The sequence below is a fragment of the Janibacter limosus genome (assembly GCF_004295485.1).
In the GTDB taxonomy this organism is placed as follows: Bacteria; Actinomycetota; Actinomycetes; order Actinomycetales; family Dermatophilaceae; genus Janibacter; species Janibacter limosus_A.
The window spans coordinates 3169405-3281710 of sequence record NZ_CP036164.1 but is presented as its reverse complement, the minus strand read 5'-3'; the positions used below and the strand labels follow the sequence as shown (position 1 = coordinate 3281710).

The window sequence follows — 112306 nt, the reverse complement described above, 5'->3', positions numbered from 1 at the left end:
TCGTTGCGGGCCAGCACGTAGGGCAGGTGGCCCGGGCCGTCGCCGCGGGCCAGCTCGGCCTGGAGCAGCGCCTGGCCGACACCGGCGACATTGCCGTGGCCGAAGATGCCGAGCACCCCGGCGAAGAGGCGCTGCCGCTCGCCGTCGCGCTCGCTCCACTGGGCCTCCAGGAAGCGCACGAGCGCCTGGGCCACCGTGAGCCGGATGTGCCCTGAGGAGCTCGCTCCGCGAGCGTCTCGAAGGGTCTCGCCCATGTCGTTCACTGTCCTTCCCCGGTCCAGCTCGCCCGGATCTGCCCGTGCGCGGGGTCGTCGCAGATCAGCCAGGCCCGCTCGGGACCGGGCCCGGCCATGACGTTGAGGTAGTACAGGTCGGCGTCGGGGGCGGCCATCGCCGGCCCGTGCCAGCCGTGCGGCACCAGGACGGTGTCGCCGGTGGCGACCTCGACGAGGACGTCGATGTCACGACCCTCGGCGCCATACACCTGCTGGTAGCCGACCGGTTGGCGGCCGTCCTCGCGGTCGGCGCCGCGGGTGAGCGGGGCGCGCCCGGCGCCGGCATCACCGACGGACTGCGTCTCGAAGTAGTAGATCTCCTCGAGCTCGCTCTCCTGCCCCGGCCGGTCGGTGTCGTGCTTGTGCGGTGGGTAGGAGGACCAGCCACCGGCGGGGGTGATCACCTCGCAGGCGAGGATCTGCTCGGCGCCGGGCAGGGTGTCGGGCATGCCGAAGCCGCGCACCTCGCGGCTGCACGAGCCGGCACCTCGCAGCTCGACGGGCACCTGGGCCGCGGGGACGACGACGACCTCGCGGCCACCACCGGTCGGGTCCTCGACCCGGGCACCGCACAGGGCGATGCGGGCAGTCGAGACCCCGCGGTTGGCGATCTCGAGGTCGCTCCCGGCGGGGGCGTAGAGCGTGTCGCTCGGCCCGGCGAAGACGCTGGTCCGGCCGGTGAGCACGTGCTCGCTCCCGTCGACCGTCACCGTCGTGCCGCCCGTGAGCGGCACGACGATGGCCTCCTCCCCGGAGAGTGTGTGCGCCACCCGGGCGCCGGGCTCGAGCACCGCGACGCGCAGGGAGGTGTGCTGCCACCCCTCGACGGCGTCGGTGATCTCGACGGCCCAGGAACCCCCCTTCGGCGCGAAGGGGTGGAACCAGCGCTCGTTGTCCGCTCCGGTACGGGGGGTGTGGTTCATGCGCCACCCCCGTGGACGAGGTCGGCCGCGATGTCCACGGCCCCGGCGACGTCGCCGTCGGGTGGGTAGAGCAGCGCCCGGCCGACGACGAGGCCGCGCACCTGCGGGATCGACAGCGAGCGTCCCCACGACGCGTAGGTGTCGCGCGGGTCGCCCTTGGGGTCACCACCGAGCAGGAGCGAAGGGAGGGTCGTCGCGTCCATCACCCGCTCCAGCTCGTCGACGACGGGCAGCTTGAGCCAGGTGTAGGCGCTCGTGGCGCCCAGTCCGGAGGCGACGGTGATCGAGCGGATCGTCGACTCGGGGTCGAGCAGGTTGACCACCTTGCCGTCGCGCCGGGTGGACCAGAAGGGCTCGACCATCGCCATCGTGCGGTGCGCGGCGAGCTCGGTGACCGCCCGGGCGCTCGCCTCGAGGGTCGCGACGCTCGCCGGGTCCTGCAGGTCGATGCGGGTGAGCATCTTGCCCCCGTCGATCCCCCGGGCGACGATCTCGGCCGGCGTGTGCCCGGTGAAGCGGTCGTCGAGCTCGAAGGAGGCCCCCTGCAGCCCCCCTCGGTTCATCGACCCGATCGCCACCTTGCCCTCGAGCGCACCCATGAGCAGCAGGTCGTCGAGGATGTCGGGGGTCCCGAGCACCCCGTCGACGCCCGGGCGCGACAGCGCAGCCGACAGGCGGCGGAGCAGGTCCGAGCGCGAGGCCATCGCCACCGCGTCACCGCGCACCCCGAGCGCACCGCGGGCCGGGTGGTCGGCCGCGACGAGCAGCATCCGCCCGTCGTCCGCCAGCAGGGGGCGACGCGACCGCGCCGCCCAGCCGCGGGCGATGGCCCCGGGGTCGCTCGCGCGGACCCGGGTCAGACCGGCGATGTCGACGGCGACCCCGTCGGGCGCACCCACCTGGTTGGTCGTGCTCATGCGCTGGCTCCCTTCGCCGTCCACCGGGCCAGGCCGGCATCGACCTCGGCGACCGTCGGCATGGCGGTGCTGCACTCCAGCCGGGAGGCCACGATGGCTCCGGCGACATTGGCGAACTCGAGGATCCGGCGCAGGTCCCAGCCCTCGAGCAGGCCGTGGACGAGCGCGCCACCGAAGGCGTCGCCGGCGCCCAGGCCGTTGACCACCTCGACGAGGAAGGGGGGTACCTCCACCCTCTCCTCGGCGGTGGCGGCGAGCACCCCCTTGGGTCCCTGCTTGACGATCGCGAGCTCCAGCCCACGCTCGAGGAGGGCGTCCGCGGCGCGGTGCGGGTCGGTCTCGCCGACCGCGACCTCGCACTCCTCCTTGTTGCCCACCGCGATGGTGACGTGCTCGAGGGCCCGGCCGACCTGGGCGCTCGCCTCGCTCGGGTCGCTCCAGAACATCGGGCGGTAGTCGAGGTCGAGCACGGTGTGCTCGGCGAGGGCACGCGCGGCGAAGGCGGTGTGGTGGGCCGCGCGCGACGGCTCGGCGCTCAACCCGGTCACCGTGGTCCAGAAGACCCGCGCGGTCCGGATCTCCTCCAGCGGCAGGTCCGCGTCGGTGAGCATCAGGTCGGGGGCGGTCGGCCAGCGGTAGAAGTACAGCGGGAAGTCGTCGGGCGGGTGCACCTCGCAGAAGGTGACCGGCGTCGGGGGCCCGTCGCCCTCGATGGCGGTGATGAACTCGCCTGCTACACCGAGGCGCTCGGCCTCGGCGCGCACGTACCGGCCGAAGGCGTCGGCGCCCGTCTTGGTGATCAGCGCCGTGTCGCGACCGTAGCGGGCCGCGGCGACGGCGACATTGGTGGCCGAGCCGCCGAGGAACTTCTCGAAGGTGCGCACCTCCTCCAGCGGCACCCCGTGGTCGAGGGGGTAGATGTCCACCCCGGTGCGGCCCATCGTGATCAGGTCGTACATCAGGCCAGCCCCTCGGCGATCGCCACGAGGTGCGCCACGGACGCCCGGACGTCGGCGACAGGGTCACCGGCTCCCTTCGCCGTGGTGGGGTCGGCCGGGTCACCGGCGAGGACGGTGTCCTGCTCGAGGACGTACCAGCCCTCGTAGCCCGACCCCTCGAGCGACCGGACGATCGCGGCGACGTCGACGTCACCCCTCCCGAGCGCGACGTACATGCCCGCCGCGACCGCGTCGGTGTAGCTCGCCGAGCCCTCCTGCACCTTGCGCGCCCAGGCCAGGTCCACGTCCTTGAGGTGCATGTGGGCGATCCGCTCCGGGTGCTCCTGCGCGACGCGCACCGGGTCACCGCCGCCGATGAGCAGGTGGCCCGTGTCGAGGCACAGGCCGATGCGCGACCCGGAGAGGACCCGGTCGGTCTCCTCCCCGGACTCCACCATCGTGCCGACGTGCGGGTGCAGGGTGGCCGTGAGGCCTTGTGCCGCAGCGGCGTCCGCGATCCGGTCGAGGTTGCCCAGAAGGGTCGACCAGCCGGTCGCGTCCAGCTCGGGGCGGGCGTCGTAGCCCTGCGCGCCGGTGGCCGCGGCGATGACGACGGTGGTGGCGTGCGCGGCGACGAGCCCGGCCATCGCGGCCTCCACGACGCGAAGGGGGTCGACCTGCGGGTCGTGCAGCACGACGGGGACGAACTGCCCGACGGCGGCCAGACCGTACTCGGCGAGCGTGTCCGCCTTGGCCTGCGGGTCGTCGGGGAGGAACCCGTCCGGACCGAACTCGGTCGCCGCGATCCCCAGCTCACGCATCTGCGTCAGCACCGTGGGGGGCCGGTGCTGCCACCCCCAGCCGGGCACCTCGCAGACCCCCCAGGAGATCGGTGCTGCGGCGATCCGCTCCGCGAGCGGGGTCCGGTCGGTCATGGTCACAGTCCTTCGATCTCGGTCATGGCGACGGGGCGGCCCTCGGCGCGGGAGAGCTCGCACGCGTCCGCGACGCGAAAGGCCTCGAGGGCGTCGGCAATGGTGCAGGGGCTCGGTGCCCGACCGGCGGCCACCTCGAAGAAGGCGGTCAGCTCGGCCTGGTAGGCGGGCAGGAAGCGCTCCATGAAGGACCACTTCTGCGGGCCGCGGGGGAAGTCGACGTCGGGCTCGGCGCTGGTCATCGCGAGGGAGTGGTCGAGCCCGGCGGTGATCGTGCCGCGCTCCCCCATGACCTCCATCCGCACGTCGTGACCGCCGCCGTTGTAGCGGGTCGTCGACATCAGCACGAGGGTGTCGTCGTCGAGGGTGAGCACCGCAGCGCCCGTGTCGACGTCGCCGGCGGCGCTGAAGAAGTCGGCGCCCTTGTTGGCCCCCACGGCGTAGACCGAGGCGATCTCGCGCCCGGTGACGTAGCGGATCGCGTCGAAGTCGTGCACCCCGCAGTCGCGGAATATCCCGCCGGAGGTGGGGATGAACTCGGCCGGTGGCGGGGCCTGGTCGTGGGTGTTGGCGCGGATCGTGTGGACGAAGCCGAGCTCGCCGGACGCCACGGCCTCGCGCGCGCGCCGGAAGCCGGCGTCGAAGCGGCGCTGGTGACCGATGTGCACGGGGACGTCGCTGGCCGCCTCGAGCCGGCCCAGCTCGATCGTCTCGGCCAGGCCGCCGGCGACGGGCTTCTCGCAGAAGGTGGGGACGCCCCCTTCGATCCCGCGGCGGATCCACTCGGCGTGACCGTTGGTGGCGGTCGCGACGACGAGGCCGTCGAGACCCGCGGCGAGCAGCTCCTCGGGAGGCACGACCTCGACCCGGGTGTCGGGGGCGATCTCGCGCAGGCGGACGGCGAGCTCGTCGGCGGCCCCTTCGCGCGCGTCGGTGATGACCAGGGTCTCCACGGCGGGGAGGGCGACGAGGGTCTCGGCGTGGAAGGCACCGATCCGGCCGAGGCCGACGAGTCCGATCCGCATCAGCGGGGTGCTCCTTTGCAGGGGGTGGGCCAACGTGATGCGGGACACTCTTGTCGAGCCCCCAGCCCATGTCAAGAGTTTGTCCTGACATAAGGACGTATGGCTGTCAGCCTGTGGTGCGCGTAGGCTCCCCGGCATGTCAGCGCTGCAGCTCGAGGTGGTCATCGACCGGGCCTCTCCCGTGCCGCTGTACCACCAGCTGGCCGAGCAGCTGACCGCCGCGATCGACGACGGCCGCCTGCAGCCCGGGGACCCCTTCGAGAACGAGCTCGCCCTCGCCGCGCGCCTCACGCTGTCGCGCCCGACCGTGCGCCGCGCCATCCAGGAGATGGTCGACCAGGGCCTGCTCGTGCGCCGCCGCGGTCTCGGCACGACCGTCGCCAACCGCAAGGTGCACCGCAAGGCCCGCCTGACCTCGCTCTTCGACGACCTCCAGGCCGAGGGGCGCGAGCCGCGCACCGAGGTCATCGAGATCGGGATGGGCACCGACGAGCGGGCCGCCGCGGCGCTCGACCTCGAGCCCGGCACCGAGATGCTCACCGTGGTCCGGGTGCGCTCCGCCGGCGACCAGCCGCTGGCGATCATGCACAACTGGCTGCCGCCGGCCCACTCCGAGATCACCCGTGAGGACCTGCAGGAGCAGGGTCTCTACGCCCTGCTGCGCAAGCGCGGGGTCAGGCCCGTCGTCGCCCAGCAGTCGATCGGGGCCCGGATGCCGACCGCCGCCGAGCGCCGCGCGCTCGGGCTGCGCTCCGGGCAGCCGGTGCTCACGATGACCCGGATGGCCTTCGACGCATCGGGGGCGGCCATCGAGTTCGGCGACCACGCCTACCGGGCCCTCGACTACACGATCGACCTCATGCTCGACGAGCGCTGACCCGCCCCAGTCCGCATCTCCCTAAGGTCGTGCGCACCCTCTTGCGCATCTCCCTAAGGTCGTGCGCACCCCCGCGCATTTCCTTAAGGTCGTGCGGGCGAAGGGGGTCACCAGGGCTTGTCGACGCCGTCGCTGCCCTTCTCCTCGCCCTCCTGCTCGCGGCGCTTGCTCTCGGACTCCTTCTGCCCGGTCGTGTTGCGCTCCTCGAGCTCCTTCTGCTTGGGGTCCTTCTTCTCCTCGGTCCCCTCGCCCGGCGACTTCTTCTTGTCCTTCGGGTCCTTGGGGTCCTTGGGCTCCTGGTCCTGGCCCTTGCCGGTCTGCTCCTCGAGCTTGTCCTTCTGCTCCTGCTGCTTGCGACCGGCCTCGCCGCCGTTGCCGTCGTCCTGGCCGTCGAGGCAGCCCTCGGGGCCCTCCTCGATCAGCTTCAGCGCCTCCTCGGCGAGCGACTTCTCGCGCGCCGCGTCGCCGTCCTCCTTGGCCTTGTCCGACTGCTGGGAGATCGTGATGACGAGGTTGGTCCGCACGGTGCAGTCGTCCTGCGGGTTGCTGGTGCGGGCCAGGGCGGTCTCGAGGTCGGCCCGGCCGCCCTCGAGGTCACCGGAGATCGACTTGCCGGTCCCCTCGACGAAGGGAGCGCGCCACCGCTCGACGATGTTGAGGACGTGCAGCTTGTCGGCCGCACTCACCATGCCGGCACCGTCGTCCTTGCCGTGGGCCTGCTGGGCCTGCCCCATGTGGACCGGCAGGGTGACGAACCGCGCGGCCAGCACGAGCAGGATGATCGCGGGCAGGACCGTGGCCCAGATCAGCCGGCGGCGCCGCCGCAGGCGCGGCTCCAGGTGGGAGGTCTGTGGACTCATGGCTCCACCCTTCGCAGTCGGCCGATCTCACGGGTGACGAGGAAGAGGTCGGCGAGGAGCAGCGCGGCCATCACGAGCGCGGCGATCCACACCAGCGAGGTGTAGGTCTCGATCGAGGCCCCCGCACCCGCCACGGTGGTGCCGGGGTCGGCGTCCTCCATCGCCGGCCCGATGTCCCCACCGGTGCGGTGGGTGTAGGGCACGTCGAGCTGCTTGGCGATCTCCTCCAGGCGCTTCTCGTCGATCGTGCTCACGCCTGGCTTGCCGGCGCTGTCGGTGACGTCGTCACCGGTGCTCCCGTCGGCATTGGTCGTGGCCATCTGCCCGCCTTGCGCGCTCCCGTACCCGAGGACCGCGCCGCCGTCGATGAGGTCGGGCAGGTCGAAGGGGGCCGGCTGGTCGGACGAGGTCTGCTCACCGTCCCCGAGGTAGAAGACGATGCGCGAGCGCTCGGGCTGGCGCTCCTTGGTCCCCTCGAGGGTCTTCTTGAGCCGGTCCTGGGCGACCGTCACCGACGACCCTCCCGAGTACTGGCTGTCCTCCGCGCGGAGGTTGTCGGTCGCGGTCTTCAGCGCCTGGGTGTCCGTCGTGAGCGGCATGACCACCCTGGCGGCGAAGTCGAAGGTGATGATCGAGAAGCGGGCCCCGGGCATCTCCTCCTGGATCTTGGCGATGTCCTCGCGGTAGCCGTCCAGCCGGGTGCGGCCCTCGCCGTAGTCGCGGGCCATCGCCGAGGTGGTCGTGTCGACGACGAAGAAGACGTTGACGTCGGAGGCGGCCTGCCGGGCGATCGCTCCGTTGACGGCCGGCCCCAGCAGGGCGACCACCATGGTCAGGCTCGTCGCCAGCCGCAGGCCCCACCGCACCCGGTGGCGGGACTCGACGGCCAGCCGCCAGCCGGTGAAGCCGACGAGCAGCAGCCCGACGACGATGATCAGGGGCCACGGGATGACGGGGTGCCAGCTCATCGGCGCCACCACCACAGGAGCGGGTAGAGCCCCATGAGGCCCAGCAGGCCCAGGCTCAGCCAGATGGTCGGCAGGTCGGTGCGCACGTGCACGGGTGCCACGTCGGGCAGCCGGGCGGCCTCGAGCTCGTCGATGTTGCTGGTCACCTCGTCGGTCGCGCCGGCCTGGTCGAGCCCCCAGGTGCGACCACCGGTCTTCTCGGTGGCTGCGGACAGCTCGGTGTGGTTGGCCCCGTACGGGAGCGGGTTGAGCCCGTAGACCCGGACATTGCGCTCCTTGGCGAGCGTCGCGGCCTCGTCGATGGTGTAGACGCCGCTGCCGTGGACCTCGTTGTCGGTGCCCAGGATGATCGCCCGCGGTCGCTTCTGGTCGATGTGGTCGAAGTTGTAGACGCAGCTGGCGAGCCCGTCCCCGGACAGTGAGCTGGCGAGGATCCGCTCGTTGAAGGTGCCGCTGGTCGGGTCGTACTCCCCGCCGCCGAAGAGCGAGAAGCCGTCGGCGTAGCCGGTCAGCTGCTCCTCGACGAGGTCGTAGTCGTCGGTGAGGGGGAAGGCGGTCACGGCCTGGTTGTTCCAGAGCACCAGCCCGATCCGCTCCCCCCGGAAGTTCTTGACGATCTCGGCGAAGTCCTCGAGCACGGCCTTGTCGGTCCGGTACATCGACCCCGAGACGTCGAGGCAGAGCATGATGTCCCGGTTGTTCTTCTCCGGGTCGATCGTCTCCGTCGTCCCGGGGCGGCCGGCAGCGACGGCGATCGGGAGCACGACGAGCGCGATGAGGGCACCGAGGCCGAGCAGGCGCGCCCGCTGGCGGGCCACCGCGGCGCGGTAGGCGGGCAGCCGGGTGAGCCGCCGCGTGTGGGCGACGAGCACCGCATCGGTCGCCGCCTTCTCACGTCCGGCCAGCCACCACCCGAGCGCCGCCACGACGAGTGTCGCGAGGACGACGAGGAGGGTCAGCCACCACCAGGTCAACCCCATCAGGACCACCCCCCGACGACGTCGCGCGCGGCCGCGGCCGAGCCGGAGAAGCTGCTCGCGTCGGCCTCGGTCGCGCCGAACTGGCGCGGGTAGAACTCCTCGATGAGCGTCGCCAGGTGGGCGGGACCGCGCTCGCGCAGGTCGCTGGCGGTCATCGTCTCGGCCTTGAGCCCGCTGGCCTTGCTGACGAAGCCGCGCACGACCTTGGACAGCTCGTGGTGGCCGCGGCGGGCCGGCATCTTGTCGCCGCGCACGGCCGTGTCGATCTCGTCGATGCGGCGAAGGGCGTCCCGGCGCAGCTTGAGCAGCGCGGCCGGTGGCAGCGAGCCGTGCCCGTCCTCCGGGTCGGGGCGGCGGGTGAGCAGCCAGATCGCGACGGCCCACAGGATGAGCCCGAAGATGATGAAGCCGCCCAGGACCGGCCAGGTGACGGAGTAGTCCGCGGGGGCGAGGTAGATCGGGTCAGCGTCCACGTCGCCTCTTCTCGAGCATGCGCACGATCATCGGCACGACCTCGTCGGTGTGCCCGGCCCGGGCCGAGGAGATGTCGGTGCGTCGCAGCATGGTCTCCACGTCGGCTCGTCGGGTGTTCTCCGAGCGGCCGAACTCCGCGGCAAGCTCCTTGTCGGTGGCCAGCAGGTCGGGCAGCGTGTGGTCGGCCGCGACGTCACGCAGGAGCCGGTCCGGTGCGACCGCGAGCGGGTCGAGGTCGGCGACGTCGACCCACAGCACCTCGTGGCGCAGCCGCAGGGTGCGCAGCACGTCCTCGACCTGGCCCGGCTCCACGCCGTCGTCGGCGATGACGAGCAGGACCTTGCGTCCCTTGACGTTGCGGCTGATGTGCCGCAGCAGTCCCGGCAGGTCCGAAGGGGGCGAGTCGGGTTGGGAGAGGGCCAGCGCCTCCTGCAGCAGCATCTCGAGGTGGCCCTCGGAGCTGCGGGTGCGGGTGGCGTGGATGCGGCCGGGGCCGCCGCTGATCATCGAGACGTCGTCGCCGTGGCGGATCGCCAACCAGCCCAGGACACCGGCGGCCATCACCGCGATGTCCCGCTTGGGCTCACCGCCCGCAGCGGTCGCGGCCATCTCCCGACCGGCGGGCATGACGATGATGAGCGAGAAGTGCCGCTCGGCGACGTAGCGCTTGATGAGCATCGAGCCGTGGCGGGCCGAGGCGCGCCAGTCGATGTCGCGGATGTCGTCACCGACGGCGTACTCGCGCAGGTCGTCGAAGTCCATCGACCGCCCCTTGTGGACAGAGGCGTACCCACCGTCGAGCAGCGCGACCGAGCGACGTCGGACGTGGATCGACAGCTTGCCCTTGACCTGGTGGACGAGGCGGGTCATGGGGCCCTACGGGGTGCGCACGGCGCGCACGACCGCGTCGATGATCGTCTCGACGCGCACGTCGTCGGCGGTGGCCTCGTAGGTGAGCAGCACGCGGTGACGCAGGACTCTGTGGGCCAGGTGGCGCACGTCCTCGGGGATCACGTGGTCGCGGCCCTGGAGCAGGGCGGCGGCCCGCGATGCCTTGGCGAAGGCGATCGAGGCTCGGGGGCTGCCACCGATCTCGACGTAGCGAGCCATCTCGGGAGGCATGACCTTGCCCGGGCTGCGGGTCGCCGCGACGATGAAGGTGATGTAGTCGAGGATCGCCTTGTCCAGGTACACCGAGCCCGCCAGCCGCTGCAGCTCTCGGGCGTCGGCGACGTCGATCATCGCGCGGTCGGGCTGGTCGAAGACACCGGCGTCGATGCGACGCACCACCTCGGCCTCCTCGGCCGGGCTCGGGTAGTCGAGCAGGTCCTTGAGCATGAAGCGGTCGAGCTGCGCCTCGGGCAGCACGTAGGTCCCCTCCTGCTCGATGGGGTTCTGCGTCGCGAGGACGAGGAAGGGCTCGGGAAGCTTGAAGACCTGGCCACCGATGGAGGTCTGTCGCTCCTGCATCGCCTCCAGCATCGCCGACTGCGTCTTCGCCGAGCTGCGGTTGATCTCGTCGAGCAGGACGAAGTTGGCGTGCACCGGACCCAGCTGGGTGACGAACTTGCCCTGGCTCGCGTCGTAGACCTGGGTGCCCACGATGTCGCTGGGCAGCAGGTCGGGCGTGCACTGGATGCGCTTGAAGGCGCCGCCGATCGCGGTCGCGAGCGCGTGCGCGGCCGTGGTCTTGGCCAGGCCGGGCACCGACTCGAGCAGGACGTGCCCGCTCGTCAGCAGGCCGATGAGGAGGGTCTCCCGCAGCCGCCGCTGCCCGACGACCTTGGTCTCGAAGCCCTTGTCGACCGAGGCCACGAGGCTGCGGGCCCGCTCCAGCTGGTCCTTGCTGATCCTGCTCGTGGGCGACACGTCGCTCCCCTTAGCTGCTGTGGTCGATGACGCGGCCACTCTACGTTTTTGACGCAGCGGTGGCACTGGGGAGGACTCCCCACGGCCACTCGCACCACCGGGGCGCTCGCCGGGCCCGTGGACGGCTCGCCCCTCCGTAGGGTTCGGGCATGCCCGCGTCCGTGCCACCCCCCGCCGCGATCCACGCCGGCCCGCGCGAGATCCTCGGTCTGGCCGTGCCCGCCTTCCTCGCGCTGGTCGCGGAGCCCCTCTTCCTGATGGTCGACGCGGCCGTCGTCGGCCGGCTGGGTGTCGTCCCGCTCGCCGGCCTCGGCGCGGCGAGCTCCGTGCTCCTCACCGCCGCCGGGATCTTCGTCTTCCTCGCCTACGGCACGACGAGCGTCGTCGCCCGCCAGTACGGCGCCGGGTCCCGGCGAGGGGCCCTCGAGCTCGGGGTCGGCGGCGTGTGGCTGGCGGGTGGCCTCGGCGTGCTGGCCGGCCTCGCCGTCGGCGTGGGGGCCCGCCCCCTCGCCGAGGGCTTCAGCTCCTCCCCCGCCGCCCTCGACCAGGCGGTCACCTACCTGCGGCTCAGCGCCATCGGCCTTCCGGCGATGCTGCTCGTCCTCGCCGCCACCGGCATCCTGCGCGGGCTGCAGGACACCCGCACCCCGCTCGTCGTGGCCACGGCCGGCTTCGGCGCCAACGCCGTCCTCTCGGTGGTCCTCGTGCTCGGCCTCGACCTGGGCATCGCCGGCGCCGCATGGGGCACGGTCATAGCCCAGTGGGGCATGGCGCTCGCTCTGCTGGTGGTCGTCCTGCGCGGGGGAAGGGCGGTCGGGGCCTCCCTTCGCCCGCACGTCGGTCGGGTCGTCGGGGCCGCGCTCGACGGTCTCCCGCTGCTCGTGCGCACCCTCGCCCTGCGCGCGGTCATCCTGCTCACCGTGGCGGCTGCGGCGTCCTTCGGCGACGTCCCGCTCGCCTCCTACCAGGTGACGACGACGATCTGGTCGCTCCTCGTCTTCGCCCTCGACGCGCTCGCCATCGCCGGTCAGGCACTCACCGGCGCGCAGCTCGGCAGCGGCGACGCGAAGGGAGCGCGGGCCGCCACGACGCTCATGGTGCGGTGGGGGGTATGGGGCGGGGTCGCCCTCGGTGCCGTGGTCCTCGCGCTGCACCGGGTGCTGCCGGCCCTCTTCACCGACGACCCAGCGGTGCGCAGTGCCATCGCGGCCGGGCTGGTCGTCGTGGCCCTCGGCCAGCCGCTCGCGGGGTACGTCTTCGTCATCGACGGGGTGCTCATCGGCGCCGGCGACGGTCGCTGGCTGGCGTGGTCGATGACCCTGGTCCTGGTCGCCTACCTGCCCGTCGTGCTGCTCGCCCGCGCCGTCGGCGGCGACCACGGGCCCGAGGCGGCCGTGGTCACGCTGTGGGTCGCCTTCACCGTCTTCATGGCGGTCCGTGGCCTCTTCATGGCCTGGCGCATCCGTGGCGACGCGTGGGCGGTGACGGGCGCCCAACGCTCCTCCCGCGCGTGAGGCCGCGCGCGGAGCTCGTCACGGCGCTGCCGGTCGGGCGGGGTCAGACGACGGCGGGGCGGGTGCTGTCGGCGTACGAGTACCAGCCCTGGCCTGCCAGGGCGTCCGCCACCCGGCGGCGGCCGGCCGCACCTTCGGTCCGCACGACCTCGAGCTCCTCAGGGCGAAGGGGGGTCAGCGTCAGGACGCGCACCCGGGCACCGTCGACGTCGAAGTCGCCGGGCCGACCGGGCAGCTCCACGCCGACCAGGGCGCCGAGTCGGCCGTCGGCCAGCCAGTCGGCGGGCGCGCCCTGACCGGAGAGCTCGACCGAGAGGATGTCGTGGCTGCGCAGCGCCTCGTCGAGGCTGGCGCCGGCTCCGGCCAGCGCCCCGGCGGCCTCCTCGAGCGCGACGGCGAGCCACCGCCCTTCGCCGGTCGGCCCGGCCATCAGCTCGCGGCCCTCGACGTAGAGCTCGACTGCGGCAGCCGCGCTCGCGGGATCGCCCAGGCCGTCGGTCGCCACGACACCGGTGTGCGGGGTGGTCACGACCGTGTAGGCGGACGACCCGCTCGGCCACAGGGCCGCCTCGTCGGCGTCGCCGAGGGCCGCGAGCTGGCTCCCGACCTGGCCGACGCCGCGCCAGTACTCGGCCCGCCGCTCGCGGGTGCGCTCGATCTGCTCCATGGAAGTCACCCCTGCATCCTGCCTGCTGCCCGCCACGGACGGAAGACCGACCCGGCTGGACCGCACGACGAGAGGGGCCCGCTGTGACCAGCGGACCCCTCCCACGACCGACGCCTAGCGGCAGCAGGTCACTTCGTCGTCAGCCGGAATCGGAAGTCCGCGTGGTCGTCCTCGCCCCAGGTCGAGAACCCGACGGCCGACAGCGGAGCCAGGTTGGCCTTGGTCTCGTCGTCGATATCCGACCCGAAGGTCTCGACGATCTTGCCGATGTCGGCGTAACCCACCACGCCTGCCTTGTCGGCGTCAGGCACTGCGTCCTTGAAGGCCGCGGAGTCGCCCAGGCCGGACCCGTTGGCGATCTCGTCGGCGTAGCCGGGCTGGGTCGTGACGACGGTGCGGTTGTCGCCCGCGTCCTTGACGCTCAGCTGCGGTCCACCCGAGCTGTAGCCCGACGACCCCGTGTCCACCGAGGCGACGAGCTTGTCGATCAGGCCCCGGTCACCGTTGGTGACGAGGGCGACCTTGAGCTCGTTGGCGTCCGGACCCAGCGCGAGGGTCGTGTCGCTGCCCACGGCCTTCGCGACGTCGTCCGGGACGGAGAGCCCGGTCTCGCTGGTGAAGGAGTCGAGGCCGGACTGCCAGTCGTCACCGAGCGTCTGGCGGGCACTCTTGTCGATCTCGGGCCAGGCCTTGCGCAGCGACTCGTCGAGCCCCGCGATCGAGAGTGCGCCCAGCGTGCCCTCGGGGAGGTCGCCGATGGAGGTGCCGTCACCGCCGGGGACGCTGCCGGCCGGCAGGGCGTTGGCTCGTCCGGCCAGCTCGAGCGTCGGGCCGTCGAAGCGCAGCGCGACGGCGTAGCGACCCTGGGCCTGACCGGAGCCCGACTGCCTGATGCCCACCATCGAGTCCAGGGCACCGAGCTGGGTCCCGTCCACCCAGGCGGTGGCGATGCCGTCCTCACCCAGGTCACTCATGTCGCTGGTGAAGTTGGCGTTGTCCTCGAGGGACCCGCTCTTGGTGTCGTTGATGGCCTTGTCGACGATCGCCTGCTCCTCGCCGCAGATCGCGAAGTCGGCCTGGACGGAGCAGTAGCCACCGTCACCGGTCATCGTGGCCAGGCCCTTGGTGGCCGCGTCCTGGTCGGTGCTGGCCAGGGCGATGACCACCCCGGGCTCGCCGCCGTCGGTGCCTGGCAGCACGGCGACGCCGATGCGCTGGCCCAGCCACGGCTCGACGTCCGTGGCGTAGTCGACGCCCTCGAACTCGCCGTCGTCCTGCAACGCGTCGAAGAGCTCCTTGCGCAGGTCACCGTTCTCGTCGACGCCGTTGAGCGAGTCCTTGGCCCCCGGGAACTTGCGCGCGAAGCGGAAGGCGTCGAGCTTCTGGTCGGCCGAGGGATCGAGGTCGACCTTGGCGAAGGCCACGGCCGTGCCGGGAAGGGCGGACTCCGGCTGGGGGCCGCCGCCGTTGACCTTGCTGAAGGCGAAGAGCGCACCACCACCGAGGAGACCGACCGTGAGCAGGCCTGCGGCGCCGAAGGCCCCCCACTTCAACGCCGTGTTGCTCGATCGCGGGGCCTGCGGCGGCGGCTGGTGGCCCCACTGCCCGGGGTGGTGCGGCTGGCCCTGGAAGGGGGCCTGTCCGTAGCCCTGCGGCGGCTGCTGGCCGTAACCCTGCGGGGGCTGGGGCTGGCCGTACCCGGGCGGGGGCGGCTGCTGGCCGTATGGCGGCATGGTCATGATGGTCTCCCCGGTCGATGCTGTCGTGTGGTGTCTTGACCAAAACCTTACGGTCGTTCGTCACCACGCGACATGGGGAGGACTACCCACCGGAGCCGCCCGGTCAGCCCGCGTAGCGGATCTCCACGCGACGGTTCTTCTCCCGGCCGTCAGGGTTGTCCTTGCCTCCGCTGTCGTTCGGTGCGACCGGATCGCTCTCGCCCTTGCCGCTGACGCTGAGCACGAGGTCGTCGCGTTCGTCCGCGAGGACGGCCGCGACGGCCCGGGCCCGTTGCTTCGACAGCTTCTGGTTCGCCGAGGTCGAGCCCACCGAGTCCGTGTGACCCACGACGGAGACCTTCGCCCCCTTCGGGACGTCCTTGGCCGCCTTGGTCACCGCGGCACGCGCCGGGTCACCGAGCTCGGCCTTGCCGAACTCGAAGAGGACGTCGGTGTCGAGGCTGACGACGGTGCTGCCGCCCGAGGTGGTGACGTCGGGCGTGAAGGGCTCGATGTCAGGCACGCTGATCGCCTCGACGTCGGGGACCTCCACGGCCGTCCGGTAGGCGTCGACCTCGGCGTCGGTGAGCGTCGGGAGGGTGTCGATCGTCAGTGGTTCGTCCACTGCACCGGAGGCCGAGGCACCGACGGCCCCGAGGAGGACGAAGGGGGCGACCAGGGCCCCTGCAACGGCGGCGCGGCGACGGGACGAGGTGCTCATTTCGGCATCGGGATGTCTTCGATGGCCGGGGACTCCGAGGTCACCCGCAGGTCCATCTCGGTGACGCCGTCCTTCGGAAGAGGGAAGGCGGTGAACATGTAGACCGGCTGCCCGAGGGGAGCCTCGGCCGTGACGTCGTCGCTCGTGAGGTCCTCGACGTGCTTGTACTTCTCGAGGTTCTTCATGTCGATGAGGACGGGGGCGAAGGAGGTCCACCCCAGCAGCTTGAAGGCCGACTTGTCCTCGGTGCCCCGGCCCGTGCCGGTCAGGCGGAAGGTCGCCAGCATGACGTTGTCGTCCCGGCGCAGCTCGAGCAGCTCGACCTTCGTCTCGTCGACCGAGTCCTGGTCGACCGTGATCGTCTGCTCGGCAATCGCCTTCGGCGGGTTCTTCAGGTCGATGCCTGCCGCCTTGGCCCCGTTGGCATCGTCCCCGGTGACGACTCCCGACGTCTGGGACGACGAGGACGACCCGGCCGAACCGCGGTCGTCACCGCCCCCCAGCATCGAGCAGCCGCTCAACGCCACGGCCGTGGCCGCCCCCAGTGCGATGGCCCGTGTACGGATCGTCATGGTCTCTCCCCTTGCTCGGCGGTTGTCCCGATCCACACTACGAAGCCATCGCGCCGGCGGACATGGGGAGCACTCCCCCGCTGGAGTCCCGCCGCACACGACGAAGGGGGACGACCACCGGTGAGGCGGTCGTCCCCCTTCGCAGGGATCGTGTCGGCTCAGCCGGCGACGACGTCGAGCTTGACCGTGGCCTGGACCTCGGGGTGCAGGCGAACGAGCGCCTCCGCCGGGCCGACGGCCTTGATCGGGGTGGGGATCTCGATCGTGCGACGGTCGATCTCCGGGCCACCGCCGGCCTTGAGGGCCTCGGCGACCTCGCGGCTGGTCACGGCGCCGAAGAGGCGACCCGACTCACCCGCGTGGGCGCTGACGGTGACCGTGCTCGACTCGAGGTTGCCCTTGATCGAGGTGGCCTCCTCCAAGGACTTGCCGGCGCGAGCAGCCCGGCCGGCGGCGAGCGCCTCGACCTGCTTCTGCGCACCCTTGGTCCACTGGTCCGCCAGACCGCGGCGGAAGAGGAAGTTGCGGGCGTAGCCCGCCTTGACGTCGACGATGTCGCCGGCCGTGCCGAGGCCGGTGACCTCGTGGGTGAGGATGACCTTCATGTCTGCTCCTGTTTGTCTTCGCGTCCGCGGATCAGCGGTTGGACGAGGAGTAGGGCAGCAGGGCCATCTCCCGGGCGTTCTTGACGGCGGTCGCGATACGACGCTGCTCCTGGACGGAGACGCCGGTGACGCGACGCGCACGGATCTTCCCGCGGTCGGAGATGAACTTGCGCAGCAGGTTCGCGTCCTTGTAGTCGATGTTCTCGACCTTCGCCGCCTTGAGCGGGTTGGCCTTCTTCTTGGGCTTGCGCACTACGGGCTTGGCCATCGTGGTGCTCTCCTTCGTGTTCACGAGAGCCCGAGGTTGGTCCTCGGGATGGGGGTGTTGTCAGTGCCCGGCCGGAGCCGAGCGAGAGAGATCGATCAGAAGGGAGGCTCGTCGTAGCTGGGAGCGTTGCCCCAGCCACCGCCGCCCTGGCCACCCTGCGGGGCGCCACCCGGAGCAGGAGCCGCCTGGCCGCCGCCGAAGCCGCCACCCTGCGGGGCCGCCTGCGGGGCAGGCTGACCGCCCTTGGCGCCGCCGGTCGCCCACGGGTCGTCCTGCTGGCCGCCGAAGCCGCCACCCGAACCACCCTGCTGGCCGCCGCCCCAGGAACCGCCGCCGCCACCCTGGCCGCCGCCACCTCGCTGGGTCTTGGTCACCTTGGCGGTGGCATAGCGCAGCGACGGGCCGACCTCGTCGACCTGCATCTCCATGACGGAGCGCTTCTGACCGGTCTCCTTGTCCTCCCAGGAACGGGAGATCAGGCGGCCGGTCACGACGACGCGGGTACCACGGGTGAGGGACTCCGCCACATTCTCGGCAGCCTCGCGCCACACGGAGCAGCGCATGAAGAGCGTCTCCGCGTCCTTCCACTCGTTCGTCTGACGATCGAACGTACGAGGGGTCGAGGCAACGGTGAAGTTGGCCACTGCGGCGCCACTCGGGGTGAACCGGAGCTCCGGGTCAGCCGTGAGGTTGCCGATAACGGTGATGGGTGTCTCGCCAGCCATGGGTTTCCTTCTCGATCGGGGATCGTCTCAGGTGAGTCTGCCGGTGGGCACCGACAGACCGGAGTCGAGGGTGAAGTCTCAGGCCTCGCTGCGCATGAGCTTGGTCCGCAGGACCTGCTCGGACAGACCCATCTGCCGGTCGAGCTCTTTGCTCGTGTCCGGCGTGCAGGTCAGGTTGGCGACGGCGTAGAGGCCCTCAGCCTTCTTGTTGATCTCGTACGCGAGACGACGACGACCCCAGTGGTCGATCTTGTCCACGGTGCCACCGTCATTGGTGACGACGGTGAGGAACTTGTCGAGCAGCGGCTGGACGGCCCGCTCGTCGGTCTCGGGGTCGAAGATGACCATGAGTTCGTACTGACGCATGCTGATAACCCGCCTCCTTCGGTCTGAACGGTCACGGTCTCTCCGTGACAGGAGGGTTTGTGCATCTGTCCTCGGGCACGCCGTCGGACGACGACACGCTACCGGGAACGCCCAAGGCTATCGGCTGCACTCCCTTCGCACCAAAGCGTGCACCGAGGGCGCGCCCGACTCAGACCGGGGCCGACTCCTGTGGACGGGCGTCGCGGACCGGGAGGGGCTGTGGACGAGGCGCCGGCTCGACCGGGTTGTCGACCGGCGTGTACCAGACGCTCCACAGCAGGAAGCACCACGCGATGGCCCGGCCGAGGACGACCACCGCGTACCAGGCGGCCGGCAGGCCCTTGTCCGGGTCGGAGGCCGCACCGATGTGCAGCCACAGCGCGCTGGCGTGCACCGCCTCGACGGCCACGAAGCCCAGGTGGGTGCGCCAGGACACTCCTGCGAGGATCGCCAGGGGCAGCACCCACAGCGCGGCCTGCACCGGGACCGAGGCGCCGGTGAGCGCCAGCACGGGGACGCTGAAGGCGGCGACCTGCGCCCAGGTCGCCGGCCGCCAGGCCCGCCGGGCCATGACGACGGCAGCCCAGATCGCCCCGACCCACCCGAGGAGGGCGAAGAGCGGCGCGACCTGCTGGGGAAGGGGGCGGCCCGCCAGCTCCGGGATGAGCAGGACCGAGCCGTAGCCCGGTTTCTGCGACCACCAGATCGTGAGCGGGCCGGTCACGATGCCCGGCGAGGCGAGCACGAGCAGCACGAGCAGGCCCACGGCGAGCACGACGGCGGTCACCACGGTGCGACGCGCCTCCGCTACGCGCTCACGCCGCCTCGCAGCCACGAGGAGGGCGATGGCGACGAGACCCACCCAGGCGTGCCCCAGCAGGGCCAGCCCGAGGAGCACACCGGCCAGGACCGGGCGCCGACGCGCGTCGGCCAGCATCGCCGCCAGCACGAGCGTGACGACGACGAGGTCGGGCGAGATGAGCGCGGCGACGACGTGGATCGGCGACAGCGCCAGCTGGACCGCGAGATCGATCCGCTGAGGACGGATCAGGCCGACGCACCAGACGGCCACCGCGAGGCAGCCGGTGATGAGCACGGTCCAGATGACGACGTACCAGCGGGTGGCGTCGAGCCAGCCCGCGTCCGGGACCACCCCGCCGAGTGCGGCCATCAGGCCCGACAGCAGCGGCATCTGATCGAGGTTGACGTCGCCCGCGAGCCACCCGGGCAGGCCCTGCTCGAGGCCGGCGATCTGATACTGGGCCGGCAGGTCGGAGAAGCACCCCCGCCAGAACTGGTCGTCGCCGTTCCAGCCGTTGGTCATGCAGTGCCCCTGGCGCAGGACCGCCGCCGACATCGGCAGCAGCAGCAACGCCACGACGAAGGGGAGCAGCCGTGAGAGCGAGCGCTGGCGTGGCGCGACGCGACGGCCGAGCGGTCCGCCGACCACCGCGCTGGCGTCGGCAGGCAGCAGGTCACGCACCGACCACTCCCGAGGCACTACTCCCCTTCGCCCACGCCGCCCGTGCCCGCGCCCGGCCTCGCGGGCGGGGTCAGGAGGGGGGCGGTGGTCATCGGCGGTGGCGGTGGCGTCGACGTCGACGACGACGTGCTCGGCGGTGGCGTCGACGCCGGGGGTGGTGGGGTGGTCGACGTGCTGGTCGGGGTCGACGAGGTCTTCGTCGTCGAGCTCGTCGAGCTCGTGGAGCTCGTGGAGCTCGACGTGGAGGACTTCGTCGTCGACGAGGACGAGCTGGAGGAGCTCGAGGTCGAGGACGAGCTCTTCGTGGTGGTCGAGCGGGGCGTCGGGGCCTGCGTCGTGCGCCGGGGCGCGGGGGCCTGCGTCGTCGTGATCGGCGCCGGCGCGTTGCTCGGCCGGTCGGTCTGCGGTCGGTAGGTGACATTGCCGGCCGGCGGGAGGCTCTTGACCGGTTCCCCGTCGAGGGCCCCGATCATGTAGTCCGTCCAGATCCTCGCGGGGATGGTCCCACCGGTGATCTCGGCGAAGCCGCCGAGGTTGACCAGCTGGTTCTTCTCCACCAGGCGGCCGTCACCCTTGTACATGCCGACGGCCGTCGCGAGCTGGCCGGGGGTGAAGCCGTCGAACCAGGCCGCGTAGTTGTTGGAGGTCGTCCCGGTCTTGCCACCGACGGGGCGTCCGAGGTCGGCGACGGTCGGGTAGCCGGTGCCGCCGGGCTTGTCGACCAGGCTCATCGCCTGGATCGCATCGCGTGCGACGTCCTGGGGGAAGGCCCGGCGGACGTCCTTCTTGACCTTGTAGTCGAGCTTGTACTCGCCCGTGCTCTTGACCGAGGCGATGTAGTAGGGGGTGGCGCGCCTCCCTTCGGCAGCGATCGTCGCGTAGGCGTTGGCCATGTCGATGACTCGCACCGCGTCCGTCCCGAAGACATTGGCGGGGGTCTGCGACAGCGGCGCGCGCTTGTCACCATTCCACCCGACGACGCCCGCATCCTCGGCCGACCTCGCGGTCGACTTCGGCGTGACGGCGAGGTTGAGCTGCGCGTAGTAGGTGTTGATCGACTTCTGCGTCGCGGTGCGCATGGTGGCCGGGCCGTAGGAGGCGTTGCCGTAGTTGACGACCCCACCGTTGCGCTGGATCTCGGAGGTCCCCGCGCCGGTCGAGACGAAGGCCTTGTTGTAGTAGGGGCTGGCACCGCTGTACGTGGTCGACAACGGCAGGCCCTTGCGCAGCGCGGCGATCATCGTGAAGGGCTTCATCGTCGACCCGGCCTGCATCTTGCCGTCGACCGCGGAGTTGAAGTAGCCGTACTTGCCCTGGCTGAACTTCGCTCCGCCGTACATGGCCCGGATGGCTCCGTCGTTGGGCTGCACGGAGGCCAGACCGATGTGCAGGTCAGAGGTCCGCTCCCCGGTGGGCCGTTGTTCCTTGACCGCCTTGGCCGCCGCCCGTTGGGCCTTCTTGTCGATCGTCGTGACGATCTTGAAGCCGCCCCGGTCGATGTCGGCGTCGGACAGCCTCAGCCGGTTGCGCAGCTCGGTGCGCACCTCTTCGGTGATGAAGCCGATGTCGTTGGACTTCGCGGTGCTGCGCTTGGGAGCCGTGGTCTTGGGGAAGGTCTGGTCCTGGCGCTCCGCCGCGGTCATCCAGCCCTGCGAGACCATCCCGTCGAGGACGTAGTTCCACCGGCCGGTGGCCAGCGTGGTCTGCTCCTCGCCGAGGGCGGGGTCGTAGAGGGATGGTCCACGGATCACGCTGGCCAGCAGCGCGCCCTCGGACGGCGTGAGGTCCTGGACGTCCTTGTCGAAGTAGGCCTTGGACGCGGTCTGGATGCCATCGGCCCCGCGACCGAAGTAGATCGTGTTGAGGTAGTTCTCCAGGATCTGGTCCTTGCTCAGCTCCCCGTCGATCTTCACCGACAGCAGGATCTCGCGCCCCTTGCGATCGAGGGTCTGGTCCTGGGTGAGGAAGTAGTTCTTCACGTACTGCTGGGTGATCGTCGACCCCCCGCCACGGTTCTGGCCGGCGAGGGCACCGCTGATGGCGCGGAAGATGCCCTTCGGCGAGATGCCCCGGTTGTCGTAGAAGGATCGGTCCTCGGCCGCGAGGAAGGCGTACTGCACCGGCTTGGGGATCTGGTCGAGGGTGACCGACTCGCGGTTGACCGTCGCGATCCGGTCCATCTCGGTCTTGCCGTCCGAGTAGTAGAGGACGGACGCCTGCTGAACGGCCCGGTCGTTGGGCTTGGGGATGTCGATCATCAGGTAGGCCGCCACCACCGCGCCGATCCCGAGGGCCACGAGCAGGGCGAAGCCGATGAGGATCTTGCGCAGGATGCCGCGCTTGCCCTTGCGTCGAGCACTCCGCGAGGACGACGCCCGGCGTCGAGAGCGCGACCCAGCGCTCGAGCGGGGGGAGTGGGACATGCGGCACCTCGTGATACGCGGGAGTCAGAGACCTTCGCAAACAGTATGAGCGCAAAGCGCCACGCCAAAACATTCGTACTCGATGTATCCACCCGATACATCGAGTAGGATCACACGGCACCGAGCACTTCTGACCCCTTGGTGCACACCGACCGGAGCGAAGGGAGTGGACGTGCGCCGTCGCGAGATGCTCGAGTTCGCCGTCCTCGGCCTCCTCCACGAGGACCCCCTGCACGGCTACGAGCTGCGCCGCCGGCTCAACACCCGGCTCGGGGCCTTCCGCGCCCTGTCCTTCGGCACCCTCTACCCGTGCCTGGCCAGCCTGCAGGGGCAGGACCTGGTGAGCGCCGACCGTGACGAGCCGCCCACCGGGAGCAGCCGGCGGCAGCGGATCACCTACACGATCACCGACGCCGGTCGGACCGCCTTCGCCCAGATCGCCGGGCGCACCGACCCGGGCAGCTGGGCCGACGAAGCCTTCGACGTGCGGGTGGCCTTCTTCGCCCGGACCGAGCGCGAGGTGCGCCTGCGCATCCTCGAGGGCCGACGCGCCCGGCTGACCGAGCAGCTCGACGGCATGCGCACCGGTGACGGGTCCGTGCGGCAGGACCGGTGGTCCGCCGCGCTCGCGGCCCACGGCGAGGACGCCACCGAGCGGGCCGTCGCCTGGCTCGACGAGCTCATCGACGCCGAGCGGCGTGGCCCGCAGGCCAGGCCCGGCACGCTCAGCGATCCCTCCCACCCAGCTTTCAACCCGCCCCCCACCAAGGAGAACCCATGAGTTCAATCCGCGTCGCCATCGTCGGCGTCGGCAACTGCGCCAGCTCGCTCGTGCAGGGTGTCGAGTACTACAAGGACGCCGACCCGTCGGGCACCGTCCCGGGTCTGATGCACGTGAAGTTCGGCGAGTACCACGTCAACGACGTCGAGTTCGTCGCTGCCTTCGACGTCGACGACAAGAAGGTCGGCAAGGACCTCTCCGAGGCGATCAACTCCTCGGAGAACAACACGATCAAGATCGCCGACGTCCCCACGACGGGTGTCGAGGTCCAGCGGGGCCACACCCTCGACGGCATCGGCAAGTACTACGCGCTGACCATCGACGAGTCGCCGGCCGAGCCGGTCGACGTCGTCCAGGTGCTCAAGGACGTCCAGGCCGACGTGCTCGTCTCCTACCTCCCTGTGGGGTCGGAGGAGGCCGACAAGTTCTACGCCCAGTGCGCGATCGATGCGGGCGTGGCCTTCGTCAACGCGCTGCCCGTCTTCATCGCCTCCGACCCCGAGTGGGCCAAGAAGTTCGAGGACGCCGGCGTCCCGATCATCGGTGACGACATCAAGAGCCAGGTCGGCGCGACGATCACGCACCGCGTCATGGCCAAGCTCTTCGAGCAGCGCGGCGTGGTCCTCGACCGCACCTACCAGCTCAATGTCGGCGGCAACATGGACTTCAAGAACATGCTCGAGCGCGAGCGCCTGGAGAGCAAGAAGGTCTCCAAGACGCAGGCCGTCACCTCCAACCTCGACGGCCCGCTGTCCGGCGTCGGTGCGGACGACCGCAATGTCCACATCGGCCCGTCGGACTACGTCGCCTGGCTCGACGACCGCAAGTGGGCCTACGTCCGCCTCGAGGGTCGGGCCTTCGGGGACGTCCCGCTGAACCTCGAGTACAAGCTCGAGGTGTGGGACTCCCCCAACAGCGCCGGCATCATCATCGACGCGATCCGCGCGGCCAAGATCGCCAAGGACCGCGGCATCGGCGGCGCCCTGCTCTCCGCGAGCAGCTACCTCATGAAGTCCCCGCCGGAGCAGCGCGAGGACACCGAGGGCCGCGTCAAGCTCGAGGCCTTCATCGCGGGTACCGAGGAGCGCTGAGCTCCCGACGTGCAGCGACAGCGCTCAGTCAGCACAGCATCGCTGAGCGGAGCGACGAAGGGTGGGGCCCGAGTACGAGGGGTCCCACCCTTCGTCAGCCCAGATCGACCTCGAGCGCCTCGAAGCCGCGCAGCACCCAGGTCGGCCGGCGAGGTGGTGTGGCGGCGAGAGTGATGTGCGGGAAGCGCTCGAGCAGCCGCCGCACCGTGATCTCCAGCTCGACCCGCGCCAGCGGTGCGCCCAGGCAGAAGTGTCGGCCGAGCCCGAAGCCGACGTGCGGGTTGGGGTCGCGGGAGACATCGAAGCAGTCGGCACCCGTGCCGGGTCCGTCCCCGAAGACCGAGGTGTCCCGGTTGGCCGAGCCCATGAGGCAGGCGACCTTCTCACCGGCCCGCACCAGCACCCCTTCGACCTCGACGTCCTGGGTGGCGGTCCGCTCGAAGAGCTGCAGGGGCGCGTCGAAGCGGATCAGCTCCTCGAGTGCGGTCGCGACGCCCACCTCGCCAGCGGTGATCCGGGCGAGCTGGTCGGGGTGGGTCAGCAGCGAGCTGAGGCCGTTGCCGAAGACGTTGACCGACGCCTCGTGCCCCGCGTTGAGGAGCAGGATGACGGTGGCGACGAGCTCGTCGTCGCTGAATCCTGCGGCGCCGTCCCGCTCGGCGATGAGGTCGCTGACGAGGTCGTCCCCCGGACGGGCCCGCCGCATCTCGACGACCTCTCGCGTGTAGGCCGCGAAGTCGACGCTGGCGCGCACGGCAGCCTCGCGGGTGGCCTCGTCGACCCCCTGCTCGTACATGTGCACGATCGACTGGGACCAGTCGCGCAGCCGGGCATGGTCCTCACGCGGGACACCGAGGAGGTCGGCGATGACGAAGACCGGCATCGGCTCCGCGTAGGCGGCGAGGATGTCCACCGACCCCGTCGCGCCGAGCTGATCGAGCATGGAGTCGGCGAGCTGCTCGATCCTCGGCCGCATCCGCTCGACGTGCCCCTTGGCGAAGGCCCCGGCGAGCAGGCGGCGCATGCGCGTGTGCTCGGGCGGCTCGTTCTCCATCAGCTGGTGGCGGTGCAGGGTGTTGAAGGGCTCCATCTGCTCCGCCGGCTGCCAGTCGGACCAGATCCGACCCATGGCCCGGTGCCGCAGGGTGGCGCTGACTGCAGCGTGGGTCGTGGCCACCCACCGCCCGTCGAGGGAACGGAGCATCGGCCCGGCCGCACGCCACCGGGCGAGCAGCGGGTAGGGGTCGTCCAGGAGCTCCCGTGCGGACAGGTCGACATCACTCATGACGGCCATCCTCGCCCAGCCGCACATCATCCGGCGGGACCGTGCGGGTGCGCCCGGGTCGACTCCACTAACCTCAGTGGCATGGGTCACAGAGTCGAGTCAGAGCTGGTCGCCAATGTCATCGCAGTGCACGTGGCGGACGACCAGATGGTCGCGGTGGGGGACGAGCTCGTCCTCCTCGAGTCGATGAAGATGGAGATCCCTGTCCTCGCCGAGCGGTCCGGCCGGATCCTCGAGGTCAAGGTCGCCGCTGGTGACGTGGTCCAGGAGGGCGAGGTCCTCGTCGTCATCGACGACTGAGCGGTCGGCACGACGAAGGGGGCAGGTGCGACCGTGTGGTCGCGCCCGCCCCCTTCGGGTGGCGTCGGTGCTGCTCAGTCGCTGGTGGCGCCGGATGCGCCCTTCTGCTCGTCGGCCTGCTGGACCGCGGTCCTGGCGTAGTCGTTCATCAGGTCGCGGGCGGCCTGCAGGGACTTGACCGCGTCCTGCCACGACGAGGCGAACTGCTCGGAGTCGTTGCCGATCCAGTTCTCCGCGAGGGTCCCCGCCTGGGTGGTGCCGTTGGTGACGACCTCCTCGATCTTGCCGGATTCCGTCGTCAGCTGTCGCGCAACCTCTCGGATGCGGACCGGGTCCATTCCGTCAGTCAGTGCCATGTCAATGCTCCTTCAAAGTGTGTGGGCTGGTGAGTGCGTGCGTGGCCGGCTCAGGCGCCGGAGACCCGCGCCTGCTCGGTGATCTCTTGGCCCAGGGTCGTCGTGAGGTTCTCGACCAGGGTCTTGGCCGCCACGAGCTGGGCGCGGTACTGGCCCTGCCACTCGGCGACGAACTTGTCGGAGTCAGGACCGTTCCACGCGTCGTTGGCCTCCTGCACCTGGGTGTCGACGTTGGTGATCACGGTCTGGAGGTCCTCGCCGAGGGTCTGCCACTTGGGCAGCTCGCCCTTGACGGTATCGAGGTTCATTCCGACGAATGCCATGGTCTTCTCTCCTGCTGTCGATGGTTCCTGCTGGTGGATTGTGCCTTCGGGCCTTCTCCCTGCCCGACTGAGGTCAACACTATGGAAGGTGCCTCCCCAGGTACATGGGGAGAACTCCCCCGGACCCGCGCATGATGCGCCGGCCCGTCAAACTCGTTGCCGCGCAACGCTTTTCGCCCCTCATCGTGGAGCTTCTGGGAGGGCCGTCTGGACGATCTGCGCCTTGCCCCGGCGCACGAGCACCCCACGACCCTCCGGCATGACGACGCGCGCCAGGGGCGGGAAGGTGGTCTTGAAGATCATCGACGACTCGGACCCGTCGGGCGCGAGCGCGATCCCCGAGCGGCCGGCCTTGACCAGGCCGGGCAGGCCCATCCCGGTCGTCAGCGCGCTCGGGTCCGCCTCGCCCACGACGAAGTGGTCGTTGTCGATGAGCGGCTTGATCGCGTCCTGCAGGGGCATCTGGTACGGCGGTGCGTTGAGATCGTCCAGCTTCTCGATCACGAGCACCTGCAGCGGGGAGCCCTCCTCGAGAGCCCGCTCCTTCAGCAGCGCGCCCAGCTCCTTGATCTCCTCCTCGCGGGTGGCCGTCGACTCGAGCTGCGGCATCGCGAGCATCGGGGAGTTGCGCCTCAGGGTGACCAGGTGGACCTGCGCCGCCGGGTCCCACCGCTTCACCGCCTGCACGATCTGGACGAGTGTCGTCGTCCGGCCGCTGCCGGGAGGTCCGGTGACGACGAAGCCGCCGTGCGGATCGATGGTGACGGGAGCCAGGTCGTCCGAGCTCATCGCCAGCACCGGGAGGCCGCCGACCTGCACCGGCAGGCTCGACGCGGGCACGACCTCCGGCAGCGAGGCGACGGGTGTCACCGGGCGCGCCCCCGACTTGAGCATCGTCCCGGCGAACCCGAGGACCATGCGCGACTGCTCCGAGGCGTCCGGTGTCCCTCCGAGGACGGCGACCTGCACCTCCCGCTTCTTGAAGAGGCCGCGTCCCGGGGGCGAGTCCGGCGTGAGCACGTCGCCCGGGACGCCGAGGAAGGCGTAGTCGTCCTCGGTGGCCATCCGCAGGACGAAGCGCGACTGGACCGAGGAGCCCATCGACACCGGGAGACCGTTGCGGGCGTCGACCGACAGCACGAAGTGCACCCCGACCGGTCGCCCGTCCGACAGCAGCGAGGTGAAGGCGTCCAGCCACTTCGCGAGCGCACCAGAGGACTCGTAGGCATTGCGGAAGGCACTCAACCCGTCGACGAGCACGAAGATGCGCGGCTCGTCGCCCCGGCCGGTGAGCTTGCGGTACTGGGTGATCGTCGTGGCATTGGCCGTGGAGTACCGGATCGCCCGCTCGTCGATGGTCTCCCTGAGCATGGTGATCAGGCGCTTGACGCGCTCCTCGTCCTGCCCGGAGATGATGCTGCCGACGTGCGGCAGCTCCTCGAGCATGGCCAGACCCCGGTTGCCGAAGTCGAGACCGTAGACGTGACAGGGGCCGCCGCGCACGGTGAAGCCCGCGGCGATCGCGATCGTCCGCAGGAAGGAGCTCTTGCCCGCCCCGGAGGCGCCGAAGACCGCGAGGTTGCCCTCCACGTCGGGGCGGAAGGAGATTGCCGGCTGGCTCTGCCGCTCGGGGTTGTCGGCGATGCCGATGACCAGCTCGTCGTCGCGGCGCTCCGTCGGCAGCGTCGCCAGCTCGTAGACGTCGGCGAGCTCCGACAACCAGGGTTTGCGCGGCAGTGGCAGCTGCGCCTCGACCCGGGCGCGCTCCACCGTGTCGACGACCCGCTGGATGTCGGTGGGACCGAGGTCTGCCTCCTCGTCGCCCTGAGGCTTCGCCGGCAGCTCCCAGGCCACGGGTGCGCCGAAGGCCAGGGTCGAGACCAGCATGTCCGGAGGGGGCGGCGTGTTGCTCGTCCAGCCGCCGGCGTACCCGGTCTGGAAGGGCACGAGCCGGCCCGGGCCCGACTTGGCCAGGGCACGGCCCGGCAGGCCCGGGTCGAAGTAGGCCGCGTCCGGGGTACCGAGGACATCGGTCGAGTCGTCCGTGTCGGCCATCCGCAGGGCCATCCGCAGGTTGGTGTTGGCCCGCAGGTTGTCCTTGATGACACCTGCGGGGCGCTGCGTGGCAAGGATCAGGTGGATCCCGAGCGAGCGGCCACGCTGGGCGATGTTGACGACGCCGTCGACGAAGTCCGGGACCTCCTGGACCAGCGCCGCGAACTCGTCGACGACGATCACCAGGCTGGGCGGGGCCTCGATCTCGCCGCGTCGCTCGAGCTCGACCAGGTCCTTCGCCTTGAAACGGGCCAGCAGGTGCTCGCGGTAGTGCAGCTCGGCCGACAGCGAGGCCAACGCCCTTCGCACCAGGTGGGGCGAGAGGTCGGTGACCATGCCGACGGTGTGCGGCAGCTGGACGCAGTCGCGGAAGGCGGACCCGCCCTTGTAGTCGACGAGGAGGAAGGTCACCCGCTGCGGGCTGTTGGCCGTGGCCATGCCGAGGATCCAGGCCTGGAGCAGCTCCGACTTGCCGGCGCCCGTGGTGCCACCGACGAGGGCGTGCGGTCCGTCGGTGCGCAGGTCCACGCTGTGCGTGCCCATCGCGGACTGCCCGATGACGGCCCGCAGCGAGCCCGGCTTGCGGTTGGGCATGGCCGGCGCGTGCGGCCCGGTGAGGATCGACCGGTTCTCGTTCCACCTCTCGATGACGGCCGTCTCCGAGTGGGCGATCTCCGTGCCGACGAGGGCGAGGTAGGACACCGACCGTGGGATGTCGGAGTCGTCCCGGGCCAGGGCGCTGGAGTCGGTGATCGGCGCGAGCTGGCGGGCGACGGTCACCGCGTCACGAAGGGGGATGAGGTCCGCGTGCACGTCCGCGGCCAGCTGCGCCGGCCCGACCCAGCCGACCCGGCACCGAGCGTCGTCCCCGACCTCGACGAAGGTCCGGCAGGCCGCCGGCAGCTGCTCGGTCACCGGGGAGACCCACACGACGACGACGCCGACCTTCCACCCCGCCTCGGCGAGCTGGACGAGCCGGGCCCGCTCGAGGGGCGCGTCGTTCTCGACGAGCACGACGACCGACGGGCCCGCAGCGCCGGCACCGTCCGCGCCGGACCGGCTCGCGACGAGCGACTCGAGCTGCTCCATGATCGCGGCGCAGCCGGGCCGAGAGCTGGCCGTCTGCTGCACGTCGAAGGGGCTCTGCGGGGAGGTGGCGTGCGGGACCCACTTCAGCCAGTCCCAGTCGCGGGCCGAGGTCGTCGAGGCGAGCGCGCAGAGCACGACCTCGGCGGGCGAGTGCGCGGCCATCGTCTGCACGATGATCGAGCGGGCCAGCCCGAGGGCCGCCTCGCGTGGTCCCGACACACCGATCGCCCCGTCGAGGAGGGGGTGCGCCGTGACGGGGACGTCGGCGACCACGCCGAGGCCCTGCATCAGGGTGGACACCTCGAGCCAGGCCTCGGCCCGGCTGCGGCCCATCTTGGGCAGCTTGATCTCGCTGCGGCTGGGCCGCACCCCCAGGCCGAGCCGGTACTCGAGGTAGCCGGGCTCCCCCGGACGGCGAGTCCACATGAGCGGGTGGTGGGCAGCGACGGCCTGACCGAGCTCGGCCACCGCGGGGTGCTCCTGGCGGCGGGTGTCGTGCTCGCGGTCCAGCTCGGTCTCGATGTCCTCGACGAGGTAGCCGACGTCCTCGCGGAAGTCGACCATCGCCTCCTCGAAGTCGAGCCGCACGCGCCGCTTGGACTCCCACGCGTTGGCCAGCATCATCATCGGCATCATGAGCATGAACATGATCGTGAAGCGCGAGCGGGTGATGGCGAAGAGGGTCGCGCCCATGAAGACGGGCACGATCATCATGGCGAGGGGGATGCGCTGCGGCTTGCCCCGCTCGGGCAGGTCCGGGACCTCGAACTGCAGCCCCTGGTAGACGGGCGAGATCCGCGGCGAGCGCGTGAAGGCCACGTCGCCCGACTCCGTCGTCGTCACCCCGGCCGCGGCCGTACGCGTCGAGATCTCGAAGGTCGTGTCCCCGATCGTGAAGGCCTCGCCCTCACGCAGGATGGCCCGGTCGACGTGCTCGTCCCCGACGACCACGCCGTTGGACGACCCGAGGTCGGTGACCTCCACGACGTCGGCGACGAGCAGCTTGGCGTGCCTGCGCGAGACGGAGGCGTCGTTGATCTGCACCTCGCAGTCCCGCCCGCGCCCGACGTGCGAGGTCCCCCGCTGCAGTGCGTACTCGCGCCCGGTGTCCGGTCCGGCGACGACCGTGGCCACCGCGATCGGCGCCTCGGTGTCCTGGTAGCCGGAGGAGCGCCGGGTGACGCTGACGTGCGCGCCGGAGCGCAGCCCGGACTCCTGCACCGTCGTGTGCGGGTCGACGGCACGGAAGTTCTCGTTGACCAGCGTCAGGGTCATCTGCCCCAGGTCGGCCCTCTCGTGGCTGCTGCCGGCGCGCTGCCGCTGCGGGTCCGCGAGCACGAGGTGCTCGGCGAGGTCCCCGACGGTGGTGCGGCCGTCGACGGTCGCGACGAGGTCGGTGTCCTCGTTGTCGGACCCGCGGAGGGTGAACATCAGCTTCATCGAAGCGCCTTCCGGCTGGGGGCGGTGGTGGTGTCGTGCAACCCGATGTCCTCGTGGTGGGAGAACAGCGGTCGTGGGTCGAAGGTCGCCCGCAGCCGGGTGACGAAGGGAGTCTCACGCCGCATCCTGCGACGCACCCGGCGCAGCTCGGCCTGCCAGGCGCTGATCTCGGCTGCCGGGGGTGGCGCCTCCCCGAAGATCAGCCCGTCGGCCCTCATGGCGGCGGGGACGGCACCGCTGCCCTGCCCGAGGGCGCGAGCCTGCTCGACGCGGGTGGCCCCGGCAGGCAGCCGGCGGCCGAGCACCCTGGCCTCCTCGACGAGATCGTTCCAGGCCCGGCCGACCCGACGATCGGGGCTGCCGCGTCGCAGCCGGACGGCTCGACGGACGGCGGTGACGACTGGCGTGAGCAGGAGGAGGAGCAGCGGTACACCCACGAAGACGCCGAGGAGCTGTGCCCACAGCGGCCAGGCCGACGGGGAGGACCAGTCGACGACCGGCTCGGGTGGTGCCGGCGGCGGGGGTGGCGGCGGCGGTGGAGGGGTGACCTCGGGTGCCGTCCACGCGGTCGGCACCGAGCCGGCCGGCGTGGCCTGCTCGGTGGCGTCGGGGATGAAGGTCTGCGGCAGGACCTGGAACCACTGCCCGTCGGTCTGCTGGACCTCGACCCACGCGTGGATGTCGCGGCCGCGCACGACCCCGTCGTCCGTGGCGGTGGCGCCGACGACGACCCGGGTGGGGATGCCCAGGCGGTTGCCGATGAGCGCCAGGGTGGCGGCGTACTGCTCGTCGTCACCGGCGAGCGGGTCGGAGTTGAGGAAGTCGTCGAGACGGCCGCGTCCGTGACCGGCGGGGTGCAGCAGGGCGGCGCGAGCCCGCCCGGAGCGCTCTGCGTCGTCGAGCGCCGTGTCGCTCGTCGCGGGCGTCCCGTCGGTGTAGGTCCCCTCCTCGCGCATCGTCGTGGCGATGGCCCGGAACTGCCCCCACCGGTCGCTCGCGTCCCCCTTCCACGCCTGGATCCGTCCGTCGACGAAGGTCGCGTCCCCGCTGATCGGCATGCTGCCCGCGGCGACCGGCAGCTGCTCGGGGAGGGCGCCGGCGCCGGTCGGCGGCAGCTCGGTGCGGACCTCGTAGACGTCGCCCGGCCCGATCCCCGGGGGGACGAGCACGGTGTTGGTGCTGAGGTTGAGCCAGGCCTCGTCCTGCAGACGCTCCTGCGCCGACCCGAGGAACTCGATGCCCTCGACCCGGCCGGTCGTGAGGATCCAGGGACTGCGGTACCCGTCGTCGGGGACGCTCACCCGGACCTGCGTGGTCGACCCGCTGGCGAGGACCCCGACCCGACGCCCGAACTGCTGGAAGGCGCGGCCCGCGTCGGCCCGCTCGTCGCCCCGGCCCGCGATGCCCCAGGTCGACCCGTCCCACGTGTCGAGGGTGGCCAGCCGCATCGGCGTGGTCGCCGGCACGCCGTCGACCTGCAGGAGCTGGCGCTCGTACAGCCCGGAGGCACTTCCCCGGGTGAACTCGCGGTACTGCGAGAGCGGCGAGGCCAGCACCGTCGCGTCGTGGTCGGGTACGACACCGGTCCGCACGACCTGGCGGTCGCTCGGCGCTCCCAGCCCCGGCAGGCGCGGACCGAGCACGGACCCGGCGAGCACCGCGAGGCCCAGGATCACAGCCCCGGAGACGATCCGGGACAGGGCCGGGCGACGGACGCCCGGGCGGGCGATGCCGACGTCGGGGTCGAGGTGGTCGCGCGCCGACAGCCACCCGACGAGCAGGACCGTCAGGAGCAGTCCGTGCAGCCACCTGGCCGCGGGCTGCGTCGTCCCGAGGGCGATGGTCACGAGCAGCAGGACGAAGGGGGGAGCCACCAGTCGCAGCCGCGACCTCGTCACCCGCGCCGTCGCGTAGGTGATCGCGGTCCCGACGAGGGCGAGGAAGAAGGCGAAGGCCAGGTGACGTCCCCGCGCGTCGACGGGCGGGATGAGGGTCACCAGGTCCATCCAGCCGCTGGTGGGGCCGGCGACGAGGTCCTTGATCGTCTGCCCGGTCGGGACGATCCCCCATCTCAAGTCGTCCCGGACCGCGAGCGGCCCCCCGAGCAGGAGGTACAGCACTGCCCCGAGGGCCGTGATCGCGATGAGGGGCCATCGGTAGGTGCCCTGGACGTGGCCGACGACGAGCCCGAGGAGGACGCCCGCCGCGGCCGCCTGCCACCACTGCCACCCGTAGAGGACCGTCCGCAGACCGACGAGCACGCAGGCGATGACCGCGAGGGTGAAGACGGTGTCGACCCAGTGCCCGCGCCCGGGCCGCATCCGACCCAGGGTCGCGCGGACCTTCTCCCCGGTCGTGAGCTGGGGCTTGATCATCCCCGGCTTCGGGGCACCCATCAGGGTGCTGCCCGCGCTCCTCGCCCCGCTCATGCCGGCACCAGCCCGCCGACGACCCGACCGAGGTCGGACAGCTCGGTGATGGTGACGACGCTCAGGCCGCGGACGCGACGCAGGCTGGTCTGCGCGCCCGGGTCGACGACGACCGCCACCTTGTGCACCTCGGTCTCGAACTCGCCGAGGCACTGCTGGATCTCGAGGAAGGCCCGGCCCGGGCCGGTGCACAGCACCGCGACCGAGGAGTCCGGGGCGCGCTGGACGACCGCTCGAGCGGAGCGGACGAGGTCGACGCGGCCGATGGTGGCCGTCGTGAGGGTGTCCAGGACGAGCGGCACGGTCGTGCGCGAGGCGAGGGCGTCGTTGCACACGACGCTCGCCTCCTGCTCGTCCTTGATCGACTGGACCATCAGGGAGGCGGCGACGGCGATGGCGGTCTCCACCCCCCCTTCGCCATGGGGGTACATCGCGGGGTCGGTGTCGACGACGATGCCGAGGTGGGAGCGCCGGGTCTCCTGGAACTGACGGACCAGGAGCCGGTCGTGCTTGGCCGAGGACCGCCAGTGCACGTGGCGACGGTCGTCGCCCGGCTCGTACTCGCGCAGCGCGTGGAAGGAGATGTCGGCCATCGACAGCTCCGGGGTGACCTCGCCCTCGAGGTCGCGCAGGAGACCGTGGGCACCGGACTCGAGGGCGATGTGACGCGGGTGGACGTGCATGAGCTGCTGGGTGCCGAAGGTCGTCGTCCGCCGGGTGACCCCGAGGGGGTCCCCGAGCACCGTCGTCGGCGGTCCGACCGGGATGACGCCGCGCCGGGGGGTCGCGATCGGGAAGGAGATGCGGTGCTGGGCACCCTTGCGCAGCAGTGGGACCGGGATGAGCTCCTCCGTTTCGCCGACGGGCAGCCGCACGAGCGAAGGGAGCATCGTGCGCCTGGAGACATTGGTGAGCACGAGGTGTCCCTGCGCGAGCCCACCGATGTGCGAGCGCAGGGGTTCGACGACGAGGTCGACGTCGGCACGGTGCCGGCCCAGGGAGACCAGGACGCACAGCAGGACCAGAGCGAGGATCGTGGCCGCCATGGTCGTCAGCTCGACCCAGCCGAGGAGGGCTCCGAGCAGCCACAGGAGCAGCCCGAGACCGACGAGGCTCCAGCCCAGGGGGGTGATCCAGTCCAGCCGACCGCCGAACCACGTCCGGCGCACCCGGTCGTCGGTGGCCACGACACCGTGGCGGACCGCGCGACCGGCGCCCCTGCCGGCGGCGACGACGGAGGCACCCGGGAGGGTGACCGTGCGTCGCGTGCCCGAGGAGCGCTCCCGCGTGGACCGGGCCATCTGCTGCAGCCGGGCCTCGTCGCCGCCCGCGGAGGCCGCCGCGTGGGCATCCGGACGCACCCGACCACGCCCACGAGGGGCGTCGGGTGGCGGGGTCGGCAGTCCTGAGGTCATCGTGATGGCGTGCTCAGGCCACACGCTCGGTCGGCGGTGCGACCTGGCCGAGGATCCGGCCGATGACGTCGGTGACCTGCACGCCCGCGAACTCTGCCTCCGCGGACAGCAGCAGCCGGTGGCTCATCACCGGCTCGGCGAGCATCTTGATGTCGTCGGGCACCACGTGGGTGCGGCCCTGGCCGGCCGCCCAGGTCTTGGCGCACCGCACGAAGGCGAGGCAGCCGCGCACGGACAGCCCCAGGCGCACGTCCCGGTGGCGTCGGCTCTCCTCCGCGATGCGCGAGACATAGGCGAGGATCGCCGCGTCGACGTGCACCTGGTCGGCGAGCGCGGCCATGTCGGTGACGACCTTGGCGGTGACGACCGGCCGCAGCCCCTTGGTGCGGTCCCGGCGGGCCGAGTCGGCGAGGACGGCGACGGTCGCCTCGTGGTCGGGGTAGCCCAGCGAGGTCTTCATGAGGAATCGGTCGAGCTGGGCCTCGGGCAGGCGGTACGTGCCGGCCTGCTCGATGGGGTTCTGGGTCGCGACGACCATGAAGGGCGAGCCGACGTCGTGCGTGGTGCCGTCGACGGTCACCCGGCCCTCCTCCATGACCTCGAGCAGCGCCGACTGGGTCTTGGGCGAGGCGCGGTTGATCTCGTCCGCGAGGACGATCGAGGCGAAGACCGGTCCGCGGTGGAAGTCGAAGGTCTTGCTCTGCTGGTCGTAGATGGTCACGCCCGTGACATCGCTGGGGAGCAGGTCGGGGGTGAACTGGATCCGGCTGCTGCTGCCCTGCACCGTGGCCGCGATGGCCCGGGCCAGCTGGGTCTTGCCCGTGCCGGGGTAGTCCTCGAGGAGCAGGTGCCCCTCGGAGAGCAGGCAGGTGAGGGCCAGCCGCACCACGTGCTGCTTGCCGAGGATGACCTGGTCGATGTTGCCGACCATCTGCTGGAAGGCCTGGCTGAACCAGCCGGCCTGCTCCTGGGAGACGCTCATCGTTCCTGCTTCCTCATCCGGATGTCTTCGTGGTCTTCGCGGTGGACTTCTTCGTGCTCGTCTTCGTGGACTTCTTCGCCGTCGACCTGGTGGGCTTCGTGGTCTTCTTCGGCGGTGTGGTCCTCTTCGGCGGTGACACCGACGCGGGCCAGGTGTCGATCCGCAGGTCGCCGGTCAGCGACAGGTCGTAGACGTCACCCGTGTCGAGGTCGTTGAGGAGCAGCTGGCCACGGTTGTGCCGGACCGCGACGCCGTACCGACGCGAGAGGCTTCCGGAGCTGGTCAGCTCACCGGCCGGCGCCTCCTGCGTCCCGCAGGCCGAGCCCCACCGCACCGCGGCGCCGTCGCCCCAGGCGGCGTAGAGGCAGTCCCCGTTGACGGCCGGCGAGGAGATGCGCTGCCGGCGGACGGTCCGCTCGTCGGTGGACAGGCCCGAGACGACGCCTGCGGAGGTGATCCCCTGACCGGAGGCGTCGGTGATGGGCAGGTAGCCGGCCCGCTCCCTCGTCTGGAAGGCGACGACATCGCGGCTCGGCCCGGGCTGCTGGAGGGTGGCCATGGCGAGGGTGACGCCCGCGGTCTGCTGGCTCTCGCCCGGCAGGGCCTGGGCGCCGTCTCGCCCCTCGACGTGGACCTCGCCCTTCTCCAGGTCGAGGACCACCCAGGTGTCACCGACGGCGGTGATGTCCGCGGCGCGTCCGCCGGTGAAGCCGAGGTCGGTGCGCTGCGGCGAGCCGAACCCGGCTCCCTCCGCGGGGATCTCGACGACGGTTCCGGTGTCGGCGGAGACCGCCATGACGTCCCCGTCGAGGTCGACCGTGACCGCCGCGTTGGGGCCCACGGTCGCCAACCCACCGGTGTCCCGGAGGTCCCCGATGGGGGTGCCGCCCTTGGGATCCAGCCGCTTGGCCCAGACCCGACCGGTCGTCTGGTCCACCACGGCCAGGGTGTTGCCGTGCATCGCGGCCAGAGCCGGACGGTGGAAGTCCACCCCGGTGACATAGGTCGGCGGGGGAACCTGGACCACGCCGTCGATGGGTTCCCCGGTCCGCGAGTCGATGGCCACGAGTCGAAGGTCGCTCGTGACACCCACGGCGTTGCGCCCGTCCTGCAGCACGTCGGGCCGCGCCGCTGCCGTGTCGGCGGCGGCAGGGTCGGCCTCCTGCACGACGAGGTCGAAGCCGTGCGCGCCGGTGTTGACCCTGGCCCAGTCGCCCGTGCGGCCACCCGACACCCAGATGCTGCCGTCGGTCAGGGCGACGTCGTGGACGGGCTGGCCGTCGGCACGGACGGCGAGGATCGTGACCACGACGACGAGCACGGCCACGAGGGTCCCCGAGACCGCCCGCAGCCACGTCGGTCGTCGACGTCGCCCGGTCTCGGTGGTCCCCTCGTCCACTCGGATCCCCTGCGTGGTCATCCCCCGGTCAGTCCTCCGCTGCCGGGGGGTCCTCGAGGAGCGCCAAGTCGTCGAGCGTCACCATCCGCGTCGACAGGGCGTGCTCGACGAGGCGTGACTTGCGGTTGCTCGCGAGCTTGCCCGGGCCGCCGTGGAGGCCACGGATGCCGGCATCGGCCAGCTTCTGGCAGACGTTGTCGAGCTTGCGGTTGAACTTCGTGACCTTCCACCCCAGGCGGCCGGCCGCCACGGCGGAGCTCGGGATGGTGCCCTGCCCGGCGCCGTCCCGCCGCAGGAAGTCCTCGCACAGTGCGACGACGAGCAGCTTCTGGTCGGGCGTCAGCGAAACCCGTCCCACGGTCGTCTCCCCGCCCTCCTGCGGCAGCAGCACGTCGTTGTCGATGCTCATGAAGCTCGGGTTGTCCACGAGGACGTCGAAGTCGTAGGTGGTCGGTCCCGCGGTGAACCACACGGTGATCCGCTCGAAGGCGAGCGGGATGCGCGCGCCGGGGCTGAGCCAGGCCTGGAAGAGCCCCTTCTTGTCCGCGACGGTCGCGGTCAACGTGCTGCCGATGTTGGTCAGCCACCACCACCCCCCTTCGTGCGTGACCTGGAGGAAGTGCCGGTGGAGGAAGGGGTTGTCGTCGATCTCGACATCCCCCTCGCGCCCGATCGTCAGGGTCCCGTCACGGGGCGCTGTGTGCAGCTCTCCGCAGAAGTCGACCGTCACCACGCTGTCGCTCATGATTTCCTCACCGTCTCGCACTGCACCTGTGACCATGCGGAGTGCTGCGCTCCGCGAACGACCTGGACCGTGCCGCACTGCTGGACACCCGGCGCCACCCCCAGTCGGAACTCCGTGCCGTCGACGCGCACCGGTGTCCCGGTCACCTTGTCGGGGTCGCCGCCGGTGCGGATCTGGAAGTGGTCGCCCTCCTGCAGCCCCGGGTAGTCGAAGGTGAAGACGAGGGTCTCACCATCGAGCCGCACCCGCAGATCGGGCGCTCCGGCCAGGGCCCCGCCCGGCTGGGTGGCGTTGGTGTGCGTCGACACCGGGTCCTGACCGCCCTCGCGGGTGGCCCACAGGACTCCCCCGATGATGCCGCAGACGAGCAGCACCCCGACGATGCCAGCGACGAGGGGCAGCAGGCCGACCTCGATCCCCGGCGACGGGGGCTGCGACGGTGGGGGCGGTGTGGTGGTGCGCGGACGCGTCGACATCAGCCCTTGTCCTTGCACTGGGTCTCGCTCCACGGGGAGTAGTCCTCACCGCGCTGCACCCTGACCTTGGCGCACTGGCGGGGCGCCGAGCCGAACTCCTGCGAGAAGGAGCCCCTCCCCGTGGCCTCGTCGATGTCGGAGACGCCGTAGGCCGTCGCCTTGTCGATCGCGTCCTGCGACAGCGCCGCCTTGACGAGGTAGCGGTCGCCCTTCTGGTAGCCGGCGTAGTCGATCGTGTACTTGAGCACGGAGCTGTCGACGGCCATGGTGAAGGTCGGCGCGCTGGCGAGCGAGGTGTCCGCCCCGGTGGTCCCCGAGCCGCCGCCCCCACGGTTGTTGAGCGCGAGGGCGGTGCCGACGATGGCGACGAGCAGCAGCACGCCGCACACCCCGGCGATCACCGGCAGCCATCGTCGCGGCGCGGCCTTGGCCGGTGCCGGGCGGTTGCCCGGCGGGCGCGGCCCGGAGAGCTGGCCGGCCGGCGGACCGGACCGCTGCTGCGGCTGCGGACCGGAGAACGCCGCGGGCCGAGGGCCCGACGCCTGAGGGGGCCGAGGGCCAGACGCCTGTGGCGGGCGAGGACCGGATGCCTGTGGTGGACGGGGGCCGGATGCCTGAGGCGGACGCGGACCCGAGAGGTCCGGTGGTGGGGGTTGCCTGCCGTGGCGCGCGACGACACCGTCGGCGATCGGCACCGGGCCGGTGGGTCCGATGCCGCGTCCCCCGCTGAGCTGTCCCCCGATGACGGGCTGCCCGAGCGGGGGCGGAGGCGCGCTCGTCGTCGACCGGGAACCCGACCCGGTGCTGGCGCGCAGCTGGGTACGGTCCCGGGTGGCGCCGAGCGCCCCGGAGTCCCCACTGTGGCCGAGCTCGTCGAGGACGACGATCGCGGTGCGCGAGAAGCGCTCCTCCTGCTCGATCTGCTGGAGGCTGCGGGCGAACTCGATGGCGCTCGCGGGCCGGGCCAGCGGGTTCTTGCTCATGGCCTGGGCCAGGAGCCGCTCCAGCGACTGGGGCACGTCCGCGCGCCCGGTGCTCGGTGGCGGGGTGGACCGGATCCGTGGCATCAGCTCGAAGGCGGAGTTGTTGCCGCCGGGCACCTCGAAGGGAGAGCGGCCCACGAGGAGCTGCCAGAGCGTGGCCGACAAGGCGTAGACATCGGCGCGCGCGTCGCCGTTGCTGTGACCGAAGAGCACCTCCGGCGGGGACCACGGGACCGAGACGCCGAGGTCCTCGTCGACCTCCTCGAGCGCGCCCCCTCGGCCGGCGATGCCGAAGTCGGTCAGTCCCGGGGAGCCGTACTGGCTGACCAGCACGTTGGCCGGCTTGATGTCGCGGTGGATGACTCCGGCCCGGTGGGCCGTCTCGACGGCGCTCGCGAGCTGGATGCCGGTGCGCAGGACCTCCTCGACGGAGAAGCGGGCCGTGCGCGCCCGCTGCGCCAGGTTGGGCGGCGGGTAGTACTTCATCACGAGGAAGGGGCGACCGTCACCGCTCGTCCCGGCGCGGAAGACCTGGACGATGTACGGGTGGTCCGCGAGCTGGGCCATCGTGTTGGCCTCGTCGATGAACTGCTGCTGGATCGTGGGGGTGAGCCCCTCGGTCTTGAGGACCTTGACGGCCACCTTCATCCGCGGCATCTGCTGCTCGTAGAGGTAGACGTCGGCGTACCCGCCCGAGCCGAGCGGCTGGACGTAATCGAGCCCTTCGAGATCGGGCGGGATCGCGCTGCTCACTCAGGCATCATCCCGTGACTTCGAAGACCATGGAGACCTGGTCGGCGAGGGTGATGGTCGTGCCCGGCTCGATGGTCTGCTGGTCGCCGGGGCGCACCCGGATCGGGGAGGACCCCGGCAGGGCCACGGTCGTGCCGTTGGTCGAGCCGAGGTCGCGCACCAGCACGTGCCAGCCGTCGAGCACGATCTCGACGTGGTTGCGGGAGATCTCGTTGTCCGGGCTGGAGATGCGCACGAGGTGCGGTGAGCCCGCGCCGGTATCGGCGGCACGCGGCGCCCGACCGATGAGCACCCCGCGATCGAGGGTCACGACATCACCGGTGGACAGACGCAGCTGGCCCAGCGCGGGGCGCGGGGTCGGCTCCGGCTGCTGCGACGGCAGGTCCTGGCCGCACACCCGGCACCGGGTCGCGTGCGGCGCGTTGTGGTGACCCGAGGAGCACCTGACCGACAGCACCATGGGTCCGTCACCCTCCGCCCCCTCGGCCGCCGCGGGCTCGGGGTCGGCAGTCTGCGCCGCCCCCGCGTCGGGAGTCGGCAGCGCCGGCAGCCCGAAGGGCATGCCCGGCGCACTCGCCACGGGTCCGGCCACCGGGGCTGCGCCCGCGCCCCAGGGCACCGACGAGATCACTCCCGAGGAGTCGTCGGCCTCGGACGTGGCCGGTGAGGGACCGCTGTCGCCCACCGGGCTGGACGTGCCCGGGGTCTGGGTGCTCGGGGTGCCGCTGCTGGGGGTGCCGCTGCTGGGGGTGCCGCTGCTGGGGGCTGCCTGCGGGACCCGCGAGCCGACGAGGTGCCCGTCCGCGAACTGCGGACGACCGCCTCCGGGCTCGTGCCCCGGCGCGTCGTCACGGGCCGCCTGCACGCGAGCGGGTCCCCCGCCGGCGACCGGTGCTGCGGGCTGGTCGTCGGGGTGGTCCTGGTCGGGCTCCTCGACGAAGGGGGCGCTGCCCGGCATCGGCGGCAGCCCACCGGAGTGGTCCGCCACGGTGGGGCCGGACGGCGTCGGCTCCGGGTGCCCGTCCTCCTCGCTCGGCGGGGCCAGGGTGGCACCGGCCGGGTCCTCGCTCGGCTGGAACCCACCTGCCGCGGCGACGGGGCCGGAGTCGATGGGCGCGTCCTGCGAGGCATCTGCCGCGGAGGCGGCCAGCAGCGAGCTGCGGTGGTGCTGGGTGTTGCCGAAGAGGAAGTCGAAGCTCGGCAGCTCGTCGTCATCGTCGCTCGGGGCATCGAGGGCATCGTCCATCGGCGCGGCGTCCGGTGCTGCGCCATCCTGCGGCTGGTCCGCGACGAGGTCCTGGCCAGCCGGAGCCGGTGTCTCGATGACCTCGGCCTCCTCGACGGGCACCTGGTCGGTGGGCGCCTCGTCGGTGGGCGCCGGCGTGGCCTGCTCCGGTCCTGCCTGCGTGTCGCGACCGAAGACCGAGGGCATCGCCCAGCCGGTCGCACCCGACTGGAGCCCAGTCGCTCCGGGCTCGGCGGGGGTCTCGGGGGCGGGGGCCTCGACGGCGTCGGCGGGCTCCAGTGCCTCGGCCTCGACGGTCGTCTCCGGCTCCCGCGCTGTCTCCGGCTCCGCCTCGATCGCCGCAGGCTCGGCGGCGGTCTCGGGCTCACCGGTCCCGAGGACGACATCGGCGACGTCGCCCTCGAGGTCCTCGTCGGCCCACGGACCGCGGGCCGGCGCGCTCACCGTCTGCGTGCTGCCATCGGTGCGCGTCACGGCCACCGAGGCCGCGCCGCGCACGAGGACCCGACCGGAGGTCTCGTCGACGAGGGCGAAGTCGGGCGTGCGACGGATCCCCCCGGTGCTCAGCTCGTCGGTCACCACGTCGGTGGGGTCGTCACCGTCGGCGCCCGCCAGGGCGGCCTCCAGCCGAGCGGCGAGGGAGTCATCCCCCTTCGCCAGCAGGTGGATCCCGTCACGGGCGATCTCGATCCAGCCCTCGCGGCTCTCGATCCTCGTCTGCATGGTCACTCCTTGTCGCTCAGCTGTCGCCGGGGCGCGGTGTCCTCGCCCGATGCCCGCGGGCTGGTCACCGACAGGTCCTCACCCATGGCGCCGTCGAGGTTGACGACGACCACGGTGACATTGTCACGCCCCCCGGCCTCGACCGCTGCCCGGACGAGCTCCTCGGCCGCGATCTGGGGCTCGGGGTGCTGGTGCAGGATCTCACGCACGCGCTCGTCGGGGAGCTCGTTGGTCAGTCCGTCGCTGCAGATGACGAAGCGCTCCCCGGCGTAGGGCGGGAGAACCCAGACATCGGGCTGATAGGCGTAGTCGGTCCCGAGCGAGCGGGTCACGACATTGCGAGCCGGGTGGACCCGGGCCTCCTCCCGCGTGATGACTCCCGCCTCGACGAGCTCCTGGACCTCGGAGTGGTCGACCGTCACCTGGGTGAGGATCCCGCCGATGGAGCGGTAGACCCGGGAGTCGCCGACGTTGAAGACGGCCCAGTGGTCGGCGCCGCCCGCGGTGACCAGGGCCAGACCGGTCGCGGTCGTGCCCATGCCCTTGTCCTCGGGGTGGGCGTCGACGGCCGCGAGGATCCGCTGGTTGGCCAGGACCAGCTGCCGGGTGATGTCGTCGGCGGTCAGCTCGTTGCGCGTGGCGAGCTCCCGCATCGTCTCGACGACGATGCCGCTGGCGACCTCGCCCGCAGCGTGGCCACCCATCCCGTCGGCGACCACGAAGATCCCACCCTCGGCGAGCGCGGAGTCCTCGTTGAGGGAGCGCACCCGACCGGTGTCGGTCGCGGCGCCCACCCGCAGCACCAGTCCCGGCAGCTCGTCGTGGCCGGCCACGGCGCTCACGCGGTGGCCCGGATCGTCCGGAGCACCTGCTGGACCTCGGCATAGGCGCTCTGCGCGTCATTGCCGCCGACCGACCCGGTGGCCTGCAGCAGGTCGACGACCCGCCCCCTTCGCGATCCGGCGAAGAGGTGGATCTGCACGATCGTGCCGATCTGCGGGTCCACCCACGAGACATTGACCCCGACGAAGGGGACGTCCCCCAGCTCGAGCTCGAAGGGCTCGTCGACGCTGCCCTCCTGCTGCTGGGCGACGAACCCGCGCAGCTCCTCCAAGGCGTGGCGCATCGTGAAGTCGGATGTGCGCTGGAATCCCCGGATGACGACATTGGGCGCGAAGCCGTGATCACTGGCGATCCGTCGGCAGGCGAGCAGGGTGCCGCCGACGCGGACCGGTCCCCACGTGGCGGGCACATCGATGGTCACGCCCGGCGGTCCGGGGAAGATCTCGCTCGGGTACGTCAGCTGTGGCATGTGGGGGGCACTCTCAGGGATTGATGCGAAGGGAGTCGACGACGCCGTCGATCGTGCCGTAATCCGTCTCCTTGCGCGCGCCGGCGTACGACCCGGTGATCTGGACGACGTCGAGGACGTCGTTGCTCTTCTGCGCGGTGAACCAGTGGACCTGCCCCACGGTCCCGGCCTCGCCGTCGACGAAGGCGAGGTCGGCGCCGACGAACTCGCGCCCACCGACCTCCTGGTGCTTGAGGACCCCGAGCGTCCCCTCACGTCGCTGGGCGACGTACTCGCCGAGCTCGGCGTGGATCTCGTCGGGACCGAAGGGAGCCAGCCGCTGGTAGAAGCGGACGACGACATTGGCCAGGAAGTGGTCGGCGCCCTGGGCCCCGTCGCGGATCGCGATGAGCGTGTCCGGGGCCCAGACCTGGGTCCAGCCCTCGGGCATGTCGAGGGTCATGCGTGGGGGGCCGGGGACGACCTCGCTGGGATAGCTGATCTGGGTCATGCTGCGCTCCTGTGGGTTCGGGGGCGGCGGCCGTGGTCTGGGGCCCAGCCTGCCATCCCGGGTCGAAGGGGGGTCACCACCAGTTGCCTGGGTTGATCGGGGAGTCCTCGAGCGCCTCGCCCACGTCGGCGAGGCCGTCGACGATCTCGTTGGGCGAGACGGAGACGTCGAGGGACAAGGAGGCGCCGACCCCGAGCGTCGCCCCGATGTCGAAGGAGACGCCGACCCGGTCCATGGACACCTCGGCGCTGGCGTCGGCGTGGGCGCCGATGCCGTACGAGAGCGAGCCGGACGCACCGACGTCGGCCGGTCCCAGGTCCTGGCTGAAGCCACCCTCGACCCGGCCACCGGCGAAGGCCTCGAAGCCGGCCGCGACCTGCGCCCCTGCGGGTCCGAGCTGGGCTCCGGCGTTGGCCTGGCCCTCGGCGCCGACCATGGCCTCCGCCTGCGCGGTGGTGCCGTGGTCGCCGGTCCAGTGGGCCTCGGCCCGGCCCAGGTAGGCCCCGGCCTCGGCATTGGCCTCGATGTAGGCGCCTCGGGTGGCATCGATGCCCATCGAGCCGTCCGTCGAGGCGTCGTAGGAGAGGAACTCCGCGCTGGCCCCGGTCCGGTCATCGCCAGCGTGCGCCTCGGCGACGGCGTCGTGCCCCGAGACGTCCCACAGCTCCTGCTCGACGATCGGCTCGCTCTGGACGTTGTCGAGGATCGCCTGCGTGTTGGAGGCGACCTCGTTGTCGAAGGACCGCTCGGTCGACCACGAGTCACCCCACTCGCCTCGACCGGCCTGGCCGCGGGTGCTCTCGTGCGAGCTCTCCCAGCCGTTGCCGTGGTCGGTGGTGTCGGTCCTCGACACGGTCTCGTTGCCGAAGACGTCCTGGCCGTTGCGCCAGCTGCCGTCCTCCGCCTCCTGCCACGTCTTGCCGGTGAGCGGGTCGTAGTGGTGCTGGGTGTTGTCGTCCCCGCGGTTGGTGCGCACGCCGACGGAGTCGGGGTCACGGCCGAGGATGTCGTACCCGTCCGGGGGCCCGTCGGGCCACCGGCCGTCGTTGGCCGGGCCGTCCTGTCCCTGACCGCGCCCGCCGCTCCGGCCGCCACCGCCTCCTCCTCCGGAGCTGCCACCGTGGCCGCCACCGCCACCGCCACCCGGGCCGGTGCCGTTGGAGGCTGCGTCCTGCTGATCGGCCTGGCGACGCAGCTCCCTGGCCGTCTCTCGAAGCAGCTCGGTGGCGGCACCGATCTGCTTGGCGGCCTGGCTGCGCCAGCGCACGATCAGCTCCTGGCCGTCGGGACCGTCCCAGTTGGAGACCAGGACGTCGGCGCTCGTCGTCCCGGCAGCGACGATCTCACCGAGGCGGATGACCTCGGAGTCGAGCCCGCTGGCGATCTGCCGGACGCGCCCGGGGTCCATCCCTTGGTCGAGGCTCATGGACGGTCTCCCTGGGGGGTCGTGAGGCGGTGTGGTGCACAACTGGGACCAACGTAGGGCGGGGGCCCGGGCTGCGCGATGGGTAGCACTCCCCTCCCGTGCCTGCCACTTCAGCGGCCCGACCGGTCAGTCGCGAGCGGCCCACCACGTGCGCAACCGCCGCGCAGCCTCCTGCTTGTCGAGCGGGCCTTCGTCGAGACGGACCTGCAGCAGGTGACGGTAGGCCTCACCGAGGACGGGTCCGGGGGCGATGCCGAGGACCTCGGCGATCTCGTTGCCGTCGAGGTCGGGCCGGACCTTGCCCAGCTCCTCCTGCTCGAGCAGCTCGTCGATGCGGACCTCGAGGTCGTCGTACGCGCGCCGCAGCCGGGTGGCCTTGCGCTGGTTGCGGGTCGTGCAGTCCGCCCGGGTGAGTCGGTGCAGGCGCTGCAGGTGCGGGCCGGCGTCGGTGACATAACGGCGGACGGCCGAGTCGCTCCACTGCCCGTCGCCGTACCCGTGGAAGCGCAGGTGCAGCTCGACGAGCCGGGCCACCGACTGCGTCGTCGCCTTGTCGAAGCGCAGTGCCTTCAGGCGCTTGGCCGCCAGCTTGGCGCCGACGACGTCGTGGTGGTGGAAGGAGACACCCCCCTTGTCCTCGAAGCGACGGGTGCGTGGCTTGCCGATGTCGTGGAGCAGCGCGGCCAGCCGCAGGACCAGGTCGGGTCGCGGGACCGGGTGGTCCTGCTCGTCGGACCCCGGTCCGGGGACACCCTCGAGGTCGATGGCCTGCTCCAGCACCGTCAGCGAGTGCTCGTAGACGTCCTTGTGGCGGTGGTGCTCGTCGATCTCCAGGCGAAGGGCGGGCAGCTCCGGCAGCATCTGGTCGGCCAGACCGGTGTCCACGAGGACCCTCAGGCCAGCGACCGGGTCCTCGCCGAGGACGAGCTTGACCAGCTCGTCGCGGATGCGCTCCGCCGAGACGATCTGCAGGGTGCCGGCAGCCTCGGTCATCGCCGTGAGGACCTCGGGTGCGGGCACCAGGCCCAGCTGGGCGACGAAGCGGGCAGCCCGCATCATCCGCAGCGGGTCGTCGCTGAAGGAGACCTCGGGAGCCGACGGCGTGCGCAACCGCCGCGCCGCGAGGTCGATGACGCCCCCGTACGGGTCGACCAGGTCGAGGTCGGGCAGGCGCAGGGCCATGGCGTTGACGGTGAAGTCGCGCCGCACGAGGTCGTCCTGCAGGTTGTCGCCGAAGGCCACGACCGGCTTGCGGGTCGTGCCGTCGTAGGCGTCGGCCCGGTAGGTCGTCACCTCGACCGTGTCCGCTCCCTTGCGCGCACCGATCGTGCCGAACTCGCGGCCCATGTCCCAGTGGGCGTCGCCCCAGTCCGCGAGGATCGCCTCCGTCTCCTCGGGGGATGCGGAGGTCGTGAAGTCCAGGTCACCGCTCGTGCGGGCCAGGAAGGCGTCCCGGACCGGACCCCCCACCAGTGCCAGCTCGTGCCCACCCGCGGCGAACCGGTCGCCGAGCTCGGTGAGCACCGGGAGCAACGGCGCCAGGTGGGCCACCGCAGCACGCAGGATCTCGGGAGGCAGAGCGGGGGAGGACATGGGGCCCAAGGTTACGCGGTGGCGGGGTGCGCCGGAGCGCACGACGGCGGCCCACCCCCCACGGGATGGACCGCCGCACGCTCAGCGGATCAGAGGATCGGAGCGTTGGGCAGACAGCGCAGATAACCCCTGCCCTGGGGGTCCAGCGCCCGCTTCGTGATGTCGATCAGCCGGGGGCTCGCGGTCATCGACAGGTGGTCGCTGAAGTCGATGCCGCAGCCGTCCTGGAGGGTGATGTTGCGGACCGTCGCGCCGGGACCCGCCTCGAGGAAGGTGCTGCTGTAGGGCGTGACCACCTCGTCGTAACGGGACGCGACGACCGTGTAGTCGACTCCCGGCACCGTGTCGCCGTCGGCGGTGAGCGCGGTGAGGTAGTCCGAGCCCCGAAGCTGGTCGACGGCCGCCTGGCCGAGCCCGGCCCTGGTGAGGTCGGTCACGCCGACCACACCGGCGATCGTCGAGAGCCCCGACACGGTCGTGCCGTGGTGGGACGCGCCGAACGTCACGACGTCGTCGACACCCGCACCACCGTGCTTCTTGAGCACGTCGGTGATGATCGTGCCGCCCTGCGACCACCCGACCATGTCGACCTTGTCGAAGCCCGTGCGCTCGCGGACGGTCGCGGCGAAGGCGGCGAGCTCGTCGCCGTTGCCGGACAGCCCCGTGGTGCCGTAGACCCCCGGGAGCTGGGCCGCGGCGTCCGTCCCGTCGGTCCCGTAGTTGAAGGAGTAGACGCAGTAGCCCGCCCAGGTGAGCTCCGGCGCCATCCGGGCGAAGGAGTTGTACTGGTTGGCATAGGTGCCGTGCACGAGGACGACCGGCTGGGTGCCGGCCTTGGGGGTGCAGCCCCAGTCATTGGCTCCCCGCGGCTGGGCGTCGGGGTGGATGCCGCCGTACAGCAACGCCGTGCTGAAGTTCAGCTGGTAGGGGCCGGTGACGGCCTCGGTCTGCGTCGCGGCGCCGGCAGGGCCCACTCCCGCGACCGTGAGGGTCAGCGCGGCCGCTCCGGCCGCGGCGAGGAGACGTCGCTGGATCTGCTTCATGGGGACTCCCGGTCTCTGGCGTCGTCGTCGACGCGTGGCCCGACCTCGTTGTCGAGCTACTCGACGGTAGGGCAGTCGCGGGCGTCACGCACGTCGAATGTCGCGGGGGTCACGCGCGTCGAACCTGCGTACGGGGTGGGGGGCCATCCACGCACCCCAGAGTCCTCCCGGAGCGGATGGCTACAGTGACCACATGAGTCACCCCGCTCCCGCCTCCGGACCGCAGCGCCGTCTGCCTGCGGTCGAGGAGCGCAGCGCGGGTGGCGTCGTGGTCGACGTGCACGAAGGGGAGGCCCGGATCGCCGTCATCGCCCGCCGCAACCGCGCGGGACGGCTCGAGTGGTGCCTGCCCAAGGGCCACATCGAGGGCGAGGAGACGCTCGTCGAGACGGCCGCCCGCGAGGTGGCCGAGGAGACCGGCATCGAGGCCAGGGTCCTCGTCGAGCTCGGCACCATCGACTACTGGTTCGCCACGCCCGACCGCAGGATCCACAAGTTCGTCCACCACTACCTGCTCGAGGCCATCGGCGGGTACCTGACGATCGACAACGACCCCGACCACGAGGCCGTCGACGTCGCCTGGCTGTCCCTGCAGGACGCGCCCAGGCACCTGACCTTCCCCAACGAACGACGCATCGCGAGGGAGGCGTGGCAGCGGCTCGCCGGCGACGCCTGAGCGCGGCCACCGCGAGCCTGCTGCTCGCGCTGCTCGTCCTGCTCCCCGTCGCTGCACTCCCGTCCGCCGCGGACCCGGCGTCCATGGCCGCTGACGCGAGTGACGCCGAGCTGACGATCACCTCGATCACGACCGTCGTCGATGGCGACGAGAGCGCGACCGTCCGGGGCACCCTGACCAACCCCGGCACCAGCACCCTCACCCGGCCCAAGGTCTCGCTCGTCCCCGAGGACGCCGGACCCCGTCGGTCCGACATCGCCGAGTGGACCCGCGACAGCACCCCGATCGACGGCACGGCCGTCGACAGCACGACCCTGAAGGACGTACCGGCCGGGGGGTCGACCCCCTTCGTCCTCAGCGTGGACGCGACCGAGCTGATCCCTGGCCAGTCCGCGGGCGCCGCCTGGGTGAGCATCCAGGCCGCCGGCACCGCGGTGCACACCTTCATCGGGGTGCACCGGCGCAAGGAGTACGTCCCGCTACGCCTGCTCTGGGGCATCCCGCTCCTCCTGCCGCCCGACCGACGCCTCTTCGACAACCGTGGCGCCGATCGGGACAAGGCCTGGGAGGCTGCGGTCGGCGACGACTCCCGCCTGGCGGCCCTGACCGCGACGCCCCCGGCGCGGGACGAGGCCTGGCTGCTCGACCCCACCCTGGTCGACGCGCCGCAGGACGCCCCCGACAGCGGCATCAGCACGGCCGAGCGCACGGTGCGCAGCGAGCGCGCGAGCGCGCTGCGCGACCAGCTCGTCGGACCGCAGACACTCGTCCTGCCCGACGCGGACGCCGATGTCGCGGCCGGCGCCGGGTCCGCCCCTGCCCGCCGTCTCGTCCGTGACCGGGTCAAGGAAGGGGTCTCGGTCGCCCAGCAGCTCGGCGCCCGCAGCGACGTGCTGTGGCCGGCCGACGGTCTCGCCACCCAGCAGCGGGCGACGGCGCTGGACGCCTTGCGTCCCGGCGGTGACTCGACGCTCCTCGTACCCGACTCGAGCCTCGCCCCCGGGGTCTTCACCCCCGCCGGCGCCACCCGCACCACGGGCGGCACGCCGCTGGTCGTGCGCGACGGCCCGCTCTCCAGCCTCGTCGAGGGGCTGGGCTCCGCCGACGACGTACTCCTGGCCCGTCAGCAGCTCGTCGCCGAGACGGCATCCGTCCTCGGCGAACGCGCCGGCACCTCCCGCACGCTCGTCATCGTCCCCGACCGGGGTGCGACCCCTGACCCCGAGGCCTGGGAGCGGCTCAGGAACTCCACGGGAGCCATCCCCTGGCTCACCGAGGGGGACCTGACCACTCTCCTCGACGACGACGTCGCGGCGGCCGCACCGGAGCGCACCCCACGCACCGGGTCCCAGATCCAGGCGGCGACGAAGGGGGATCCTCCCCTCCCTGCAGTCCTCACCAGCCAGCGCGCGGCGGACCTCATCAACGACACCGAGGCGATGCTCACCTTCGCCTCCGTACGCGCCGACGGTCCCAGCTGGCGGCGGGAGATGACGCTGGCGATCCGTCAGCTGATGTCCACCCGGTGGCGATCGGATCTCCCGGCCTACAGCATCCTCCACAAGCAGCTCACCACCGAGGTGACCCTCGCCGAGGACGACCTCCAGGTCTCCTCGGGAGACGTCAACTTCTTCGCCGACACCGGGCGGCTGCAGATCACGATCGTCAACCGGACCGACGTCCAGCTGTCCAATCTCGTCGTCCGGCTCGTGCCGGACAGTCCGTCGCTGCGCATCGACGGTGACCCGGACCCCGTGACGATCGGACCGGACGGCCGCCACACCGTGACGGTCAACGCCACCGCCCTGGCCGCCGGTCAGGTACCGGTCCAGGTGAGCGTCGCGAGTCCGAACGGGGAGGAGATCGCCGCCCCGGCCACCCTCCACGTCAAGGTGCGCCCGACCGGCGCGTGGATCTACCGCGTCATCGGGGGCGCCGCGCTGCTCCTCCTGGCGGCCGGGACGTGGCGTACCGTGCGGGGCGGTCGCCGCGCACCTGAGGCGACCTCCACGACCGACGACCCCGAGGACCGTGAGGCATGAGCGAGGCCGCCACCCCCGATGAGGTCCTGGGCGAGCGCACCGGCGATCGACCCAGCCCCGACATCGGGCGCTCGAGCGCGATCATGGCGGCCGGGACGCTCTTCTCGCGGGTGCTGGGGTTCGCCCGCAACAGCCTGACGGCCTACGTCGTCGGCCTGACGATCATCGCCGCCGACGCGTGGAACGCCGCCAACACCCTGCCCAACATCTTCCACCTGCTGATCGCCGGTGGCGTGCTCAACGCGGTGATCGTCCCGCAGATCACGCGGGCCATGCGCGACCACGACGGCGGCCAGACCTACATCAACCGCCTCCTCACGCTGGCCGTGACCGCGCTGGCCGTCATCACGCTGCTCCTGACCCTGGCCGCACCCCTCCTCATCTCTCTCGTCGTCTCGAGCAGCTGGCCGCCCGAGGCCCGCACCCTCGCGACGGCCTTCGCGGTGCTGTGCCTGCCGCAGGTCTTCTTCTACGGTCTCTACACCCTCCTGGGGCAGGTCCTCACCGCGCACCACCGCTTCGGCGCCTTCATGTGGGCCCCGGCCCTGGCCAATGTCGTGGCCATCGGCGGCCTGCTGTGGTTCGTCTTCTCCGACCGACCCCTGCAGGGGTCCGTCTCCTCGTGGGACCCGACGATGATCGCCGTGCTCGGCGGCTCGGCAACCCTGTCGATCGCGCTGCAGGCCTTCGCGCTCATCCCGGCACTGCGCGGGATCGGTCTGCGCTTCCGCCCCGTCTGGGGGCTGCGCGGCAGCGGCCTGCGGGGTGCCTCCCGGATGGCGATGTGGGCCTTCGGCGCGGTGGCCGTGGGTCAGCTGGCCTACCTCGTCAACTCGCGGGTCCTCACCGGGGCGCTGCACGCTGCCGAGGCCCAGGGCGTCGAGGGCGCTGGCCTGACCGCCTACGCCAACGCCTTCCTCCTCTTCATGCTGCCGCACGGCATCATCACGGTCTCGCTCGTGACGGCCCTCTTCACCCGGATCTCCCACGCCGCCCACGACGGCGACACGCCAGCCGTGACGGCCGACCTCCGGCGCGGGTTGACGATGCCGGGCGTCCTCCTCCTGCCGGGCACCGCGGCCATCCTGCTCGTCGCGCCCTACCTGCTCGCGGCGGTCCTGCCCGGCATCCCGCGCGTCCAGGTCGACGCCTCCGTCGGTGTCCTCGTCGCGATGATGCTCGGCCTCGTGCCGTACGGCTGGTTCTTCCTCGTCCAGCGGGCCTACTACGCCTACGAGGACGGCCGCACCCCCTTCCTCCTCCAGCTGCTCGTGACGGCCGTCGCGGTGACCTTCACCATCATCGGCAGCGTCGGTCCCCCCGCACACGCCGCGACCTGGGTCGGTCTGGGCCAGACGGTGTCCAACGTGGTCGCTGCCGTCCTGGGCCTGTGGCTGCTCCGTCGCCGCCTCGGCAGCCTCGGGCTCACCCGGGTCGTGCGCACCTTCGTCCGACTGGGTCTGGCCACCCTCGTCGGGACCGCCGTCGGGTGGGTCGTCCTGCGCGGGCTGGGCCAGGTCGTCGACGGCAGCACGTGGATCGGCTCCGTCGTCCTCACCACGGTCGTCGGCCTCGTCGTGCTCGTCCTGAGCATCGCGATCGCCGCGCGGCTGCGGGTCACCGAGGTCACCGAGACGCTCGAGCCCTTCGCCCGCCGCCTCAGGCGAGGCTGACGCGCCCCGCGCCCGGCTCCCGGCCTCCACCGGCTCGGGGACCTAGGATGGCGCGGCAGACATCCACCGACGAGAGGGACAGCGTGCACGGGGTAAACCCGGGGACCGAGCTCGGTCGCTACACGGTCGAATCCCGGATCGAAGAGATCCCGGGCGGCGAACGCTGGGCGGCCAGGGACACGACGCTCGATCGCGACGTGACCCTGCTCGTCATGCCCGCTGACGCCGACACCACGGCGGCGGCCCTCGACGCAGCCCGACGCGCGGCCGGGGTCGAGGCCGCCCAGCTCGTGCGCATCCTCGACGTCGGTGGCGAGGGAGACCTCGCCTGGATCGCCGAGGACGCCCTCGACGGGGCCCGCACCTATGCCGCGGCCATCGGCACCGACGGCCTGCCCGCCGAGGAGGTACGCCGCATCACCGGTGAGGTCGCCACCGGTGTCGAGGCGGCCCGCGCCCGAGGGCTGCACCACCTCGCCCTCACGCCCGAGATCGTCCAGCTGACCAGCGACGGCCGCGTCAAGGTCCGCGGCCTCGCCACGACCGCAGCGCTCGCCGGCATCGAGACCGAGGGCGCCGAGGCCGACCGCGACGACGCCCAGAGCATCGTGGCCCTCGCCTACGCCGGTCTCACCGCGACCTGGCCCCTCGACGGCACCACGACCCTGCCCGCCGCTCCCCGCGAGCACGGGCGGGTCCAACCCCCTTCGCACCTGGCCGTCGCCGTGCCGGGTGACCTCGACACGATCTGCCGCGAGACGCTCACCGACGGCACCGGGCCGGACTCGCCCGGTGACTACGCCGCCCAGATCGCACCCTGGTCTCGCATCCCGCTCGCAGGTGCCGTGCGCACCAGCCCGACGAGCGCCGGCGAGGCGCCCACCGAGCGCGTGCCCGTCAGCGCAGCCTCGACCGCTGCCGGGACCAGCGGGACCAGCGGGACCAGCGAACCCGGTGACGCGTCGCTGGCCACGGCCGTGGACGCCGATGACGACCAGGTCACCCGGCCGATCGTGCTCGACGACGACGGCCGGCACACGGTCGTCATCACCCCGGGCGGACGCGGGGGCAGCCACCGAGCAGCACCCGCCACGGGGTCCTCGCCGCACCCCGATGCGGGTGACGAGGACCGCGCCACCGCTGGCGACGACCAGCACGGCCGCACCGCCACTGCTGCTGCTGCAGCGGCGGCAGCAGCAGCGGCCGTCGGGACCGGTGGCAAGGTCATCGGCGATCGCCTCGGCAAGGCTGCCCGGACGGCCGGCGACCGGTCCAAGGAGGCCATCCACGACGCCCGCGCCCGACGTGAGGCCATCCGCGCCGACCAGCGCACCCGCACCTCCCTGGGCTCCGCACCGGCCACCGCCGAGATCGAGCCTCCTGCCCCGCTGCTGCCGGCCGAGGCCGGTGCCCCGCCGAGCCGCAGCCAGGCCAACTTCGTGATGATGCTCATGACGGGCTTCGTGCTCCTGGCGTGCCTCCTCGGGGCCCTCGGCACCTCCCGCATCGGCTCCGGCAGCGACCTGGGCAAGATCCTTGGTGGCGACGAGACCACGGCGGCTCAGACGACCGAGTCGACCTCCGACGCTGGCAGCGACGGCACGGGTGAGCCGCTGGGCATCATCAACGCCGCCGGCTTCGACCCGCCGCCCGGCGACGGCGCCGAGCACAACGCCGAGGTCCCGCGCGTCTACGACGGCGACCCCTCGACCAGCTGGACGACCGAGGGCTACAACAGCGAGAGCTTCGGTGGCGTCAAGCAGGGCGTCGGCATCACCGTCGACCTCGGGCAGGCCCAGAAGATCAGCTCGGTCACCCTCGACCTGCCCACCACGTCCAACGCGACCGTCTACGCGGGCGACCAGGCTGCCAGCTCGGGCACGGAGATCGGCAAGACCGAGGGTCGCAGCGGCCAGATCGTCCTGACTCCGTCCTCCGAGGTCACCGGCCAGTTCGTGACGGTCTGGTTCACCTCCCTCGCGTCGAGCGACGACGGACGATTCCGCGCCGCGCTCGGCGAGATCGCCGTCCGCTGAGCCCGGTCGTGACGACTCCCCCCGTCACCGAGGACGACGACCGGGCCCTGATGCGCCGGCACGCCGAGGGCGACCCCGATGCCTTCGGTGAGGTCTACCGACGGCACCGTGACCGCATGTGGGCCGTGGCCGTCGGTGTCTGCGGCGACCGAGAGCTGGCGGCCGAGGCCGTGCAGGACGGATTCATCTCGGCCTTCCGACGGGCCGACACCTACCGGGGCGAGGCCGCGGTCACGACCTGGCTGCACCGGATCATCGTCAACGCCTGCATCGACCTGACACGGCGGGTACGGCCCACGAGCGAGCTCACCGACGACGTCATCCGGCTCGCCCCCGCCACGCCCGACGCGACCGGTCGGGTCGACACCCGGATGGCGGTCCACGAGGCCCTCCACAAGCTCCCCGAGGCCCAGCGCCTGGCCCTCGTGCTCGTCGACATGCACGCCGTCCCGGTCGCCGAGGCCGCCCAGATCCTCGACGTCCCCCGGGGCACCGTCAAGTCCCGCTGCTCACGCGGGCGTGAGGCCATCGGGCGCGCCCTGCGCGGCGCGGGGTTCGACGCCGAGGGAACCTCCGGGCCCTCCGACTCGTCAGACACATCAGGCCAGACCAACCCCCAGGGAGGTGGCCATGACTGACCAACAGGACCCCACGGGCATGCGTCATCTACTCGCGAGCCTCAAGGAGAGCGGACCCATGCCCGCCGACCTCAACGACCGCATCCGCGCCAGCCTCGCGGACGAGCACGCCGCACGCGGCGGCACGACCGACGACGCGGCCACCGACGACGCCGGGCACGAGTCCGGCTTCTGGGGGGCCATGGACGAGCCGGGCCGATCCCCCCTTCGCCGTCGCCGACCGGTGGCACCCTGGATCCTCGGGGCAGCCGCCGCGACCGTGGTCGCCCTGGGCGTGGGCGGTCTCATGCTGAAGAACGCCGGCACCGACAGCGGGGCCTCCGACGCAGCCGCCCAGAGCGAGAGCCGGGCGCAGCAGACGACCGACCAGAGCTCGGCAGGCGCCGCCGCGCCATCGGCCGACAGCGAGGTCCCGGCCTTCGCCATCACGGCCAGCGGGGCCGACTACAGCCAGGCGAGCCTCGCCGACGGCGCCGCCAAGCTGCTCGACAACCCCACCGAGTTCCCGCGCAACACCGATGACAAGGCCCTCGGCACCATGACGACCGCAGCCGGCGCGACCGACTGCCTCGCGCGTCTGGGCCAACCGCAGATGCAGGCCGTCGTGATCGACGTGGCGCGATTCGACGGCAAGGACGGGCTGCTGCTCATCGCCGAGACGCTCCCCGAGGGGCCCTCGCTGGCCTGGGCGGTCACCTCCGGCTGCGAGCCCATCTGGCCCGACCCCGTCAGTGTCCCCACCTCGTGACCTCCCGGGTGTCCTCGACACCCATGGAACAGACGGCCCTACGATGACGTTGACATCGTCAGACCGTGCGCGCCCTGCCGCGCCACCACCGATCCAAGGACTCACCTCGTGGCCGACGCCAGCTCCGACATCCGCAACGTCATCATCATCGGTTCCGGCCCGGCGGGCTACACCGCGGCCGTCTACGCCGCCCGTGCCAACCTCGAGCCGCTGATGTTCGAGGGCTCGGTCACGGCCGGCGGGGCCCTGATGAACACCACCGACGTCGAGAACTTCCCCGGCTTCACCGAGGGGGTCATGGGGCCCGACCTCATGCTCAACATGCGCGCCCAGGCCGAGCGCTTCGGCACCGAGATCGTCACCGACGACGTCACCGCCGTCGAGCTCGAGGGTCCGGTCAAGGTCGTCACCGACGGCGAGGGCAACACCCACCGCGCACACTCCGTCATCCTCGCGATGGGCTCGGCCTACCGCGAGCTCGGGCTGCCCGACGAGAAGCGCCTCTCGGGCCACGGCGTCAGCTGGTGTGCGACGTGTGACGGCTTCTTCTTCCGCGAGCAGGACATCATCGTCGTCGGCGGCGGTGACTCCGCCGTCGAGGAGGCCACCTTCCTGACGAAGTTCGCCCGCTCGGTGACCATCGTCCACCGCCGGGACGAGCTGCGCGCCAGCAAGATCATGGCCGACCGCGCCCACAGCAACGCCAAGATCCGCTTCGCGTGGAACAGCGAGGTCGCTGCGATCCATGGGGAGGACAAGGTCACCGGCGTGACCCTGCGCGACATCGTCACCGGCGAGACCCGCGAGATCGAGGCCACCGGCCTCTTCGTCGCCATCGGGCACGACCCGCGCAACGAGCTCGTCAAGGGTGTCGTCGACCTCGACGACGAGGGCTACGTCCTCGTCGACGGCCGCTCCTCGCGCACCAACCTCGACGGGGTCTTCGCCGCAGGCGACCTCGTCGACCACACCTACCGTCAGGCGATCACCGCCGCCGGCTCCGGGTGCTCCGCTGCACTCGACGCCGAGCGCTGGCTCGCTGCCCGCGAGGAGGCTGGCTCTCCTGCGGAGGACCAGGCCCTCACCGCGCAGGACAACCCCGTCGCCGGCACCGTCGGCGCCCGCTGACCACCCCACCCGAGACCACCCAAGGAGACAACCACATGGCCACCACACCGACCACCGATGCAACCTTCGAGCAGGACGTCCTCAACAGTGACGTCCCCGTCCTCGTCGACTTCTGGGCCACCTGGTGCGGCCCGTGCCGCGCGGTCGCGCCCGTGCTCGAAGAGCTCTCCGGGCAGTACGAGGGCAAGCTGAAGATCGTCAAGCTCGACACCGACGCCAACCCGCAGACGACCGGTCGTTACGGCATCACCTCGATCCCGTCGATGTACGTCTTCCAGGGCGGCGAGGTCGTCAAGACCATCGTCGGCGCGCTCCCGAAGCCCAAGATCGTCAAGGAGCTCGAGCCCTTCATCGGCTGAGTTCCCCTGCGCCACAACGTAATTGGTGTGGCTGATCGGCAAGAGGCCGCGTGGTCGAAGAGAGATCCCTTCACCACGCGGCCTCTTGCATGCCGGCTCCCGAGGCAGCTCCCGCCGCCGTCAGGACTCGTCTGCGTCGACGCCCATCTGGCCGAGGACCCGGTGGAGGTCCTCCATCGAGGCGAACTCGATCGTCATCCGCCCCTTGCGTTGCCCCAGATTGATCTTGACGCGCGTGTCGAGGCGGTCGCTGATCCGGCCGGCGAGGTCGTCGAGCTGGGGGTGGTGCTTCCCGGCCCGGGGAGCGGCCCGTCGCTCCTTCTCGGGGTCCATGCCCAGGGCGACGATCTCCTCCACCGTGCGCACGGACAGGCCCTCGGCGACGATGCGCTGGGCAAGGCGCTCCATCTGACCGCCGTCCTCCAGGGTGAGCAGCGCGCGCGCGTGACCAGCGCTCAGCACTCCCGCGGCGACTCGCCTCGCGACGAGCGGAGGCAGGCGCAGCAGCCGGAGGGTGTTGGAGATCTGCGGTCGGGAGCGACCGATGCGCCCGGCCAGCTCCTCCTGGCTGCAGCCGAAGTCGTCGAGCAGCTGTCGGTAGGCGGCAGCCTCCTCGAGGACGTTGAGGTTGCTCCTGTGGAGGTTCTCCAGCAGCGCGTCCCGCAGGAGCGCGTCGTCCTCGGTCGCCTTGATGATGGCCGGCACGGTCTCGTTGCCGGCCGCCTTGCTCGCCCGCCAGCGACGCTCGCCCATGATGAGCTCGAAGTCCACGCCGTCGACGCCGTCGAGACGGCGCACGACGATCGGTTGCAGCACCCCGATCTCCTGGATCGAGTGCACGAGCTCGGCCATGTCGTCCTCGTCGAAGACGGTCCGTGGCTGCTTGGGGTTGGGCCGGATCGCGGAGACGGGGACCTCTGCGAAGGTTGCTCCGGGGACTGCGGCGAGTTCCTCGTCGGTCGCGGTCACGTCCTGCTCGGGTTCCGCGGACGCTCCCGCCGGTGTCGTCGACGTCGTCCCATCCGCACGGGGAGCCGCAGACGTCGCGCCCGATGCCGCCGCGTCGGCCAGCATCCCGGCCGCCGTGTTGGGAACCGCCGCAGGCCGATCCTGGTCGCGGAAGAACACGTCGACCGGCCGCTCGAGCCGCGGCGCGCCGCCCGACTCGGGGATCAGGGCGCCCAGACCGCGGCCGAGGCCCCGTCGCTTCTCACTCATGCTTCATCCTTCGTCTCGACGCCACGGTGGGCGATCTCAGCGGCTGCGTCCAGGTAGCATCGCGCGCCGGTGCTCTGCGGGTCATAGGTGATGACGGTCTGTCCGTGGCTCGGGGCCTCTGACACCCGGACCGATCGAGGAACCGTGGTGTCGAGGACCTGGGCGGCGAAGTGCTCGCGCACCTCGGTGGCCACCTGCGCCGAGAGGCGCGTGCGTGCGTCGTACATCGTCAGCAGGATGGTCGAGACGTGCAGGTCCGGGTTGAGGTGCGTCTTGATGAGCGTGATGTTGTTGAGCAGCTGGCTCAGGCCCTCGAGCGCGTAGTACTCGCACTGGATCGGGATGAGCACCTCCTGCGCAGCGACGAAGGCGTTGACCGTGAGCAGGCCCAGGCTCGGCGGGCAGTCGATGATCACGTAGTCGATCCGCGGCTCCCCGGCCGAGGCACGTTCGCGCATCCATGCATCGAGGGCCTTGGCCATGCGGCTCTCGCGTGCCACGAGCGACACGAGCTCGATCTCTGCACCCGCAAGGTCGATCGTGGCCGGGACGCACCACAGGTTGTCGACGTCCGGGCATGCCTGCATGGCCTCGGAGATCGGCATGCCGTCCACGAGCACGTCGTAGATGCTCGACACGTCGGCTCGGTGGTCGATGTTGAGCGCGGTGCTCGCATTGCCCTGGGGGTCGGTGTCGATCAGCAGCACCCGCAGACCGCTCTGGGCCAGGGCTGCGGCGACATTGACTGCTGTCGTGGTCTTGCCCACGCCGCCCTTCTGGTTGGACACGGTCATGATGCGCGACTGCGCCGGTCGTGGCAGTGAGGGCGGCACCTCCTCGACCACTGCGCCCTGGGTCTCCGCGTCTGGTTGCGCTGGGACCGCCGTGGCAGTCAGGGGCTCGGGCATCTGGGGTTCATCCTCCACGTGGGGCGGGTCGACAGGGGCTGGGGCCGCTGTGGCCTCACCCGGGGAGGACTCGGCAGCCGCGGCGTCGTGCGCCTGCGTCAGGGCTACGGGTGCGACCGTCGGGCGGACGCCCAGCCAGCCGATGGGTGCACTCGTGGGCACCGGCGGCAGGGCAGGCCACCCGACACCCGAGGCTACGGATCGTGCTGGTGTCACCGAGACATTCCTCCTGTTGGACGACGAGCCCCGCCATACAACCCCACTGCGGGCCGACACGCCAAAAGCGGGCGCCTCCGCACGACTGCGTCAGGCGCCGGGAGCGCTCCGACTGGTCCCGGTCCACGCGTTGTCCCCAACTGACGGTGGACAACTTCGTCATGTTTCACGTGAAACCGGTGACCCGTGTGGCGTGGCCGTTTCACGTGAAACGGCCGACTTCTCCGCGAACTGGGGCCGACGAGATCGCCCACCCGTCAGCTCGACGCCTTGACGCTGTCCACAGTGAGCGTCGGCTCATCCACAAGCCCATCACCGTGCGGCGTGACGCGGCTGCTCGTGACACCGAGCCGTCGCAGCACCTTCGTCGCGGACTCGAGCTCCTCTGCGGCGGCACGGCCCTTCATCGCGATCATGCTGCCGCCGGGCGTGACCAGGGGCAGGCACCAACGGGCCAGCTTGTCGAGACGCGCGACCGCCCTGGCGGTGACGTAACGGGCCTGCAGCACGTCGTGGAACTCCTCCGCCCGCCCGCGGTGGACGGTGACGTTGTCCAGCCCCAGGTCCTCGACGGTGGTCGTCAGCCACTCGGTCCGGCGAAGCATCGGCTCGACGAGGTGGATGTCCAGATCGGGGCGTGCGATGGCCACTGCGATGCCGGGGAGCCCGGCGCCGGAGCCGACGTCGACCACACGGGCGTCCGCCTCGAAGGCGTCCTCGATCACGGCGCAGTTGAGGACGTGACGCTCCCAGAGGATGGGGACCTCTCGCGGTCCGATCAGCCCGTGGCTGACTCCGGTGTCGGCGAGGATCGCGGTGAAGGCCTCGGCATGGGCAAGGCGCCCACCGAAGAGTCGGTGGGCGCCTTGCGGTGCCAGCGGGATCTCAGCAGTCATGACCCCAGCGTTTCACGTGAAACGGGGACGGTCGTCACGCACCCTCCGGCGCGTCCTGCGGCGCGGTGCTGTCCTGCGCGCGCGCATCGTCGCCGTCTCCGGCGGCGTCCTCGGCGTCGTCCCCGTTGTCGGCGGGGTGGACGACGACGAACCGTCGCGGCTCCGTCCCGGAGGAGTCGGACACCAGGCCAGCGGCCAGGACCGCGTCGTGGACGACCTTGCGCTCGAAGGCGCTCATCGGCTCGAGGTCCACGGACTCGCCACTCTCCTTCACCGACGCGATGGCACGACCAGCGATCTCGACGAGCTCTGCCCGGCGAGCCGCGCGGTGGCCGGCGACATCCAGCATGAGGCGACTGCGGTCACCCGTGGCGGACTGGACGGCCAGGCGAGTGAGCTCCTGGAGCGCCTCGAGCACCTTGCCGTCCTGCCCGACGAGGCGGCGCGGAACCCGACCCTCGTCCGAGTCGACGACGGCGACCGCGGCACGGTCGCCGTCGATGTCGAGGTCGATGTCCCCGTCGAGGTCGGCGATGTCGAGGAGGGTCTCGAGGAAATCGGCTGCGACCTCCCCTTCCCGCTCCAGGAGCTGGCGACGCGTCTTGCGAGGCTGGCTCGTCTCGGGGGCGCCGCTCTCCTGCTCCTGAGCGTCCTGCTCCGGGGCATCGTGCTCCGGGGCAGCCTCTGGCGTGGGGTTGTCAGTCATGGCTTCTCCTGCGTGTGGCGGGCGGCTGTCCACGTGGGACGGCCGAGGTCAGTTGTCGGTCGTGGGCTTCTGCTCGTCGACGGCTGAGGCCGGACCTGACTTCGGCGGCGTGCCGCCCTTCTTCTTCGCGCGCTTCTTGGACGTCGGCTGCTGGCGCTGGCCCGAGATGACTCCCTTGGACTGCAGCTCCTCGGCCATCTCCGCGTCATGGGCCCGCTCGCGCGTCTCCTCGGGGGTGTCCAGCGACTTGCCGGCCTTGCGCCGACGGTCCTGCATCGCCTTCTCGGCCGCCGACCCGGGCGCAGGCATGCGACGGATCACGTAGAACTGCTGGCACATGGTCCACAGGTTGGTCGTGAACCAGTAGATGAGGACACCGATCGGGAAGTACACACCAGAGACCGCGAAGATGATCGGGAAGAGATACAGCATGATCTTCTGCTGCTGGGCGAACTGACCTTCCAACGCCGCAGCCGGCATGTTCTTGCGCATCAGCTGGTACTGCGTCGTGAAGGTGGTCAGCGACATCAGGATGATCAGCGTGACCGTGACGATCTTGACGCTCAGACCACCGTCGGTACCCAGGAACTGGGCGGACAGCGGGGCGCCGAAGATCGAGGACGACTCCGCCTGGGCGGCAACCTGCTGGGTGATCGGTCCGATGCCACCACGGGCACCAGACCCGATCTCGTCGAGGTTGTTGAGCACCCGGAAGAGGCCGAAGAAGAACGGCATCTGGGCGATGATCGGCAGGCAGGAGGCGAAGGGGTTGGTCCCGCTGTCCTTGTAGAGCGCCATCGTCTCTTCCGTCATCTTCTGACGGGAGTCGGGGTCGTTCTTGCCCTTGTACTTGGCCTGGATCTTGGCCATCTCGGGCTGGATCAGCTGCATCTTGCGTGAGGCGTGAATCTGCTTGACGAAGAGCGGGATGAGCGCTGCCCGCATCACGAGGACGAGTCCGACGATGGACAGGGTCCACGTCCAACCACTGGCCTCCGGGAGACCGATCGTCGTCAAGGCACCGTGCCACAGATACATGATCCAGGCGACGAGCCACTCGAAGGGGTAGATGATGTCGCTGAAGCTCACGTGGTGAACGTCCTTCGGTCGGTGACGTCGGTGTCGACGCCGTCGTCGTACGCCGCGATGTCGGCGAAGCGGGGGCGGGCCAGATCAGGCGAGCCGCGCTGCGCCCACGTCTCGGGCACGTGGTCGATGCCCCCGGCGGACCAGGGGTTGCACCGCACAAGGCGATGCACGGTCAGATAGGCGCCACGGACGAGACCGAACCGCTGCAGAGCGGTCACTCCGTACGCCGAGCAGCTGGGGAAGTAGCGACAGGTCTGCGGCAGCATCGGCGAGACCAGGAGCTGGTAGCCGCGGACGAGCCATACGAGGGGCAGCGCGAGGATCTTCATGTCACGTCACCAACGAGCAGGTGACGCAGGCAGTGCCGCAGGGCCGCACCGAGCTCGTCGCTCGTCGCGTCGGCAGCCGTCGGGTTGGCCCGCACCACGAGGTCCGTGCCGGCTGGCAAACTCCCCAGGATCGGCGCGGCCTGCGCCCGCAGGCGCCTCTTGACCCGGGTCCGCGTCACGGCATTGCCCACCGCTTTGGACACAACGAGACCGACGCGCGGGGAGGAGTCTCCCCGGACGTCGGTCTGAGTCGCGTCCGCCACACGGGCATGAACCACGAGCAGCCTGGAACCGTGGCGCCGAGCGCCTCGTCCCCGGATGGTTGCCGCGAAGTCCGCGCGGTCCGTCAGGCGGTGCCGCGCGGGCAGCACCGTCGGCTCGTCAGGCGGAGATCTTGCCGCGGCCCTTGGCCCGGCGGTTGGCCAGGATGGACCGGCCGGCGCGGGTGCGCATGCGCAGGCGGAAGCCGTGCGTCTTGGCGCGGCGACGGTTGTTCGGCTGGAAGGTGCGCTTGCTCATGTGCGGTCTCCGATGATCTGTGGGCCCTGGCGGACCCGGTGCTGAAGTCGACGGCCATCTTCGGCCACGATCGGAAGCCCACGTCTGGACACCGGACGAGTCCGGCTGGATCATGGGCATGCGAAAGCGGCCGACAGGCCGACGTCCAAGGTACGGGACAGCCGCTCACGAGGTCAAACCACGGAGCCCTCGCTCCGATGGGATGCCAATCGGGCCACGCTTCCACTGGCCGAGCAGGATGCAAAGCCGACACGCCGATTGCTCATGGATTGCCGGTCGGGCCGGGTTGCCGGGACCCGATGGTGTTGTTAACGTCAGCCTTCACCACCTGCCCCCCATCTCTACCCACAGACTGTGGACAACTTTGTGGATGACTGCTTCGAGGGTGCAGGATGACTGTTGTCAGAGTGACCCGATCGGCCCCGAGCCGCAGGAATTTGAGGTGTGCGCCCAGTGGCCGACGCGGTCGACTTCAGTGAGGTGTGGCGCACGACCCTCGAGTCCTTGGACGCCGATGGCGTCCCGGTCACCCGCAGAGCCTTCCTCAGCATGGCCCGCCTCGTCGGACTGCTCGACGACACCGCGTTGATCGCGGTCCCGGACGACTTCTCCAAGAACTTCGTCGAGCAGCGCCTGCGTCGACACGTCACCCAAGCCCTGTCCGACCAGCTGGGGCGCCCGATCCGCCTGGCGGTCACCGTCGATCCCGACCTGGCCGATGGTGACTCAATCCCGCCGACCGACGGCCTGGACCCCGACGGCCTGGACCCGCAGCACGTCGCCCTCGGGCACGACACCCCCCGCCGACCACGCCCGCAGGGACTCTCCTCGACCCTGCCGGTGGAGGATCGAGACGACGGCCTGGTCGACGAGGACCCCGAGCCGGTCCCGGTCCGCTCGCGTCGCGGCCGCCCCGAGCCCGAGCAGGTGGAGCTCACCCGGCTCAACCCCAAGTACATCTTCGACACCTTCGTCATCGGGGCGAGCAACCGCTTCGCCCACGCCGCAGCGGTCGCCGTGGCCGAGGCGCCGGCCAAGGCCTACAACCCGCTCTTCATCTACGGGGAGTCCGGGTTGGGCAAGACCCACCTGCTCCACGCGATCGGCCACTACGCGCGCAGCCTCTACCCCCACGTCAAGGTGCGGTACGTGAACTCCGAGGAGTTCACCAACGACTTCATCAACAGCATCCGCGACGACAAGGCCGCCAACTTCCAGCGCCGGTACCGCGATGTCGACGTCCTGCTCATCGACGACATCCAGTTCCTCCAGGGCAAGATGCAGACCCAGGAAGAGTTCTTCCACACCTTCAACACCCTGCACAACGCCAACAAGCAGGTCGTCATCACCTCGGACGTGCCCCCAAAGCTGCTGTCCGGCTTCGAGGAGCGCATGCGCAGCCGCTTCGAGTGGGGTCTGCTCACCGACGTGCAACCGCCCGACCTCGAGACCCGGATCGCGATCCTGCGCAAGAAGGCCATCCAGGAAAAGCTGTCGGTCCCGGCCGACGTCCTGGAGTTCATCGCCAGCCGGATCAGCACCAACATCCGAGAGCTCGAGGGCGCCCTGATCCGCGTCACGGCCTTCGCCAGCCTCAACCGGCAGCCGGTCGACATCGGCCTGGCCCAGATCGTGCTGAAGGACCTGATCCCCAACGAGCAGTCCAGCGAGATCTCGAGCGCGACGATCATGGCGCAGACGGCCGACTACTTCGGGCTGAGCATCGAGGACCTGCAGAGTGCCTCACGCACCCGCCTGCTCGTCACGGCACGCCAGATCGCGATGTACCTTTGCCGCGAGCTCACCGACATGTCGCTGCCCAAGATCGGCGATCAGTTCGGCGGGCGCGACCACACGACGGTCATGCACGCCGAGCGCAAGATCCGTGAGCTCATGGGCGAGCGACGAGCGATCTACAACCAGGTCACCGAGCTGACCAACCGCATCAAGCAGCAGGTCGGCTGAGCCTCGCTGCTCTGCAGGTGGCCCGTCGACACCCCCCGTCGAGCACGGTCCGCCCCGATCGACGACCCCTCGTCCACAGTTGTCCACAGGGTTCTCCCCAGCTGTGCGTGACGTGGAGACCTCATCGTGACCTCCGTGGGCTCCCGCCTCGAGCCGCAGTTGTCCACATGTCCCCAGCCTGTGGACACTCTTGTGGGTACTCGTGAGTCGCCACTTTCCGGCGAACCCCTGACGGTCATCCACACCTGGGCCCGCACAGGGCGGCGTGTCGTCCACATGACGCCTCTCGGATCACCCGTGGGTTCGCCCATCAGGACGACAGATCCTGCACGGGCGGAAAATCAAGGATGTGTTGCCCACAGGAGCCTGAGGATGAGCCTGTGCACGAGGTGTGCAGGACAGCGTGGGTCTGGTGACGAGCTGGCACCGCACACAGCCTCAGCAACATGTCCACGTGCAGTCCACCCCGTTGTCCACAGCCAAGAACCCCGCCATGACTGGCCTGGAGGCACTTGTCCACGGTATCCACACCGCCTATGACAACGATGAGACCTCTATCCATCCATTTCCTCCCCCACGCATGACCACGGCCCGACCTGTGGACGGACACCGCGACCGAAATGACAAGGACCTCGATTCACCAGCACGGCCCCGAACGCGTAATGTCAGCAATCCATGCGCTGTGCTGCGCGTGACTAGTTGTGTCATTCGGATGAGCTCGCGCAGGAGCGCGTCGAAAGTAGGTTTGCCGTGAAGTTCCGCGTCGAGCGCGATGTCCTGGCCGAGGCGGTCACCTGGGTGGCCCGTGGCCTGCCCAACCGGCCGCCGGTCCCCGTCCTGGCCGGCGTCCTCATCGAGGCGGCGGACGACGGCACGATCACCCTGTCGACCTTCGACTACGAGGTCTCGGCACGCATCACGGTTGCTGCCGAGGTCACCGAGCCCGGCACCGTCCTCGTCCTCGGCCGCCTGCTCGCCGACATCTCCCGCAACCTGCCCGGCAAGCCGGTCGACGTCGTGACGGACGGCGCCAAGGTCCAGGTCACCTGCGGCAGCTCGCGCTTCGCCCTGCTGCAGATGCCGGCCGACGAGTACCCGACCCTGCCGACCTCTCCCGAGGGCAGCGGCAGCATCGACGGCACCGCCTTCACCCAGGCCGTGCAGCAGGTCCAGATCGCGGCGGACCGCGGGGACACCCTGCCGATCCTCACCGGCGTCCGCGTCGAGATCGAGGGCGAGAAGGTCACCCTGCTGGCCACCGACCGCTACCGCCTGGCCATGCGTGAGCTGACCTGGAGCCCCAACGTCTCCGATGCCAGCCACGTCGCACTCATCCCGGCACGGACCCTGTCCGACACGGCCAAGGCCCTGGGTGCCGCGGGCTCGATCGAGGTCTCCCTCGGCGCAGCCGCAGGTGGGTCGGGTCTCGTCGGCTTCGAGGCCGGTCAGCGCCACACGACCAGCCGGCTGCTCGACGGCGAGTACCCCAAGGTCTCCAAGATCTTCCCCAGCTCGAGCGAGACCGAGGCCGTCATCGACACCGAGGTGCTCACCGAGGCCGTCAAGCGCGTCGCCCTGGTCACCGAGCGCAACACCCCCGTCCGGCTGCGTTTCACCGACGGTCAGGTGACCATCGAGGCAGGTACCGGCGATGACGCCCAGGCCTCCGAGGCCGTCGAGGCCAAGGTCGACGGACCGGACATCGAGGTGGCCTTCAACCCCGGCTACCTGCTCGACGGGCTCGGCGTGCTCGGCACGACCTTCACCCGGCTGTCCTTCACCGCTCCGCTGAAGCCGGCGATGGTCACCGGCCAGGACAGCCAGGACGGCGAGCTCGACACGACCTACCGCTACGTCCTCCAGCCGGTGCGGCTCGCCGGCTGATCCCCCCTTCGCCCTGTCCCAGGGTGCCCCGTCAGGAAGGTCCGTCATGCAGCTCGGTCTCATCGGTTTGGGCAAGATGGGCGGCAACATGCGAGAGCGTGTGCGCCGCGCCGGCCACGAGGTCATCGGTTATGACACCAACCCCGAGGTCTCGGACGCCGAGAGCGTCCAGGCCATGGTCGATGCACTGCAGGCGCCACGCGTCGTCTGGGTGATGGTGCCGGCCGGTGAGATCACCAAGTCGGTGATCACCGACCTCGCCGACCGGCTGGAGCCGGGTGACCTGGTGATCGACGGTGGCAACTCCCGCTTCAGCGACGACGCGCCCAACGCCGAGCTGCTCGGTGCCCAGGGTGTCGGCTACCTCGACTGCGGCGTCTCGGGCGGCATCTGGGGGCTCGACAACGGCTACGGCCTGATGGTCGGCGGCGATGCCGAGCACGTCGAGCTCGCGATGCCGATCTTCGACGCCCTGCGACCCGAAGGTCCGCGCGACGAGGGCTTCGTCCACGCGGGCGAGGTCGGTGCGGGGCACTACGTCAAGATGGTGCACAACGGCATCGAGTACGGCCTGATGCACGCCTACGCCGAGGGCTACGAGCTGCTCGAGAAGAAGGACATCGTCACCGACGTCCCCGGCGCCTTCAAGGCATGGAGCCGCGGCACCGTCGTGCGCTCCTGGCTGCTGGACCTGATGGTCAAGGCCCTCGAGGAGAACCCGAGCATGGACGACGTCAGCGACTACACCGCTGACTCGGGCGAGGGCCGCTGGACCGTCGAGGAGGGCATCGCCAACGCCGTGCCGATGCCGGTCATCTCGGCCTCGCTCTTCGCCCGCTTCGCCTCCCGCCAGAAGGTCAGCCCGGCGATGCAGGCCGTCGCCGCGCTGCGCGGCCAGTTCGGCGGGCACCAGGTGATGACCGTCGCCGAGGGTGAGGACCTGCGCGCCGAGGCGGCGAGGGGAGTGGCCTCCCCCGCGGCCAGCCGGGCGCAGGAGAAGAAGAAGATCGAGACGCCGCAGGGTCCGCAGGAGTCCGCCCAGGGCGACGCCGCGGACGCCGGCCCGACGTCCGGGACGCAGAGCACCGGCGGGTCGCCCGGACCGACGAGCGGTTCCGAGTCGACGCAGTGACGTGTACGTCCGTCACCTGAGCGTCGGCGACTTCCGCAGCTATCCCGCGGCCGAGGTGGCCCTCGAGCCCGGCATCACCACGCTCGTCGGCCTCAACGGCCAGGGCAAGACCAATCTCGTCGAGGCGATCGGCTATGTCGCCTCGCTCTCCAGCCACCGCGTGGCGACCGACCAGCCGCTCGTGCGCTTCGGCGCCGACCGGGCGATCGTGCGCTGCGCCGTGGTGCGTGATGGCCGGGAGAGCCTCGTCGAGCTGGAGATCACGCCCGGTCGGGCCAACCGGGCGAAGCTGAACCGGTCCCCCCTTCCTCGCACCCGGGACGTCCTCGGCACGCTGCGCACCGTCCTCTTCGCCCCGGAGGACCTGACCCTCGTCAAGGGTGACCCGGGCGAGCGCCGGCGGTTCCTCGACGACCTGCTCGTGCAGCGCCAACCCCGCTGGTCGGGCGTGCGCTCGGACTACGACAAGATCCTCAAGCAGCGCGGCGCCCTGCTGAAGTCCGCGGCCGCGCTCCTGGGCGGCAGACGTGGGCGGGGTCGGCGTAGCCAGTCGGCGCCGGACGGCGTGGACCCGAAGGCCGCCGCCGAGGAGGCCGTGCGCACCCTCGACATCTGGGACGACCACCTGGCGACGGTCGGCAGCCAGCTGCTCTACGCCCGGCTGCGGCTGCTGCGTGATCTCCTGCCGCACCTGCAGGAGGCCTATCGCGAGGTCAGCGCAAACCAGTCGGAGGCGACCGTCGTCTACCGCAGCTCCCTCCACGAGGAGGCGGCCGAGGCGATCGCGGCCGGCGAGGTGCCCGAGATGGACGACCTGCGCACGATGCTGCTCGAGTCCATGGCCAGGGTGCGCGACCAGGAGGTCGAGCGGGGCGTCAACCTCGTCGGACCGCACCGGGACGACCTGGTCCTCGGGCTCGGGCCGATGCCCGCCAAGGGCTACGCCTCCCACGGGGAGTCGTGGTCCTTCGCCCTCGGGCTGCGGCTCGCCGCCTACCACCTGCTGCGTCACGACCTCGGCGACGACCCGGTGCTGGTCCTCGACGACGTCTTCGCCGAGCTCGACTCCGGGCGCCGTGACCGCCTGGCCGCGCTGATCTCCGACTGCGAGCAGGTCCTCATCACCGCCGCCGTGCCGCAGGACGTCCCGGCGGTGCTCGAGGGCCGGACCTATGCGGTCACGCTGGGTGAGGTGACCCCGCCATGAGCGAAGGGGAGGTCCCTCCGTCCTCGGGTGGCCCCGAGGAGACGGAGGTGGAGGAGACCGTCGAGGACGCGGCCGCCTCTGCCCTCGCCCGGGCCCGCGCGGCCGCGGCGAAGAAGGGCCTGCGGCCCGGGATGAAGCCGAAGCGCAAGCGGACGTGGCAACCGCAGGGTGTCCTGTCGATGGGCGGGCGGGACCCGCAGACCATCGGCGACCAGGTCGAGCGGCTCATGGGCGACCGCGGCTGGCAGGTGGACGTGGCCGCCGGGTCGGTCATGGGTCGGTGGCCGGAGATCGTCGGGCGGCAGGTCGCCGAGCACTGCGAGCCGGTGACCTTCGAGGCGGGGGTGCTGTCGGTCCGGGCGGACTCGACGGCGTGGGCGACCCAGATCCGGCTGCTCTCCAGCTCGCTGCTGGGGCGGATCGCCGAGTCCGTCGGGCCCGACGTCGTCCACGAGATCCGGGTCCACGGTCCGAGTGCACCCTCGTGGTCACGTGGCCTGCGGCGCACGAGCGATGGCCGGGGGCCACGCGACACCTACGGGTAGGTCGGGTGGAGGATGTCGCCATGGGAATCCTCACCACTGATGCGCTCGTCATGGACCAGGTCAGGTCCTTCCTCTCCAGTGACTTCGGGATCCAGGACCTCGGCGGTCAGCCCATCGGGCGGATCGTCACCGAGGGCAGCACGGCGAGCCGGATGTTCATGGGCAACCGTCAGCTCGCAGTGGTCGACGGGGACAACACCCTGCTGCTGCGGGTCGACGACATCGTGGGCATCGGGCTCGACCGCTTCACGGTGACGGACGGCTGGGGCCAGCCGTTGGCCCAGATCGTCAAGGAGTTCACCCTCTTCAAGAAGTCGCTGCGCGTGGAGCTGGCGACCGGTCCCGTGCTGCGACTCGAGGGGTCGGTCTTCGACCGTGAGTTCACCGTCACCGGACCGGGTGGTCTGGCCGCCACCGCGAGCCGGAGCTGGCCCGGCGTGGCCCAGGCATTCCTCGGGCGTGAGCGCTATGTCCTCGGGTTCGTCCCGCAGGTGCCGGTCCCCGAGAAGCTCGGCACCATCGGTGCCGTGCTGGCCCTCGACATGATCCGGGCCAAGCAGCGCAACAACGGCTGACCGCCCCGAAAGTCGCCGGTCCGAGGAGGTCCTCGTTCCGCGAAGGGGAACGCCACCCCCCTTCGTCCACATAGTGGGAGAGAGTCGGAGGCAACGGGGCGCCGATGCCTCGATGTCGACCACGAAGGAGTGCTCGGTGGCAACCATCATCGTGCAGCCGTCGGGAGCCGAGATCTTCATCTCGCCCGACGACACCGTGCTGGCCGGTCTGCAGAAGGCTGGCTATGCGTGCACGGTGGGCTGCCGACGCGGAGGCTGCGGCATCTGCAAGGTGGACGTCCTCGAGGGTTCCTTCACGTACAACCGACGCGTGGCCGACTCGGTCATCACGGCGACGGAGCGCGCCGACGGCACCTGCCTGAGCTGTCGTGCTGTCCCCGACGAGGACCTGACGATCCAGATGCGAGACGCGTCCCTGCGCCTCGTCAACCCCCTGCTGGGCCAGCTCAACGCGAAGGCACGCGAGCGTGCCAGGGCGGCCAGCACCGCACCGGAGGAGCAGTAGACATGGGCATCATGCGATTGGGGTACGCCCACGTGCGTGTCACCGACATGACCGAGGCGAAGAACCACTACGGGTCGACGATGGGTCTGTACGAGACCCTCGAGGACGTCTCGCCCGAGGGCAACAAGCGGACTTTCTACAAGGGCTGGGACGAGTGGGACCACCACTCCGTCGTCCTCGAGGAGGGTGGCGTCGGCGTCGTCAAGTACGGGTGGAAGGCCCAGCACGAGGCCGACATCGAGGCCATCGAGAACAAGGCCAAGACCTTCGGGCTGACGGTCGAGCGCATGTCCGCCGGGGAGAACCCCGAGGTCGGTGACGGCATCCGCTTCACCACCACCAGCGACCACGTCTTCGAGGTCTACCACTCCCAGACGGCCATCGGGACCGAGGTCGGCACGCACAACCCCGACCCCTTCCCCCGGCACCTCGTGGGCATCGGCGTCCCGGCGCTCGACCACTCGCTGATCACCTGCGAGGACCCGAAGCTCATGGAGAAGCTCCTCATGGACGTCTTCGACTTCTACCCCACCGAGCGGATCCAGACCAGCCTCGAGGACGACCACGAGCTCGCCGGTACCTGGCTGACCTCCAACAACCAGATCCACCAGATGGCGGTCATCGGCGGCCCGCAGGGCAAGCTGCACCACTTCGCCTTCCGGCTGGACGACTGGAGCCAGGTCGGGCACGCGGCGGACCTGCTGACGATGGACGACGTGGCGGTCGACGTCACGCCGACCCGTCACGGCATCACCCGCGGGCAGACGACCTACTTCTTCGACCCGAGCGGCAACCGCAACGAGGTCTTCGGCGGCGGCTACCTCGCCTTCCCGGACCGCCCGACCAATGTCTGGACCGTGGACCAGATCGGCAAGGGGATCTTCTACCACTCCCGCGAGCTCAACGAGCGCTTCACCAGCGTCCTCACCTGATGAGCCACACCCGGCGCAGCGCCGTCCTGACCCTCGAGGGGGCCGGGGCGGCGCTCGCCGCTGCCCTGGCACATGCCACCGAGCACGGCCTGCGGATGAACATCGCGGTGGTCGACACCGGCGGCGCGCTGCTGACCTTCGCCCGGATGGACGGCGCCTTCGCACACTCCGGTCCGATCGCCATCGACAAGGCGTGCACGAGCGTCGGCTTCGGTGGTGCACCGACGGCAGGCCTCTACGAGGCGCTGGCCGCAGAGGACGCGGTGATTCGCGGGATCGGCAACCGTCCGGGGGTCGCGGCCTTCGGCGGCGGCGTCCCGATCACGGTCGACGGCGAGCTGGTTGGCGCGATCGGAGCCTCGGGTGGCTCGGCGGAGGAAGACGAGCAGGTCGCGGCCGCCGGAGCGGCAGCGGTGGTCACCGGGCCCCTCCCGGACAACGTCTGACCCGAGCTTTCGCCGACCGTTCGTCTGCATTGCCATAGGGCAATGCAGACGAGCGATCGGCCTGACCCGACGTGACGGAACGGGGAGAGTCTCACCCGACGTGCCGGGGAGAAGGGGGGCGGCGCTCAGCTGGCCGTGGCCAACGTGTGGCTGGGCAGCTCGCCGTACTTGTCGCGATAGGCCGCGGCGAAGCGACCCAGGTGGGTCACCCCCCACGACAGGGCGACGTCGGTGACCGTCCCGCCCCGTCCGTGGACGAGGTCGTCGTGGATGCGCTCGAGCCGCACGTCGTGCAGGTGGGCGAAGGGGGTGGTGCCCACGTGCTCGCGGAAGGACTGCTGCAGCCGACGAACGCTCACCCCCGCGATGACGGCGAGATCCGCCGGTGACCAGGCTCGCGCGGGGTCGAGCGCGATGGCCTCGATGACCCGGTGGACCGGCCGTGGCCGCAGTGCGCCCTGGGCGGGCGGCTCTTCGGGGACGGCCGCGAGGAGCAGGCCGGTGACGAGCATGCTCGCGATCGACGCGGCGACCTGCGGGTCCTGGTAGAGGATCCCGCCGCAGTCGCGAGCGTTGTCGAAGGTCGTGCGGGCCATCTGGAACCAGGCCCGGCCGGCCGGCGTGCGCAGGTCGATCTCGGTCGGGAGCACGACGTCCTTGCGGGCGAAGACCCGCTCGCTCTCCCGGCGCAGGTGCTCGGCGTCGATACGCAGCCCGAGTACGTCCGCGTCTGGGGTCCACGCCGGCATCCGCGCGGGGGTGTCCGCGGGGAAGGCCGTCGCCTGACCGGGGCCGGCGTCGAAGTCGAGGCTGCCGATGCGTGAGGCGAGGTGGCCGCTCAGCGGGATGTTGACCGCGACCGCTCCGGGGTGGTCGGACTCGATGCCGACCGTCGCGCCGAAGCGGATGTGCGCCAGCCGGCAGCTGCCGAGGTCGATGACCTCCAGGCCGGATGCTGCGGCCTCCCGCGGGGAGGAGCTTGGGTGCATCGCGTGAGGGAAGTAGGCATCGGCGAGCGCCTCCTGCAGCCCCTCCCAGTCCTCGAACCGGGGGGCGGTCTCCCGAAGGTGCTTCATCGCACTCCTCTCGCGATCATCACTGCTCCATCGATGATGACCTCCACCAGTCTCCCACCTCGAGGCGTTCCGGCCCACGGAACACCTCTGGCCAACCAGCCGGGTGCGTCAGGTGGACAGAGGTTGCGTCGGGTGGATCGTGGGGAGCCCGCGACCGGCCTACGTTCGTCAGCACACATCACATCGGGGTGATGGGCGAAGCCCGTACTCCGATCGACCCTAGGGAGACGAGCGGATGACGCCCTTCATGACCCGCGTGGCCGAGCTTGTCGGCACACCGGAGCAGGACCTGGCCGGGCTGGCCCCGGGCGGCACCACCGTCCCGGAGACCCGCATCAGCAAGCGCGTCGCGACCGGGACCGGCGCCGACCGGCACGTCGCCCTGCGCTCCCTCGCCGAGCAGTACGTCTGCGAGGGCAACGCGATCCTCGGCCCGGGCCGCGCACACCTCGACCTGGTCGACGAGGCCCTCCCCGACGAGCTGGCCTTCACCGTCACTTACGGCGACGCCGGTGCGCGCTGCTCGACGGCCTTCGCCGACGGGCGCGCCTTCGGCCGGATCGTCGGCACCTTCGACGAAGGGGACGAAGCGCGCGAGCTCGTCGGACCCGACGCCCTGCCGGACCTGCTGGTCCAGCTCCTGGAGGCCGGCGCCGACACGCCGACCTCCGCCTGACCCCCCTTCGCCCCACCACGACCGAGGAGAACGTCCAGTGCAGTACGAACTCAAGACCCAGGTCATCGAGCCCCAACGTCAGACCTTCACCCACGTCGCCAAGCGCTTCGGTGACAAGCCGGCCTCGCGCTATCTCGAGGGCATCATCGACGTCCAGCCCAAGGAGCACTTCCACTACCGGCCCACCTGGGACCCGACGCGGGAGATCTACGACGACTCCTACAGCGTCTTCCGGCTGACTGACACCTACTCCTTCCTCGACCCGCGGCAGTTCTACTACGCCCCCTACGTCACGGCCCGGGCCGCTCACCACGAGGCCTTCGCCACCTCGCTGCAGTACATCGAGGACCGTGGCCTGCTCGAGCGCCTCTCCGACGGCTGGAAGGGCGTGCTCACCGAGCTCGTCGTCCCGCTGCGCCACCTCGAGAGCGGTGGCCAGCTGATCCTCTGCGGCATGGCTCGCTTCGCCTTCGGCGCCACGATCACCCAGGCGGCGGCCTACTCCGGCTTCGACCGGGTCGGTAACGCCCAGGTCCTCAGCCGCGCGGGCATCGCCCTGGGTGGCGGAACCGCCGACCTCCTGACCGAGGCCAAGGAGCACTGGATGGACGACGCGGCGCTGCAGCCCCTGCGCAAGCTCGCCGAGGAGACCATCGTCGAGTCCGACTGGGGTGTCGCGCTCCTGCAGCTCGACGCCGTCGACCACCTGCTCTACGACCTGCTCTACCGCTACCTCGACGACGAGGCCGTCAACAGCGGGGCGCCCGCCTACTCGCTCATCTCGCAGCACATGTCGAACTGGTTCGACGACAACCGCAAGTGGATCGACGCCCTGTACAAGGCCTGGCGTGCCGACCCCGAGCTCGGTGAGACCAATTCCGCGCTGCTCGCCGAGCACGGCGCCGCCGCTGTCGACACGGCACTGGAGGCGGTCACCCCCTTCGCCGCCCGGATCGAGGAGCTGCTCGGCGACGGGATCAAGGCCGTCGACCGGATCACCGCCAAGGCCGCCGAGGTGCGCTCCGCGCACACCGGCGAGCAGGCCTGAGACAAGGAGTCGGACATGACTGAGCAGACAGCAACCGATCAGACGCAGACCAAGGCCGTGCGCGACGTCGGCGTGGTCATCCAGGAGTCGGAGTCCAACCGGCCCGTCATCGAGGCCATCGAGGCCGACAACCCCGGGTGCACCGTCATGCACACCCCCGGCCTCGTGCGGATCACCGCTCCCGGACGGATCGTGATCAACCAGGAGACGGTCGAGGAGAAGGTCGGCCGCGAGTGGGAGACCCACGAGTTCCAGATGGCCATCGTCAGCTACTTCGGCAACATCCAGGAATGGGACGACGACGAGATCGTCATCGCCTGGGACCACTGAGCAGGGGGTCTCGAGGCTCGGCCGCAGCCGGCCTCGCACCTCGACGCGCGTGAAGAACAGACCGAACAACGACGTTCACAGGAGACGTGAGATGACTCTCGCACCCGAGAAGAAGAGCAAGAAGCCCAAGAAGTTGTCGATGAAGGCCCGCTACGAGGCCCTCACCCGCGGACTCGACTGGGAGCCCAGCTATGTGACCAAGGACGAGATGTTCCCGCACCTCGAGTACGAGGGCATCAAGATCCACGACTGGGCGGCCTGGGAGGACCCCTTCCGCCTGACGATCGACTCGTACTGCAAGTACCAGGCGGAGAAGGACAAGCGCCTCTATGCCGTCATCGACGGCTTCGCCCAGGGCCAGGGCCACCTCGGCCTCACCGACGCCTCCTATCTCAACGCGATGAAGCTCTTCATCCAGGGCGTCACCCCGCTGGAGTACGGCGCGCACCGCCACTTCGCCTACCTCGCTCGGCACTTCGCCGGCCCCGGCCCGCGCTTCGCGGCCCTGTGCCAGTCCATCGACGAGATCCGGCACATGCAGACCGAGATCCACACCCTGAGCAACTACAACAAGCACTACTCGGGCTTCCACAACTGGCCCGAGCAGTTCGACCGGGTCTGGTACCTGTCGGTTCCCAAGAGCTTCTTCGAGGACGCCATCTCCTGCGGGCCCTTCGAGTTCCTCATCGCGATCGGCTTCTCCTTCGAGTACCTGCTGACCAACCTGCTCTTCGTGCCCTTCATGTCCGGCGCGTCCTTCAACGGTGACCTGCCGACGATGACCTTCGGCTTCTCCGCGCAGTCCGACGAGTCGCGTCACATGACCCTCGGCCTCGAGGCGATCAAGTTCCTCCTCGAGCAGGACGAGGCCAATGTCGAGATCGTCCAGGGCTGGATCGACAAGTGGTTCTGGCGTTCCTACCGCGTCACGGCGCTCATCGCGCAGATGCTCGACTACATGCTGCCGCGCAAGGTCATGAGCTGGAAGGAGTCCTTCGAGCTGTACTTCGAGGAGCAGATGCTCGGCGGCCTCTTCCAGGACCTCGCCTTCTACGGCATCAAGCCCCCGCGCCACGTCGAGGACGCCATCAAGGAGAAGGAGGTCCTCTCCCACCAGGTGTACTGGACCCTCTACCAGTTCTCCTTCGCCGCCGGATTCACGACGAGCGCTCCGACCGACGAGCACCTCGACTGGCTGTCGCAGGCCTACCCGGACACCTTCGACAAGTACTACCGGCCGCTGTGGGAGAAGGAGAAGAAGAACATCGAGAACGGCGGGCGTCACTTCGCTCGCGGCCTGCCGCAGCTGTGCCAGGTCTGCCAGGTCCCGATGCTCTTCACCGAGCCGGGCGAGCCCAATGTCCTTGCCCAGCACGAGTCCGAGTTCGAGGGCGAGATCTACCACACCTGCTCCAACGGCTGTCAGTGGATCTTCGAGCGCGAGCCGGAGAAGTACCGCCAGGCCTGGCTGCCCGTGCACCAGATCTACCAGGGCAACTGCGGGGGTCCGACCGTGCCGGAGGTCCTCGACTGGTACGGACTGCAGGACGGTGACGCGGGTGAGTACCTCGGCTCGCGCGACCACAAGAACTGGGTGGCCTGGCAGGGCGAGGCTGCGGCAGAGACGAGCACGGTGAGCGACGAGACGAAGGCAGGTGCCTGACATGGCGATCAAGAGCTTGGGCGAGTACAACTTCCCGTCGCGGTCCGCCGCGGAGAACTACGGCGACGACCAGCTGGTGTCCGTGTGGTTCCAGGACACGCTGTGGTTCGCCGCACCGGTCATGTTCCGCGCGCCGCGTGAGATGACCTGGGCGGAGTTCAAGGACCAGCTGTTCGTGCCCTTCGCCGAGGAGGACCCGGACTACGACCCGGCCGCCGGCCGGACGTGGACCCTGCACGGCAAGCCCTTCGAGCCGCAGGACGGACAGTCCCTCGCCGATCTCGGCGTCCGGCACAAGGACGTCATCGGCACCCGCGTGGCCGCCTGAGCTTCCCCCTTCGTCCCGCTCCAGGAGAGAAACCATGACCAAGTACACGATCACCGTCGAACCCGTGGGCCGCGAGGTCCAGTGCGACGAGGACCAGACGATCCTCGATGCCTGCCTCCGGGCGGGGGTGTGGCTGCCGCACAGCTGCACCCACGGCACCTGCGCCACCTGCAAGGTGGACAAGCTCGACGGTGAGGTGGACCTCGGTGAGGCGAGCACCTTCGCCCTCATGGACTTCGAGCGGGACGAAGGGAAGCTGCTCACCTGCTGCGCCAAGCCGCGGGAGGACGTGACGATCGAGGCGGACCTCGATGTCGACGAGGACATGGAGGTCTTCCCGGTCGAGGACTACACCGGCACCGTCGTCGTCCTCGAGGACATCGCGCAGGACACCAAGCGCCTCGTCGTCGAGCTCGACCGCGAGATCGGCTTCAACGCCGGCCAGTACATGAAGTTCTCCGTGCCCGTCGCCGAGGCCGACGAGCCGATCGACCGCACCTGGTCGATCGGCTCGCCACCCGGCGAGACCACCCGCCTGGAGTTCCACATCCGCAATGTCCCGGGTGGGCGCGGGACGGACGGCTGGGTCTTCAAGTCCCTGGCGAAGGGGGACGAGGTCCGAATGTCGGGGCCGTACGGCCGCTTCGTGCTCAAGACCGGCGACGACAAGCACGCGATCCTCGTCGGGGGTGGCACCGGCGTCGCGCCGCTGAAGTCGATGGTGCGGCACGCCTTCGAGGCCGGCGAGTACGAGGGCGAGATCACCCTCTACGCCGGGGGGCGTACCCGGGCGCACCTCTACGACGTCGAGGCCTTTCGGGCCCTGGAGGACGAGTACGACGAGTTCACCTACCGGCCCTGCCTCTCCGACGAGACACCCGAGCAGGTCGCCGCCGACGGCGACGACCCGGACGGCTACGCCTACGGCATGGTCACGACGGTCATCGAGGCCGACCACGAGCGGCTCATCGGCTGCCGTGGCTACCTGTGCGGTCCCCCGCCGATGGTGGACGCGGCCCTGAAGACCCTGATGAGCCGGCGGCTGTTCCCCCGGGACATCTTCCGGGAGGACTTCTTCGACGAGTCCGACAAGAACGGCTCCGGGCTGAAGAGCCCGCTCATCAAGCGATGACCCTGAGCTGACGACCAAGGCCGACGGTGAGCTACAGGCCGGCGTCCCGCAGCTGTCGCGAGAGCGTGAAGGCTGCGGTGCGCACGGCCACCCCCAGGAGGGGCAGGTCCATCCGCGGGGTGTGCCCCGTGACCGACAGAGCGGCCCGGATCTTCTTGTCCGCGCCGAAGACGGGCGCTGCGACGCACGAGACCCCGAGGTGGGACTCCTCGTGGTCGTAGGAGGTGCCGACCGTGCGGATGTCCTGCAGGGCCCGGGTGAGCCCGGCCGGTGTGGAGATCGTGCGCGGTGTCATCGGGTCGAGGCCCGCCTCGACCCGATCGGCCACGACCGCCTGCGGCGAGTACGCGAGCAGTGCCTTGCCCACTCCCGTGGCATGGGCGGGCAACCGGCCACCGACGCTCGAGGCGAGTGGCAGACCGCCGTGCACGATCTCGACGTAGACGACCTCGACCCCGTCGAGCACCGCCAGGTGGACCTGCCGGTCGGTCGCGTGGTGCAGGTCGAGCATCAGCGGCCGAGCCGCCTGGGCGAGCGTGCGGGGAAGGGGGACGCTCGAGCCGAGCTCGAAGAGGCGAACCCCGAGCGTCAGCCGGGCGTCCGCAGAGCGCTCCAGGAGTCGCTCCTCGAGGAGCTGGCCGACGAGGCGGTGGACGCTCCCCTTCGCCAGTCCCGTTGCGGCAGCGAGCTCGCTGATGCCGACCGAACCCGGCGCCTTCTCGATGACGGTGAGGATCGCCGTGATCCGGCCGACGACGGACAACGGAGGGTCGTTTCGTTGATCGGAACGCACTCCTTGATCATGCCCCAGTCCGAGGCGACAGTGAACACACCGACCCAGAGAAAGTGTGGACGAAGATGACCACGGCGACTCACGACCCCTTCCCGCAGGCAGCCTCCGAGGATGCCTGGTGCACCTCGACCCCCAAGCGGGCTGCTGCCGGTGGGCTGAGGTCGGTCGGCACGGCTCTCGACGTGCTCGAGTGCTTCGCCGTGGACTCGGCGCTCGGCGTCTCCGATGTCGCACGGAGGCTCGGCGTCGCCAAGTCGACCGCGCACCGGGTGCTCAGCACGCTCGCCGGTCGCGGCTTCGTGGAGCAGGACGCCAACGGTCTCTACCGGCTGGGCCTGCACCTCTACGAGCTCGGGATGCTCTCCCACGCCCGCAACGGGCTACGCCACGTGGCGCTGCCGGTGATGCAGGCGGTGGCCGAGCAGACCGGTCACACGGTCAACCTCGGCGTCCCCGACGGTGCGGACGTCGTCTACATCGAGCGGATCGAGTCGATGGACGGGGTGCGCATCCTGGGTCACAGCGGTCGTCGCCAGGGGGCGCACTGCACGAGCTCGGGCCTGGCGATCGCGGCCTTCAACCCGACCGTGGAGCACGACCGGCGTGAGGCGGGCTTCCCGCCCAAGGCGCGCGGCACGATCCGCAGGGCCTCCGAGTGGGACGCGGCGCTCGCCGACGTGCGCCGCCGCGGTCACGCGGTGCTGCACTCCGGCTCCTTCGTCGGGGCCAGCTCGGTGGCCGTCCCGATCCGCTCCCGCGGCATGGCCGTCGGGTCCATCTCGGTCCTCGGCCCGACGCCGCTCATCGACGCCGACCTCCGCCGCGTCGTCCCCCTTCTCACTGCCGCCGCTAACCGCATCGCCAAGAGCTACGTCCCCTGACCCACCGCACCCTCAGAGCCACGTTCCCCCCGCGGGAACGACTCCCCCGACCCACGAAGGGCAGTCCTAGCGTGACCACCATGGAGTCCACCCCCGACCAGGCCAAGGCCGCGCAGCTGCTGCTGCAGGCCTACGAGACCGGTACCCCGATCGCTCCCCTCACCGAGCAGTTCGACGGCCTGACCGTCGAGGACGCCTACGCGATCCAGCTCGCGCAGGTGCGCACCTGGACCGAAGGGGGGCGCCGCATCATCGGGCACAAGGTCGGTCTGACCTCGCTCGCGATGCAGAAGCAGCTGGGCGTCGACCAGCCGGACTTCGGTCACCTCACCGACGACTTCGCCCACCTGGAGCACCAGCCGATCCCGCTGGACACCTACCTCCAGCCGCGCGTCGAGCCGGAGATCGCCTTCGTCCTGCGCAAGCCGCTCACCGGCCCCGGGGTCACGGTCACCGAGGCCATCGACGCGGTCGACTACGTGCTGCCCGCCCTCGAGGTCGTCGACAGCCGCGTCGCGGACTGGAAGATCACGCTCGTCGACACCATCGCCGACAACGCCAGCTCGGGCGGCTTCGTCCTCGGCTCCACCCCCACCCGCCTCGAGGACGTCGACCTGCGCCTCACCGGCTGCGTCTTCACCCGCAACTCCCAGGTCGTCGGGACCGGTGCCGGTGGCGCCGTGCTCGGCTCCCCCATCACCAGCCTCGTGTGGCTGGCCAACACGGTCGGTGCCCTCGGCACGACCCTCGAGGCCGGTCACGTCATCCTCCCCGGGTCCGTCACCTCGATGGTCCCCGTCGCGCCGGGCGACGTCTTCACCGCGACCTTCGGTGGTCTCGGCAGCGTCACCGCCGTGTTCGCAGACAAGTGAAAGGTGCACCCATGACCACCAGGACCAAGGGAACTGCCGCCATCGTCGGCCCCGGCAACATCGGGACCGACCTGATGTTCAAGCTCATGCGTCGGTCGGAGGTGCTCGACCCCCGCTGGATGGTGGGCGTCGACCCGACCAGCGACGGCCTGCGTCGCGCCAAGACGCTCGGCCTCGAGGCCAGCCACGAGGGCGTCGACTGGCTCCTCGCCCAGGACGAGCTGCCGGACGTCGTCTTCGAGTGCACCTCGGCCAAGGCCCACCAGGCCAACGCGCCGAAGTACGCCGAGGCCGGGATCCTCGCCGTCGACCTCACGCCGGCCGCCGTCGGGCCCTACCTCTGCCCGCCGGTCAACCTCGACTTCAACCTCGACGCGATGAACGTCAACATGATCACCTGCGGTGGCCAGGCGACGACGCCGATCGTCGCAGCCGTCTCCTCCGTCGTCGACGTGCCCTACGCCGAGATCGTCGCCTCGATCTCGAGCAAGTCGGCCGGCCCGGGTACCCGTGCCAACATCGACGAGTTCACCGAGACGACGAGCGAGGCGCTCGAGGTCGTCGGTGGCGCCAAGAGCGGCAAGGCGATCATCATCCTCAACCCCGTCGAGCCGCCGCTGATGATGCGCAACACCGTCTTCTGCGCGATCCCCCAGGCGGCAGCCGAGGCGGGCGCCCTGCGCGACCAGCTCGAGGAGTCCATCCACGCGATGGTCGCCCGCGTGCAGGAGTACGTGCCCGGCTACCACCTGCGGGCCGACCCGCAGTTCGACGACGCCCGTGACCTGTGGAACGGCATGGCTCGCGTCACCGTCCCGATCGAGGTCAAGGGACGCGGCGACTACCTGCCGGAGTACGCCGGCAACCTCGACATCATCACGTCCGCCGCCGCCCGCGTGGGCGACATGATGGTGGCCCACAAGCTCGGGGTCGACTCCGGCTGGGTCGCCACGGACGCCGCCACGACCGGCCAGGAGGTCCCCGCATGAGCAACGAGATGACGCATCCGATCCCCGAGTTCTCAGGCGACGTGGACGTCCGTCTCACGGACACCACCCTCCGCGACGGCTCGCACGCCATGTCCCACCAGTTCACCGAGGAGCAGGTGCGCACCACGGTCCGCGCCCTCGACGACGCCGGTGTCCAGGTCATCGAGGTGACCCACGGCGACGGCCTCGGCGGCTCGTCCTTCAACTACGGCTTCTCCGCCGTCGACGAGATGTCCCTCATCAAGGCCGCGGTGGCCGAGGCGCACCAGGCCAAGATCGCCGTCCTCATGCTCCCGGGCCTGGGGACTGTGGAAAAGCTGCACGAGGCGCACAACATGGGCGCCCAGATCGCCCGCATCGCCACGCACTGCACCGAGGCCGATGTCTCGATCCAGCACTTCGGCGCGGCTCGTGAGCTCGGGATGGAGACCGTCGGGTTCCTCATGCTCAGCCACATGATCTCCCCCGAGGAGCTGGCCAAGCAGGCCCGCATCATGGTCGACGCCGGCTGCCAGTGCGTCTACGTCGTCGACAGCGCCGGCGCCCTGATCCTCGAGGACGTCTCGGACCGCGTGTCCGCGATCGTCGCCGAGATCGGCAACGACGCCCAGGTCGGCTACCACGGCCACCAGAACATGTCCTTCGGCGTGGCCAACTCCGTCCTGGCCTACCGGGCCGGTGCCCGGCAGATCGACGGCTCGCTGTGCGCCCTCGGCGCCGGGGCCGGCAACTCCCCCACCGAGGTGCTGGCGACCTCCTTCGAGCGCCTCGGCATCCGCACGGGCGTCGACATCAACGGCGTCCTGGGCGCGGCGGAGGACGTCGTCAAGCCCTTCATCCGCCGGATGCCGATCATGGACCGCTCCTCGATCACCCAGGGCTACGCGGGTGTGTACAGCTCCTTCCTGCTGCACGCGGAGCGCGCGGCCGAGCGCTACGGCGTCCCGGCCCACGAGATCCTGATGAAGGTCGGCGAGTACGGCTACGTCGGCGGCCAGGAAGACATGATCATCGACGTGGCGCTCGAGCTGCGCGACGGCAAGAAGAAGGCGAGCGTCTGATGGCGGCATGGGATGTGGAGTCGGTCGCGACCGAGCTCCTGGCATGTGAGGACGAGCGGCGCGACCGGGTGAAGTTCACCGACGAGTGGCCCGAGCTGGACGTGGCCACCGGCTACGAGATCCAGGACCTCACCCTGCAGCGTCGCCTCGACCGCGGCGAGAAGCTCATCGGCATCAAGCTGGGGCTCACCTCGCGGGCCAAGCAGCAGCGCATGGGGGTCGAGACCCCCTTCGTCGCGTGGCTCACGGACGCGATGATCCTGCCGGCCGGCGACCCCGTGCCGCAGGACAAGCTGATCCACCCGCGCATCGAGCCGGAGATCGTCTTCGTCATGGGCGAGCGGCTCGAGGGACCCGGGGTCACCGCCGCGCAGGCGATGGCGGCCGTCGACCAGGTCCTCGGCGGTGCCGAGGTCATCGACAGCCGCTACAAGGACTTCAAGTTCGCCGCCGGTGACGTCATCGCCGACAACGCGAGCTCGGGCGCCTTCGTCACCGGTCCCGTGTCCGTCCCGCCGAGTGCCCTGGACCTGTCGACCGAGGCCGTCCTCGTCGAGGTCGGCGGTCAGGTCGTCGACTCGGCGACCGGTGCCGCCGTGCAGGGCCACCCCGGCGAGGCGCTCGCCCTCGCTGCCAACGACCTCGCCACCCGAGGTCACGCCATCGAGGCCGGCTGGATCGTGCTCACCGGTGGGATGACCGACGCGTACTTCGCCACCCCCGGGTCCTCCATCTCGCTGCACTTCACCACCCTCGGCTCCGTGCGGATCCACGGGGGCGAGTGACGTGCCGATCGTCCAGGTCACGCTCACGCAGGGGCGGACGCCCGAGACCATCCGATCGATGATCTCGGCGATCACCGAGGCGCTCGTCGACACCGGCGTCGCGCCCAAGGAGGCCATCCGGGTCCTCGTCAACGAGATCCCCACCGACCACTTCGCCGCCGGTGACGTCACGATCACCGAGCGCAAGGCCGCGCAGGCTGCAGACCCCCAGGAGAGCACCCCATGAGCACCCAGTTCTTCGGTCACATCATCGATGGCGTCGAGGTCGAGAGCCTCTCCGGCGAGCGCTTCGACGTGTGGAACCCCTACACCCAGGAGGTGTTCGCCCAGGCCGCCGAGGGCGGCGCCGAGGACGCCGAGCGGGCGATCGCCAGTGCCCGCAAGGCCTTCGACGAGGGTCCGTGGCCGCGGATGACCGGCCCAGAGCGCGCCGCGGCGATCCACAAGCTCGCGGACCTCATGGAGGAGCGGGCCGACGACCTGGCCACGCTCGACTCGACCAACATGGGCAAGCCCTTCGCCCAGGCCAAGCACGACGTGGGCCGGTCGGTGGCCAACTTCCGCTTCTTCGCCGACCACCAGCGTGACCACACCGGTGAGGTCTACCCGATGCCGTCGGGCCACCACACCTACAGCGAGTTCGGCCCCGTCGGGGTCGTCGCGGCGATCTCGCCGTGGAACTTCCCGCTGATGATGGCGACGTGGAAGATCGCGCCGGCCATCGCGTGGGGCAACACGTGCATCATCAAGCCGAGCGAGGACACGCCCGCGTCGGTGACCCTGCTGGGGCGGCTGGCCGTCGAGGCCGGGTTCCCCCCGGGCGTGCTCAACGTCCTCAACGGGCACGGCGCACCGGCCGGGTCGACCCTCACGGCCGACGACCGCGTCGACCGGGTGACCTTCACCGGCTCGTCGACGACGGGCAAGACGGTCATGGCCTCGGCCTCGACCCACCTGGCTCCCGTCTCGCTCGAGCTGGGCGGCAAGGGCGCCAACATCGTCTTCGACGATGCGGACATCGACAACGCCGTCCACTGGGCGGTCGAGGCGATCTTCCGCAACTCGGGTCAGATCTGCCTCGCGGGCTCGCGCCTCTTCGTCCAGTCCGGCATCTACGACGAGTTCATGAAGCGCTTCGTCGAGGCCGCCGAGGCACTGACGATCGGCGACCCCTTCGACCCGGACGTCAAGTACTCCTCGCTCGCGAGCAAGAAGCACTTCGACAAGGTCTCGGGCTACCTCGAGGGCATCGAGGAGCAGGGCGGCCGGATGCTCACCGGTGGTGTCGACGAGGAGGGCCGCTGGCTCGTGCGCCCCACGGTCCTGGTCGATCTGCCGCTGGACTCCAGGCAGTACTGCGAGGAGATCTTCGGCCCGGTGTGCGTCGTCAACCGCTTCGAGACCGAGGCGGAGGCCGTGCAGCTGGCCAACGACACCCGGTACGGGCTCAACGCGATGCTCTTCACCGAGAACCTCTCTCGCGCCCACCGCGTCAGCTCCAACCTCAGGGCGGGCACGGTCTGGGTCAACTGCTTCTTCATCCGCGACCTGCGCACTCCCTTCGGCGGTGTCGGTGACTCCGGCGTCGGGCGCGAGGGCGGCAACTTCAGCCGGGAGTTCTTCACCGAGCCCAAGGCCGTCGTCATGCAGATCGACAGGGTCGTCCCCGGGACGTAGAGTCTGCCCCCGTCCTGACCCCGCGACGAGAGAAGCACACGCGATGGTCCGTGCCCGATGCCGTCGACTGGTCTCGTTGGCCGCGGGCGTGTCACTGCTGGCTGGTAGCGCGGCTGCGTGCAGCTCGCCCGGCGCCGCATACTCCCCCCGCCCGAAGGCGTCGGTCACCCCCGCCCTCGACGTCGCGCTCAAGGACCAGTCCTTCGTCTACCGGACGGGTGACCACCTGACGGGGTCGGACTACCAGCCCACGACGAATGTCTACGGGGACGTGGACGGGCGTCCGTTGTACCTCGTGGGCGACTCGATGGCCGCCCAGCTCGCGACGCCGGCCCTGGCTGTGGCGAAGAAGCGTGGTCTGGCGCTCAAACCGCGCTCCAAGGCGACGGTGTCCTTCGTGCTGCCGGCCGAGGGCCCTCCCGACGAGCGCCGGTGGCGCGAGGAGGTGCTCGAGCAGATCGTCGCGGACAAGGAGGAGCGACCGATCGTCCTGCTCACGGGCCAGGGCATGGACCACACGGGTGAGGTCATCCGCACCGTCGCCCGGCTGCGGGAGCAGGCGGACGCCGACGTGCGTCTCGTCACCGTCACCCCGGCCCCGAAGGAGGACGTCCTGTCAGAGGTGGTCGAGCACGGCACCGGATTCCGGTGGACGCGGAAGCACTGGGGACGATCGCGCGATGCCATGCTCGCGGCGGCCCGCAGCTCGCGGCCGCGCGTGCCGCTGCTCGACCTCAAGCCGATCGTGGCTCGCGATGGTCGCGACGGCACCTACCCCGCGGTGGTGGACGGCACGCTGATCTTCGGCCCGGGGACCCACCTGACCGACACCTTCGCAACGCGGTACCTCGAAGCGCCGATCGACGACCTGCTGGACTGACCCGTCGGCGAGGCGGAGGACCATACTGCGAGCAGAACACCGTCGATTGGCGGACCCCCCCGGTCGTTATGGCATCGTGAGGTGCTGCTCTTGATCTGAGGGCGACGAGATGCCAGAGGAGTCACCATGAGCGGACCGAAGAACGGCGGCGACGACGCCTTCGACGACTTCTTCGGCGACCCGACATCGTCCGGACGGATGGGCCCCGCGCCCACCGAGCCGAGCGGGGCGGCCTTCGCCGAGCACCCGGACGACGAGCCCACGCAGGACGTCGAGCTGCGCCGTCGCGAAGAAGCGACCCAGGCCGTGCGACGGGGCCCCGTCATCACCCCGGAGCCCACCCCCCAGGGCGCGGTGCCCGAGGGCTGGTGGGAGCCGGACCCGACGCCACCCGCGCAGGCCACGACCCCGCCGAGCGCCACCTGGAGCCCAACACCCGCACAGCACCAGCAGCCGGCGGTCCAGCACGAGCCCCCGCGCCGTGGCCTCTCGCCGCTGGCGATGGTGGCGGTGCTCGTCGGCGGTGTCCTGCTCGGCGCGCTGTGCGTCGGTGGCGCCGTGGTGGCGACCAGCGACGACGACACACCGGTGGCCCAGTCCACCACGGTCACCGAGACCACCTCTTCGCAGGAGACGACCTCGCCGCCGTCGACCTCCTCGACGTCGACGAGCACGTCCTCCTCCTCCTCCTCCTCGTCGGCAAAGCGCCCGGGCAAGGCGCCGAGGGGCGTCACCGAGTGCGCCGGGCCTAAGGCAGGTGTCGCCGTCGGGCGCGGTAGCGAGGTCACCTCGTGCGCCTTCGCCAGTGCCGTGCGTGACGCCTATGTCGCGGCGAAGCCCAAGGGTGGCAGTGCCAGCCTCGAGGTCCGCAGTCCCGTGACCGACAAGAGCTACACGATGACCTGCACCGGCGCGGCGGTCACCCGCTGCACCGGCGGCAACAACGCCGTCGTCGTCCTCTACTGACATGGCGCGGCGCCTCCTGGCCGCTGGCGTGGGGGTGCTCGTCGCCCTGACCACGGCGTGCACGGGGTCGCCTGCGAGGTCGGACGGTGCGACCTCCCCACGCACGTCGTCGTCGACATCGACCGCGTCGACGACGGCGCCCACCGGGCGTCCGGCGACGGCCCTGGCCCGCTCGCTCGGCCGGGTCATCGGTGCGCACCCGGAGGCAGAGATCGCGGTGGCCTGGTCCCCGGTCGGCACGAAGGGAGCGGTGCGGGTCGTCGGAGACGCCCAGCCGCTCGTGGCCTGGTCGACGATCAAGGTGCCCCTCGCGCTGGCGGTGGTCCGGGCCGGTCATGGACAGCAGATGGGCCCCGACATCGACCGGGCCCTCACCGCGTCGGACAACGAGGCGGCCGGCCGGCTGTGGGCGGATCTCGGCGGCGGCCACCGTGCGGCCACGGCCGTCGAGGTGCAGCTCGAGCGGGGCCGCGACCGCCGCACCGGCGTCCCGCCGCGGGTCACGGTGCCCGGGTACTCCCCCTTCGGGCAGTCGACCTGGCGCCTCACCGACCAGACGCGCTTCACCGCCGCACTCCCCTGCCTCGCCGGATCGACGTCGATCACGCAGGCCATGGGCCGGGTCGCGGACGGGCAGCGATGGGGCCTCGGTGGGATCGACGGCGCTCGTTACAAGGGTGGCTGGGGTCCGACCCCGGGCGGCTACGTCGTGCGGCAGCTGGGCATCGTGACCGGGGCGAAGGGAGCCACCGCCGTCACCCTGCAGGTCCGCGCCGGCAACCACCAGGAGGGCATCGCGGTGGCGGACGAGCTCGTGGAGGCGCTGCGCAGCCACCGCGGCGACCTGCCGACCGGGCACTGCCCCTGACCCGGAGCGAAGGGGGCGGGCCCGGCCGCGCGGGCCTGCTCGGCCGGTTGCCGGGAGCGGCTCTCAGAGCGCCTGAGGGGCCGGACGACGTACCGGGAGTCGTCGCCGACGGGTATCCGCGGCGAGAAGTGCCCACAGGGGCCCCCAAGATGCGTCGCCCAGGGCGGTGAAGGGGTAGAATCAGGGGGTTGAGGCCGCGGTGCCAGCCCAGAGGGCCAGCCCGCGGTAATCCATGCACCGCACCAGCTCGAGGAGCACCGTGGCAGACGCGCAGTCGCCTGATGACCAGCCGAAGTCCCCGGACACCGGGGGTCCCGAGTACGACGCGAGCGCCATCCAGGTCCTCGAGGGCCTCGAGGCGGTGCGCAAGCGGCCCGGCATGTACATCGGTTCCACGGGTGAGCGCGGTCTGCACCACCTCGTGTGGGAGATCGTCGACAACGCCGTGGACGAGGCGATGGCAGGTCACGCCGACACCATCGACGTCACGCTCATGGACAACGGCGCGGTGCGGGTCAAGGACAACGGCCGCGGCATCCCCACCGACATCCACGAGGCCGAGGGCATCTCGGCTGTCGAGCTCGTCCTGACGCAGCTGCACGCCGGTGGCAAGTTCGGCGGCGGCGGCTACAAGGTCTCCGGCGGTCTGCACGGCGTCGGCTCGTCCGTCGTCAACGCCCTGTCGAGCCGCCTGGACGTGTGCGTCCGGCAGAAGGGCTACGCGCACCGGATGTCCTTCGAGCACGGCGTGCCGATGGGACCCCTCCAGCGCGAGGAGGAGACCGATGCGACCGGGACCACGATCACCTACTGGGCCAACGAGGAGATCTTCGAGACGGTCGAGTACGACTGGGAGACGATCCGCGCCCGGTTCCAGCAGATGGCCTTCCTCAACAAGGGCCTGACGATCAACCTCGTCGACGAGCGGGTGCCCGAGCCCACCGAGGCCGACCAGGACGAGGACTTCGACGCGGTCGACGCCGACATCACCGAGGTCGTCGACTCGGAGGAGCAGACCGCGGCCCCCAAGAAGGCACGCAAGGTCTCCTACCGCTACGACAACGGCCTCGTCGACTACGTGCAGCACCTCGTCAGCTCCAAGAAGGCCGAGCCGGTCACCGCCGAGATCATCTCGATGGAGACCGAGGACACCGAGCGTGAGCTCTCCCTCGAGATCGCCATGCAGTGGACGAGTGCCTACAGCGAGTCGGTGCACACCTACGCCAACGCGATCAACACCCACGAGGGCGGCACCCACGAGGAGGGCTTCCGGTCGGCGTTGACCAAGATGGTCAACGACTTCGCGCGCAAGCAGAACCTCCTCAAGGACAAGGACGACAACTTCACCGGTGACGACATCCGTGAGGGCCTGACGGCGGTCATCTCGGTCAAGCTCGGCGAGCCCCAGTTCGAGGGCCAGACCAAGACCAAGCTGGGCAACTCCGAGGTCAAGGGCTTCGTCCAGCGGGCCATGACGGACGAGTTCGGCCACTGGCTCGAGGCCCACCCCAACGAGGGCAAGGACATCGTGCGCAAGTCCGTGCAGGCTGCCGCCGCCCGGATGGCCGCCCGCAAGGCACGCGAGGCCACCCGACGCAAGGGCCTGATGGAGTCCGGCGGCCTGCCGGGCAAGCTCTCGGACTGCCAGACCAAGGACCCCACGGTCTCCGAGGTCTTCATCGTCGAGGGTGACTCCGCCGGCGGCTCCGCCAAGGCCGGGCGCAACCCGGAGAACCAGGCGATCCTGCCCATCCGCGGCAAGATCCTCAACGTCGAGAAGGCACGGATCGACCGCGTGCTGGCCAACCAGGAGGTCCAGGCGCTGATCTCGGCCTTCGGCACGGGCATCGGCGAGGACTTCGACATCGCCAAGGCGCGCTATCACAAGATCGTGCTGATGGCCGATGCCGATGTCGACGGCATGCACATCCGCACGCTGCTGCTGACGCTCCTCTTCCGCTTCATGAAGCCGCTCATCGAGGCCGGTTACGTCTACCTGGCCCAGCCCCCGCTCTACCGGCTCAAGTGGTCCAACCACGACCACGAGTTCGCCTTCACCGACCGTGAGCGCGACGCGCGGGTCGCCGAGGGCCAGTCGAAGGGGTGGCGACTGCCCAAGGACAACGCCATCCAGCGCTACAAGGGTCTGGGCGAGATGAACTACCAGGAGCTGTGGGAGACCACGATGGCTCCCGACAGCCGCGTCCTGCTCCAGGTGACCCTCGACGACGCCGCCGCGGCCGACGAGATCTTCGCCGTGCTCATGGGCGAGGACGTCGAGTCGCGCCGCAGCTTCATCCAGAAGAACGCGCGCGACGTGCGCTTCCTCGACATCTGAACGCTCGGGGGGCTACGCCCCCCCGCCTGCCCCCCCAAGAAGCACGCGCGGGGGTCCGCCCCCCGAGTGCCCCCAAGAACCCGCGTGGCCGGCTCCGCGAGGTGTCCGACCATCCCCCTTCGGCACGACCCCGAGGTGACCTGAGCACATGACCGACATCCCCACCACTCCTCCCGAGACCGACCGCACCGAGCCGATCGACCTCAACGCGGAGATGCAGCGCAGCTACATCGAGTACGCGATGAGCGTGATCGTCTCCCGTGCGCTGCCCGACGTGCGCGACGGCCTCAAGCCCGTCCATCGCCGCATCGTCTACGCGATGTACGACGGCGGCTACCGGCCCGACCGCGGGTACAACAAGTGCTCGCGCGTCGTCGGCGACGTCATGGGCCAGTACCACCCGCACGGTGACAGCGCGATCTACGACGCGATGGTGCGTCTCGTCCAGCCGTGGTCGCTGCGCTACCCGCTCATCGACGGGCAGGGCAACTTCGGCTCCGCCGGCAACGACGGCGCGGCCGCCCCCCGGTACACCGAGTGCAAGATGGCCCCGCTATCGCTGGAGCTGGTGCGCGACATCGACCAGGAGACGGTCGACTTCGTCCCCAACTACGACGGCAAGACGATGCAGCCGGACGTGCTGCCCGCCCGCTTCCCCAACCTGCTGGCCAACGGCTCCGCCGGCATCGCCGTCGGCATGGCCACCCAGATCCCCCCGCACAACCTGCGGGAGGTCGCCGACGCCGCCCAGTGGATGCTCAACCACCCGGAGTCCACCCGTGAGGAGGCCCTCGAGGCCGTCATGGGCTTCATCAAGGGCCCCGACTTCCCGACGGGTGCGCTCATCATGGGTACCCGCGGGATCGAGGACGCCTACCGCACGGGCCGCGGCTCGATCATCATGCGCGCGGTCGTCGAGGTCGAGGAGATCCAGGGTCGTACCTGCCTCGTCGTCACCGAGCTGCCCTACCAGGTCAACCCCGACGCGCTGGCGCAGAAGATCGCCGAGATGACCAAGGAAGGCCGCCTGTCGGGCATCGCCGACATCCGCGACGAGACCTCCGGTCGCACCGGTCAGCGCCTCGTCATCGTCCTGAAGCGGGACGCGGTCGCCAAGGTCGTGCTCAACAACCTCTACAAGCACACCCAGCTGCAGACCAACTTCGGCGCCAACATGCTCGCCCTCGTCGACGGCGTGCCGCGCACGCTGCCGATCTCGGCCTTCATCCGGCACTGGGTCGAGCACCAGATCGATGTCATCGTGCGGCGCACCGAGTACCGGCTGCGCAAGGACGAGGCCGCGATCCACATCCTGCGCGGCTACCTCAAGGCCCTCGACATGCTCGACGAGGTCATCGCGCTCATCCGTCGCTCCCCCACGGTCGACGAGGCCCGGACCGGCCTGATCGAGCTCCTCGACATCGACGAGCTGCAGGCCATGGCGATCCTCAACCTCCAGCTGCGGCGCCTCGCGGCCCTGGAGCGGCAGAAGATCATCGACGAGCACGACGAGATCGAGACCCGGATCATCGACTACAAGGACATCCTCGCCAAGCCCGAGCGGCAGCGACAGATCGTCAAGGACGAGCTCGGTGAGATCGTCGACCGCTACGGCGACGACCGACGCAGCCGGATCCTCCCCTACGACGGCGACGTCGCCATGGAGGACCTCATCCCCGAGGAGGACGTGGTCGTCACGATCACCCGCGGGGGCTACGCCAAGCGCACGCGGGTCGACGAGTACCGCGCGCAGAAGCGCGGCGGCAAGGGGGTGCGCGGTGCCTCCCTTCGTGGCGAGGACGTCGTGCGCAACTTCTTCACGACCACCTCGCACCACTGGCTGCTCTTCTTCACCAACCTCGGCCGGGTGTACCGCGTCAAGGCCTACGAGCTGCCGGAGGCCGCGCGTGACGGCAGGGGCCAGCACGTGGCCAACCTGCTGGCCTTCCAGCCGGACGAGCAGATCGCCGCGGTCTACGCGATCAAGGACTACGAGGCGGCCCCCTACCTCGTCCTGGCGACGAAGCGCGGCCTGGTCAAGAAGACCCGCCTGACCGAGTACGACTCGCCGCGCAGCGGCGGGCTCATCGCGATCAAGCTGCGCGAGGACGACGAGCTCGTCGGCGTCGGTCTGGTCTCCGCCGAGGACGACCTGCTGCTCGTCTCGCGCGAGGCCATGTCCGTGCGCTTCCACGCCACCGACGACGTGCTGCGGCCGATGGGCCGCTCGACGAGCGGCGTCACCGGCATGAAGTTCCGCGGCGACGACTCGCTGCTGGCGCTCAACGTCATCCCCGAAGGGAGCGACCCGGACGTCTTCGTCGTCTTCGAGAACGGCGTGGCCAAGCGCACCGCGGCCTCCCAGTGGGCGGCCAAGGGCCGCGCCGGGCTGGGCGTCACCGCGGCCAAGTCGGGCAAGGGGGGCCACCTCGTCGGTGCGCTCGCCGTGGACGAGGACGACGAGGTCATGGTGGTCATGGAGAAGGGCAACATCGTCCGCTCCGCCGTCACCGAGATCAGCCGCACCAGCCGCAACACCCAGGGCGTCACCTTCGCCAAGCCTCGCAAGGGCGACTCGATCGTCGCCGTGGCACGCAATGTCGACCGCGGTGATGACGACGCGGAGGTCGTGGCTGACGGTGAGGCGCAGCCTGACGATGTAGCGTCGGACCCTGACGTGCAGTCCACCGGGAATGACCCGGTGGATCCCGCCCAGCAGGGGGACGCCCCCGGAGGTGACCAGGAGTGAGCTCGACAGGAGAGACCACGGCCGTGAGAACGGCCGCCGGCTCGTCGCAGTCCCGCCGTTCGCAGGCCGCGGGCCCAGGCTCGCGCCCTGCCCCCAAGGCTGGCCGTCGGGTCAAGCTCATGGTGTCGCGGGTCGACCCCTTCTCGGTGATGAAGGTCGGCTTCCTCGTCTCGGTGGCCATGGGCATCGCCCTGGTCGTCATGGCCGCCGTCATGTGGATCCTGCTGTCCGCGATGGGGGTCTTCGACTCCGTCAACGAGCTCGCGGGCCAGATCATCGGCGACGGCTCGGGCGAGAAGTTCGACGTCATGGACTTCCTCGGCTTCGGCCGGGTCGTCTCGCTGTCGATCGTCATCGCGGTCGTCGACGTCTTCCTGTGGACGGCCATCGCGACCTTGGGGGCCTTCCTCTACAACATCGTCGCCAGCCTGGTCGGCGGCGTGCACATGACGCTGACCGACGACTGATCCGCGTGCCCGTCGCCGTTTTGGTTTCGGCGGCGGGTGTGGGGTAATCTCGGGCGTCGCGCCACGGAGAGATCCACGGCGCAGCACGGGCCCATAGCTCAGGCGGTTAGAGCGCTTCGCTGATAACGAAGAGGTCGGAGGTTCAAGTCCTCCTGGGCCCACCACGTCCTACGGTGAGGAGAGTTCCATGAAGAAGGTTCTCGTACTCGTCGCGGCCGCTGCCGGCGCGGCATATGTCAAGCGCAAGGTCGAGCAGCAACGGTCCGAGAAGGACCTGCACGCCGCCACCAGCCGCATGACCAGCACCCCCGGACCGGCTGGTCCCGGCGGAGCGTGGGCCGCGGCCTCGGACCGGCGGTCCTGATCCGCCCGTAGGACAACTGAACCAGGGGACTTAGCTCAGCTGGTAGAGCACCGCCTTTGCAAGGCGGGGGTCAGGGGTTCGAACCCCCTAGTCTCCACACAAGAACGACGAGCCCCTGAGCAGGTGTCTGCTCAGGGGCTCTCGCGTGGTCGGCCGCAGCGGCGGCTCAGGTGGTCGGCCGGTGCTTCTTGGGCAGCTTGGCCACGACCATGGCGTAGGAGTCCTCGACGGCCTCGAGCAGCTCCTCGAGGGGGATCGCGCCGTCGGTCGCCAACGTGTTCCAGCCGTTGCGGCCGATGTAGGCCATGACCGACGCGTCGTCCGGGTAGCGGGCGAGCCACTCGTCCGCCTCCTCACGGGTGGCGCCGGCCTTGACGCCGAGCGAGGTCGCGCCGAGGAAGGCGAAGATCTTGCCCTTGTCGCTCGGCCCGACCTTGGCCACCAGGTCGCCCTCCCACGGCTCGTCCGGCCACGCCTCGGGAAGGGAGAGGGCGTGCTCACGGATCGACTCGCCGGAGGTCATGGGACCAGCGTGGCACGGCTCGCCTCGTCGAGGCCCTCGACGAAGGCGCCGAGGTGCTCGAGGAAGCGCTCCTGCTCCTGCTCCGGGATCACCGCGAGGGCCCGCTCGTAGACGCTCGTGAGGCGCCCCATGTCAGACCGGAAGCGGGCCTCCCCTTCGTCGCTCATCGTCACCACGTAGGAGGCGGAGTCCTGCGGCCTGAACCGCACGATGATGCCGGAGTCGAGGGCGGCGTGGACCTGTCGGTTGACGGTCGACTGCTCCAGGTCGAGCTCCTCCGCGAGCTGGCGCAGGGTGCGCGGCTGCCCGTCGCGCAGGAGCCACAGCATCCGACCGTCGGCAACCCGCAGCAGCTGGCCGCCCTCGACACCGCGGCGGACGTTGGCCCACCGGGCCGCCACGCAGATCGCTGTCCAGGCGGGACCCTCGGCGGGGGTGAGGGAGTTCATGCGAGCGCGCCTTTCGTCAGGAGGAGGTGATGTGTACAGTACACAAGGTCAGTTTGTGTAACGTACATATCCCGCACGGGACAAGGACTCCTCCGCATGCCCCCTTCGTCGCCGGCCGTCGTGCCCGCACGTTTTTCGCCCAACGCCATCATCGCGGCCCTGTGCCTGGGCAGCCTGAGCGGCGCCCTCATGCAGTCGCTCGTCATCCCCATCCAGGGCGAGCTGCCGCGGCTGCTCGGCACCGCGGCGGCCAACGCCTCCTGGGCAGTCACCGCAACCCTCCTCGCAGCCGCCATCACCATGCCGGTGACCGGCCGCCTGGCCGACATGTTCGGCAAGAAGAAGGTACTCGTCGCCTCCGCCGCGCTCCTCGTGCTCGGCTCCGTCATCGCGGCCCTCTCGAGCGGCCTCGCCCCCTTCCTCGTCGGGCGGGCGCTGCAGGGCATGGCGATGGGCTACATCCCCGTCGCCATCAGCCTGGTGCGCGAGATCGCACCGGTCGAGAAGCGGGCGGGCGCCGTCGCGGTCGTGAGCGCCACCATGGGCGTCGGTGGCGCGGTCGGTCTGCCGCTCTCGGCGTGGATCGCCGAGGACTTCTCCTGGCACGGCCTCTTCTGGTTCTCCGCGATCCTGGCCCTGATCGTCCTCGTCACCACCGCCGTCGTCGTGCCGGCCGTCCACGACGCCCACCCCTCGCACATCGACGTGCCCGGCATCATCGGTCTCGCCGTGGGGCTGTCGGCCGTCCTCGTCGGCGTCAGCAAGGGCTCCGAGTGGGGCTGGGGCTCCGGTCGCACGACAGGGAGCATCGCCGGCGGACTCGTCGTCCTGCTGGTCTGGGGCTGGTACCAGCTCCGTCACGACGACCCCATCGTCGACCTGCGCACCACCGTGCGTCGTCCCGTGCTCTTCACCAACATCGCGGCCCTGCTCATCGGCTTCGGGATGATGGCCCAGATGATCGTCGTGCCCCAGCTGCTCGAGATGCCGGAGACCACGGGCTACGGCCTCGGCCAGTCGATCCTCGAGGCGGGTCTGTGGATGGCGCCCGGCGGACTGATGATGATGCTCTTCGCGCCCGTCTCGAGCCGCCTCATCAACACCATCGGCGCCAAGTTCACCCTGGCGATCGGCGCCGTCGTCATCAGTGCTGGCTATGTCGTCGCGCTCGGCCTGATGAGCGCCCCCTGGCAGCTCATGGTCGCCACCCTCGTGGCGAGTGCGGGCGTCGGCATCGGCTATGCCGCCATGCCCACCCTGATCCTCGACAACGTCCCGGAGCACGAGGCGGGAGCGAGCGTGGGGGTCAACGGCCTCATGCGCTCGGTCGGGACGACGATCGCCGGTGCGGTCATGGCTGCCATCCTCACCAGCCGCACGATCTCCCTCGGCGGACATGTCATCCCCGACCAGTCGGCCTTCCAGATCTGCTTCCTCGTGGGGGCCGGCGCCACGCTCGTCGGTGCGCTCGTGTGCCTGCTCATCCCGCGCCAGCGCACCCAGCAGACCGACCCCGATCCGGAGCCCGCGGTCGTCAGCGCCTGAGTCCACCCGAGCGGGCGCTGTGCGGAACACCCCTTCTGCCGGCGCTCGCCGCGGTCCTAGGTTGCGAGACATGAACACGCTCGAGACCGCCAACCCAGAGGTCGCCGCGACGATTGACGTGGGCGGCATCGCCACCAACTACCACGACGTCGGTGAGGGCGACCCCGTCCTGCTCATCCACGGCTCCGGGCCGGGCGTCAGCGCCTGGGCCAACTGGCGCACGGTGCTGCCCGTGCTGTCCAAGCAGCACCGCGTCATCGCCCCCGACATCCTCGGCTTCGGCTACACGGAGCGGCCCGACGGGGTCACCTACGACATGGCGACGTGGACCGAGCACCTCGTCGGACTGCTCGACGCCCTCGGCCTGGACCGCGTCGCCATCGTCGGCAACAGCTTCGGCGGGGCCCTCGCGCTCAATGTCGCGACGCACCACCCCGACCGCGTGAGCAAGCTCGTCCTCATGGGCGCCGTGGGTGTCCCCTTCGAGATCACGGAGGGCCTGGACAAGGTGTGGGGCTTCGAGCCGAGCCTGCCCAACATGGTCGAGCTCATGGATGTCTTCGCCTACGACCGCTCGCTGCTCACCGAGGACCTGGCCAGGCTGCGCCTCGCAGCGGCGACTCGCCCGGGGGTCCACGAGGCCTACAGCGCGATGTTCCCCGCCCCGCGGCAGCGCTCGGTCGAGGCCATGACCATCCCGGACTCCGACATCCGATCGCTGACCCAGCCCACCCTGATCGTCCACGGGCGCGACGACGAGGTCATCCCGCTGAGCAACTCCATGCGGCTCAACGAGCTCATCGAGCAGTCCCAGCTGCACGTCTACGGCCAGTGCGGGCACTGGGTGCAGATCGAGCACACCGAGGACTTCACCCAGCTGGTGGGCACCTTCCTCGCCTGAGGGTTTGCTCTGCAGGCATGACGAAGGCGCCGCCCTGAGGGCTTGCTCTGCAAGCGTCACGAAGGGGGCTGGTCCGCGCGTTGGCGGACCAGCCCCCTTCGAGACGCGTGCTGCGCACGCTCCTCAGGGAGCGATGCGGCTGACGCTTGCTGCGTCAGGCCTTGCTGTCACCGTCGACCGGGAGGTCGCCACCGAGGTGGTCGGTGGACAGGTCAGCGCCCTCGGAGGTGTCCGAGACGGACGGGACGGCCGAGTTGTCGGCCCAGTCGCGCGCCGAGCTCCAGGCGTCGGTGCCCTCGGCCGACTCGCCGTCGACAACCGGAGCGGCCGCCAGCGGGTCGGTGACGTCGGCGCTCTCGGCGACCTCGGCGGCCGGGGCGACACCGGCAGCCGCGGCGGGCGCCGGGCTGGCCGGGACCGTGGACTCGCGTCCACTGGTGGGGGCCTTGTAGGGGTCGCCGGCCGGCACGGCCCACGGGTCCTTCTTGGGGCCCTGCTTCTGCTTGGCGACGAAGGCTGCGATGCCACCGGCCACGAGGGCCAGGAGCAGTAGCTTGAGCCCGCGCTTCTTCTTGGGCTTCTCGCCCTTGACGGCGGCGAGAGCAGCCTGGGGGTCGCGGTCGTCGCGCAGCGCGGCGATGACCTCCGGCGCCCGGTTGGTGGCCTCGTCCGCGGCCTTGCGGCTCGCGGCAGCACCGGCGGCGGCCAGACCCGAGGCGGTCGTGACCACCTTGGGCAGCACGTCGTCGACGAAGGTGTCGCGCAGGTCCTGCGCGTCCTTGCCGGCCTTCTTGCCCTGCTTGCGGGCCGACGTGGTGACCGACCGGACCTGCTTGCGGGCGTCCTTCTTGCCCTTCTTGGCGTCCTTGGCGGCCTGCTTCTTGGCCTCCTGAGCCTGCTCACGCAGGTCGGCAGCCCTGGCCGTAGCGGTCACCCGCGCGGCGGCGGCGTGGTCAGCGGCGGAGCCCTTGAGCTCCTGGGCCCGCTCCGCGCCGTGCTCGGACTGCTCGGCCACCTTGTCGATGATCTCGTGGACCTTCAGCGATGCGGACTCGGCCGTCTCGTGAGCGCGGACGCGTCCACCCTCGACCTTGTTGTTCTTCTGGAACACACTTCCTCCTGCGGACGTGGGGTACTCCCCCATCCTGCACCGGATCCGCCCACGACGAAACCGAGGGGCGTGACAACCCCGCCACACCCGCGCCCCGCGTGGGCTGACTACGATGAGTCCCATGAAGGCGATCCTGCACACGACCCACGGCGACATCACCATCGAGCTCTTCCCCAACCAGGCACCCAAGACCGTCGACAACTTCGTCGGCCTCGCCTCGGGCGAGAAGGAGTACAAGGACGACGCCGGTCGCACCAACCCGACCAAGTACTACGACGGTCTGGGCTTCCACCGGATCATCCCCGGCTTCATGATCCAGGGCGGTTGCCCGCTGGGTCAGGGCATCGGCGGACCCGGCTACGAGTTCGACGACGAGATCCACCCCGACCTGACCTTCGCCAAGCCCTACCTGCTGGCCATGGCCAACGCGGGCAAGCGAGGAGGCAAGGGCACCAACGGTTCCCAGTTCTTCGTCACCGTCGGCGAGACCCCGTGGCTCAACGGCAAGCACACGATCTTCGGCGAGGTCGCCGACGGTCCGAGCCGTGAGGTCGTCGACAAGATCGCGGCCGTCCCCACGGGTGCGATGGACAAGCCGGTCGAGCCGGTCTCCATCGAGTCCGTCGAGCTCCTCCAGGACTGATCACGATGTCGCAGCCGCCGTCCGGCCGGGTGTCGGACGGCGGTCCCGGCACAGAGGTCCCCACCTGCCCGCGACACCCCGACCGGGTGTCCTACATCCGCTGCCAGCGGTGTCGCCGTCCGGTGTGCCCCGACTGCCAGCGCAGCGCCGCCGTCGGTGTCCAGTGCGTGGACTGCATCCGGGAGCAGGCGAAGGGGGAGCGCCCCCGGGTCACCGTCTTCGGCGGACGAGCCGGCGCCGACCGCCCGTACCTGACGATCGCGATCATCGCGATCTGCGTCCTCGTCTGGCTCGGTGAGCTCGCCTCGCCGCGGGTCTTCCAGGAGGTCGCTTTCGCGCCCTTCCTCGGCACGAGCGAGCCCTGGCGGCTGATCACCTCGGCCTTCGCCCACAGCCCGTACCAGATCATGCACATCGGCTTCAACATGCTCGCGCTGTGGATGATCGGCGGCTACCTCGAGCAGATGCTCGGGTGGGCGCGCTACCTGGCGCTGTACCTCGTGAGTGCGCTGGCCGGTGCGGTGACCTGGCTGCTCTTCCAGCCGGCGATGTCCACCACTCCCCTGGTGGGCGCGTCCGGCGCGGTCTTCGGACTCTTCGGCGCCCTCTTCGTCCTCAACCGGCACCTCGGTCGGGACAGCTCCGGCATGGTGGCGGTCATCGGGATCAACGCCGTCCTCGGGTTCGTCATCCCCAATGTCGCCTGGCAGGCGCACCTCGGCGGCCTGATCGCCGGGGGTCTCCTCGCGCTCGCGATCGCCGTCTCCCGCAGCCGTGGCCGCCCTGCGCTGGCCTGGGTCGCCATCGTGGGTGTGCTGGTGATCGTGCTCGCGCTCGGCGTGGCCAAGTACGCGGCGTCCCCGGCCCCCGTGCCCCTCCCCTTCGCCTGAGGACAGTCCGCAGTCCCCCGAGAACTCGGGAGTTACACGCGTGTCATTTGTCCCCAGCTGTGAACAAGCCTGTGGACAACTCCGGTTGTCCACAGGCTTGGATGTGCAGAACCCGCACGACCTGGTGGTCGTGCGGGTTCTGGTGTGCTGTGGTGCGGCGCGCCGTCGGAGGGGCTGCGGCTACTTCCAGCGGGTCGTCATCGCGAAGCCGGCGAGGATGAAGGCGAAGCCGCCGCCGAGGTTCCAGCGGCCCCACGACTCGACGGGGTACTTCTCCTGGGTGATGTAGAAGGTCACGACCCACACCAGGCCGATGAGCATCAGGGCGAGCATGAGCGGGACGAACCACGACGGGTTGCCGATGCGCTGCGCCTTGACCTTGTGGCGGGCCTTGGCCTCGGCCTTGTCCTCCTTGGCCTGGGCGGCCGCGCGCTTGCGTGGGTCACCGGAGCGCTTGTCCGCGCCCTTGTCCCGGGCGGTGCCGCCCTTCGTGGAGGTCGACTCGGTCGTGGGCTCGCTCGCGGGCCCGTCCTGGATGTCGGTCGTGTCCTTCGCGTCGTCGGCGGACTTCGCCACTGGGTGCTCCTTCGAGATGTGCGGTTCGTGGCCTAGCGTAGAGGCCAGAGCCCGATCAACCGAGCGAAGGGGGTGCCCCGTGCCCGAGCAGGACCCGTCACCCCACGAGAGCGCCCTCGGTCGGCGCATGCGCACCTGGCTCACCCACCGGCCCAGCCGCTGGTCCTCCCTCGTCCCGGTCATCGCGCTGGGAGCCGGGCTGCTCTTCGCCACCTCGGGCACGACCGCGCGCGGCACCGACCTGCGCAGCGAGGCCACCGGGCTGCCGGACGTCATCCGTGAGCGGACGATCGACAACGAGCGCGACGGACAGCGGGTGGACACGCTGCGCGGCGAGGTAGACCGCCTGACCCGCGACGCGGCGCCGGGCAGCAGTCGCCTGCAGAAGATCTCCCGACAGTCGCAGGCCAGCAGCCGGGACGCCGGCCTGACCCCGGTCAAGGGCCCCGCGGTGACCGTCGCGCTGGATGACGCCGACCTCGCGGCGTCGGAGGTGCCGGAGGGGTTCACCGTCGACGACGTGGTCGTGCACCAGCAGGATGTCCAGGGCGTCGTCAACGCCCTGTGGCGCGGAGGTGCCGAGGCGATGCAGATCATGGACCAGCGGGTCATCTCCACCAGTGCGGTCCGATGCGTCGGCAACACCCTGATCCTCCAGGGTCGCGTGTACTCGCCGCCCTTCACGATCACCGCCATCGGCGACCCCGAGGAGCTGCAGTCGGCCCTCGACGAGGACCCCGCGGTCGACATCTACCGGCAGTACGTCGACGCGGTCGGCCTGGGCTACGAGGTGACCCGCTCCGACGAGGTCGAGCTGCCCGGCTTCACCGGCCGCACCCGGCTCGAGCATGCCCGGCCGCTCCCCGCGAGCCAGTGACAGACATACTGTCCCGGTGAGCCAGATCCTCGTCGTCGACAACTACGACAGCTTCGTCTTCACCATCGTGGGCTATCTCCAGCAGCTCGGGGCGGAGACGACGGTCGTGCGCAACGACGCGATCACGCCCGCCGACGGCGCGGACTTCGACGGTGTCCTCGTCTCTCCCGGGCCGGGCACACCGCAGGAGGCCGGCGTCTCCACCGCCATGATCGAGGGCTGCGCGGAACGCTCCCAGCCCATGCTCGGCGTCTGCCTCGGCCACCAGGCCCTCGCGGTCGTCCTCGGGGCGACCGTGGGACGGGCGCCGGAGCTGCTCCACGGCAAGACGAGCCGGGTCCTGCACGACCAGACCGGTGTCCTGGCCGGGCTGCCTTCCCCCTTCACCGCCACGCGGTACCACTCGTTGACGATCGACCCCGCGACCGTCCCGGACACGCTGGTGCCCAACGGGCACACCGAGTCCGGCGTCATCATGGCGGCCCACCATCGCGACCTGCCGCTGCACGGGGTGCAGTTCCACCCCGAGTCGGTGCTCACCGAGGGCGGCCACCGCATCCTGGCCAACTGGCTGGCGCTGACGGGGGACCACGACGCCGTGACCCGCAGTGCGGGCATGTCGCCGCTCGTGCGGGACGTCGACGGCGTCGCGCGCGCCATCGCTGCCGGCTGACGGGGCCTGCTCGGTCATGGGGGAGGCGACGATCGGTCCGGCGGACCGCCTCCAGCGGCGGCACCCGGTCCTGGGCTTCCCCATCGCGGTCGTCTACAAGTACTTCGACGACTTCGGCGGCTACCTCTGCGCCCTGCTGACCTACTACGGCTTCCTGTCGCTCTTCCCCTCCCTGCTGCTGCTGTCCACAGCGGTCGGCTTCGTCCTCCAGGGACAACCCGAGTGGCAGGAGCGCATCCTCGACTCGGCCCTGTCGGAATTCCCCATCGTCGGTGACGAGCTGCGGAGCACGGGCACCCTGGGGGGTGGGCCGATCGGACTGCTCATCGGTGGGCTGGCCGCTCTCTACGGCGGCCTCGGCGTCGGTCAGGCCCTCCAGTACGCGAGCAACACCGCCTGGATGATCCCGCGCAACTCCCGGCCCAACCCCTTCGCCAGTCGCGGTCGTGGGCTCCTGCTGCTCGCCGTGGCCGCCGTGACGATCGTCGTCACCACGGGGCTCACGACCTACCTGCAGCAGCTCGTCTCGGGCGGCTACACGGCCTGGGCGATCACCATCGCCTCGATCGCCCTCAACACCGTCGTCATCGGGGTCGTCTTCATCATCTCGACGACGAGGCCGCTCGATCTCCCCGACGTGCTGCCGGGAGCTGCCCTGGCCGCCCTGGCGTGGCAGGGCATGCAGACCGTCGGCGCCTTCTACGTCAGCACGGTCATCGAGCGGGCCAGCAACCTCAACTCGGTCTTCGCCCTCGTCCTCGGGCTGCTCGTCTTCCTCTACACGATGGCGGTCGTCGTCATGCTGTGCGTCGAGGTCAACGTCGTGCGCAAGGAGCACCTGTGGCCGCGGGCGCTGCTCACCCCCTTCACCGACCAGGTGGTCCTCACCGGCGCCGACCAGCGGGCCTACTCACGCCATGCCGAGGCCCAGCGGCTCAAGGGCTTCCAGCGCATCGACGTCTTCTTCGACGATGCCCGGGGGCGTGACGAGGACGACGTCTGACGCCGGCGTCCGAGCGGCCGTGGGTCAGGGACTCGGCGGCGGCTGGGTCGTCATGCTCGACGACTTGGTGCTGCTCGGCTCGGTCGATGACGGGGTCGGGGAGCCCGACGTGCTCGTCGTGCTCGTCGAGCTCGGCTCGGACGTCGACGATGTGTCAGACGGGGTCGTGGTGTCCGACGAGGTGGAGCTGGGACTCGACGTCGTGGTGACCGTCTGGGCTGGCTCCTTGGCCACGACGAAGGTCACCGTGCTGCCCTGCTTGATCGTTCCGGCGCCGGGGCTCTGCTCGAGGATCGTGCCCTCCGCCTCGGCGGACGAGCGGGTGGGCTCCTTGATCTTCAGCTTCAGACCGAAGATGTCGCTGCGCACGTCGTCGATCTGCTGGCCCGTGTAGTCCTTGAGGGCCACCTGACCCGAGGCGATGACCAGGTCCACCTTGCTCCCCTTGGCCACGGACTCGGCCGCGGCGGGGCTCGAGCTGATGACGTGGTTGCCCTGCTGGTCGGGGCTGTCCTCCGTGGTCACCCGGCCGACCGCCAACCCGGCGCCCTCGAGGGCTCGGGTGGCCTCTCCCTTCTCCATGCCGACGATGCTCGGCACGCCCACATCGTCGGGCCCGCCGGACACCTGGATGGCGACGGTGTCGCCCTCGGGGACCTGGGTCCCCTCGCGGGGGTCCTGGGTCAGGACGGTCCCGACGGCGGCGTCATCGGTCACGGTCTCGGTGTCGGGGGTGAGCCCAGCCTGCTTCAGCTTGGCGACCGCGGCGTCCTCGGTGCTCCCGACGACGCGGGGCACGCTCACCTGGACGATGTCCGGGCCCTGGCTGGCGTCATAGGCAAACCAGCCGAGCAGGGCGATGGGGATGAGCAGCAGGGCGGCCATGAGCCACCCCAGGCCGCCGCCGCGCCGCCGCTGCTGGGCGGCCGGCATGGACGCCGTCTCGGGGTCGTCCCGCGGGACGGGCTCGGCCCGGAGCGCGGTGAGCGGCAGCGCGGTCGTGGCGGCGTCCAGCTTGTCGGTGGCGGCGGGACTGATCGGCATCCCGCCGCGGAAGGCGCCGAGGTCCTCGGCCATCGCCCTGGCGTCGGCGTAGCGCTCGTCCCGATCCTTGGTCAGCGAGTGGTGGACGATCGCGTCCAACTCAGGAGGGACGGAGGGGTCGAAGGAGGAGGGAAGGGGGATGTCGGCGTTGACGTGCTGGTAGGTGAGCGAGATGGGCTCGCCCGTGTACGGCGTGCGACCGGTGAGGAGCTCGAAGAGGAGGCACCCGGTGGAGTACACGTCGCTGCGTTTGTCGACCGTCTCGCCACGTGCCTGCTCCGGGGAGATGTACTGCGCGGTCCCGATGACCGCCTGGGTCTGGGTCATCGTCGCCTGGGTGTCGGCGATGGCGCGCGCGATGCCGAAGTCCATGACCTTGACGCTGCCGTCGTCGGCGATCATGACATTGCCGGGCTTGATGTCCCGGTGGACGATGCCCATGTCGTGGCTGTAGTCGAGCGCCTCGAGCACCTGCTGGACGATCCGGGCGGCCTCGTAGGGCTCGAGGGTGCCGGTCTCGGACTCGTTGAGCAGCTCGCGCAGCGTCAGGCCGTCGACGTACTCCATGACGATGTACGGGATGTCGAGCGTGGCTCCGCCGCTCTCGACCCGGCGGTCCTCGCCCGAGTCGTAGACGGCGACGATCGAGCGGTGGTTCAGCCCCGCGACGGACTGGGCCTCACGGCGGAACCGCCCGAGGAAGGCAGCATCGCGCGCGTGGTCGGTGCGCAGGATCTTGATGGCGACGGGGCGTCCCAGCCGGGTGTCATGACCCAGGTGGACCTCGGCCATTCCGCCTCGGCCGATGAGCTCGCCGACCTCGTACCGTCCGCCGAGCAGGCGGGGTGCCGCTGCGCTCATCGTGTCTCCCTGGACTTGCAGGTGGAAGGGGTCTGGGGGCGTGCGCTGCCGGTCACTGGAGGGCCGCCTTCATGACGGCGGCGCTGATGGGCCCGGCGACCGACCCGCCGTAGGCCTCGTTGCCGGCGCGACCGCCGTCCTCGACGACGACGGCGACGGCGACCTGGGGGTTGTCGGCCGGGGCGAAGCCGGTGAACCAGGCATGCGGCGGCATGCCCTCCCCCTGCTCGGCCGTCCCGGTCTTGCCGGCGACGCTGACGCCCGGCACCGCAGCCTGGGTACCGGTCCCGCGCTCCACGACGAGCTTCATCATGTCGGTGAGCTGGTCGGAGGTCTCGGGCTCCATGGCCTTGGACAGCTGCTCCGGCTTGGTCTCGCTGATGGTCGACAGGTCGGACCCGAGCACCGACTGGACGAGGTGCGGCTTCATCACGACCCCGTCGTTGGCCACGGCCGAGCTGACCATGGCGACCTGCAGGGGAGTGACCCGCACGTCGTACTGGCCGATGCCGACCTGGGCCTCCTGCGGAGGGCTCATCTGCGTGGGGAGGGTCGAGGGCGAGACCTTCATCGGGACCTCCAGGTCGTCGCCGAAGCCGAACTTGCCGGCCTGCTGACGCATCGCGTCGCCGCCGAGCTGCATGCCCAGCCAGCCGAAGGCGGTGTTGCACGAGTCCTGCAGGGCGACGGCGAGGGAGACCTTGTCCCCCGGGCCGCAGGCACCGGGGTGCGAGTTGGGCAGCCCGACATCGGTCTGGGGCAGGTCGAGGACCGCAGGGCCGGGGATGGAGGAGTCCTCGCTCCACTGCCCGTCCTCGAGGGCGGCCGCGGCCGTCACGATCTTGAAGACCGAGCCCGGCGGGTAGAGATTGCCGGTGATGCTCCGGTTGACGAGCGGTCGCGTCGGGTCCGCGTTGAGCGACTCCCAGGCCTTCTTCTCGACGGAGGGGTCATGGCTGACGAGCGGCGTCGGGTCGTAGTCGGGGTGGGAGACCATCGCGAGGATGGCGCCCGTGCGGGGGTCGAGCGCCACGACGGCACCGCGCTGGTCACCCAGGGCCTCGTCGGCGGCCTTCTGGACCTTGGGGTTGATCGTCAGCTCGAGGCTGGCACCCTTGGGTTCACGGCCGGCGATGGTGCCGGTGAGCCGGTCGTAGAAGAGCTTGTCGTCGCGGCCCGAGAGCAGACCGTCCTCCGCCTCCTCGATCCCGCCGCCGGGACCGTAGGTGAAGGAGTTCCACCCGGTGATGTGGCTGTAGAGACGCGGGTTGCTGTAGGTGCGCTGCCACTGCAGGTCGTCGTCGGTCGGGGTGGAGCTGGCGATGGGTCGGCCCCCGATGAGGATCTGACCGCGCTCGCGGGCATAGCTCTCGAGCTGGGTGCGCCGGTTGCCGGGCCGGTCGTTGATGTCCTGCGAGCCGAGGACCTGGATCCACGTGCTCGACCCGAGCAGGAGCACGAAGAGCACGGACACGAGCATCGACAGGCGTCGGATCGGTTGGTTCATCGGGTCTTCACCACCTGGGTGGGTGCGTCCATGGAGGCGGGGTCGAACTCCGGCTCCGGGCGGCGTGCGTGGTCACTGATGCGCAGCAGGATCGCGACGAGTGTCCAGTTGGTCAGCAGGGAGGACCCGCCGTAGGCGATGAAGGGCAGGGTCAGTCCGGTCAGCGGGATGACCCGGGTGACACCACCGATGACGACGAAGACCTGGATGGCCAGGACGAAGGTCAACCCGGTGGCCAGCAGCTTGCCGAAGCCGTCGCGCAGGCCGATGGCCGATCGCAGGCCCCGCTCGACGAGCAGGGCGTAGAGCATGATGATCGCGAAGATCCCGATGAGGCCGAGCTCCTCCGCGAGGCTCGTGAAGATGAAGTCGGACTCCGGCAACGGCGTCAGCCACGGTCGGCCACGGCCCAGGCCGGTGCCCGAGATGCCTCCGGCTGCCATGCCCATGATGCCGGTGGCGAGCTGCCCGCACTGCTGCATGCCCTGGTCGGAGAAGGTGTCTGTCCAGCACAGCACGCGCGTCTGCACGTGGGAGGCGAACTGGTAGACGACGAGCGCGCCGCCGGCGGCGAGACCGAGGCCCAGGACGACCCACGAGATCCGCTCGGTCGCGACGTAGAGCATGGCGACGAAGAGTCCGAAGATGAGCAGTGTGGTGCCGAAGTCGTTCTCGAGCACGAGCACGAAGGCCGCAGCCAGCCAGGCGATCACCAGCGGACCCAGGTCGCGGGCACGGGGGAAGGTGATGCCCAGGACCTTGTGCCCGGCCAGGGCGAGCATGTCCCGGGTCTGCACGAGGTACCCGGCGAAGAAGACCGCCAGCAGGATCTTGGCGATCTCGGCCGGCTGGAAGGTGAAGGCGCCGAGCTTGATCCAGATCTTGGCGCCGTAGACCGAGTGCCCGAGGGGTGAGAGCGGCAGCGCGATGAAGACGAGCGCGGCCAGCCCTGCGGTATAGGTGAAGCGGCGCAGCACCCGGTGGTCGCGCAGCGCGATGAGCACGGCCAGGGCGATCGCGACCCCGAGGCCGGTCCAGATCAGCTGCCGCAGGGCCAGGCCGGAGCCGAAGTCACGCCCCGCAGCGAGGTCCAGCCGGTGGATCATCACCAGGCCGATGCCGTTGAGCAGCGTGACGATCGGCAGGATGATCGGGTCCGCGAAGGAGGCCCGCCAGCGCAGCACGAGGTGCACGGTGAGCGCGATGGCCGCGAGGATGCCGGTGTGCCCGAGCAGGTCGGTCGGGACCGTGCCCGACTCCGCGACGGAGACGTTGATGTAGGCGAGGATCACGACGCCGATCGCCAACGCCGTGAGCAGCAGCTCGACATTGCGGCCGCGTGCCGGCGTGATGGTGGTGATCGCCCGCCTCATCGGCCGCAGGGCTCCCCCGTGGCCCGGAGCTGGCCGCACTTCTTCGCGGCGACGCGCAGGCTGTCGACCCGCTGGTCGGCGGCGGTGCGGGAGTCGACCGAGATGGTGGCCTGGACCTCGTCGCGGTAGAAGGAGGGCAGCTCGGACAACGGGATGTCGGTCTGGTCGACCACGGAGTGCAGCGTGATGGGACCCAGGTTCTGGGCGACGCCGCGGTAGATGGTCACCTGGCCGTCCTGCGCACCGACGTAGTACTGCTGCTGTGTCCACGCATAGCCGGCATATGCGGCGGCGCCGACGAGGAGGAGGGCCACGACGAGCGCGCCGACACGGCGCAACCAGCGTCCGCCACGACTGGAGGAGCCCTCTTCGTCCAGCTCCACCCCTTCGTCGTCGTCCTCGGCGGTCAGGGCGGCGGCGCGGCCCGCGGGGGAGTTGTCGACCCTCTTGGCCGGGCGCCGCAGGGCGGCGGATCCGACGACCTGCGGCTGGGTGGAGGGGGTGGTGCTGGCCTCGACGACGTCGGCGACGATGACCGTGACGTTGTCGGGTGCTCCGGCGCGGATGGCCAGGGAGACGAGGGAGTCCGCAGCTCGTCCCGGCGCGCTGTCGCCGGCGAGGATCTCCTCGATCGTGTCGAGGGCGACGAAGCCCGACAGACCGTCGGAGCAGAGCATGTAGCGGTCGCCATCGCGGGCCTCACGGGCGCCCACGTCGGGCTCGTCGTCGGCGGCGCCGGTGAGCACGCGCGTGACGACGGACCGCTGGGGGTGGGTGCTCGCCTCCTCCTCCGTGATCCGTCCCTCGTCGATGAGGGTCTGGACGAAGGAGTGGTCCTTGGTCACCTGGGCCAGACGGCCCTCGCGCAGCAGGTAGGCGCGGGAGTCGCCGATATGGGCCAGGATCAGCTTGTTGCGGGCCCGCATGATCGCCGTGACCGTCGTGCCCATGCCCTCGAGCTCGGGGTTGTCCTCGAAGGTGCGAGCGATCTCCTGGTTGGCGGAGGTGATCGCCCGGCTCAGCTGGGTGGACGCCTCGGACGCGGTGAGGGAGTCGTGGTCGATCTCGACGAGCTCGGTGATGACGGTCGCCGAGGCGATGTCGCCCCCGGCGTGGCCGCCCATGCCGTCGGCCACCACGAGCAGGTGGGGCCCCGCATAACCGGAGTCCTGGTTGTCCTTGCGGACCAGGCCGACGTCGGAGCGCGCGGCGAAGTGGAAGGTCAGCGCCATCGTCAGCTCCTCAGCTCGATGACGGTGCGCCCGATGCGGATCGCCGTCCCGGTCTCGACGGGCACGGGGTCACCGACGCGGTACTGGCCGACGAAGGTGCCGTTGGTGGAGCCGAGGTCCTCGACGTACCAGCCGTCCTGAGCCCGCAGGATGCGCGCGTGACGACCCGAGGCGAACTCGTCGTCGAGGACGAGGGTGCACTCCGGGTTGCGGCCGATGAGCACCCCCGAGTCGCGAAGGGGGAGTGAGGTGCCGGTCAGCGGGCCGGTGGTCAGCACGATCTGGGTGGGGATGCGCGAGCCGCGCTGTGGCCGAGGGGTGCTCGGCTCGGCGACCGGGCGTCGCGGGGAGCGGGCGGGCTTCTTGGCCGGGGCAGGGCGACGGGTGACGACACGGGTGCCGAAGAGGTCCGTGCGCAGCACCGACGCGACCGACATGACGAAGACCCACAGGAGCACGAGCAGGCCAAGGCGCAGCACGGTGACCGTCAGCTCGCTCAACTCGGATCTCCTGTCGTCATGTGACCGGTCAACGCCGGCCGGCGTGGAAGATGGCGTGGGTGCGACCCACGGTGACGCGATCGCCGTCGGCGAGCGGGACCGCGTCGGTGCGCTCACCGTTGACGAAGGTGCCGTTGGTCGAGCGCAGGTCGCGCAGGTGCGACACGAGGCGCGGACCGTCGTGGGTCACCCGCACCTCGCAGTGCCGGCGGGAGATGCCGGGGTCGTCGAGGACGACGTCGGCGCTCTCGTCGCGGCCGAGGACGGTCATCGCGGCGATGAGGGGGTAGCGCTCGCCGTCGACCTCGAGCCACGGACGGTCCTGGACCGACACCGGGCTCGGGGTCGCGCGGGGCGGCTCCGCACGGTGGACCGCGGTGGCCGCATCGGCGTCGGGTGCCGCCGCGGGCGGGCGCGGGGAGGGGGGTCTGGGGACGGTCCGATCGGGCGCGGCGACCGGCTCGGCTACGGGCTCGGCGTCCTCGTCGGCCATCTCCCAGCCACCGGAGTACTCGTCGTAGCCGTCGTCGTAGTCATCGGACTGCTGGGGGGCCGCGGACGGGGCGTCGTCGAGGCGGTCCACCCGCTGGCGGGCGGTCGCCGGGCGCACCCGGAAGACGCCGGTCTCGAGCTCCTCGTCCTCGTGGAAGAGGACCTGGAGCGGACCGCCGGGCTGGTAGCGCTGCGACTCGGCGTGCTCCTGGGCGGCGGCGACCAGCTCGTCCTCGAGCTCCTCGTCGAACTCGGTGAGGCGCTCGTAGTCGTTGGGTGCCAGCTCGACGGTGAAGAGGTTGGGCACGATCGTGCGGCCGCGGCCGAGCATCGTGGCCCGGTCGTCCATGGCCCGGCGCAGCGCGGAGGCGAGCTCGAGCGGCTGGACCTCGGCGCGGAAGGCGCGCGCGAAGACGCCGTTGACGGTGCGCTCGAGCTTGCGCTCCATACGTTCGAAGAGGCTCACGCTTCCTCCCTTCGGGCAGGCGTCGGCACGGACATGGGTCCGGCGATCCTAACCGCGGACTCTGGGCGCTTGCTGTCACCGCGCCGACCTGTACCGAGGGGATCCCAGGGCACGTGCCCGCACACCTGCTCGAGGAGGCGAAGGGGGTCAGTGCACCCTGGGCGTCCGCAGGGTTGCCGCCCGGCCGTCCAGCGCGCGCTCGCCCTCCTCGCCGAGGTCGCCCGGGGGGTCGACTCCCCTCGCTTTGGGGATCGGGCCGGTCATGGGGCACAATGAGACGGCTCGCGCGCCTCACGGCGTGCAGGCACCACTCTCTGCGCGAGTGGCGGAACGGCAGACGCGCTGGCTTCAGGTGCCAGTGTCCGAAAGGGCGTGGGGGTTCAAATCCCCCCTCGCGCACACGTCACGAAGGGCGTCCCACCAGCTGGTGGGACGCCCTTCGTCGTGGTGGCACGGGGCGTGCGGCAGAGTCGGGCCATGACCTACACGACGATCAGCCACGAGATCGAGGACGGGGTCCTCACCGTCACCCTCGACCGACCGGACCAGCTCAACTCCTTCACGCCGCAGATGGCCGACGAGCTCGAGCAGACCTTCCGCGAGGTCAACGACGACGACACCGTGCGGGCGGTCATCGTGACCGGCGCGGGGCGCGCGTTCTGCGCCGGGATGGACCTGACCGCGGACGGCAACGTCTTCGGTCTCGACGAGACGATGAGCCCGTCGCTGGCCGACATGGGCCGGCTCGACGACCCCGCGCTCATCGCGGGGGTGCGCGACACCGGAGGCCGGGTCACCCTCGCGATCCACGACTGCCGCAAGCCCGTCATCGCGGCGATCAACGGCGCTGCGGTCGGCATCGGCGCCACGATGACCCTCGCGATGGATGCCCGGATCGTCTCGAGCAAGGCGCGGATCGGCTTCGTCTTCGGGCGCATCGGGATCGTGCCGGAGGCCGCGTCGTCGTGGTTCCTCCCGCGCATCGTCGGCCTGCCGGCCGCCCTCGACCTCGTGCTCTCGGCCGACATCCTCGACGCGCAGTCCACGGTCGACGTGGGCCTGGCCCAGGGCCCGCACGAGCCCGAGGAGCTCCTCACCGCCGCCCGGGAGCTCGCCGACCGCTGGACGAAGGGGAGGTCTCCCGTCGCCGTGGCCCTCGCCCGTCAGATGCTCCGGCGCAATGCGGCCCAGGACCACCCCGTCGAGGCGCACCGCATCGACTCGCTGGCCATGTGGCACACCAGCCTTGGGGACGGCAAGGAGGGCGTGACCGCCTTCCTGGAGAAGCGGGATCCGGAGTTCACCGGGCGTGCCTCGCAGATGCCTGACTTCTACGACGAGTGGCTGCAGCGTTGAGCCTCCCGCCGGCGCCCGGGCCCGCGTCCCCGCCGAGGCCGCCCGCAAAGGACGACAGCGTCGGGATCGCGGCGGCCGTGGTCATGGCCGCCCTCGGCGTCCTCGCCCTCATGGTCGGGTTGGGCATCCTC

At 70.7% G+C, this 112306-nt stretch carries 111 protein-coding genes and 3 tRNA genes (2 of these 114 running past the window's edge); 54 read left to right on the top strand and 60 right to left on the bottom strand.

Annotated elements, in window-relative coordinates; genetic code table 11:
• The 6 genes in view from iolD to EXU32_RS15740 are tightly spaced (at most 5 nt apart) and all read right to left on the bottom strand, a layout consistent with a single transcriptional unit that may run on beyond the window.
• Positions 1-254, bottom strand: the beginning of a protein-coding gene (gene iolD / locus EXU32_RS15765) for a 3D-(3,5/4)-trihydroxycyclohexane-1,2-dione acylhydrolase (decyclizing) (RefSeq protein ID WP_130630766.1). 1750 nt of this gene lie to the left of the window's left edge; 254 of the gene's 2004 nt are visible here — the first part of the coding sequence; it begins with the start codon at positions 252-254; the stop codon falls past the left edge of the window.
• A 5-nt stretch (positions 255-259) separates the two neighbouring features.
• Complete coding sequence (gene iolB, locus EXU32_RS15760; protein ID WP_130630765.1) at positions 260-1198, bottom strand: 5-deoxy-glucuronate isomerase; 939 nt, start codon at positions 1196-1198, stop codon at positions 260-262.
• The gene (locus EXU32_RS15755; RefSeq protein ID WP_130630764.1) at positions 1195-2115 is read right to left on the bottom strand and encodes a Cgl0159 family (beta/alpha)8-fold protein; all 921 of its coding nucleotides are present in this window, start codon (positions 2113-2115) and stop codon (positions 1195-1197) included. Before EXU32_RS15755 ends, iolB begins: the two co-directional genes overlap by 4 nt.
• The gene (iolC, locus tag EXU32_RS15750; protein ID WP_130630763.1) at positions 2112-3074 is read right to left on the bottom strand and encodes a 5-dehydro-2-deoxygluconokinase; all 963 of its coding nucleotides are present in this window, start codon (positions 3072-3074) and stop codon (positions 2112-2114) included. The genes EXU32_RS15755 and iolC overlap by 4 nt, the downstream gene beginning before the upstream one ends.
• Positions 3074-3988 (bottom strand): TIM barrel protein, encoded by a 915-nt coding sequence (locus tag EXU32_RS15745; RefSeq protein WP_130630762.1) that lies wholly within the window; start codon positions 3986-3988, stop codon positions 3074-3076. The genes iolC and EXU32_RS15745 overlap by 1 nt, the downstream gene beginning before the upstream one ends.
• Before the next feature lie 2 nt (positions 3989-3990).
• Positions 3991-5013, bottom strand: coding sequence for a Gfo/Idh/MocA family protein (locus EXU32_RS15740; RefSeq protein WP_130630761.1), 1023 nt, complete (start codon positions 5011-5013; stop codon positions 3991-3993).
• Between the two features lie 136 nt (positions 5014-5149).
• On the opposite strand from EXU32_RS15740, the gene EXU32_RS15735 reads away from it, so the two are divergent.
• Positions 5150-5890 (top strand): GntR family transcriptional regulator, encoded by a 741-nt coding sequence (locus EXU32_RS15735; protein WP_130630760.1) that lies wholly within the window; start codon positions 5150-5152, stop codon positions 5888-5890.
• Between the two features lie 107 nt (positions 5891-5997).
• Here the strand turns inward: EXU32_RS15735 and EXU32_RS15730 are convergent, their stop codons facing one another.
• The 6 genes from EXU32_RS15730 to EXU32_RS15705 are packed head-to-tail and all read right to left on the bottom strand — an operon-like array spanning position 5998 to position 11041.
• Entirely contained in the window at positions 5998-6750 is a 753-nt protein-coding gene (locus EXU32_RS15730; protein WP_130630759.1) for a hypothetical protein, read from the bottom strand.
• Positions 6747-7718, bottom strand: a complete 972-nt coding sequence (locus tag EXU32_RS15725; RefSeq protein WP_130630758.1) for a vWA domain-containing protein — start codon at positions 7716-7718, stop codon at positions 6747-6749. Before EXU32_RS15725 ends, EXU32_RS15730 begins: the two co-directional genes overlap by 4 nt.
• Positions 7715-8698 (bottom strand): VWA domain-containing protein, encoded by a 984-nt coding sequence (locus tag EXU32_RS15720; RefSeq protein WP_130630757.1) that lies wholly within the window; start codon positions 8696-8698, stop codon positions 7715-7717. The genes EXU32_RS15725 and EXU32_RS15720 overlap by 4 nt, the downstream gene beginning before the upstream one ends.
• A complete protein-coding gene (locus tag EXU32_RS15715; RefSeq protein WP_130630756.1) occupies positions 8698-9171 on the bottom strand; it encodes a hypothetical protein in 474 nt (157 codons plus the stop codon). The genes EXU32_RS15720 and EXU32_RS15715 overlap by 1 nt, the downstream gene beginning before the upstream one ends.
• Positions 9161-10042, bottom strand: coding sequence for a DUF58 domain-containing protein (locus tag EXU32_RS15710; protein WP_130630755.1), 882 nt, complete (start codon positions 10040-10042; stop codon positions 9161-9163). Before EXU32_RS15710 ends, EXU32_RS15715 begins: the two co-directional genes overlap by 11 nt.
• Positions 10043-10048: 6 nt before the next feature.
• Positions 10049-11041, bottom strand: a complete 993-nt coding sequence (locus tag EXU32_RS15705; protein WP_130630754.1) for an AAA family ATPase — start codon at positions 11039-11041, stop codon at positions 10049-10051.
• Positions 11042-11190: 149 nt separating this feature from the next.
• Here EXU32_RS15705 and EXU32_RS15700 point away from each other — a divergent pair, with 149 nt between their 5' ends.
• Positions 11191-12555, top strand: coding sequence for an MATE family efflux transporter (locus EXU32_RS15700; RefSeq protein ID WP_130630753.1), 1365 nt, complete (start codon positions 11191-11193; stop codon positions 12553-12555).
• 43 nt (positions 12556-12598) lie between these two features.
• Here the strand turns inward: EXU32_RS15700 and EXU32_RS15695 are convergent, their stop codons facing one another.
• The 10 genes from EXU32_RS15695 to EXU32_RS15650 form a co-directional block, all read right to left on the bottom strand.
• A complete protein-coding gene (locus EXU32_RS15695; protein WP_130630752.1) occupies positions 12599-13222 on the bottom strand; it encodes a hypothetical protein in 624 nt (207 codons plus the stop codon).
• A 128-nt stretch (positions 13223-13350) separates the two neighbouring features.
• Positions 13351-14961 carry a DUF3352 domain-containing protein gene (locus EXU32_RS15690; RefSeq protein ID WP_130630751.1) on the bottom strand — a complete coding sequence of 537 codons (1611 nt, stop codon included), beginning with the start codon at positions 14959-14961 and terminating at the stop codon, positions 13351-13353.
• 103 nt (positions 14962-15064) lie between these two features.
• Positions 15065-15661, bottom strand: a complete 597-nt coding sequence (locus EXU32_RS15685; protein WP_130630750.1) for an OmpA family protein — start codon at positions 15659-15661, stop codon at positions 15065-15067.
• Positions 15658-16233 (bottom strand): hypothetical protein, encoded by a 576-nt coding sequence (locus tag EXU32_RS15680; RefSeq protein WP_130630749.1) that lies wholly within the window; start codon positions 16231-16233, stop codon positions 15658-15660. The genes EXU32_RS15685 and EXU32_RS15680 overlap by 4 nt, the downstream gene beginning before the upstream one ends.
• Before the next feature lie 158 nt (positions 16234-16391).
• The gene (gene rplI / locus EXU32_RS15675; RefSeq protein WP_130630748.1) at positions 16392-16838 is read right to left on the bottom strand and encodes a 50S ribosomal protein L9; all 447 of its coding nucleotides are present in this window, start codon (positions 16836-16838) and stop codon (positions 16392-16394) included.
• A gap of 31 nt (positions 16839-16869) precedes the next feature.
• Entirely contained in the window at positions 16870-17106 is a 237-nt protein-coding gene (gene rpsR, locus EXU32_RS15670) for a 30S ribosomal protein S18 (RefSeq protein WP_007925814.1), read from the bottom strand.
• A 95-nt stretch (positions 17107-17201) separates the two neighbouring features.
• Positions 17202-17831 carry a single-stranded DNA-binding protein gene (locus EXU32_RS15665; RefSeq protein ID WP_130630747.1) on the bottom strand — a complete coding sequence of 210 codons (630 nt, stop codon included), beginning with the start codon at positions 17829-17831 and terminating at the stop codon, positions 17202-17204.
• A 78-nt stretch (positions 17832-17909) separates the two neighbouring features.
• Positions 17910-18197, bottom strand: coding sequence for a 30S ribosomal protein S6 (rpsF, locus tag EXU32_RS15660; protein WP_130630746.1), 288 nt, complete (start codon positions 18195-18197; stop codon positions 17910-17912).
• 169 nt (positions 18198-18366) lie between these two features.
• Positions 18367-19680 (bottom strand): hypothetical protein, encoded by a 1314-nt coding sequence (locus EXU32_RS15655; RefSeq protein ID WP_130630745.1) that lies wholly within the window; start codon positions 19678-19680, stop codon positions 18367-18369.
• Between the two features lie 17 nt (positions 19681-19697).
• Positions 19698-22103 (bottom strand): transglycosylase domain-containing protein, encoded by a 2406-nt coding sequence (locus EXU32_RS15650; protein WP_130630744.1) that lies wholly within the window; start codon positions 22101-22103, stop codon positions 19698-19700.
• A gap of 172 nt (positions 22104-22275) precedes the next feature.
• Between EXU32_RS15650 and EXU32_RS15645 the strand changes: the two genes are divergently transcribed.
• Together EXU32_RS15645 and EXU32_RS15640 are read left to right on the top strand one after the other, a co-directional pair.
• Positions 22276-22884 carry a PadR family transcriptional regulator gene (locus EXU32_RS15645; RefSeq protein ID WP_242612818.1) on the top strand — a complete coding sequence of 203 codons (609 nt, stop codon included), beginning with the start codon at positions 22276-22278 and terminating at the stop codon, positions 22882-22884.
• The gene (locus EXU32_RS15640; RefSeq protein ID WP_130630742.1) at positions 22881-23975 is read left to right on the top strand and encodes an inositol-3-phosphate synthase; all 1095 of its coding nucleotides are present in this window, start codon (positions 22881-22883) and stop codon (positions 23973-23975) included. Before EXU32_RS15645 ends, EXU32_RS15640 begins: the two co-directional genes overlap by 4 nt.
• A 94-nt stretch (positions 23976-24069) precedes the next feature.
• On the opposite strand, the gene EXU32_RS15635 is transcribed toward EXU32_RS15640, so the two are convergent.
• Positions 24070-25260, bottom strand: coding sequence for a cytochrome P450 (locus tag EXU32_RS15635; protein WP_207233824.1), 1191 nt, complete (start codon positions 25258-25260; stop codon positions 24070-24072).
• Between the two features lie 81 nt (positions 25261-25341).
• On the opposite strand from EXU32_RS15635, the gene EXU32_RS15630 reads away from it, so the two are divergent.
• A complete protein-coding gene (locus EXU32_RS15630) occupies positions 25342-25560 on the top strand; it encodes a biotin/lipoyl-binding carrier protein (RefSeq protein ID WP_130630740.1) in 219 nt (72 codons plus the stop codon).
• A 74-nt stretch (positions 25561-25634) separates the two neighbouring features.
• Here the strand turns inward: EXU32_RS15630 and EXU32_RS15625 are convergent, their stop codons facing one another.
• The 17 genes from EXU32_RS15625 to EXU32_RS15545 all read right to left on the bottom strand — a co-directional run bounded on the left by EXU32_RS15625 (position 25635) and on the right by EXU32_RS15545 (position 47838).
• Positions 25635-25916 (bottom strand): WXG100 family type VII secretion target, encoded by a 282-nt coding sequence (locus EXU32_RS15625; RefSeq protein ID WP_130630739.1) that lies wholly within the window; start codon positions 25914-25916, stop codon positions 25635-25637.
• 50 nt (positions 25917-25966) lie between these two features.
• The gene (locus EXU32_RS15620; protein ID WP_130630738.1) at positions 25967-26239 is read right to left on the bottom strand and encodes a hypothetical protein; all 273 of its coding nucleotides are present in this window, start codon (positions 26237-26239) and stop codon (positions 25967-25969) included.
• Positions 26240-26419: 180 nt separating this feature from the next.
• Complete coding sequence (locus tag EXU32_RS15615) at positions 26420-30814, bottom strand: FtsK/SpoIIIE domain-containing protein (protein ID WP_165399709.1); 4395 nt, start codon at positions 30812-30814, stop codon at positions 26420-26422.
• 5 nt (positions 30815-30819) lie between these two features.
• Positions 30820-33252, bottom strand: coding sequence for a transglutaminase domain-containing protein (locus EXU32_RS15610; protein ID WP_130630736.1), 2433 nt, complete (start codon positions 33250-33252; stop codon positions 30820-30822).
• Positions 33249-34667 carry a DUF58 domain-containing protein gene (locus EXU32_RS15605; protein WP_130630735.1) on the bottom strand — a complete coding sequence of 473 codons (1419 nt, stop codon included), beginning with the start codon at positions 34665-34667 and terminating at the stop codon, positions 33249-33251. Before EXU32_RS15605 ends, EXU32_RS15610 begins: the two co-directional genes overlap by 4 nt.
• A gap of 13 nt (positions 34668-34680) precedes the next feature.
• Entirely contained in the window at positions 34681-35649 is a 969-nt protein-coding gene (locus EXU32_RS15600) for an AAA family ATPase (protein WP_130630734.1), read from the bottom strand.
• Positions 35650-35662: 13 nt separating this feature from the next.
• A complete protein-coding gene (locus EXU32_RS15595; protein WP_130630733.1) occupies positions 35663-37069 on the bottom strand; it encodes a hypothetical protein in 1407 nt (468 codons plus the stop codon).
• 7 nt (positions 37070-37076) lie between these two features.
• Positions 37077-37793, bottom strand: a complete 717-nt coding sequence (locus EXU32_RS15590) for a hypothetical protein (RefSeq protein ID WP_130630732.1) — start codon at positions 37791-37793, stop codon at positions 37077-37079.
• Positions 37790-38269 carry a hypothetical protein gene (locus EXU32_RS15585; RefSeq protein WP_130630731.1) on the bottom strand — a complete coding sequence of 160 codons (480 nt, stop codon included), beginning with the start codon at positions 38267-38269 and terminating at the stop codon, positions 37790-37792. The genes EXU32_RS15590 and EXU32_RS15585 overlap by 4 nt, the downstream gene beginning before the upstream one ends.
• The gene (locus tag EXU32_RS15580) at positions 38269-40005 is read right to left on the bottom strand and encodes a serine/threonine protein kinase (RefSeq protein WP_242612817.1); all 1737 of its coding nucleotides are present in this window, start codon (positions 40003-40005) and stop codon (positions 38269-38271) included. The genes EXU32_RS15585 and EXU32_RS15580 overlap by 1 nt, the downstream gene beginning before the upstream one ends.
• Before the next feature lie 7 nt (positions 40006-40012).
• On the bottom strand, positions 40013-41974 hold the full coding sequence (locus EXU32_RS15575; protein WP_130630730.1) for an FHA domain-containing protein: 1962 nt from the start codon (positions 41972-41974) through the stop codon (positions 40013-40015).
• A 2-nt stretch (positions 41975-41976) separates the two neighbouring features.
• On the bottom strand, positions 41977-42816 hold the full coding sequence (locus tag EXU32_RS15570; RefSeq protein WP_242612816.1) for a PP2C family protein-serine/threonine phosphatase: 840 nt from the start codon (positions 42814-42816) through the stop codon (positions 41977-41979).
• Positions 42813-43286 (bottom strand): hypothetical protein, encoded by a 474-nt coding sequence (locus EXU32_RS15565; protein WP_130630729.1) that lies wholly within the window; start codon positions 43284-43286, stop codon positions 42813-42815. Before EXU32_RS15565 ends, EXU32_RS15570 begins: the two co-directional genes overlap by 4 nt.
• A gap of 13 nt (positions 43287-43299) precedes the next feature.
• Complete coding sequence (locus EXU32_RS15560; protein ID WP_130630728.1) at positions 43300-43776, bottom strand: hypothetical protein; 477 nt, start codon at positions 43774-43776, stop codon at positions 43300-43302.
• A 73-nt stretch (positions 43777-43849) separates the two neighbouring features.
• Positions 43850-45202 (bottom strand): hypothetical protein, encoded by a 1353-nt coding sequence (locus EXU32_RS15555; RefSeq protein ID WP_130630727.1) that lies wholly within the window; start codon positions 45200-45202, stop codon positions 43850-43852.
• 126 nt (positions 45203-45328) lie between these two features.
• On the bottom strand, positions 45329-46795 hold the full coding sequence (locus tag EXU32_RS15550) for a CCA tRNA nucleotidyltransferase (RefSeq protein ID WP_130630726.1): 1467 nt from the start codon (positions 46793-46795) through the stop codon (positions 45329-45331).
• 89 nt (positions 46796-46884) lie between these two features.
• Entirely contained in the window at positions 46885-47838 is a 954-nt protein-coding gene (locus tag EXU32_RS15545) for an esterase/lipase family protein (RefSeq protein ID WP_130630725.1), read from the bottom strand.
• Positions 47839-48031: 193 nt separating this feature from the next.
• Here EXU32_RS15545 and EXU32_RS15540 point away from each other — a divergent pair, with 193 nt between their 5' ends.
• The 8 genes from EXU32_RS15540 (at position 48032) to trxA (ending at position 57138) form a co-directional block, all read left to right on the top strand.
• A complete protein-coding gene (locus tag EXU32_RS15540; RefSeq protein ID WP_130630724.1) occupies positions 48032-48514 on the top strand; it encodes an NUDIX hydrolase in 483 nt (160 codons plus the stop codon).
• On the top strand, positions 48487-50556 hold the full coding sequence (locus EXU32_RS15535; protein WP_130630723.1) for a DUF6049 family protein: 2070 nt from the start codon (positions 48487-48489) through the stop codon (positions 50554-50556). The genes EXU32_RS15540 and EXU32_RS15535 overlap by 28 nt, the downstream gene beginning before the upstream one ends.
• Complete coding sequence (gene murJ / locus EXU32_RS15530; protein ID WP_130630722.1) at positions 50553-52229, top strand: murein biosynthesis integral membrane protein MurJ; 1677 nt, start codon at positions 50553-50555, stop codon at positions 52227-52229. The genes EXU32_RS15535 and murJ overlap by 4 nt, the downstream gene beginning before the upstream one ends.
• A gap of 47 nt (positions 52230-52276) precedes the next feature.
• Positions 52277-54265: a hypothetical protein gene (locus EXU32_RS15525; RefSeq protein ID WP_130630721.1), complete on the top strand. Its 1989-nt coding sequence runs from the start codon at positions 52277-52279 to the stop codon at positions 54263-54265.
• Positions 54266-54273: 8 nt separating this feature from the next.
• Positions 54274-54903, top strand: a complete 630-nt coding sequence (gene sigM / locus EXU32_RS15520; protein ID WP_130630720.1) for an RNA polymerase sigma factor SigM — start codon at positions 54274-54276, stop codon at positions 54901-54903.
• Positions 54896-55651, top strand: coding sequence for a hypothetical protein (locus tag EXU32_RS15515; RefSeq protein ID WP_130630719.1), 756 nt, complete (start codon positions 54896-54898; stop codon positions 55649-55651). Before sigM ends, EXU32_RS15515 begins: the two co-directional genes overlap by 8 nt.
• Before the next feature lie 108 nt (positions 55652-55759).
• Positions 55760-56779: a thioredoxin-disulfide reductase gene (gene trxB / locus EXU32_RS15510; protein ID WP_130630718.1), complete on the top strand. Its 1020-nt coding sequence runs from the start codon at positions 55760-55762 to the stop codon at positions 56777-56779.
• Positions 56780-56814: 35 nt separating this feature from the next.
• Positions 56815-57138 carry a thioredoxin gene (gene trxA / locus EXU32_RS15505; RefSeq protein ID WP_130630717.1) on the top strand — a complete coding sequence of 108 codons (324 nt, stop codon included), beginning with the start codon at positions 56815-56817 and terminating at the stop codon, positions 57136-57138.
• A gap of 120 nt (positions 57139-57258) precedes the next feature.
• Here the strand turns inward: trxA and EXU32_RS15500 are convergent, their stop codons facing one another.
• From EXU32_RS15500 to rpmH, 8 genes are all read right to left on the bottom strand, one after another.
• Complete coding sequence (locus EXU32_RS15500) at positions 57259-58356, bottom strand: ParB/RepB/Spo0J family partition protein (protein WP_130630716.1); 1098 nt, start codon at positions 58354-58356, stop codon at positions 57259-57261.
• A complete protein-coding gene (locus EXU32_RS15495) occupies positions 58353-59264 on the bottom strand; it encodes a ParA family protein (protein ID WP_130630715.1) in 912 nt (303 codons plus the stop codon). Before EXU32_RS15495 ends, EXU32_RS15500 begins: the two co-directional genes overlap by 4 nt.
• 473 nt (positions 59265-59737) lie before the next feature.
• A complete protein-coding gene (rsmG, locus tag EXU32_RS15490; protein WP_130630714.1) occupies positions 59738-60376 on the bottom strand; it encodes a 16S rRNA (guanine(527)-N(7))-methyltransferase RsmG in 639 nt (212 codons plus the stop codon).
• A 34-nt stretch (positions 60377-60410) separates the two neighbouring features.
• Entirely contained in the window at positions 60411-61082 is a 672-nt protein-coding gene (locus tag EXU32_RS15485) for a protein jag (protein WP_242612815.1), read from the bottom strand.
• 48 nt (positions 61083-61130) lie between these two features.
• Positions 61131-62171 carry a membrane protein insertase YidC gene (gene yidC / locus EXU32_RS15480; RefSeq protein ID WP_130630713.1) on the bottom strand — a complete coding sequence of 347 codons (1041 nt, stop codon included), beginning with the start codon at positions 62169-62171 and terminating at the stop codon, positions 61131-61133.
• A complete protein-coding gene (gene yidD, locus EXU32_RS15475) occupies positions 62168-62500 on the bottom strand; it encodes a membrane protein insertion efficiency factor YidD (protein ID WP_207233823.1) in 333 nt (110 codons plus the stop codon). The genes yidC and yidD overlap by 4 nt, the downstream gene beginning before the upstream one ends.
• On the bottom strand, positions 62497-62871 hold the full coding sequence (gene rnpA / locus EXU32_RS15470) for a ribonuclease P protein component (protein ID WP_130630712.1): 375 nt from the start codon (positions 62869-62871) through the stop codon (positions 62497-62499). Before rnpA ends, yidD begins: the two co-directional genes overlap by 4 nt.
• A gap of 10 nt (positions 62872-62881) precedes the next feature.
• Positions 62882-63019 carry a 50S ribosomal protein L34 gene (gene rpmH / locus EXU32_RS15465; RefSeq protein ID WP_055991292.1) on the bottom strand — a complete coding sequence of 46 codons (138 nt, stop codon included), beginning with the start codon at positions 63017-63019 and terminating at the stop codon, positions 62882-62884.
• Between the two features lie 453 nt (positions 63020-63472).
• On the opposite strand from rpmH, the gene dnaA reads away from it, so the two are divergent.
• From dnaA to EXU32_RS15420, 9 genes are all read left to right on the top strand, one after another.
• Positions 63473-64984 (top strand): chromosomal replication initiator protein DnaA, encoded by a 1512-nt coding sequence (gene dnaA, locus EXU32_RS15460; RefSeq protein WP_130630711.1) that lies wholly within the window; start codon positions 63473-63475, stop codon positions 64982-64984.
• Between the two features lie 750 nt (positions 64985-65734).
• Entirely contained in the window at positions 65735-66868 is a 1134-nt protein-coding gene (gene dnaN / locus EXU32_RS15455) for a DNA polymerase III subunit beta (protein ID WP_130630710.1), read from the top strand.
• Between the two features lie 46 nt (positions 66869-66914).
• Positions 66915-68000: a phosphogluconate dehydrogenase (NAD(+)-dependent, decarboxylating) gene (gene gnd, locus EXU32_RS15450; protein WP_130630709.1), complete on the top strand. Its 1086-nt coding sequence runs from the start codon at positions 66915-66917 to the stop codon at positions 67998-68000.
• Between the two features lies 1 nt (position 68001).
• Positions 68002-69207, top strand: a complete 1206-nt coding sequence (recF, locus tag EXU32_RS15445; protein WP_130630708.1) for a DNA replication/repair protein RecF — start codon at positions 68002-68004, stop codon at positions 69205-69207.
• Positions 69204-69752: a DUF721 domain-containing protein gene (locus EXU32_RS15440; RefSeq protein WP_242612814.1), complete on the top strand. Its 549-nt coding sequence runs from the start codon at positions 69204-69206 to the stop codon at positions 69750-69752. The genes recF and EXU32_RS15440 overlap by 4 nt, the downstream gene beginning before the upstream one ends.
• A gap of 20 nt (positions 69753-69772) precedes the next feature.
• The gene (locus tag EXU32_RS15435; RefSeq protein WP_130630707.1) at positions 69773-70327 is read left to right on the top strand and encodes an LURP-one-related/scramblase family protein; all 555 of its coding nucleotides are present in this window, start codon (positions 69773-69775) and stop codon (positions 70325-70327) included.
• A 136-nt stretch (positions 70328-70463) separates the two neighbouring features.
• Positions 70464-70832 (top strand): 2Fe-2S iron-sulfur cluster-binding protein, encoded by a 369-nt coding sequence (locus tag EXU32_RS15430; RefSeq protein WP_130630706.1) that lies wholly within the window; start codon positions 70464-70466, stop codon positions 70830-70832.
• A 2-nt stretch (positions 70833-70834) separates the two neighbouring features.
• On the top strand, positions 70835-71764 hold the full coding sequence (locus tag EXU32_RS15425) for a catechol 2,3-dioxygenase (protein ID WP_130630705.1): 930 nt from the start codon (positions 70835-70837) through the stop codon (positions 71762-71764).
• Positions 71764-72210, top strand: a complete 447-nt coding sequence (locus EXU32_RS15420) for a GlcG/HbpS family heme-binding protein (RefSeq protein ID WP_130630704.1) — start codon at positions 71764-71766, stop codon at positions 72208-72210. Before EXU32_RS15425 ends, EXU32_RS15420 begins: the two co-directional genes overlap by 1 nt.
• Before the next feature lie 125 nt (positions 72211-72335).
• On the opposite strand, the gene EXU32_RS15415 is transcribed toward EXU32_RS15420, so the two are convergent.
• Positions 72336-73286 (bottom strand): AraC family transcriptional regulator, encoded by a 951-nt coding sequence (locus tag EXU32_RS15415; protein ID WP_130630703.1) that lies wholly within the window; start codon positions 73284-73286, stop codon positions 72336-72338.
• Between the two features lie 235 nt (positions 73287-73521).
• On the opposite strand from EXU32_RS15415, the gene EXU32_RS15410 reads away from it, so the two are divergent.
• The 6 genes from EXU32_RS15410 (at position 73522) to EXU32_RS15385 (ending at position 78463) form a co-directional block, all read left to right on the top strand.
• Positions 73522-73962, top strand: a complete 441-nt coding sequence (locus tag EXU32_RS15410) for a hypothetical protein (RefSeq protein ID WP_130630702.1) — start codon at positions 73522-73524, stop codon at positions 73960-73962.
• Positions 73963-73999: 37 nt separating this feature from the next.
• A complete protein-coding gene (locus tag EXU32_RS15405; protein ID WP_130630701.1) occupies positions 74000-75010 on the top strand; it encodes a phenol 2-monooxygenase in 1011 nt (336 codons plus the stop codon).
• A gap of 15 nt (positions 75011-75025) precedes the next feature.
• On the top strand, positions 75026-75340 hold the full coding sequence (locus EXU32_RS15400) for an MmoB/DmpM family protein (protein WP_130630700.1): 315 nt from the start codon (positions 75026-75028) through the stop codon (positions 75338-75340).
• A gap of 91 nt (positions 75341-75431) precedes the next feature.
• The gene (locus EXU32_RS15395) at positions 75432-77003 is read left to right on the top strand and encodes a YHS domain-containing protein (protein WP_130630699.1); all 1572 of its coding nucleotides are present in this window, start codon (positions 75432-75434) and stop codon (positions 77001-77003) included.
• A gap of 1 nt (position 77004) precedes the next feature.
• Positions 77005-77331: a phenol hydroxylase subunit P4 gene (locus EXU32_RS15390; protein WP_130630698.1), complete on the top strand. Its 327-nt coding sequence runs from the start codon at positions 77005-77007 to the stop codon at positions 77329-77331.
• A gap of 34 nt (positions 77332-77365) precedes the next feature.
• On the top strand, positions 77366-78463 hold the full coding sequence (locus EXU32_RS15385) for an NADH:ubiquinone reductase (Na(+)-transporting) subunit F (RefSeq protein ID WP_130630697.1): 1098 nt from the start codon (positions 77366-77368) through the stop codon (positions 78461-78463).
• A 31-nt stretch (positions 78464-78494) separates the two neighbouring features.
• Here the strand turns inward: EXU32_RS15385 and EXU32_RS15380 are convergent, their stop codons facing one another.
• A complete protein-coding gene (locus EXU32_RS15380) occupies positions 78495-79226 on the bottom strand; it encodes an IclR family transcriptional regulator (protein WP_207233822.1) in 732 nt (243 codons plus the stop codon).
• Between the two features lie 95 nt (positions 79227-79321).
• Here EXU32_RS15380 and EXU32_RS15375 point away from each other — a divergent pair, with 95 nt between their 5' ends.
• The 16 genes from EXU32_RS15375 (at position 79322) to EXU32_RS15305 (ending at position 94250) form a co-directional block, all read left to right on the top strand.
• Complete coding sequence (locus EXU32_RS15375) at positions 79322-80137, top strand: IclR family transcriptional regulator (RefSeq protein WP_130630695.1); 816 nt, start codon at positions 79322-79324, stop codon at positions 80135-80137.
• Positions 80138-80217: 80 nt separating this feature from the next.
• A complete protein-coding gene (locus EXU32_RS15370) occupies positions 80218-81009 on the top strand; it encodes a 2-keto-4-pentenoate hydratase (protein WP_130630694.1) in 792 nt (263 codons plus the stop codon).
• Positions 81010-81020: 11 nt separating this feature from the next.
• Positions 81021-81998, top strand: a complete 978-nt coding sequence (locus EXU32_RS15365) for an acetaldehyde dehydrogenase (acetylating) (protein ID WP_130630693.1) — start codon at positions 81021-81023, stop codon at positions 81996-81998.
• Complete coding sequence (gene dmpG, locus EXU32_RS15360; RefSeq protein WP_242612813.1) at positions 81995-83059, top strand: 4-hydroxy-2-oxovalerate aldolase; 1065 nt, start codon at positions 81995-81997, stop codon at positions 83057-83059. The genes EXU32_RS15365 and dmpG overlap by 4 nt, the downstream gene beginning before the upstream one ends.
• Positions 83059-83844 carry a 2-keto-4-pentenoate hydratase gene (locus EXU32_RS15355; protein ID WP_130630692.1) on the top strand — a complete coding sequence of 262 codons (786 nt, stop codon included), beginning with the start codon at positions 83059-83061 and terminating at the stop codon, positions 83842-83844. Before dmpG ends, EXU32_RS15355 begins: the two co-directional genes overlap by 1 nt.
• Before the next feature lies 1 nt (position 83845).
• Positions 83846-84070 (top strand): tautomerase family protein, encoded by a 225-nt coding sequence (locus EXU32_RS15350; RefSeq protein ID WP_130630691.1) that lies wholly within the window; start codon positions 83846-83848, stop codon positions 84068-84070.
• Positions 84067-85521: an aldehyde dehydrogenase gene (locus tag EXU32_RS15345; protein WP_130630690.1), complete on the top strand. Its 1455-nt coding sequence runs from the start codon at positions 84067-84069 to the stop codon at positions 85519-85521. Before EXU32_RS15350 ends, EXU32_RS15345 begins: the two co-directional genes overlap by 4 nt.
• 43 nt (positions 85522-85564) lie before the next feature.
• The gene (locus EXU32_RS15340; RefSeq protein ID WP_130630689.1) at positions 85565-86401 is read left to right on the top strand and encodes an SGNH hydrolase domain-containing protein; all 837 of its coding nucleotides are present in this window, start codon (positions 85565-85567) and stop codon (positions 86399-86401) included.
• Positions 86402-86527: 126 nt separating this feature from the next.
• Entirely contained in the window at positions 86528-87367 is an 840-nt protein-coding gene (locus EXU32_RS15335; RefSeq protein ID WP_130630688.1) for a hypothetical protein, read from the top strand.
• A gap of 1 nt (position 87368) precedes the next feature.
• The gene (locus EXU32_RS15330; RefSeq protein WP_130630687.1) at positions 87369-88235 is read left to right on the top strand and encodes a hypothetical protein; all 867 of its coding nucleotides are present in this window, start codon (positions 87369-87371) and stop codon (positions 88233-88235) included.
• 232 nt (positions 88236-88467) lie between these two features.
• The gene (gyrB, locus tag EXU32_RS15325) at positions 88468-90573 is read left to right on the top strand and encodes a DNA topoisomerase (ATP-hydrolyzing) subunit B (protein WP_431603030.1); all 2106 of its coding nucleotides are present in this window, start codon (positions 88468-88470) and stop codon (positions 90571-90573) included.
• Between the two features lie 148 nt (positions 90574-90721).
• Positions 90722-93322: a DNA gyrase subunit A gene (gene gyrA / locus EXU32_RS15320; RefSeq protein WP_130630685.1), complete on the top strand. Its 2601-nt coding sequence runs from the start codon at positions 90722-90724 to the stop codon at positions 93320-93322.
• A 119-nt stretch (positions 93323-93441) separates the two neighbouring features.
• Positions 93442-93789 carry a DUF3566 domain-containing protein gene (locus EXU32_RS15315; protein WP_130630684.1) on the top strand — a complete coding sequence of 116 codons (348 nt, stop codon included), beginning with the start codon at positions 93442-93444 and terminating at the stop codon, positions 93787-93789.
• 87 nt (positions 93790-93876) lie between these two features.
• Positions 93877-93953 (top strand) — tRNA-Ile (locus EXU32_RS15310).
• 23 nt (positions 93954-93976) lie between these two features.
• Entirely contained in the window at positions 93977-94153 is a 177-nt protein-coding gene (locus tag EXU32_RS17245) for a DLW-39 family protein (RefSeq protein ID WP_165399708.1), read from the top strand.
• Between the two features lie 24 nt (positions 94154-94177).
• A tRNA-Ala gene (locus EXU32_RS15305) sits at positions 94178-94250 on the top strand.
• Positions 94251-94319: 69 nt separating this feature from the next.
• Here EXU32_RS15305 and EXU32_RS15300 read toward each other — a convergent pair.
• Together EXU32_RS15300 and EXU32_RS15295 are read right to left on the bottom strand one after the other, a co-directional pair.
• Complete coding sequence (locus EXU32_RS15300) at positions 94320-94676, bottom strand: MmcQ/YjbR family DNA-binding protein (protein WP_130630683.1); 357 nt, start codon at positions 94674-94676, stop codon at positions 94320-94322.
• Entirely contained in the window at positions 94673-95125 is a 453-nt protein-coding gene (locus EXU32_RS15295; protein WP_130630682.1) for a MarR family winged helix-turn-helix transcriptional regulator, read from the bottom strand. Before EXU32_RS15295 ends, EXU32_RS15300 begins: the two co-directional genes overlap by 4 nt.
• Before the next feature lie 96 nt (positions 95126-95221).
• Between EXU32_RS15295 and EXU32_RS15290 the strand changes: the two genes are divergently transcribed.
• A complete protein-coding gene (locus EXU32_RS15290; RefSeq protein WP_130630681.1) occupies positions 95222-96670 on the top strand; it encodes an MFS transporter in 1449 nt (482 codons plus the stop codon).
• 70 nt (positions 96671-96740) lie between these two features.
• Positions 96741-97571, top strand: coding sequence for an alpha/beta fold hydrolase (locus tag EXU32_RS15285; RefSeq protein ID WP_130630680.1), 831 nt, complete (start codon positions 96741-96743; stop codon positions 97569-97571).
• A 154-nt stretch (positions 97572-97725) separates the two neighbouring features.
• Here the strand turns inward: EXU32_RS15285 and EXU32_RS15280 are convergent, their stop codons facing one another.
• Entirely contained in the window at positions 97726-98682 is a 957-nt protein-coding gene (locus tag EXU32_RS15280; protein WP_130630679.1) for a hypothetical protein, read from the bottom strand.
• A 121-nt stretch (positions 98683-98803) separates the two neighbouring features.
• Here EXU32_RS15280 and EXU32_RS15275 point away from each other — a divergent pair, with 121 nt between their 5' ends.
• Both EXU32_RS15275 and EXU32_RS15270 read left to right on the top strand, forming a co-directional pair.
• On the top strand, positions 98804-99325 hold the full coding sequence (locus EXU32_RS15275; protein ID WP_130630678.1) for a peptidylprolyl isomerase: 522 nt from the start codon (positions 98804-98806) through the stop codon (positions 99323-99325).
• A 5-nt stretch (positions 99326-99330) separates the two neighbouring features.
• Positions 99331-100215: a rhomboid family intramembrane serine protease gene (locus EXU32_RS15270; RefSeq protein WP_130630677.1), complete on the top strand. Its 885-nt coding sequence runs from the start codon at positions 99331-99333 to the stop codon at positions 100213-100215.
• A 180-nt stretch (positions 100216-100395) separates the two neighbouring features.
• Here the strand turns inward: EXU32_RS15270 and EXU32_RS15265 are convergent, their stop codons facing one another.
• Positions 100396-100791, bottom strand: coding sequence for a cell division protein CrgA (locus tag EXU32_RS15265; RefSeq protein ID WP_242612812.1), 396 nt, complete (start codon positions 100789-100791; stop codon positions 100396-100398).
• A 79-nt stretch (positions 100792-100870) separates the two neighbouring features.
• Between EXU32_RS15265 and EXU32_RS15260 the strand changes: the two genes are divergently transcribed.
• From EXU32_RS15260 to EXU32_RS15250, 3 genes are read left to right on the top strand one after another with little or no spacing between them, the layout of a single operon-like run.
• Positions 100871-101668, top strand: coding sequence for a DUF881 domain-containing protein (locus EXU32_RS15260; RefSeq protein WP_242612811.1), 798 nt, complete (start codon positions 100871-100873; stop codon positions 101666-101668).
• Between the two features lie 16 nt (positions 101669-101684).
• Positions 101685-102341, top strand: a complete 657-nt coding sequence (locus EXU32_RS15255; protein ID WP_130630674.1) for an aminodeoxychorismate/anthranilate synthase component II — start codon at positions 101685-101687, stop codon at positions 102339-102341.
• A 16-nt stretch (positions 102342-102357) separates the two neighbouring features.
• Entirely contained in the window at positions 102358-103344 is a 987-nt protein-coding gene (locus tag EXU32_RS15250; protein WP_130630673.1) for a YihY/virulence factor BrkB family protein, read from the top strand.
• A 24-nt stretch (positions 103345-103368) separates the two neighbouring features.
• Here the strand turns inward: EXU32_RS15250 and pknB are convergent, their stop codons facing one another.
• Genes pknB through EXU32_RS15220 form a run of 6 tightly spaced genes read right to left on the bottom strand, consistent with a single transcriptional unit; the run spans position 103369 to position 110819 of the window.
• Positions 103369-105249: a Stk1 family PASTA domain-containing Ser/Thr kinase gene (gene pknB, locus EXU32_RS15245; protein ID WP_130630672.1), complete on the bottom strand. Its 1881-nt coding sequence runs from the start codon at positions 105247-105249 to the stop codon at positions 103369-103371.
• Between the two features lie 52 nt (positions 105250-105301).
• The gene (locus tag EXU32_RS15240) at positions 105302-106756 is read right to left on the bottom strand and encodes a peptidoglycan D,D-transpeptidase FtsI family protein (RefSeq protein ID WP_130630671.1); all 1455 of its coding nucleotides are present in this window, start codon (positions 106754-106756) and stop codon (positions 105302-105304) included.
• Positions 106753-108129, bottom strand: coding sequence for an FtsW/RodA/SpoVE family cell cycle protein (locus EXU32_RS15235; RefSeq protein ID WP_165399706.1), 1377 nt, complete (start codon positions 108127-108129; stop codon positions 106753-106755). The genes EXU32_RS15240 and EXU32_RS15235 overlap by 4 nt, the downstream gene beginning before the upstream one ends.
• On the bottom strand, positions 108126-109361 hold the full coding sequence (locus EXU32_RS15230; RefSeq protein WP_130630669.1) for a Stp1/IreP family PP2C-type Ser/Thr phosphatase: 1236 nt from the start codon (positions 109359-109361) through the stop codon (positions 108126-108128). Before EXU32_RS15230 ends, EXU32_RS15235 begins: the two co-directional genes overlap by 4 nt.
• Positions 109362-109363: 2 nt before the next feature.
• Positions 109364-109861, bottom strand: a complete 498-nt coding sequence (locus tag EXU32_RS15225; RefSeq protein WP_130630668.1) for an FHA domain-containing protein FhaB/FipA — start codon at positions 109859-109861, stop codon at positions 109364-109366.
• Positions 109862-109889: 28 nt separating this feature from the next.
• A complete protein-coding gene (locus EXU32_RS15220) occupies positions 109890-110819 on the bottom strand; it encodes an FhaA domain-containing protein (protein ID WP_242612810.1) in 930 nt (309 codons plus the stop codon).
• Positions 110820-111135: 316 nt separating this feature from the next.
• Here EXU32_RS15220 and EXU32_RS15215 point away from each other — a divergent pair.
• From EXU32_RS15215 to EXU32_RS15205, 3 genes are all read left to right on the top strand, one after another.
• A tRNA-Leu gene (locus EXU32_RS15215) sits at positions 111136-111218 on the top strand.
• 78 nt (positions 111219-111296) lie between these two features.
• Positions 111297-112175 (top strand): crotonase/enoyl-CoA hydratase family protein, encoded by an 879-nt coding sequence (locus tag EXU32_RS15210; RefSeq protein ID WP_130630667.1) that lies wholly within the window; start codon positions 111297-111299, stop codon positions 112173-112175.
• Positions 112172-112306, top strand: partial view of a hypothetical protein gene (locus EXU32_RS15205; RefSeq protein WP_130630666.1) — the 5' end (the start) only. The gene runs 138 nt beyond the window's last position; the window shows 135 of its 273 coding nt (coding positions 1-135); it begins with the start codon at positions 112172-112174; the stop codon falls past the right edge of the window. Before EXU32_RS15210 ends, EXU32_RS15205 begins: the two co-directional genes overlap by 4 nt.

Bases quoted from the DNA above. Each gene is read 5' to 3' on its own strand.
- iolB (WP_130630765.1), bottom strand. From the start codon at position 1,198: ATGAACCACACCCCCCGTACCGGAGCGGACAACGAGCGCTGGTTCCAC.
- EXU32_RS15755 (WP_130630764.1), bottom strand. From the start codon at position 2,115: ATGAGCACGACCAACCAGGTGGGTGCGCCCGACGGGGTCGCCGTCGAC.
- iolC (WP_130630763.1), bottom strand. From the start codon at position 3,074: ATGTACGACCTGATCACGATGGGCCGCACCGGGGTGGACATCTACCCC.
- EXU32_RS15745 (WP_130630762.1), bottom strand. From the start codon at position 3,988: ATGACCGACCGGACCCCGCTCGCGGAGCGGATCGCCGCAGCACCGATC.
- EXU32_RS15740 (WP_130630761.1), bottom strand. From the start codon at position 5,013: ATGCGGATCGGACTCGTCGGCCTCGGCCGGATCGGTGCCTTCCACGCC.
- EXU32_RS15735 (WP_130630760.1), top strand. From the start codon at position 5,150: ATGTCAGCGCTGCAGCTCGAGGTGGTCATCGACCGGGCCTCTCCCGTG.
- EXU32_RS15730 (WP_130630759.1), bottom strand. From the start codon at position 6,750: ATGAGTCCACAGACCTCCCACCTGGAGCCGCGCCTGCGGCGGCGCCGC.
- EXU32_RS15725 (WP_130630758.1), bottom strand. From the start codon at position 7,718: ATGAGCTGGCACCCCGTCATCCCGTGGCCCCTGATCATCGTCGTCGGG.
- EXU32_RS15720 (WP_130630757.1), bottom strand. From the start codon at position 8,698: ATGGGGTTGACCTGGTGGTGGCTGACCCTCCTCGTCGTCCTCGCGACA.
- EXU32_RS15710 (WP_130630755.1), bottom strand. From the start codon at position 10,042: ATGACCCGCCTCGTCCACCAGGTCAAGGGCAAGCTGTCGATCCACGTC.
- EXU32_RS15700 (WP_130630753.1), top strand. From the start codon at position 11,191: ATGCCCGCGTCCGTGCCACCCCCCGCCGCGATCCACGCCGGCCCGCGC.
- EXU32_RS15695 (WP_130630752.1), bottom strand. From the start codon at position 13,222: ATGGAGCAGATCGAGCGCACCCGCGAGCGGCGGGCCGAGTACTGGCGC.
- EXU32_RS15690 (WP_130630751.1), bottom strand. From the start codon at position 14,961: ATGACCATGCCGCCATACGGCCAGCAGCCGCCCCCGCCCGGGTACGGC.
- EXU32_RS15685 (WP_130630750.1), bottom strand. From the start codon at position 15,661: ATGAGCACCTCGTCCCGTCGCCGCGCCGCCGTTGCAGGGGCCCTGGTC.
- EXU32_RS15680 (WP_130630749.1), bottom strand. From the start codon at position 16,233: ATGACGATCCGTACACGGGCCATCGCACTGGGGGCGGCCACGGCCGTG.
- rplI (WP_130630748.1), bottom strand. From the start codon at position 16,838: ATGAAGGTCATCCTCACCCACGAGGTCACCGGCCTCGGCACGGCCGGC.
- rpsR (WP_007925814.1), bottom strand. From the start codon at position 17,106: ATGGCCAAGCCCGTAGTGCGCAAGCCCAAGAAGAAGGCCAACCCGCTC.
- EXU32_RS15665 (WP_130630747.1), bottom strand. From the start codon at position 17,831: ATGGCTGGCGAGACACCCATCACCGTTATCGGCAACCTCACGGCTGAC.
- rpsF (WP_130630746.1), bottom strand. From the start codon at position 18,197: ATGCGTCAGTACGAACTCATGGTCATCTTCGACCCCGAGACCGACGAG.
- EXU32_RS15650 (WP_130630744.1), bottom strand. From the start codon at position 22,103: ATGTCCCACTCCCCCCGCTCGAGCGCTGGGTCGCGCTCTCGACGCCGG.
- EXU32_RS15640 (WP_130630742.1), top strand. From the start codon at position 22,881: ATGAGTTCAATCCGCGTCGCCATCGTCGGCGTCGGCAACTGCGCCAGC.
- EXU32_RS15635 (WP_207233824.1), bottom strand. From the start codon at position 25,260: ATGAGTGATGTCGACCTGTCCGCACGGGAGCTCCTGGACGACCCCTAC.
- EXU32_RS15630 (WP_130630740.1), top strand. From the start codon at position 25,342: ATGGGTCACAGAGTCGAGTCAGAGCTGGTCGCCAATGTCATCGCAGTG.
- EXU32_RS15625 (WP_130630739.1), bottom strand. From the start codon at position 25,916: ATGGCACTGACTGACGGAATGGACCCGGTCCGCATCCGAGAGGTTGCG.
- EXU32_RS15620 (WP_130630738.1), bottom strand. From the start codon at position 26,239: ATGGCATTCGTCGGAATGAACCTCGATACCGTCAAGGGCGAGCTGCCC.
- EXU32_RS15615 (WP_165399709.1), bottom strand. From the start codon at position 30,814: ATGTTCACCCTCCGCGGGTCCGACAACGAGGACACCGACCTCGTCGCG.
- EXU32_RS15610 (WP_130630736.1), bottom strand. From the start codon at position 33,252: ATGAGCGGGGCGAGGAGCGCGGGCAGCACCCTGATGGGTGCCCCGAAG.
- EXU32_RS15605 (WP_130630735.1), bottom strand. From the start codon at position 34,667: ATGACCTCAGGACTGCCGACCCCGCCACCCGACGCCCCTCGTGGGCGT.
- EXU32_RS15600 (WP_130630734.1), bottom strand. From the start codon at position 35,649: ATGAGCGTCTCCCAGGAGCAGGCCGGCTGGTTCAGCCAGGCCTTCCAG.
- EXU32_RS15595 (WP_130630733.1), bottom strand. From the start codon at position 37,069: ATGACCACGCAGGGGATCCGAGTGGACGAGGGGACCACCGAGACCGGG.
- EXU32_RS15590 (WP_130630732.1), bottom strand. From the start codon at position 37,793: ATGAGCGACAGCGTGGTGACGGTCGACTTCTGCGGAGAGCTGCACACA.
- EXU32_RS15585 (WP_130630731.1), bottom strand. From the start codon at position 38,269: ATGTCGACGCGTCCGCGCACCACCACACCGCCCCCACCGTCGCAGCCC.
- EXU32_RS15575 (WP_130630730.1), bottom strand. From the start codon at position 41,974: ATGCAGACGAGGATCGAGAGCCGCGAGGGCTGGATCGAGATCGCCCGT.
- EXU32_RS15565 (WP_130630729.1), bottom strand. From the start codon at position 43,286: ATGCCACAGCTGACGTACCCGAGCGAGATCTTCCCCGGACCGCCGGGC.
- EXU32_RS15560 (WP_130630728.1), bottom strand. From the start codon at position 43,776: ATGACCCAGATCAGCTATCCCAGCGAGGTCGTCCCCGGCCCCCCACGC.
- EXU32_RS15555 (WP_130630727.1), bottom strand. From the start codon at position 45,202: ATGAGCCTCGACCAAGGGATGGACCCCGGGCGCGTCCGGCAGATCGCC.
- EXU32_RS15550 (WP_130630726.1), bottom strand. From the start codon at position 46,795: ATGTCCTCCCCCGCTCTGCCTCCCGAGATCCTGCGTGCTGCGGTGGCC.
- EXU32_RS15545 (WP_130630725.1), bottom strand. From the start codon at position 47,838: ATGAAGCAGATCCAGCGACGTCTCCTCGCCGCGGCCGGAGCGGCCGCG.
- EXU32_RS15540 (WP_130630724.1), top strand. From the start codon at position 48,032: ATGAGTCACCCCGCTCCCGCCTCCGGACCGCAGCGCCGTCTGCCTGCG.
- murJ (WP_130630722.1), top strand. From the start codon at position 50,553: ATGAGCGAGGCCGCCACCCCCGATGAGGTCCTGGGCGAGCGCACCGGC.
- EXU32_RS15525 (WP_130630721.1), top strand. From the start codon at position 52,277: ATGGCGCGGCAGACATCCACCGACGAGAGGGACAGCGTGCACGGGGTA.
- EXU32_RS15515 (WP_130630719.1), top strand. From the start codon at position 54,896: ATGACTGACCAACAGGACCCCACGGGCATGCGTCATCTACTCGCGAGC.
- trxA (WP_130630717.1), top strand. From the start codon at position 56,815: ATGGCCACCACACCGACCACCGATGCAACCTTCGAGCAGGACGTCCTC.
- EXU32_RS15500 (WP_130630716.1), bottom strand. From the start codon at position 58,356: ATGAGTGAGAAGCGACGGGGCCTCGGCCGCGGTCTGGGCGCCCTGATC.
- EXU32_RS15495 (WP_130630715.1), bottom strand. From the start codon at position 59,264: ATGCCCGAGCCCCTGACTGCCACGGCGGTCCCAGCGCAACCAGACGCG.
- rsmG (WP_130630714.1), bottom strand. From the start codon at position 60,376: ATGACTGCTGAGATCCCGCTGGCACCGCAAGGCGCCCACCGACTCTTC.
- EXU32_RS15485 (WP_242612815.1), bottom strand. From the start codon at position 61,082: ATGACTGACAACCCCACGCCAGAGGCTGCCCCGGAGCACGATGCCCCG.
- yidD (WP_207233823.1), bottom strand. From the start codon at position 62,500: ATGAAGATCCTCGCGCTGCCCCTCGTATGGCTCGTCCGCGGCTACCAG.
- rpmH (WP_055991292.1), bottom strand. From the start codon at position 63,019: ATGAGCAAGCGCACCTTCCAGCCGAACAACCGTCGCCGCGCCAAGACG.
- gnd (WP_130630709.1), top strand. From the start codon at position 66,915: ATGCAGCTCGGTCTCATCGGTTTGGGCAAGATGGGCGGCAACATGCGA.
- EXU32_RS15440 (WP_242612814.1), top strand. From the start codon at position 69,204: ATGAGCGAAGGGGAGGTCCCTCCGTCCTCGGGTGGCCCCGAGGAGACG.
- EXU32_RS15435 (WP_130630707.1), top strand. From the start codon at position 69,773: ATGGGAATCCTCACCACTGATGCGCTCGTCATGGACCAGGTCAGGTCC.
- EXU32_RS15425 (WP_130630705.1), top strand. From the start codon at position 70,835: ATGGGCATCATGCGATTGGGGTACGCCCACGTGCGTGTCACCGACATG.
- EXU32_RS15420 (WP_130630704.1), top strand. From the start codon at position 71,764: ATGAGCCACACCCGGCGCAGCGCCGTCCTGACCCTCGAGGGGGCCGGG.
- EXU32_RS15415 (WP_130630703.1), bottom strand. From the start codon at position 73,286: ATGAAGCACCTTCGGGAGACCGCCCCCCGGTTCGAGGACTGGGAGGGG.
- EXU32_RS15410 (WP_130630702.1), top strand. From the start codon at position 73,522: ATGACGCCCTTCATGACCCGCGTGGCCGAGCTTGTCGGCACACCGGAG.
- EXU32_RS15400 (WP_130630700.1), top strand. From the start codon at position 75,026: ATGACTGAGCAGACAGCAACCGATCAGACGCAGACCAAGGCCGTGCGC.
- EXU32_RS15395 (WP_130630699.1), top strand. From the start codon at position 75,432: ATGACTCTCGCACCCGAGAAGAAGAGCAAGAAGCCCAAGAAGTTGTCG.
- EXU32_RS15390 (WP_130630698.1), top strand. From the start codon at position 77,005: ATGGCGATCAAGAGCTTGGGCGAGTACAACTTCCCGTCGCGGTCCGCC.
- EXU32_RS15385 (WP_130630697.1), top strand. From the start codon at position 77,366: ATGACCAAGTACACGATCACCGTCGAACCCGTGGGCCGCGAGGTCCAG.
- EXU32_RS15375 (WP_130630695.1), top strand. From the start codon at position 79,322: ATGACCACGGCGACTCACGACCCCTTCCCGCAGGCAGCCTCCGAGGAT.
- EXU32_RS15370 (WP_130630694.1), top strand. From the start codon at position 80,218: ATGGAGTCCACCCCCGACCAGGCCAAGGCCGCGCAGCTGCTGCTGCAG.
- EXU32_RS15365 (WP_130630693.1), top strand. From the start codon at position 81,021: ATGACCACCAGGACCAAGGGAACTGCCGCCATCGTCGGCCCCGGCAAC.
- dmpG (WP_242612813.1), top strand. From the start codon at position 81,995: ATGAGCAACGAGATGACGCATCCGATCCCCGAGTTCTCAGGCGACGTG.
- EXU32_RS15355 (WP_130630692.1), top strand. From the start codon at position 83,059: ATGGCGGCATGGGATGTGGAGTCGGTCGCGACCGAGCTCCTGGCATGT.
- EXU32_RS15345 (WP_130630690.1), top strand. From the start codon at position 84,067: ATGAGCACCCAGTTCTTCGGTCACATCATCGATGGCGTCGAGGTCGAG.
- EXU32_RS15340 (WP_130630689.1), top strand. From the start codon at position 85,565: ATGGTCCGTGCCCGATGCCGTCGACTGGTCTCGTTGGCCGCGGGCGTG.
- EXU32_RS15335 (WP_130630688.1), top strand. From the start codon at position 86,528: ATGAGCGGACCGAAGAACGGCGGCGACGACGCCTTCGACGACTTCTTC.
- EXU32_RS15330 (WP_130630687.1), top strand. From the start codon at position 87,369: ATGGCGCGGCGCCTCCTGGCCGCTGGCGTGGGGGTGCTCGTCGCCCTG.
- gyrB (WP_431603030.1), top strand. From the start codon at position 88,468: ATGCACCGCACCAGCTCGAGGAGCACCGTGGCAGACGCGCAGTCGCCT.
- gyrA (WP_130630685.1), top strand. From the start codon at position 90,722: ATGACCGACATCCCCACCACTCCTCCCGAGACCGACCGCACCGAGCCG.
- EXU32_RS15315 (WP_130630684.1), top strand. From the start codon at position 93,442: ATGGTGTCGCGGGTCGACCCCTTCTCGGTGATGAAGGTCGGCTTCCTC.
- EXU32_RS17245 (WP_165399708.1), top strand. From the start codon at position 93,977: ATGAAGAAGGTTCTCGTACTCGTCGCGGCCGCTGCCGGCGCGGCATAT.
- EXU32_RS15300 (WP_130630683.1), bottom strand. From the start codon at position 94,676: ATGACCTCCGGCGAGTCGATCCGTGAGCACGCCCTCTCCCTTCCCGAG.
- EXU32_RS15295 (WP_130630682.1), bottom strand. From the start codon at position 95,125: ATGAACTCCCTCACCCCCGCCGAGGGTCCCGCCTGGACAGCGATCTGC.
- EXU32_RS15290 (WP_130630681.1), top strand. From the start codon at position 95,222: ATGCCCCCTTCGTCGCCGGCCGTCGTGCCCGCACGTTTTTCGCCCAAC.
- EXU32_RS15285 (WP_130630680.1), top strand. From the start codon at position 96,741: ATGAACACGCTCGAGACCGCCAACCCAGAGGTCGCCGCGACGATTGAC.
- EXU32_RS15275 (WP_130630678.1), top strand. From the start codon at position 98,804: ATGAAGGCGATCCTGCACACGACCCACGGCGACATCACCATCGAGCTC.
- EXU32_RS15270 (WP_130630677.1), top strand. From the start codon at position 99,331: ATGTCGCAGCCGCCGTCCGGCCGGGTGTCGGACGGCGGTCCCGGCACA.
- EXU32_RS15250 (WP_130630673.1), top strand. From the start codon at position 102,358: ATGGGGGAGGCGACGATCGGTCCGGCGGACCGCCTCCAGCGGCGGCAC.
- pknB (WP_130630672.1), bottom strand. From the start codon at position 105,249: ATGAGCGCAGCGGCACCCCGCCTGCTCGGCGGACGGTACGAGGTCGGC.
- EXU32_RS15240 (WP_130630671.1), bottom strand. From the start codon at position 106,756: ATGAACCAACCGATCCGACGCCTGTCGATGCTCGTGTCCGTGCTCTTC.
- EXU32_RS15235 (WP_165399706.1), bottom strand. From the start codon at position 108,129: ATGAGGCGGGCGATCACCACCATCACGCCGGCACGCGGCCGCAATGTC.
- EXU32_RS15230 (WP_130630669.1), bottom strand. From the start codon at position 109,361: ATGGCGCTGACCTTCCACTTCGCCGCGCGCTCCGACGTCGGCCTGGTC.
- EXU32_RS15210 (WP_130630667.1), top strand. From the start codon at position 111,297: ATGACCTACACGACGATCAGCCACGAGATCGAGGACGGGGTCCTCACC.